The sequence below is a fragment of the Dactylosporangium sp. NPDC005572 genome (assembly GCF_040605515.1).
Taxonomy (GTDB): domain Bacteria; phylum Actinomycetota; class Actinomycetes; order Mycobacteriales; family Micromonosporaceae; genus Dactylosporangium.
In genome coordinates this window covers 57,209-148,924 of the sequence record NZ_JBEXCY010000009.1, presented here as the reverse complement: position 1 = coordinate 148,924, position 91,716 = coordinate 57,209, and the positions used below count along the sequence as shown (strand labels likewise).

Below are 91,716 nucleotides of genomic sequence, written 5' to 3'. Positions count from 1 at the left end.
GCCGCGCCGAGGGTCGGCTTGAGAATCACCGGGTAGCCGAAGGTGCGGGCCGCCTAGGGGTTCGTGCCGGCCGAGTGGTCAGCCCCGGCGGATCCGCGCGAACGCGACCGCCGCGGCCAGCCCGGCGAGCAGCAGGTACAGCGCCGTCTCCAGCCACTGGAAGGGCCAGTACCGGCCGGCGGGCTGGTAGGTGACCTCGAACCGGGCGCCGAGCCGGTCGAGGCAGGCCGCGTCCCCGGCCGGATCGCCGTGCAGGCAGGTCAGCACCTGGTCCCCGGCCAGCTTCGTCCCGGACGCGTCCACGAGCGGCGCCCGGCCGCTGAGCACCCACGCGCCGGGCAGCGCGTACCCCTCGATGACCGTGTCGCCGCCCCGCTTGAGGTTCAGCCGGGCCCCGCCGGTCGTCGCCGCGGTCCGGTCGTACACCACGGTCGTGGTCTTCGCCGGCATCAGGTGCTCGCGGACCGCCACCGGCACCACCACCTGGAGGACCACGAACGCGGCCAGGGTGAGCGCCATCGCCGGCAGCGTGCGCCGGGTCAGCAGGCCGAGCGCCGCGCCGAGCACGAACGCGAAGGCCGCGTACCCGACCGGCACCAGGCCGCGGGCCGGGAACAGCAGCGCGTCGAACCGTCCGCCGTTGACGTCGTCGAACGGGTCGACCGCCCAGCCGAGGACCAGGCTCAGCGCGCCGGTGAACACCATCGCGGCCACCGTGAGCAGGCCGAGCTTGACGGCCAGCCACCGGGTGCGGGTGACGCCCTGGTTCCACACCATGCGGTGGGTGCCGGTCTCCAGCTCCCGGGCGACGAGCGGCGCACCCCAGAACGCCCCGATGAGCCCCGGCACGAGCACCAGCAGGAACCCGGCGAGCAGCACCGGGGTGAACATCCGGTCGCGGAAGCTGTCCAGCGCCTCCTCCGGGTCGCACCCGGGCGCGACGCAGCCGGCCACGTCCGCGTCGTAGCCGTTGCGGATCACCAGCCCGAGCGCCACGAGGCCGGCACCGAACACCACCAGCACGGCCAGGCTCGCGAGGGCCGGCGCGCGGAACTGCCGCCAGGTCAGCCAGATCATCGGTGCGCTCCCAGGGCGTCGCGGGTCAGGTAGGCGAGGATCATGTCCTCCAGGTCGAGGTGGTCGGCGTGCTTGACCGCGCCGGGCAGCGGCCCGTCGGCCCGCACGACGAGCGTGCTCTGCCGCTCGGTGTGCTCGGCGTGCACCAGCTCGACCCCGACCGGCAGCCGGTCGAGGTCGCCGCGGGCGCCGACCACCCGGTAGTGCGCCTGCAGCAGGTCCTCGACCTCGCCGGCGACCTGCACCCGCGACGAGGCGAGCACGATCAGGTGGTCGCAGACCCGCTCCAGGTCGCTGAGCAGGTGCGACGACAGCACCACGCTCACCTCGAGCTCGGCGACGAACTCCATGAGGCTCTGCAGGAACGCCCGCCGCGCCAACGGGTCGAGCGCCGCCACCGGCTCGTCGAAGATGAGCAGCTCGGGCCGCTTCGCCGCGGCGACGGTCAGCGCCAGCTGGGCCCGCTGCCCGCCGGAGAGCCGGCCCGCCTTCTGCGCCGGGTCGAGCCCGACCTGCTCGATCCGCCGCCGGGCGAGCGCGTCGTCCCAGCGCTGGTTGAGCCGCGCCCCGAGCCGCAGGTGGTCGGCGACGCTCAGCCCCCCGTACACCGGCGTGTCCTGGGCGACGAAGCCGACCCGGGCCAGTTGCGCGGCGCCGCCCGCGGGCCGCTCCCCCAGCACCCGGATCGTGCCGGCGGTCGGCGTGAGCAGCCCGCTCGCCAGGTTCAGCAGGGTCGACTTGCCGGCGCCGTTGGGCCCGACGAGCCCGACGATCCGGCCGGCCGGGATGTCGAGGGTGACGTCACTGAGCGCCGGGCGCTGCCCGTACCGCTTCGTGAGCCCCTCCGTCTGCAAAACGGGTGTCATTCGTTCACCTCGTTGGCCTTTCGTGCCGTTCGGAAGGCGGTCTGGAACAGCGCCTCGATGCTCTCGGCGTCGAGCCCGGCCGCGCGGGCCCGGCGCAGCCAGTCCTCCAGCTCGCGGCGCAGCGGCTCGTGGGCGGCGATCGCGTCGTCGTCGCTCAGCGTCCGCACGACGAACGTGCCGACGCCGGGCTTGGGCTGGACCAACCCCTCGTGCTCGAGTTCGCGGTACGCCTTGAGCACGGTGTTGGGGTTGATCGCCAGCCGGGCGACCACGTCTTTGACGGTCGGCAGCCGGTCGCCGACCGACAGCAGCCCGAGCCGCAGGGCGCGCCGCACCTGCTGGACGAGCTGCAGGTAGGGCGAGACGCCGGAGTGCGCGTCCAAGTGGAAGTCGATCACCGTTGTCCTATTCATCTAGGAGCCTAGTACAATAGGACACTGGGACATGGTGAATGTCAACGGCCGTCGCCGCTGGGTGCGGGACGGCCGTGGTGCGGTGGGTCGTGCTGCGTGGTCAGGTGTAGCGGGCGGCCAGGTCGAGCGTGCGGCGGGCCGCGGCCACCATGGCGCGGTCGGCGAAGCGGCCGTCGGGCAGGACCGCGGTGCCCGAGTCGTGCTGCCCCGCCGCGGCGAGGGCGGCGAGCAGCGTCTCGGCTCGGGCGACGTCCTGCGCGGACGGCCGGAACGCGGCGACGATGACCGGGAGCTGCCGCGGGTGGATGGCGGCGCGGCCGAGGAATCCGAGCCGGCGGCCGGCGGCGCACGAGGCGGCCAGGCCGTCGAGGTCCGCGACGTTCGGGTACACCGACATCGCCGGTGCGGGCAACCCGGCCGCCCGGGCGGCGACCACGATCCGGCCGCGGGCCCACAGCAGGGCCTCGTCCCCGTCGGCGCCCAGGTCGGAGCGCAGGTCGGCCTCGCCGAGCCCGATCGAGGCGACCGCCGGGTGGGTGGCGACGGCGTGCGCCGTCTCCACGCCCAGCGCGGACTCGATGAGCGGGTGCAGCGGGACGCGGACCCGGGCGGCGAGCGCCCCGAGGCCGCGCCGCGACTCCACCTTCGGCACCTTCAGCCCCGCCGGCCGGGCCCCGTCCGCGAGCCCGGCGAGCATCGCGCGGTCCGCGCCGGCCTCCGGGCCGTCCAGGTCGTTGACCCGCACGAGGACCGGCACGAGATGCGGCCCGGTGAGGAACTCGGCGACGGCCTCCCGCGCGTAGGTCTTGCGGGGCGCGGCGACGGCGTCCTCGAGGTCGAGGATCACCGCGTCCGCGCCGGAGGCGACCGCCTTGGCGAACCGGTCCGGCCGGTCGCCCGGCACGTACAGCGACGTGAGCAGCATCAGATCACGCCGGCCTCGCGCAGCGCGGCGAGCTCGGCGGCATCGAGGCCGAGGGCCCGCAGCACGTCGTCGGTGTCCTGGCCGTGGCGGCGCCCGGCGTGGCGGATCGCGCCGGGGCTCGCCGACATCCGGAACGGCACGTTCTGCATCCGCACCGTGCCGAGGTCCTCGTCGGGCACGGCGACGGCGGTGCCCAGGGCCTCGTACTGCGGGTCGGCCAGGATGTCCCGCACGTCGTAGACGGGGGCGACGGCGGCCTGCGCCGCCTCGAACGCGGCGATCACCTCGTCCCGGTCGTGCCGGGCCACCCAGGCGCCGACGGCCGCGTCGAGCTCCTCGGCGTGCGCGGCGCGGCCGGTACCGGTGGAGAACCACGGCTCGTCGACGAGGTCGGGCCGGCCGACCAGCCGCAGCACCCGCTCGGCGATGCTCTGCGCGCTGGAGGACACCGCGACCCACCGGCCGTCGGCGCAGCGGTAGGTGTTGCGGGGCGCGTTGTTGTTCGACCGGTTGCCGAGCCTCGGCTGGACGTAGCCGAGCTGGTCGTACCAGGTGATCTGGGGCCCCAGCACGGCCATGATGGGCTCGATGATGGCCAGGTCGACGACCTGGCCGGCGCCGGTGAGGTCGCGGCTGCGCAGGGCCAGCATCACCGCGTAGGCCGCGGCGAGCGCGGTGACGGAGTCGGCCAGGCCGAACGGGGGCAGCGTCGGCGGTCCGCCGGGTTCGCCGGTGGCAGCGGCGAAGCCGCTCATCGCCTCGGCCAGGGTGCCGAAGCCGGGCCGGCGCGCGTACGGCCCGACCTGGCCGAAGCCGCTGATCCGCGCGACCACCAGGCGCGGGTTGACCGCGTGCAGCTCGGCCGGGCCGAGCCCCCATCGCTCCAGCGTGCCGGGGCGGAAGTTCTCCACCAGCACGTCGGCGCCGGCGACCAGGCGGCGCAGCAGGTCCGCGCCCCGCGGGTCGGCGAGGTCGCAGGTGATCGTCCGCTTGTTGCGGCCCAGGACCTTCCACCACAGCCCGACGCCGTCCCTGGCCGGGCCGTGCCCGCGCGACGGGTCGGGCCGCGCCGGGTGCTCGACCTTGATGACGTCGGCGCCGAAGTCGCCCAGGAACGCCGCCGCGAGCGGCCCGGCGAACAGCGTGGCCACGTCGAGGACCGTGACGCCCTCCAGCGGGGCGGTCACCGCCGGTCCGTCAGGTCGGCCGCGCAGCGGAAGCCCACCGAGGCGGAGCGGGTCAGGCCGGCGCCGAGCAGCAGCAGCTTCACCGACGCCTGCGGCGGCCGGGGACCGCCGTCGAGGTACCAGTCCGAGCCCGCACTGCGGTGGGCGGCACCGCCCTTGAGGATGGCGAACCGGGTCCGGCCGTCGCTGTGCTCGCTCTCGGTCAGGTTCCACACCAGCGGCTCGGCCCGGTGCAGCAGCCCGGCCTCGGCGGCGGCCTGCCACTCGTCCTCGGTCGGCAGCCGCAGCCCGGCCCAGGCGGCGTAGGCGCGCGCGTCGGCCAGGTCGACCCCGGTCACCGGGGCGTCCGGCGGGCCGTCGCCGGCGGTGAAGCGCTCCGGGCGCACCGGCCGGTAGCCGCTGTCGCGCCGGAACCGGGCGTACTGGGCGTGGGTGACCTCGTGCGTGTCGATGGCGAAGCGGCCGAGCCGCACCGCGCGTCGCACGACGGCGTCGTGGTGCAGCCGCGGGGGCAGCGGCTTCCACTCGTCGACGTACGGCGCCTCGCCGTACAGCCCGGTCTCCCGGACCCGGTGCACGACCGTCAGCTCGCGGCGGCCACCGTCGACCGCGGCCATGCCGGACGGGACGTCGGCGCGGGGCGCCCACGGCGCCGGGGTCCGCACCGCGGCCCGCGCCGGGAACGTCGGGTCGCCGGTGGGTGCCTCCCCCGGCGGTACCGCGGGTGCGTCGCCGGCCACGACGGTCACCGCCGCGACCGCACCCGCCGGCAGCGGCCCGCCGACGGCCACCCGCCCGCCCGGCAGCTCGGTCACGGCCAGCTCGGCGCCGGTGACGAGGTCGACGAAGCGGCGGCCCGGCCGGGCGTCGGTGTGCAGCCACGGGCCGTCGTGGCCGTCGCCCCGGTTCACCACCGTCCACAGCGGTGTGTCGTCGTGCGTCCAGCGCGACGCGTACACGTCCCCGGTGCCGGGGTGGTCGGCCAGCGGCACCCAGTCCTCGGCCCGCAGCCAGGCCGCGTGGCCGGCCTGCACCCGCCGCATCGCCCGCAGCACCGCGCGGTCGCGCTCGTTCCAGCCGACCCAGGCGCCGAAGACGCTCTCCCAGACCAGCACCCCGCAGCCGTTGAGCCACGCCGAGTGCAGCTCGTCGAGGTGGTCGCGGTGCCACCGCCGGGTGTGGTGCAGGATGTGGCGGCGCTCGAACCACTTCGCCCGCAGTACGCCCGGGACCTCGGAGTCGGCGAACCACTGCGCCCACGACATCGCATGGTCCTCGATGCGGGCCAGCGGGACCCGGCTCTCGCCCTCCAGCAGCAGGCCGGGCCGCACCGCGTCGAGGGCCTTGCGCAGCTCGCCGGCGCCCTCCTTGAGGGTGTCGAGGAAGACCCCGTCGGCGCCCAGCCGGGCGACCAGCGCCGCGACCCCGTCGGCGTCGCTGCCGGGCTCGCGGCGGGTGCCGGTGTCCCACGGGTTGTAGTCGAGGAAGACCCGCACGCCGCGGTCCTGGAAGGCGCGCACGACCGACGCCAGTTCGGGCACGTCGCGGTAGTAGTCGAACTGGTTGCGCCCGTCGAGGCCGATCACCGGGTAGGCGTGCCACAGCACGACCCCGTCGAAGCCGCCGAAGTCGCGCTGGGCCGCGTCCAGGAAGGCCTCGATCGTGAAGCGGCCCGTCTCGTGGTCGTAGAGCGTCTCGTCCCACAGCCAGGCCAGGCAGACGCTGAAGCAGTCGCCGGTGATCTCGTCGTAGTGGGCGCCGGTGTACCGCAGCCGCCGCCGCGCGTCGGCGCGCCACTGCCCGAGGCGCTCGCGCCACACCGGCCATTCGGCCGGATCGGCGGGGGCCGCGAAGATCTTCGCCTCGTCGAGGCCGGACAGGTCCGCGTCCGGGCCGAGGGGCACGGCCGTGGGCCGGTCGATCGGGCGCGGCACGTACGGGTTGAAGGTCATGCGTCCTCCGCTTCGCTCCGGCCGCATGCCTGCATGCTGAGCCCCTGACTCCCGGCCCCTCCGCTGCGCTCCGGACCGGTCATGCGGTACCTCGGTAGGTCGCGGCGAAGAGGCTGTCGATACGGGCCCGGTCGGGCAGCGCGACGGACGCGCCGGGGTGCTGCGCGCAGGCGGCGCCGGCGGCGCAGGCCCACCGCAGGGCGGCGGTCACCGCGTCCCCGGTGGCGGCGACCGGCCCGGTGAGGCCCTGTTCGGCCCAGGCGACGGCCATCGCGCCGGTGAACGCGTCGCCCGCGGCGGTGGTGTCGACGGCCTCGATGACCGGCGCCGCGACCCGCACCCGCAGGCCGTCGCGGTCGCCGTAGGCGGCGCCGCTCGCGCCGAGGGTCAGGACCACCCGCGGGACGATGCCGAGCAGCGCGCCGATGAGCGCGTCCGGGTCGCCAGCCGCGCAGCCGGCGACGACGGCGGCCTCGTGCTCGTTGACCACGAGCACGTCGAGCAGGGCGAGCAGGTCGGCCGGCAGCGACGCGGCCGGGGCGGCGTTGAGCACGACGGTGGTGCCGGCGTCGCGGGCCGCGGCGGCGGCCTCGGCGACCGCGGACAGCGGGATCTCCAGCTGCAGCAGCAGCACGTCCGCCGCGGCGACCGCGGCCCGGTCGGCGTCGTCCAGCGCGGTGAGCGTGGCGTTCGCGCCGGGCGCGACGACGATGCAGTTCTCCGCGGCCGCGTCGACGGTGATGAGCGCGACGCCGGACGGTCCGCCGGCGGCACGCAGCCCGCGCACGTCGACGCCGGCGGCGACCAGGCTGTCGCGCAGCTGCCGGCCGAAGCCGTCGGCGCCGACCGCGCCGACGAACGCGCAGCCGGCGCCGGCCCGGGCGGCGGCCACCGCCTGGTTGGCGCCCTTGCCGCCGGGCACGGTGCGGAAGTCGCCGCCGAGGACCGTCTCACCCGGGGACGGCAGCCGGGGCGTGGCGACCACCAGGTCCAGGTTGGCGCTGCCGACGACGACCACCCGCGCGCTCATGCGTCCTCCGCTTCGCCGGCCAGGGCGAACGTGCGGGCGGCCAGCTCGGCGAAGCCGATGCCGTCGAAGCCGGCGATGCTGCTGGCCAGCCGGCCGCGCATCGGGTCGACCCACCGCGGCGGCAGCGCGGCGGCGCCGGCCAGGGCCCCGGTGACGGCGCCGACGGTGGCGCCGTTGGAGTCGGTGTCCCAGCCGCCGCTGACCACGGCGCAGACCGAGCGCTCGAAGTCGCCGCCGCCGTGGGCCAGCGCGGCCGCGACCAGGGCCGCGTTGTTGCGCACGTGGACCCAGTGCAGGTGGCCGTGCCGCTCGTACAGCGTGTCGACGACGCCCTCCCAGTCGCCGCCGGCAGCGCCCAGGGCCCGGGCCTCGCGCACGGCGGCGGTGAACCGCCCGCCGGGCGGCAGCACCGACTCGCCGGCGTCCAGCACCTGCTCGATGCCGTCGGCGACCGGGGCGGCGGCGGCCATCGCGGCCACCCAGACGGCGCCGTGGACACCGGCGCGGACGTGGCTGACGGTCGCGTCGCGCCACGCGAGGCCGGCGGCGCGGTCCGGGCGGCCGGGGTTGACCCAGCCGTACACGTCGGTGCGGATCTGCGCGCCGATCCACTCCCGGAACGGGTTGTGCCGGCGGGCGGTGTCCGGCGGCGCCAGGCCCAGCAGCAGGTTGCGGTACGCGACCCGTTCGGCGGTGAAGACCCGCCCGGCCGGCAGCCAGGACAGCCACGCCTCGGCGACGGAGGCGCTGGTGAAGCCGTGGCCCGCCGTCTCCAGCAGGCGCAGCGCGAGCAGCGCGAAGTTGAGGTCGTCGTCCTCCGGCATGCCGTCGATGTTCTCGGCGAGGCTGGTGGCCGCGCTGCGCCGGTTCCACGGCCAGCGCGCGGCGACGTCGGGCGGCAGGCCCTCCGCGGTGAACCAGTCCCGCAGCGGCCACCGGCCGGTGGCGGTCAGGATCGCCCGGATGCCCTCCCGCGGGATCTTCTCCACCGGCTTGCCGAGCAGGCAGCCGGCGGCCCGGCCGAGCCAGGCGCCGTGCAGCCGGTCGAGGGTGGTGCGCACCGGCAGGTCCCACGCCGCCGGCCAGTGCGCCCGCAGCGCGTCGAGGTCGTCGGCCGCTGCGGACGGCCCGGACGGTCCGGGCAGCGCGTCGGCGGCGTCGAGCAGTTCGAGGGCGAGCGCGCGCAGCGCCGCCGGGGCCGGGCTCGCCGACGCGCCGTTCACCGACGGGGTCGCGTCGCCGCCGGCGGCCGCCCACCGCCGGGCGATCGCCGTGACGTCGCGACCCTCGTCCCGGCTGGCCGCCAGCTCGTGCGGCAGCAGGTCCTCCGGCTGGACCCAGGTCAGCCTCATGCGAGGCCGCCGAAGCGCTCGGCGCGGCGGGCGAACCGGTCCCGGTCGCGGGCGAAGACCTCGGCCGCCACCTCGGCGAGCACCGTGGCGGGCTGCACGAGGTCGGTCCGCGACGCCTCGGCGACCGCCGCCGACCACTGCGCGGGCACGGCGGCCGACCCGCCGAGCGCCCCGGCGATCGCGCCCGCCATCGTGGCGGTGGAGTCGGCGTCGCGGCCGTAGTTCACCGCGCCGAGCACCGCGGCGCGGAAGTCGCCGCCGGCGACGACGAGCATGCCGATCGCGACCGGCAGCTCCTCGATCGCGTGCACCCGGCTCGGGCGGCGCGCGCCGAGCCCCGGGTTGTGGTACTCCTCGCCGACCGTGTCGAACGGCGCGACCGCGGCCCGTAGTGCCGGGATCGCCGCGCGCCAGTCGGTGTGGCCGCGGGCCTCCTTGACCACGGCGTCGACGGCGGCGCGGGTGCCGTCGCGGGCGAGGTCCAGCGCGGCGGCGACGACGTCGTCGACCGCCGCGCCCGGCGCCGCCGCGGCGGCCACGCACGCGGCGAACACCGCGGCCGCCTCCCGCCCGTAGCTGTGCTGGTGCGCGCCGGTGAGGTCGGCCGCCTCGGCGTAGGCCCCGGCCGGGTCGCCGGCGTTGACGATGCCGACCGGAGCCATGTACATCGCCGCGCCGCAGTTGACGATGTTGCCGACGCCGGCCTCGCGCGGGTCGGCGTGGGCGTGGTGCAGGCGGGTGACCAGCCACCGCTCCGCGGCGGCGAGGCGGTGGAAGGCCACCCCCTCCCGTTCCAGGTCCGGGATGTACACCACCCGCTCGATCAGATCGGGGACGAGTCGGTCCACCACGTCGAACGCGTCGAGGTGGTCGCGTTTCCGGGCGTACACCCGCACCAGCGCGTGGGTCATCAACGTGTCGTCGGTGATGTGCCCGTCGCCCTTGTGGTAGGGGGCGAGGGGCCGCGCGGTGGCCCAGTCGGCGTGGTACGGGGGCACGATGCCCTCGACCCAGCCGCCGTAGCGGGCCCGGATCTGCTCCGGCAGCGCCGTTTCGGTAGCCCCGCCGAGTGCGTCGCCGACCGCGGCGCCGACCAGGCATCCGACCGACTTGTCGAGCAAGAGTGACATCGTTACCTCAGCACCTGCTTGCCACCGTCGACCAGTTGGGTACCGAGCTGGTCGAGCGTGATCTTGTTGGCGAAGTACTGCTGGAGCGCCGGCGTGGCGTACTTCGTCTTCCACTCCGGGTAGCCGTCGACCATCTGGAACGGCGCGACGGTCAGGTCGCCCGCACTGTCGGCGGCCACGTCCCAGCCCTGCTTGCCGCCGGTCGACTTGACCAGCTCCTGGTTGGCCTGCTTGCCGGTCGGCACCAGCCAGTCACCCTTGGCCAGGGCCGCCATGTTCACCGGGTTGAGGAAGAACTCGAGGAACTGCGCCGCCTCCTTCGGGTGCTTGGAGTCCGCGGAGACCGACAGCGTCTGCGGGTTCGCCGCCTGCTTCGTCGACAGCCCCTTGATCGGTGGCAGGGTCACCCACTGGAAACCGGCCGGTGCCTGCTCGACCATCTGCTGGCGCAGCGACACCGATCCGGGCAGCATCGCGTACTTGCCGCCGAAGAAGCCGGGCAGCGTGTCGGCGCCGCTCATGCCGAGCGCCTCGGGCGCGGCGGACTTCGTGGTGTAGAGCATGTCGTGGATCCGCTTCGGCACCTCCTTCTCCGCGTCGCCGACCTTCACCTCGGTCTTGCCGCCGTCGGTGTAGAAGAACTTGCCGTCGAAGTTCAGGGCCAGGTTCATCACCCGGTTCGTCGGCGACTTCAGCGCCCACGCCACACCGTACTGCCCGGGCTTGGTGAGCTTCTGCGCGTTGGCCTGGAACTCGTCCCAGGTCCACCCGCCGTCGGCGGGCGGCACCGTGACGCCGGCCGCGTCCAGCAGCGCCTTGTTGGCGATGACCACCTGCGACTCGAGCAGGAACGGCACGCCGGTGACCTTGCCGTCGAACGTGACGGTGTCCCAGATGCCCTTGTCGATCTGGCTCTTGAAGCCGTCGGACAGCAGGGACGAGACGTCGGCGAGGTACCCCCGCTTGCTGAACTCGCCGATCGAGGCCGCCTCGTAGTGCACGACGTCGGCCGCCTCACCGCCCTCGAAGGCGGTCAGCAGCTGGTCGTGCACGGAGTTCCAGTCGCCCTGGACGTACTCGACCTGGATGTCGGGGTGTTCGCGGTTCCACTGCGCGACGAGGTCCTTGTTCGCCTGCAGGGACTCCTTCTGCCAGGCCAGGCTCAGGAAACGCAGCTTGACCGGGCCGGAGGTGGACTCGGCGTCGTCGCCGCAGGCGGAGAGCAGGCCGAGGCCGACGAGCGCGACCGCCGCGGCCGCGGCCAGTCGTCGCCGTACACCGGTTCTGGGCATGGAAAACCTCCTGATCTGGGGTGGGGTGTGTCGCCCGGTCAGCCCTTGACGGCGCCGGCGAGCGAGCCGGATGAGAGCCGTCGTTGCATGACGGCGAAGAAGATGAGGCTCGGCAGGGTGGCCAGCAGCGAGCCGGCCGCCAGGGGTCCGAGCCGGGCGGTGCCCTCGATGCCGACGAACCGGGCCAGGGCCACCGGCAGCGTCGCGAGGTCGGGCGTCTTGATGAGCACGAGCGCGAAGAAGAACTCGTTCCAGGCCGAGATGAAGGCGAACACGGCGGTCGCCACCACGCCCGGGGCGAGCAGCGGCAGCACGACCCGCCGCAGGATCTGCAGCCGGGTGGCGCCGTCGACGGAGGCCGCCTCCTCCAGCTCGCGCGGGATGTTGCGCACGAACCCCTGCAGCATCCACAGCGCGAACGGCAGTGCCCAGACCACGTAGATCAGCACCAGGCCGGCGTGGGTGTTGGCCAGCCCGATCTCCCGCAGGACCAGGAAGATCGGGATGATGAGCAGCACGAACGGGAACAGCTGGGACAGCAGCACCCAGCCCAGGGCCACCGTGCCGAGCCTGGTGCGGAACCGGGCCAGCGCGTAGGAGGCGGGCAGCGCGACGAGGACCGTCAGCACCGCCGAGGCGAGCGAGACCTGGAGGCTGTTGAGCGCCGCCCGGCCCAGATCCTGCTCGGTGAACGCCTGCACGAAGTTCTGCACCGTCGGGTGCACCGGGACGAGGGTCGGGTGCAGCGCGACGAGCTCCCGGGGCGGCTTGAACGCGGTCGAGAGCAGCCACACGAGCGGGAACCCCAGGAAGATCACGTATGCGGCCAGGGCGGCGTAGCGCAGCGCCTGCCCGGTCCGGGTCGGCCGGCCGATCATGTGTTCGCCTCCCGTAGCCGCCGCCGCAGGTACAGGGCCAGCAGCGCCACGATGAGGATCACCATGACGTTGCCCAGCGCCGCGGCGTAGCCGTAGTTGCCGTACCGGAACGCCTCCTCGTAGGCGAAGAGCATCGGCAGCATCGTCTTGCCGCCGGGTCCGCCGGCGGTCAGCACGTAGACCAGCCCGAAGGAGTTGAAGTTCCAGATGAAGTCCAGTGAGGTGATGGCGATGACCACCGGCGTCAGCGCGGGCAGCGTCACGCTGCGGAAGCGCTGCCAGCTGCCGGCGCCGTCGACCGCGGCCGCCTCGTGCAGCTCCCGGGGCACCCCTTGCAGGCCGGCCAGCAGCACGACCGTCGTCTGCGGCAGCCCGGCCCAGACGCCGACGATGATCACCGCCGGCAGTGCGGTGCTGAAGTCGCCGAGCCAGGTGTGGCGCATCCCGTCCGCACCGATGCGGTACAGCACCTCGTTGAGCAGCCCGGCGTCCGGGTGGTACACCAGCTTCCACAGGATGCCGACCACGACCGGCGGCATCGCCCACGGCACCACCGAGAGCACCCGGGCCACACCCCGGAACCGCAGCCGCTCGTTGAGCAGCAACGCCAGGCCGAGCGCCAGCAGGAACTGCAGGATCGTCACGCTGAACGCCCACAGCAGCCCGACCTTGAACGAGTTCCAGAAGAGATCGTCGCCGAGCAGCTCACGGTAGTTGGCCAGGCCGGTGAAGCTCACCTCGACGTTGCGGCCGGCGCGGGCGTCGGTGAAGCCCAGGTAGATGCCGCGCAGCAATGGGAACACCGACAGCAGCGCGATCGGCAGCAGCGACGGGAGCAGCAGCAGGTACATGCCCGTCCGGTCGCTGCGTTGCCGGGCGCGCCGGTCGGTCGTGGCCGGGACCGCGGTCACGGTCGCGGTGCTCATGCGCCCGGCCCTGCGGCGACGGGCGCGCTCGACGCGCGCACGGACAGGGTCGGCGGCACCTGCTCCCGCCGCGGCGGCAGGGCGGGGTCGGCGATGCGCTGCAGCAGCAGGTCCGCCGCCAGCCGGCCGCGCTCGGCGGAGCCGAGGGAGACGCTGGACAGCTGCGGGAACATCATCTGGGCCAGCTCCGTGTCGTCCATGCCGACCAGCGCCACGTCGTCGGGCACCCGGCGGCCACCCGCGAGCAGCGCGTGCAGCGCGCCGACCGCGATCAGGTCGTTGGCGCACAGCAGCGCGTCGGGCCGGGTCCGCGACAGCAGCCGCTCGGCGGCGGCGCGGCCGGCCGCGTACTGGAAGTCGCCGACCTCGACCAGCCGCTCGTCGAGCTCGATGCCGTGGCGGGCGAGGGCGGCCCGGAAGCCCGCGTCGCGGGCCGCGCCGGGGACGGTGTCGAGCGGGCCGTTGACGAAGCCGATCCGCCGCCGGCCGGTGGCGATCAGATGGTCGACGGCCAGCCCGACACCGGTCCGCGAGTCGGTGCGCACGTTGTCGACCGGTGCGTCCTCGCCCAGCTGGCCGATGACCACGACCGGCACCGGGCTCTCGGTCATCGCGGTGAGATGGTCGCCGGTGATCCGGATCGGCGAGACGATCATGCCGTCGACGTAGCGGTTGGCGAGCCGGCGCAGCAGCGCGGTCTCGGTGGGGATGTGCCCCCCGGTCGCGTGCACGACGAGCTGCCGCCCCGACGACGCGACCACCGCCTCGATGGCCCGCATCATCTCGACGTAGACCGGGTTGCCGATGTCCTCCACTGCGAGCCCGACCAGGCCGGTCCGCTGCGACTGCAGCGAGCGGGCGATGGCGTTGGGGACGTAGCCGACCTCCTCGGCGGCCGCGCGGACCTTGCGGATCGTCTCGTCGCTGGCGCCGAGACCGTTCAGCACACGCGAGGCCGAGGCGATCGACACCCCGGCCCGGGCGGCGACCGTGTGGACGGTCGGCCGGCCGTCGGCCGCGTTGTGTAAACGTTTACGGACCATGCCCGCCACCTCCGCCTCAAGCTGTAAACGTTTCCGCGAGTCTGCGACGAGAGGTCGGGTCAGGTCAAGAGCCCGTTACGGAAACGTTTCCAGCCGATGCCGGACCCGCGTCCTGCCGGAGCCCGCCGGTTCGCCCTCCGACCACCGCCGGTGACCACGGGCCGACCGCTGGGGTCGCCGTCCTCAAGGTCGCCGCCGGCGCAGGGCGTGCCGGAGGCCGCGATGCGGGACCACGCCGACGACGGGCGCCACGCGGTGGCCGTGGCGATGACGGCCACCCGGGCGCCGTGGCGGCGGCGTCCGCTCCGCCGGCACCGCGCCCGCGGGCCTCGGCATCCCGTGACCGCCAGCCGTCAATGTCGGCATGATCTGCAACCATCCTGCATATCGATGGTGGTTGACTTACCGGGGCATCGCTCATAGCGTCTAGGAAAGGCCTTTCCTAAGGCTTACAGCAGCATCCGGTAACCGCGGGGCACCACCGCCAGGGAGCACCGCGGAGGGGGTGGCGCGCGCTCCGCGACAACCGTGGCCGACCGGGGTTGGACAGCCCCCGGCCGGACGCCGGGGCCCGCGCCCGGCTCGGCAGGGGAGGCGCGCCCGCCCCGGCCGGCCGAGGGGCCGCTCAGGTTCCGGCCGAGCGGCCCCTCGGCACCGCCCGCCACGACCACGAAGGCCGCGACCGGCCAAAGCAGCCCGAAGCCCCAACCGGCCGAAGCCCCAACCGGCCAGAGCGGCCCCAAGCCGCAACGGGCCAAAGTGGGCGCGAAGGCCGCAACCAGCCGGAGCCTCGACCGGCCGAAGCGGCCCGAAGCCGGAGCCGGCCGTAGCGGCCCCGAAGGCCGCGAACAAGCCCCGAGGCGGTCCCGGTGTGTGCAGACCCGGGACCGTCTCGGCACCACGCACCGACGTCGGCCACCTCAAGGTGAGCATCCACCACGACTTCTTCGACCACAGCCGGGGTTGTTGTGCGCGATCGGCCGGACCGGCTACGCGAGCCCGGACTGGTACGCGAACACGACGAGCTGGGCCCGGTCCCGCGCCCCCAGCTTGATCATCGCCCGGCTCACGTGGGTGCGGGCGGTGGCCGGGCTGACCACCAGCTGCCCGGCGATCTCCGCGTTGGTGAGCCCCTGCGCAACGAGCGCGACGACCTCCCGCTCGCGCTCGGTGAGCTGGTCGAGGTTGGGGTGCGGGGTCACCGCCCGCGGCGCCTGTCGGGCGAACTCGCGGATCAGCGTGCGGGTCACCGACGGCGCCAGCAGCGCCCCGCCGTCCACGACGGTCCGGATGGCCTCGAGCAGCGTCGCCGGCGGCGTGTTCTTCAGCAGGAACCCGCTCGCCCCGAGCCGCATCGCGTCGAACACGTACTCGTCCCGCTCGAACGTCGTCAGCACGATCACCCGCGTGTGCTCCAGCTCGGGCCGCGCGACGATCCGCCGGGTCGCTTCGAGGCCGTCGATGCCGGGCATGCGGATGTCCATGAGCACCACGTCGGGCCGCGTCCGCACCGCCTCCGCGACGGCGGCGAGCCCGTCGGCGGCCTCCCCCGCGACGGCGAAGCCGTCCTCGTGCTCCAGCAGCGTCCGCAGCCCGATGCGGATGAGATCCTGGTCGTCGGCGAGCAGCACCCCGATCACGAGCCCACCCTATCGAGCGTCGTAGGCCTGCCGCGCCTCGTCGACCTGGGCCAGGTTGGCGTCCGACCACCGGGCGAGGGTCGCGAACAGCGGCCCGAGGCTGCGGCCGAGCTCGCTGATCTCGTACTCCACCCGGGGCGGGACCTCGGGGTGGTACGTGCGCACGACGAGCCCGTCGCGCTCCAGCTGCCGCAGCCGCTGGGTGAGCACCTTGGGCGTGATGGTGCCGATGCGCCGCTCCAGCTCGACGAACCGCTGCCGGCCGAACTCGTTCAGCGCCCACAGGATCGGCGTCGTCCACCGGCTGAAGACCAGGTCGACGACCGGCCCGATCGGGCATGCCTGCTCCGGACCGGTCACTCGGCCTCCCTAGGGATAGTCACTTTCCTGTAGGTACCTACTATACCCAGGATGGTAGCTTCGCCGGCACCTGCTGGTTGATGGGAGCCATCCATGATCGTTGTCACCGGGGCGACCGGGAACGTCGGCCGTCCGCTCGTCCACGCCCTGCGCCGGGCCGGCGCCGAGGTGGTCGCCGTCTCGCGGAGCGCCGGCGTGCGCGCGGACCTCGCGGTACCGTCGACGCTCCGTCCGGCACTCGCCGGGGCCCGGTCGCTCTTTCTCCTCGTCCCGGGCGAGGGCGTCGACGCGCACACGGTGCTCAAGGAGGTCACGGCGGCCGGGGTCGGTCATGTCGTACTGCTGTCGTCGCAGGCCGCCGGCACCCGGCCCGACGCGCCGTCGCACGCGCCGCTGCGCGCGCTGGAGGACGCGCTGCGCGACGCCGGCGTCGCCTGGACCGTCCTGCGTCCGGGCGGCTTCCACACCAACGCCTTCGCGTGGGTGCCGTCGATCCGCGCGCAGCGCCGGGTCGCCGCGCCGTTCGCCGACGTGCGCCTGCCGTCGGTGGACCCGGCCGACATCGCCGCCGTGGCGGCAGCGACACTCCTCGATGCCGGGACGCACGCCGGCCGCACCTACACGCTGACCGGCCCGGCGGCGACGTCGCCCCGCGAACGAACGGCGTCGATCGCGGCCGCGCTCGGCGAACCACTGGAGTTCGTCGAACTGTCCCGCGCCGAGGCCCGGGCCCAGCTGCTCACCTTCATGCCGGCACCGGTCGCCGACGGTACGTTGGACATCCTCGGCACCCCGACGGACGCCGAACGCGCCGTGAGCCCCGACGTGGAGCTGGTCCTGGGCCGCCCGGCGGCGTCGTTCGCGGACTGGGCCCGCCACAACGCCGCCGCGTTCCGCGGCTAGCGGCTAGTGCGGTGTCCATCCCATCGTGATTGACGGCGGCGCGGCCGGGCGCTGAGGATTGGCGGCGTGATCACGAGCTTCGTGGATGTTCCCGGTGGCTACCTGTACTCCGAGACGCGCGGCGAGGGCCCGGACGTCGTGCTGCTCAACGCCGGCACGGCCGACCTGCGGATGTGGGAGTCCACGGTCGCCTGGCTGGCCGGGATCGCCCGGGTGACGACGTTCGACTATCGCGACACGGGCCTCTCCTCCCCCGGCACCGCCCAGTTCAGCGAGATCGAGGACATCGCCGCGGTGCTGGACCGGGCCGGCATCGCGTCCGCGGTGCTCGTCGGGTGTTCGGAGGGGGCCCGCCGGGCCCTCGGCTTCGCCCACCGGCACCCCTCCCGCATCCGGCGGGCGGTGGTGGTGAGCGGCGCGTTCGGCGACTTCCCGGACCCCACCCCCGAGGAGGCGGCGGCCCGCCGGGTGATGCTCGACAAGTTCGCCGAGATCGACAAGACGCTGGCGGAGTCCGGGGTCCGGGCCGCCGCCGAGGTGGAGCTCACGGCGTGGGCCCCGGCCCTCGACGAGTTCCAGCGCCGCAAGATGATCGGCCTGGAGGTGGCGAACACCCACCGGATCACGCTCGAGCGGTACCACGGCACCGAGCTCGACCCGCCGGTCAAGACCCGCTTCCGCGAGCTGACCGTGCCGGTCACGATCCTGGTCGGCGGGCGCGACTTCCACGGCAGCGTGCTGTGGGCGCACCGGCTGCTGCACGAGGCGCCCGACGCCACGCTGACCATGCTGCCGGACGCCGACCACTTCCCGATGCTGTCGACCCCGGCGCAGTTCGAGCGGTTCCTGCGCGAGACGCTTCACTCGGGGTGAAGCACGACGCCATGGTCCGCGGCGAGCGGGAGCAGCGCCGCCGCGCCGAGGCCGGGCACCGCCGCGGCCGTCGCGAGGTAGGTCTCGGCGCCGGCCGGCGCCAGGATACGCAGCACCCGGCACGGCTCGCCGGTCACCCGGACGGACAGGCGGGCGCCCCGGGGTACGAACGCCAGCACACCGGCGGTGGCGTGCAGGGGCTCGCCGTCGACCGTCAGCGCACACGCGCCGTCGAGCACGACGAGGGCCTGGTCGGTGCCGGGCATGGAGTGCGGCGCCGGCTCCTCCCCGGGCCGCCAGGCGCACACCACGACCCCCAGCGCGCCGGCGGTCCGGGTCGCGTCGGCGAGGACGGCGAACGGGTCGTGGGGGCCGGGTCCGGCAACATAGGCACGCGGTGTCATGCAGCCAGGCTCGCGGCCGGCCCTGGCGTGCCGCTGGTGCCCGCCTGGTGGGAGGTACCGTGACGGCCATGCTGCTGGTGCGCGTGCTCGGCCCGACCGCGGTCACCGCACCCGACGGCGGCGAGCTCGACCTCGGTGCCCGCCGGCACGCCGAGGTACTGGCGATCCTTGCCGCCCACCACGGCCGGCAGGTCCCCGCCGAGACGCTCGCCGACCTGGTCTGGCGGGGCGACCCGCCGCCGTCGTCGGCCACGACCCTGCAGGGGTACATCTCGCGGCTGCGCCGCACCCTCGAACCCGCCCGCGCGGCCGGTGCGGCGGCGACGTCCATCGTCACCGTCGGCGACGGGTACCGGCTCGCGCTCGGCACCGACGCGACCCGCTTCGAGGCGGACACCCGCCGCGCGCGGGACCTGCTCGACTCCGCCCCGGCCGAGGCGGCCCGGGTGCTGGCGGCGGCCCTGCTGACGTGGCGCGGCCCGGCCTACGCCGACGTCCGCGACATCGACGCCGTCGTCCCCGAGGTACAGCGGCTGGAGGAACTTCGCCTCGTGGCGCGGGAGGCGCACGCGCAGGCGCTGCTCGCCGCCGGCGAGGACGCGGAGGTCGTGCCCGACCTGCGGCGGCTGGTCGCCGAGCACCCGCTGCGTGAGCGCGGGCCGGCGCTGCTCGCCACCGCGCTGTACCGCAGCGGCCGGCAGGGCGACGCCCTCGCCGTGCTGCGCGAGCTGCGCGGCCGGCTCGCCGACGAGCTCGGCGTCGACCCCGGGCCCGAGGTCGTGGCGCTGGAGCAGCGGCTGCTCAACCAGGACCCGGCCCTGCTGACCCGCCCGGCCGCGGCCCCCGACCTCGCGAAGCGGGGCGGCTCCGGCTTCGCCGGGCGGCAGGCCGAGCTCGCCACGGTGCGCCGGAGCTGGGACGCGGCGCGGGCCGGCCGGGTGGCGACCGTCGTGGTCCGGGGCGAGGCCGGCATCGGCAAGACCCGACTGGTCGAGGAGGCGCTCAACGGGTTCGTGGCCCCGCGCTGGGGACGCTGCCCCGCCGCGCCGGGCGCCCCGGCGTACTGGCCGTGGGCGCAGGTGCTCGGCGGGCTGCCGGTGCTCGACGCGGGCATGGAGGCCGGCCGGTTCGCCTTCGGCCTCGACCTGGGCGGCCGGCTGCGCGAGATCGCCGGCGACGGGGGCGCGGCGGTCGTCCTGGACGACGCGCACTGGGCCGACCCCGACTCGCTCGTCGTGCTGGAGATCGCGCTCGAGACCCTCGCCGACGCGCCCCTGCTGCTCATCCTGACCAGCCGTGACGACCCGCCCCGCGCGCCGGAGGAGCTGACCCGGGTGCTGGCCGCCATGGCCCGCCGCCGCGACCACGCCGACGTCCGGCTGACCGGCCTGGCCCCCGCCGAGGCGGCCGGGCTGCTCACCGGCCTCGACGACGACGCGGTCGCGAGCCTCGCCGCCCGGACCGGCGGCAACCCGTACTTCCTGCGGTCGCTGGCCGCCCTCGGCTCCGGCGCATCCGCCGAGCTTCCCGGCGATGTACGGGACACCGTCCGCCAGCGGGTCGCCGCGCTCCCCGACGGGGCCGCCGACCTGCTGGCCGCGCTGTCGCTCGCCGGCCGGGACCTGTCGATCGCCGTGGCCGCGGCGGCCGCCGGGCGGTCGCTCGACGGCATCGAGCAGGCCCTTGCCGCCGCGCTGCGCGCGGGCCTCGTCGAGGAGTCCGCGCCGGGCCGGCTGCGGGTCGGCCACGACATCGTCCGCGAGGCCGTCACCGCCGACGTCGGGCCGGCCACCCGGATCGCCCTGCACGGCCGGCTGGCCGACGCGTTCGCCGGTACCGGCGTCGGGCAGTCGGCGGCGATCGCCGGGCACCGCCTCGCCGCGGCCGCCGGGTCGGCCGACGACCGCGCGTCCCGCGCGGCCCTGGACGCGGCCCGGGACGCGCTGGCCGGCGCCGCGCTCGACGACGCCCTGACGTGGGCGCGGCGCGGGGTGGCGGCGGCGACCGATCCCGAGGTACAGGCGGATCTGCACCGGATCGCCGGCACCGCGGCGCGGCGGGCCGGACGCCTCGAACTGAGCGAGACCGAGCTGCGCCTCGAAGCGGACATCGCCCGCCGGACCGGCGACTGGACCCGGTTCGCCGCGGCGGCGCTGGAGTCGGCGCCGGGCGGCATCGGCGGCTACTGGGCGCTGTTCGGCATGCCGCTGCTCGGGCACAGCGCCCTGCTGGAGGAGGCGCTCACGCACCTCGACGCGATGCCGGCGACCGTCCGGGCCCGCCTGCTCGCCGCCGAGGCGACCCAGCGGACCGGCGCCGACCGGACCGGCGCCGCCGAGCTGGCCGAGCGGGCCCTCGCCGAGGCGGGCGACGACCGCGACGCCCGGGCCCGGGCGCTGGTGGCCGCGATCCTGTCCGCGTGGACCCCCGCCACCGCCGCCCGCCGGCTCGCCCAGGTCGAGGAGCTGCTCGGCCTGTGCGGGCCCGACGCCGGGCTGGAGGCGACCGCCGCCCACCTGCACCGCTGCGTGCTGCTCGAGCTCGGCCGGGTCGCCGAGTCGGCCCGGGCCGCGCGCCGGTTCACCGAGATCGCGCGGCGCACCCGCGACCCCGACCTCGCGCTGCTGGACACCTGGTGGGAGGCCGGCCTGCACCTGCTGCGCGGCGAGTCGGCGCAGGCCCGCGCCCTCGCCGAGTCCGCCGCCGGCACCGCGGCCCTCGCCTCCCCCGCGGCGGCGGCACTCGACCTCATCTCCCGCTCGACCGTCGAGGGCATCGCGGCCTGGCACGCGGGCCGGCTGGTCGACGTGGTCGGCGAGGCAGCCGACCTCGCCTCGACCAGCGACCCCGCGTTCCTGCTGGTCGTGGCGCTCGGGCACGCCGAGGCCGGGAACCGCGACGTCGCGCTGCCGGTCGTCGACCGGCTGCTCGCCGCGCCGCCCGAGGGCCAGCGCCAGGCGCCGTGGGTCGTGATGCTCACCGCGGCCCTGGTCGCGCTCGGCGACGCCGCACGGGTCGCCGCGCTGGTGCCGGTGCTGCGCTCGTACGGCGAGCAGATCGTGGTGCTGTGGCCGGGCGTGGTCACGCTGGGGCCGGCGCGGCTGTACCTCGGCGGCGCGCTCGCGGTGCTCGGCGAGACCGCCGAGGCCCGTGCCGTGCTCACGGCGGCGCTGGCGCAGGCGGAGTCGCTCGGTGCGCGGCCGTTCGCCGATCGGGCGCGGGCGCTGCTCTCCTCCGTCTAGCGGTCCACCAGCGGCCTACCACCGCCGCCGTTGACCGTTGGCGGCATGACCACCACCGCTGCCCGTACCGAAACAGCTGTCTTTGTCGCCCTCCAGGCTGTGCTCGCCCTGGCCTGCACCGCCGTCGCCGTCGCCGAGGGCGTCGACGTGCGGCACATCGAGGACGCCACACCGCTCGGCCAGGCCGTCACCTACGGCACGGCCCTGACCCCGCTCATCGCCGCCCTCGTGGCCCGCCTCAGCCTTCCCTCGGGCCGCGGCCTTCGGCTCCTGGCCGGCCGCGGATGGCGCGGCTGGGGGTTCCGCCGCACGTCGCCGCGGACCCTGCTGCTGGCCTGGGCCTTCGGTCTGGTACCCGTCCTCGCCGCCTACCTGGGCGTCTGGACCACCGGCGCCGGCCGCTTCGACGGCTCCCTCTCCGACGGGCTCCTCGCGGCGACCGTGCTCACGCTGCCGTACGTCCTGCTGGCGCTCGCCGAGGACATCGGCTGGCGCGGCCTGCTCGTCGCCCGGCTCGCCGAGTTCGCCCGCCCCCGGACCGTCTACCTGGTCAGCGGCGTGGCGTGGAGCCTGTCGCACCTGTGGCTGATCCTGTTCCTCGGCGGCGCGCCCGAGGGCGTCCCGCCGCTGTACGCCGTGGCGACGTTCACGGTGGCGACGACCGCGCTCGGCACGATCCTCGCCGCGATGCAGCTGCGCTGGGGCATCTGGCCCGGTGTCGTCGCGCACGCGACCGTGAACGCGGTGATGTACCACTTCGCCGAGCCGTCGACCGCCTCCGCCAACAACTGGATCGCCACCGAGACGGGCCTCGCCTACGCGCTCGCGATGGTCCTGGCCGCCGCGGTCTACCTGCGCTGGTTCGCGGGTGCGGCGGTACACCAGCGGCACACCAGCGACCGGGTCGACGCTTCCATCGCTTCCTGACTATCCAAGGAGATTCACATGCTTCCTTCGACCCTCCGCCGCCTGAGCGGCCTGTCCGCCGTCGCCGCCGGCCCGCTGTGCATCATCGGCGGCCTGCTGCACCCGATCGCCGACGGCCACGCGCACAACGCCGAGGCCCTCACCCAGCCCCACGCCCTCGGCTCGGGCGCCCTGCTGCTGGGCACGGTCCTGCTGCTGCTCGGCCTGCCCGGGGTGTACGGCTGGATCGCCCCACGCACCGGGGCGCTGGGACTGGCGGGCTTCCTGCTGTACTTCCTGGGCAACCTGCTGAGCGCGATCCCGCACCTGGTCCTGATGACCTTCGCCGCCACCGACCTGGCCGAGCACCACCCCGGCATGCTCTCCGAGCAGGACGCGGTGATCGGCGTCCCGGCGTTCGAGACGGAGCAGCTCGTCTCGGGCCTGACCCTGGTCCTGGGCCTGCTCGTCCTGGGCATCGCCCTGGTCCGCGCCGAGGGCCTGCCCCGCTGGCTCGGCTGGACGGCCGTGGCGGCGGCGCTGGCCAACTTCGTCCCGCTGCCGGTGCTGCCGCTGGTGACGGGCCTGCAGATCGAGCTCCTGCGGGGCGTGGTCCTGGTCGGCCTGGGCCTGCTCGCGATCCGCTCCGCCCGGGCCGAGCGTCTGACGCCGTCCCTGGTGGCCTGAGCCCTACGTCGGCCTCATCCGGAACGTCCGGATGAGGCCGATGTCACTCCCCCAGCCGTCGAGCACGTCACCGTGCCCCCGCTCCCGCGCAAGCCCCTCGACGTCCGCGAACAGGCCGACCCCCGCGCCGGCCACCGCCCCCGGCCGCAGCGCCGCGGTCCACCCGCCCGGCAGCGGGAAGGTGTCCAGTTCCCATTGAAGATATTTGTTGTACGGCCGAAGCCGCCCATGCATGGCGAAGACACACTCCAGCAGCCAGGCCACGCTCTCCGCCGCGTCGAGCCGCCCGGCGTCGACGTCCCCGTCCCGGTAGCTCTTGACGGCCCGGTACACCTGGTTGACGTAGGCGTCGAGCGTCGCCCGGGCGTGCGCCGCCGCCTCCGCGCCGGTCAGGGTCGCCTGCCGCCCGACGAGCTCGGCGATCCCGCCGCCGAGCCGGTCGAGCAGCACCTTGGCCCCGCGGAAGCCGTACCGCCGCCAGTGCACGGAGGTGTCGGCGAGCCCGTCGACGGTGCACACGACTTCGTCGAGCCCGCCGGTCCGCGTGTCGTGCCGCCACGGTTCGCCCTGCCCACTGACGACGACGGTGACGTCAACGTCCGATCGGGGCCCGGCCGTCCCCCGCGCCTGCGACCCGGTGAGGACAACGCCCAGCACGCCGGCATCTGCGCGCGCCCGCTCCATGACCGCACCGATCACGTCCACACCGCTCACTCGGTCATGACCCCGAACACGGCGGCGACGGGAATCGCCCCGGCGCACCGCGAGTCGTTCGACCGGGCCCGGTTGTCCCCCATGACGAACAGGGCATCCTTCGCCACGGTCACCGGCCCGAACCGCCGCGACGCACAGGACTGCGGGTTGGGCGCGACATCGATGGGAGCGTTCTCGACGACGTAGGTCTCGTCGAGCGCGACCCCGTCGACGGTGACCTTCCCGGCCACGTCGCAACAGGCAACGGTCTCCCCACCGACGGCGATGACCCGCTTCAGCAGCGTCCCGCCCTCGCCACCCCACCCCGACTGGTCCCGGTGGAACACCACAACGTCCCCACGCCGACCGGAGTAGGCACCGTCGACCCGCCGCACGGTGATGACCTGCCCGCTCTTGACGGCGGGCTCCATGCTGACCCCGCCTTGCGTGAACTGCTCGGTCGGCGCTGCACCGTTCGTTCCCCCACAGCCGCCCACCAACACAACAACGACCATCAACGCGAACGTCCTCACCGGCGCGATCCTGCCAGAAACCCCCATACCGGTGGTGCCCGTAACGCCCCGGGCGCACCTGGCGAACTGTACGGATCGGCCACCGCCACACCCGACCCTCGTCTTCTCAACCTCAGCGCGCCGCCGAATGCTCCCACCAGCGGCCGGGCCGGACCCGCGTTGGCGACGCCGGTCGGGTGCAGGCGACACGGTTGCTGCGCTGCACTGCTGTGCGGCTCACGTCAGTCGAAGTCGAAGATGCTGTGACGGTCGTAAAAGTGCAGCACATACCGGCACCGACGGCAGATCATCAAGGTCATCCGATGGCTGGTGAACCCCCAACGGCTGTCCTGGCGTGCCGTCTCCTTCTGAAACTCGGTACCGCGACAGAGCGGGCAAGCAAGTTGAGGCTCGGTCATGAGGCGAATGTAAGGGACCGCCGCCATAGACGCGCCTCGCATGCGCCCCGGCCACGGCGCCGGTCGCATGGCGAGTCGGTGTGTGTCGGTCGTACGGCGAGCCGATTTCAAGATCGTCCCCCGGATTTCCCCGGCGGCGACGCGAAGCGTCCCGCCGAACCACACCTCCCCCTGCATGGCATCCCGTCGCAACCACCCACAGCCGGCATCCCGGAGCGTCGGGTCCAGGGCGGGCGGCCCTGGCCGCCGGAGGCCGATCCCCGGTGCAGGGCCGGAGGCCCTGCCCGCCGGAGGCAGAACCTCAGCCCGGAGAACCAGCACGACCCGGATCGCCGGACTGTGGATGGCGCAACGCCACTGTCTGCTAGTCGCCGCCGGTCCAGCTGTACCAGCTGCCGCCGAAGTGGTGGAACCGTGGCGACTCGAACAAGACGGTGCCGATTTCCGCAGTCGGCCCGCCGGGCAGATAGGCGAAGCCAGCGCTGTACCAGCCGTGAGTTTCGTAGAAGACCGCGCCACCGGGCACCCAATAGGCGCTTGTGATGCTGTAGAGGCCCAACCGGTGCGGCACGGTGAGACCTTCCCGCGCGCTGCCCGGTGGTGGAATCGGGTGTCCGGCGACGACGGCGGCGAACGCGCCCTGGCTGGCTGCCCACCGCATCTTGAACGGCGCGCCGGTGTAGAGCAGCACCACGGTGAGTATGCCGATGACCGGTCCGATCAGGAACCATCTCCGCCACCTGCTGGTGGTCCACGCGACGTAGATGATCCAGCCGAGCCAGTAGCAGCCGACGAGCACGGACATGCACCCGAAGAGCACGGACAGACGCAAGTCGCCGCCGCCCGGGTAGCTCGCGGTCCAGAACATGCCACCTGCCACCGCAACGACGAGCAGGTGGAATGCCCAGATCTGCCGCCAGTCAGGTCCAGCGTTCGGCGCAGCGTCGTCGCTTGTCGCGATGTCCGACATGGGTGACATCCTGCCGACCCGATCAGGCTCGGATCGAGGGCATGCACTGAATCTTCACACACGGGCTCGTCAGCCGCTGTGCCGGGACGTTGTGCCGGGATGCTGCCGGTGCCGGGCTCGTGTTGGATCCTGTTCTAGGATGAGCCACCCCGCCGTCCTGGTCCGAAGGTCGTAATGCGATGCAGCAGGTCCGAACCGCGTTTTGGCTGGCCGTCCTGGCCGCCATCGTCGCCGTGACCGACGCGGTGCTTACCGCCCTGGGCCGCGCCCGCTTCACCGCCGACGTCGACGAGTTGGGCTGGGCGATCAACGAGAACGCGCCGTACGACGGCACTCGCCAGCGCTTCGTGTTCTGCCTAGTCGTCGCGCTCGTGGTCGCCGTGGCCGCGCTTGCGGCGGCGGCCCTGGTCACCCGCCCGCGCCCGGCGTCCCGGCTGGGCATCCTGGTGGCCCTGCCGTTGTCCGTCCTGCTCGACCTGTTCACGGTCGTCTACGCCCCGGACGGCGTCGGCACGGGCGGCCGGGGCGCGAAGCCGGAGGACCTGGCCGAGACGGAGGCGGCCTTCGACCGGTTGTTCCCGCTCTGGTACACGGGCGGCCACACGACGGCGGTCGTCGCCCTGGGCGCGCTGACGGTCGCGATGGTCCTGAAGCTGCGCAAGCCGGCGGTGATGGAGTACTTCGAGTTCGAGGACGCCGAGAGCCTGCGCGCCGGCCTCTTCTCCGGCCGCACCGGCGCCTAGCCAGGCAGGACCATGGTGAACGCGGACTGACCTTGACACTACGTGTCAAGCACCGACCTCATCACCTCGTCGTCCGCCGCCACTGCGAGTAGAGCGTCAAGCGCAAGCTGGATCAGGTCTGCATCCGGCTCCTTGATCGCCGCGGCGGTGATCTTCTCATCGAAGTCCAGTCCGGGCGGGGGTCTTTCTCCATTGCCTGCACAATGGCCTTCGATTCTTTCAGAGTGGATCCGGTCAACCGGCTCACCATCAAGACCGCCTGGAGGCGTTTGCCTGACTTCGCGAGCCGCTCGGCCATCTCCAGGCTGTCTGTTTCGGCATCACGACCCCCCGTTGCCGGCCAACTCGGGACCCCAGCGACGCTGATGGACGCGCAGATGGGGCACGCGGACGGGTCGGTCCAGGCGCTGTACGCGCACATCACGGCGGGCATGGCACAGCGGCTGGTCGACGGGCTGACCGAGGTGTGGCGGGCCGCGCTGGACGAGCGGCGCCGGCTGAGTCCCGGCTCGCCGGTCGGGGTCCTTGATCGACTGCTGTGGGCGGAAGGCTGACCGTGGTCACCGCGACGCCGCAGAGATCGTCTCCCAGATCTCTCCCAGGGAGGGCCGGAAACGGAGAACGACCGGTCTCCTTGATCGGGAGAACCGGCCGTGACCTGGTCTTTCATATGGTGGGCGATACTGGGTTTGAACCAGTGACCTCTTCCGTGTCAAGGAAGCGCGCTCCCACTGCGCCAATCGCCCTAGCTGAGTGCCACACAATGTGTGGCGGTCTCGAGGTGGGAACGGGATTTGAACCCGTGTACACGGCTTTGCAGGCCGTTGCCTCGCCTCTCGGCCACCCCACCGTGGTGACTATCCCGAGCGGACGACGGGATTCGAACCCGCGACCCTCACCTTGGCAAGGTGATGCGCTACCAGCTGCGCTACGTCCGCACCGCCCGGCCCAACCACTTCCCGGCGACGGATGCAAACTTTAGCCGACCCCCAACCCCCATGCCAAACCGGTATCCCGATTCGGCGCGTCGCCGCAGGTCACGGGGCGCCCGACAGGCCCGCGCAGCGGCGTAGGCCGGCGTAGCGGTCACTCAGCCGGGTGGCCGCGGCGCCCGTCAGCAGCTTCGGCTGGCCCGTGTCGGAGACGACCGCCGGGAGGAACTCGGTCGACGTCACTGAGCGGCCACGGACCGTGAGGCGCAGGACGCCCGTCTCGGTGCTCTTCGACGGGCCGTACCACAGGAAGTTGCCCATCCCGTACGCCACGAACGTCTGCCCCAGCCAGCCCGAGCCCTGCAGCGTGTGCGCGTGCGCCCCGATGATCACGTCGGCGCCCGCGGTCGCCAGCTTGCCGGCGAACGTCTTCTGGGCCGAGTTCGCGCAGCTGTTGCCCTCGTCGCCCCAGTGGTTGAACACGATCACCAGGTCGGCCTGCCGGCGGGCGGCGGTCACCGCGGCGACGGCCCGGTTCACGTCGAACGCCATGGCGATGCCCGGTTTGTCCGGACCCGGCGCCCAGCTCGACGCCAGCTCGCCCACCTGGCTGAAGCCCAGCACGGCGATGCGCACGCCCCGCACGGTGGTCAGCCAGGGCGCGTACGCCGCGTCGGCATTCCGCCCCGCCCCGAACGCCGGGTAGGCGGCCGCACCGAGGGCGTCGAGGGTGTCCAGCAGCCCCACCCGCCCGTAGTCGAGGGTGTGGTTGTTCGCGATGCTCACCGCATCGACACCAGCGGCTTTCAAGGCATCGATCGCGACCGGTGTCGTGCGGAAGTGGTAGGTCTTCGGTTCCGCAGTACCGCGGGAAGTGATCGCCGTCTCCAGGTTCACGATCGTCAGGTCGGCATCGGTGAGCGTCGACGCGATCGGGCCGAACGCGGTGGACGGGTTCTTCAGCAGTACCGCGGTGCGGTCCATGAAGTGCACGTCGCCCGCGAAGACGAGCCGGAGATCGACCGGCGCCGAAGGCGACGGCGAACCGGACGGCGACGCCGAAGCAGCGGCCGAGGACGGCGGCCGCGCCGCGGACGGCGCCGCAGCGGGCGAACAACCCGACGAACAACCCGCCAGCACCACGGCGAACACGAGCACACCCAGTCGCACGAAGCCACGCTAACGGGTGATGCCCCCGCCGCGTGACCCCGCTCGGGAATGCGCTACAGTTGGCGACCAGTGCGGACGTAGCGCAGCTGGTAGCGCATCACCTTGCCAAGGTGAGGGTCGCGGGTTCGAATCCCGTCGTCCGCTCCACGATCGAAATCCTCTCAACGAGCCCGTGCCGCCGGCGCGGGCCGTTTCTGTTTCCGGGCCAGCACCCAGCACGTCGAGCGTCAATTCGGCGGTGGGATAGCCGCGGCGAGTGCGGGCCGGCGGCGACGTCGACCGACGACGATGTCAGCCCGCCCTCGGCAGCGCAGCTACAGCGTGTCCACGATGACGTCGAGCTGGTCCGGACGGCGGGCCTGCACGCGGTACCCCACCTGCTCCAGCGTCTGAGCAAGACGCTCCGGCGTCCGTGGCCGGGCCCCGGCGAGCAGCAGATCGCGCACGATGCGTCCCTTGGTGGCCTTGTTGAAGTGGCTGACCACCTTGCCGTCGTGCAGCACCCGGACGCTGACCCCGTTGCGGGGCGTCCACATCGGGACATATGCGGACGAACGGAGATCGAGGACCAGATCGTCACCGGCGAGCTCGCCGAGCGGACCGGCGAGGGCCGCCTTCCAGTGCGCGCTCAGCGACCCCGCGCCGGGCAGGCGGACGCCGATGCTGCAGCGGTACGGCGGGATCCTGTCGGCGAGGCCGACCACGCCCCACAGCCCGGAGAAGATCAGCAGCTGCTCCCGGGCGCGGCGCCGGGCGGGCGCGGGCAGCGACGCGAGGTCGAGGGCGTCGTAGAGCACGCCGGTGTACAGCTTCCCGGCGGGCACGGCCGGCGCGTCACGCAGCACCGCGTTGCGCTCCACCTCGGCGCCCTGCCCGGCGCTCAGCCCGAGCGTCGCGAGTGCCGCCTCGGGATCGGCACTGAGCTTCGTCAGGTCATCGAGGACCGTCTCTCGCGCCGCACGCAGCTCCGGCAGGGTCAGCCCGTCGAGGTCGAGCGCATTGCCCCGCCGCGGCGCGGCGGCCTTCCCCTCGGAGGGCGGCAACAGGATGAGCACGCCGGAGACGGTACTCCCGCTGACGTACGCCCAGGTACGCAGCACCGACGGTGACACGCCGCGGGGTGCCGCACGATGATGGGGCGATGGGTCTGGCGATGGGTCCCGGTGTCGCGGCCGCGCTGCTCGCGGTGGGTCTGGTCAGCTCGCCGTACCTGGAACGGGTCAACCCGGCCGACCGCCCGATCGACGGCTGGGCCCTGGCACTCATCGTCCTGGCCGCCGTGTCGACCGCCTTCCGCATCCGCTGGCCGCTGCCGACATTGACCGTGACCGCGCTGGCCACATCGACGTACCTGACAGTGGGCTACCCGTACGGCCCGATCATGCTGAGCGCCGCGGTGTCGGTCTTCTCGGTGGCCCGCCGCCGCCCGCTCCGCACGGCCTCGATCTGGTGCGGCGCCGCGCTGGCGCTGCTCCTGGTACATCTGCTGACGAACAGCGCCGCGCTGCCCGGGTACGCGGGCCTGGCCCCCGGCACGGCATGGGTGGCGATCCCGTTCACGCTGGGCGTGGCCCGCCGCCTGGTCACGGAGGCCGGCACGCGCGAGCGCGCGGAGCAGGAGCGCCGCCTGATAGACGCCGAACGATTGCGCCTGGCCCAGGAGGTCCACGACGTGGTGGGCCACGGCCTGGCCGCGATCCAGATGCAGGCCGACATAGCCCTGCACCTGCAACGCACGAAGCCGGACCAGGCCGCGGTGGCGCTGGAGGCGATCAGCCGGGCCAGCGCCGACGCGCTGGCCGAGCTGCGGACGACGCTGGCGGCGATCTCCCCGGAGGCACCGGACCGGGCCCCGACCCCGGGCCTGGCGGGCCTGGACGCGCTGATCGCCCGGGTGGAGGCCGCGGGCCTCACGGTCGACCTGTCGAAACGCGGCGAACTGTCAGCCGTGCCGTCAGCAGTCGACGTGGCCGCATATCGCGTCCTGCAGGAGTCCCTGACGAACGTGGTGAAACACTCCGCCCACCCGAAGGCATCGGTGGCAGTCGACCACGGCCCGACGTCGCTGACGCTGGTGGTGACCAACCAGAACCTGACGGCCGCACCGCCGGCGGAGGGCATCGGCATCACCGGCATGCGCCGGCGGGTGGAGCATCTGGGCGGCACGCTGACGGCGACCCAACACGACCACACCTTCGAGGTCCGCGCGGTCCTCCCCCTGACTCCGTGAGCTGCCACCACCAGGGACACGGCCAGGGGTTCTCACGGGTTTCAGCGGGTAGGTCAGCGAGCCACGCTGGGCCTACCGAACGAGAACGGAGTGGGAACGTGGATCTGAAGCTTGAGGTCGTGGTCATCCCCGTCGGCGACGTCGACCGGGCCAAGGCGTTCTACCAGGGGCTAGGGTTCCGGCTCGACGCCGACTTCACCGCCGACGACGGGCTGCGGGTCGTCCAGGTCACCCCGCCGGGGTCGGCCGCCTCGGTCATCTTCGGGACCAGGTTGACCACCGCCGCGCCCGGGTCGGCGCGAGGGCTGCACCTCGTCGTGTTCGACGTCGAGAAGGCGCGGGAGGAGCTCATCGCCCACGGCGCCGACGTGACCGAGGTCTTCCACGACGCGGGCGGCATCTTCCACCACGCCGGGACCGAGGCGCGGGTCAGCGGGCCGCACCCGACGGCGCAGAGTTACGGTTCGTTCGCCGCGTTCAACGACCCCGACGGCAACGAGTGGATTCTCCAACAGGTTCAGCAGAAGCTACCCGGACGGTAAGGAGCACCATGCGAGTCACGTTCGACGACGTCGCCACGCTCGCCGCAGCGCTCAAGGACGCGGAGCGGGCCCACGGCGCGCACGAGGCGCAGCTCGGGCACCGCGACGAGGACTGGCCGAGCTGGTATGCCGAGTACATCCTCAAGACGTACGGGCAGGACGAGTAGCGAGACAGCCGGGGCCGGGAGGCCCCGGCCAACGCCCAACTACACAGAGCGCTGAATCCGTTACTCCATGCGGAGTATTCAGGACACGGCATGTCGCTCAACGCGCCGAAGCGTTCGAACACCGGTACAGTCGCGCCCGATGAATCTTGTGCCTCTCGCGCCCCGCCTGCGCCGCGCCGCCCGCCAGCACTTCGGCTGGGAACGCCTCCGCCCCGGACAGCTGCCCCCGATGCGCGCCCTGCTCAAGAAGCGTGACGCTCTCGTCGTGTTACCCACCGGTGGCGGGAAGTCAGCCGTCTACCAGGTTCCGGCGATGCTGCTGCCGGGCCCCACGATCGTCATCTCACCACTCCTGGCCCTCCAGCAGGACCAGATCGCCGGACTCAACCGGCGTATCGCGGGCCAGGCGGTACGCATCAGCTCGGCCGAGACGCCGAACCAGCAGAAGCAGGCGCTCGCCAAGCTCCACGACGGAGCAGCCCGCTTCCTGTTCATCACGCCCGAGCAGCTCGGCAACCCCGAGCGCCTCGCCGAGGTCAGAGCGCTCAGGCCGAGCCTGGTCGCGGTCGACGAGGCGCACTGCGTCTCCGCCTGGGGCTACGACTTCCGCCCCGACTACCTCCAGCTCGGCCACCTCATCCGCGAGCTGGGCCGCCCGCCGGTGGTCGCACTGACCGCCACCGCCTCCCCGCCGGTGCGCGCCGACATCACCGCGACGCTCGGGCTGCGCGACCCGTTCACCCTGGTCGCCGGGCTCGACCGGCCCAACCTCAAGCTGGCCGGGGTGCACTGCACCAGCGACGAGCAGCGCTGGCAGCGGCTGCTGGCCCAGGTCCGGCTGGAGCCGAAGCCCGGCATCGTCTACGCGCCGACCCGCGCGATCGCGGAGCAGTACGCGACCCGGCTCACCGAGCACGGCGTCGAGGCGATCGCGTTCCACGCGGGACTCGCCGCGGGCGAGCGCACCCGGCGGTACGACGACTTCATGGCCGACAAGATCCCGGTCATGGTGGCGACGAGCGCCTTCGGCATGGGTGTGGACAAGCCCAACATCCGGTGGGTGCACCACGTCGCCCTGCCCGACTCGCCGGACAGCTACCTGCAGGAGATCGGCCGGGCCGGCCGCGACGGCGGCGAGTCGCGCACGATCCTGTTCTTCCGGCCGGAGGACGTGGCGCTGCAGCGGTTCTTCGCCACCGGCGCACCCGACGGCAAGGAGCTGACCCAGCTCGCGGCGGCGCTGCGGGAGGGGCCGGCGACCCGGACCGCCCTCGCGACCCGCAGCGGGCTGCCGGCCCGCCGGATCACCGCGCTGCTGACCCTGCTGGAGCAGGTGGGTGCGGTCGAGGTCGGCCCGGGCAACAAGCTGTCGGCGCCGCGGTACGCGCCCACGCCGGCCGAGGCGTCCCGCCTGGCCCTCGCCCAGTACGAGCGCCACCAGACGCTGCGCCGGTCGAGGATCGACATGATGCGGCAGTACGCCGAGAGCGCCGGATGCCGGGGCAACGCGCTGCTGGCGTACTTCGGCGAGCAGGCCCACGGCCCGTGCGGGCACTGCGACAACTGCGCGAACGGCACCGTCGTCGTCGACCCGGTGGTCCCGGCGAAGGTCCCCTGGTACCGCCGGCTGTGGAAGGCCACGGAGCAGCCCGTCGCGGTCCCGAAGCAACAGGCGGCAAGCAGCGAGGACCGGCCGTTCCCCGTCTCCAGCGAGGTCCGGCACACCGAGTGGGGCACCGGCACGGTCATGGCCTACGAGCGGGACCGGGTCGTCGTCCTCTTCGAGGAGGTCGGCTACAAGACGCTGTCGGTGCCGATCGTGCGCAAGTCGAAGCTGCTGGAGCCGGTCTAGCCGGTCCAGCCGGCCAGGAGCCGAAGGCCGCGGCCCAAGGGAAAGATTAGCCGGCCAAGAGCCGAAGGCCGCGGCCCAAGGGAAAGGGTATGGCGATGGAGGTGCTCGACCGCCGCGCGCTGAACCGGGCCACCCTGGCCCGGCAGCTGCTGCTCGACCGGTCCGCGATGGGCGTGCCGGAGGCGGTCGAGCATCTCGCCGGCCTGCAGGCCCAGACTCCGCACAGCTGGTACGTCGGGCTGTGGACCCGCCTGCGGGACTTCACCCCGGCCGGCGCGTCCGACCTGCTCGCCGACGGCCGGCTCGTGCGGGTGGCCGCGATGCGCTCGACGATCCACCTGATGACCGGCCGCGACGCCCTCGCCGTGCGGCCGCTCGTGGCCGTCGTCGGCGAGCGGATGTGGGCCACGAACTTCGGGCGGAGGTTGACCAATCTCGATGACCTGTCATCCATCGTCGCCGAGGGCTGCCGCATCCTCGCGGCCGAGCCGCTGACGTTCGCGGAGCTCGGCAAGCGGCTCGCCGAGCGGTGGCCCGGCCACGACGCCGCGGCGATGGCCCAGGCGGTCCGCGTGTTCGAGACGCTGATCCAGGTGCCGCCGCGGGGGCAGTGGGGCCGCAGCGGCCGCGCCCTGCACACGACGGCCGCGGCCTGGCTGCCCGGCCTGAGCGCCGAGCCGCTCACCGTCGCCGAGCTGCTCCTGCGGTACCTCGGGTCGTTCGGCCCGGCAACCGTGCGCGACATGCAGACGTGGTCCGGCCTGACCCGGCTCGGCGAGGTCGTCGACGGGCTGCGCCCGCGGCTCGTCACGTTCGCCGACGACCAGGGCCGCGAGCTGTTCGACCTGCCGGACGCCCCGCGGCCCGGCGCCGACGCCCCGGCACCGGCCCGGTTCCTCTACGACTTCGACAACCTGCTGCTCAGCCACGCCGACCGCACCCGCGTGGTCACGCCGGAGTACACCGGCCAGCCGTTCGACCCGAACGGCCCCATGCCGGCGGTCGTGCTGGTCGACGGCACGACGGCCGGGGTCTGGCGGGTCGGTGGCACCCGGCAGCGGGCCGAACTGGTGATCGCGCCGCTGCGCAGGCTCACGGAGCGGGAGCTCGACGACGTGACGGCGGAGGGCGGGCGGCTGCTCGCGTTCCTGCACCCGAAGGCCGCCCGCACCGTCCGCCTCGTCGAGGGCGGTTGGCCGGCGCTGCTGGCCGCGACGGCCTAGAGTCGGCTCATGAGCGAGATGCCGGCGGACGTCGCGGATTTCAACCGCAAGCTCATCGCGGAGTTCCGGGCCGGCGGGCGGCGCATCGAGGGCCGGCCGCTCCTGCTGCTCACCACCACCGGCCGCAGGACCGGCCGGCCGCACACGGCGCCGATGATGTTCGTCCGGCTCGACGACCGGCTGCTCGTGATCGCCTCCAACGCCGGGGCCGCCGAGCACCCGGACTGGTTCCGCAACCTGGCCGCCGATCCCGCCGTCACCGTCGAGGTCGACGGCGAGGAGTTCGCGGCGACCGCCCGCCCCGCCGCGGGTGCGGACCGCGACGACCTGTTCGCCCGCATCAGCGAGCGCTACCCGTTCTTCCGCGACCACCAGAGCGGCGCCGGGCGGGTCATCCCCGTCGTGGAGCTGGTCCGCAACTGACTGTCGGGTATCCGCCGACCGGCCGCGCCCGGGGGCGGCGAATGGCCCGAATTGTGGCTGATCAGCTGTCGTCTCGGGGATAGCTCGGGCCGCTGACCACGCGATACGCTCCGCCCACGCTTCACCGACAACGCGTTCGAACTGGGCCTGGACGGTGGCACGTTTCGGGGATTCCGCGAGCCCGCGGCGCCCCTAGTGTGATCGATGTACGGCCGGACGGACACCACATACACCACACACCCTGCACGTCCCGAAAGGACCCAGCATGAGCGACTACGAGACCGGCGACGCGGGCTACAGCGACCCGTCCTACGAGCACTACGAGGCCGGCGCCGAGAGCGGCGAGCTGGAGCAGCTGCACCAGGCTTCGGGCAGCGAGTCCGACTACAACAGCGACTTCAACGTCTACGAGCAGGACACCGAGTCGGCCGAGTCCACCGACTTCCAGCAGGGCCACGCCGTCCAGTTCGACAGCCCGGACGGCACGCACTACGAAGAGCAGAACTTCACGAACTACAGCAACGACCAGTACGACTCGAACCACATCTTCGCCGCCGAGGGCTCGGAGTCCTCGCACGAGGCCCAGTTCTCGGAGCTGGACGCGCTGCGCCAGGAGTTCGACAGCAAGTTCGCCGAGGGCACCGTCATCGAGGGCGGCAACCCGGCCGCGGAGCTCGGCCCCGCCAGCTGAACCCTCATGTGGTGAACGTCCGGAACGCCGAGCGACGGCGCCGGTCGGCGGATCAGCCCCGCCGGTCGGCGCCGTCGTGCGTACTGCTGTCGAGCAGCGCCTCGGCCACCGCGGTCCGGACGTTGAGCACCGACCGGCCGGCCCGGTGCGCCCGCACCAGCCCGGCCGCCCGCAGCGCCCCGAGGTGCTGCGACACGCCCCCGGCGGTGAGCCCGGTCCGCTCCGCCAGCGCCGACGTCGACGCGGGCACGGCCAGCTCGACGAGCAGCCGGGCGCGGGCCCGGCCGAGCACCGACGCGAGCGCGGCGGGCGCCGGCGGCGGCGCCTCCCACAGCGCGCCCACGCCCCGCGGCGGATAGGCCAGCTGCGCCGCCGGGCCGAACACGGTGAGCACCGACGGCCACACGAACACCGACGGCACCAGCACCAGATCGCCGCCCTCCGGCACGTCGGCCGCCGTGCACCAGCGGTGCAGCACCGACAGCGTGTCCCCCGCCCAGCTCACCTGCGCGTGCAGGTCGTTGAGCAGCCCGCCGACGCCGTCGGCGGCCAGCGCCCGGGCCCGCGCGAAGACCTCCGCCTCCAGCAGCCCGCGGATCCGCGGCCAGTCCGGTGCGAGCGCGACCGCGAAGTACTCGCGGATCTCCTCCACCAGGCCCGGCAGGTCCACCGGCGGCCCCTGGGCGGCGACCACCGCGGGCGGGGTCGCGGCGAGCAGCGCCAGCTCGTCGTCCAGGTCCGGGGCGAAGCCCGGCGGGACGGGCGTCAGATAGTCCGGGATGTACCGCGGGCCCGGCCCCACCAGCGACCACAGCCGTTCGAAACGCAGGCCGCGGTGCCGGCGCGCCCACGGCAGGTGGACCGCGTGCGCGCCCGGGTCGCGCAGCACCCGCACACTCGCCACGGTCTCCCACAGCGGCGACACCGCGAAGCGGATCCGGGCGACCGCGCCGGCCGACAGTCCGATCGAGACCACGGTTCAATTTAGCCCTGGCTGAAACGTTGGGCGGCGGTACGGCGGGCCGGAAGACTGAACGCATGACCGACCAGCAGACCCGCGCGGCCCGGTTCCGGGCCCTGCACACCGCCGCCGACCCGCTCGTGCTCGCCAACGCCTGGGACGCCGCCTCGGCCCGCGTCGTCGCCGCGACCGGCGCGAAGGCCGTCGCGACCACCTCCGCCGGGGTCGCCTGGACGCTCGGCGTGCCCGACGGCGACGCGCTGACGCGGGACGCGATGCTCGACCACCTCGCGCGGGTGGTCGCCGCGGTGCCGGGCGACGTGCCGGTCACCGCCGACATCGAGACCGGGTTCGGCGCCACGCCGGACGAGGTGGCCACCACGATCCGTGGCGTGCTCGCCGCCGGCGCGATCGGGGTGAACCTGGAGGACACCGTCCGCCACGCCGGCACCGGCCTGCGCGACATCCCCGGGCAGGCCGAGCGGATCGCCGCCGCGCGCGCCGCCGCCGATGCCGTGGGCGTCGACCTCTACATCAACGCGCGGATCGACACCTACCTTCGCGGCGGCGGTACTGTCGAATCCACCGCCGAACGGGCGGCGGCGTTCCTGGCGGCGGGCGCCACCGGCGTCTTCGTCCCCGGCGTGGCCGATCCGGACACGATCGCGGCGCTGGTCGCGGCGATCCCCGCCCCGCTGAACATCCTCGCCCAGCCGGACACCCCGTCCGTGGCCGAGCTCGGCGCGCTCGGTGTGGCGCGGCTCAGCCTCGGCTCGTGGGTCGCCGAGGCCGCCTACACGCTGGCCCGCCGGGCCGCCGAAGAGGCGCAGGGCAAGGGCACCTACACCACGCTCGCCGGGGCGATGGGCTACGGCGAGCTCAACGCCATGATGTCGAGCGGCTGAGCCCCTCCCACGCGTCGAGGTCCGCGCGCAGCCGCTGGTGCTGCGCGCGGATCGCGTCGACCGCGTCGTCGCCGAGCGCCAGTCGCAACGGGGGGCTCGGACGGCCAGGAGCCGAAGGCCCCGGCCCAGGGGAAGAGACCGCGGCGGCGATCTCGAGGATCGCCCGCGCCGCCGCGGCCGGGTCGCCGGGCTGGGTGCCGTCCATCGCGTCGACGGCGGCGCGGGTGGCCCCGGTCGACACCGCGTATTCCGGGATGACCCGCGAGCGGTGCATGCGCGCGCCGCCGAACTCGGTGCGGAACGCCCCCGGCTCGACGATGACGACCCGCACGCCGAACGGCGCGACCTCGGCGTGCAGCGCCTCCGACAGCCCTTCGAGGGCGAACTTGGCCGCGCAGTAGGCGCCGTAGCCGGGCGGGGCGAGCTGCCCGCCCATCGAGCTGATCTGCACGATCGTCCCGCCGCGCTGCGCCCGCAGGTGCGGCAGCACCGCCTGGGTGACGGTGAGCGCCCCGAAGAACATCACGTCCATGAGCGCGCGCAGGTCGGCCGGGTCGATCTCCTCGACGGCGCCGACCGAGCCGTAGCCGGCGTTGTTGACGACCACGTCGATCCGGCCGAACTCGGCGAGCGTCGCCTTGACGGCCGCGTCGACCGACGCCGGGTCGGTCACGTCGAGCCGGGCCGTGTGCGGGAAGTCGAGCGTCTCCGGGCGGCGGGCGGTCGCCATGACGCGGTCGCCGGCGGCAAGGGCGGCGCGGGCGATCTCCGCGCCGAAACCGGCGGAGCAGCCGGTGATGAGCCAGACCTTCATGCGTCCAGCCTGGTCGCCCCGCCCGCCGGGCGGCCAACACCGATCGGCCGGGGCGGTTACAGTCTGAACCTGTGAGCCAGCCCGAGCTGCGCCAGCTGCGCTACTTCGTCGCCGTCGCCACCCACCTGAGCTTCACCAGGGCGGCCCGGGAGCTGCACATCGCGCAGCAGTCGCTGTCCGAGCAGATCGGGCGCCTCGAACGGCTGCTCGGCGTGCGGCTGCTCGACCGGGACACCCGCGGCACCCGGCTCACCGAGCCCGGCCTGGTGTACCTCGCCGAGGCGCGAGCGGTGCTGGAGCGCGCCGACGAGGCCGTGGCCGCGGTGCGGCGGGCCGCCGGGCGGCTGCGCCTGGCGTTCCTGGCATCGACCGCCGGCTACATGCTCCCGCCGGTGGTGCGGGTCGCCCGGGAGCGGCTGCCCGGCGTCGAGCTGACCACCGCCGACCCGGCGATCGAGCCGCTCGTCGCCGGGCTGCGCGACGGCTCGTTCGACCTGGCGTTCACCCGGCCCCCGCTGGTGCCCGACCTCGCCACCCGCACGCTCGTCACCGAGCCGGTGTGCGCGGTGCTGCCGGCCGGCCACCCGCTCGCCGGCCGCGCGTCGGTCGAGCTCGCCGAACTGGCCGGGGAGGCGTGGGTGCTGACCCCGCGGGCGTCCTGGCCGCCGTGGCACGACAAGTACGACCGGGACTTCGCCGCCGCCGGGTTCACGCCCCGGGTGGTACAGCGGGCGACGACCGTGCCGAACCTGCTCGGGCTGGTCGCGGCCGGGGCCGGGGTCACCCGGCTCGCGGCGTCGGCGCGCACGCTGCGGCGCACCGGCGTGGTGTTCGTGCCGATCGAGGGCGACCTGGCGGAAACGGTGGCCGCCTGGCACCCCGGCCGCGCGCCGGCCGTCGCGCACCGGCTGACCGAACTGGTCGCCGCGCTGGCCGAGCGGACGGACCTGACGGACGGCGGCTGACAGCCGTGGCGGCCCCGGGCCACAATGCATCCGTGACCCTGCCCATCCCGTTCAGCGGCTCCCCCGCGTACAACGGCCCGGACGTCCAGATCGGCGACGTTCGCGTCGACGGCGTGGCGATCTACACCCCGATCGGCGTGTTCCCGATCCAGGGCAGCCGGTGGATGGTCGTGTCGCAGCCGATCCCGATGACCACGACCGCGGGCTGGGGCATCGCCCTCGCCGTCATCTTCTCCGTGCTCGGCGTCATCTTCGCCCCGTTCACCTGCGGCCTGAGCCTGTTCATGCTGCTCGGCCTGCTGTTCCTGACGGCCAGGACGCACACGATGTCGGGCCCGCTCATCGTGTCGATCCAGTCGGGGCCGTATCACTACATGGCGCAGGAGATCGTGTACTCCCCGCTGCACGCGGCCGAGGCCCTCCAGCGGGTGAACTTCGCGCAGGCCCTCGCCACCCGCTGGTGAGTCAGCCGGCGCCGTAGGCGTCGTAGCCGGCCAGCAGGTGCGCCCGGGTCCCGACCAGGTGCGGCTCGACGTCGCCGACCCGGGCCAGGCCCACCTCGGCCGGCGTCAGGCCGGACACCCGCAGCAGCAGCCCCGGCACCTCGTCGAGGGTGGCCAGCCAGCCGGTACCGAGGTCGCGGCCCAGCGAGTGCGACGGCCAGTGGTCGAACGGCTTGGGGCTGCCGTCGACGGCGATGCCGACCCGATGCGGCGCCGGGGCCGAGGCGGCCCGCAGCGCCCGCTCGAACGCGTGGTCGTCGTGCGGCGGCTCGTCCGCGGCCGCCATCCGCACGTCGATGAGCAGCGGCATCGGCGGCCCGGCGGTGGTGACCACCTCGATCCACGCGCCGCCCGCGACCGCGTCGCCGAACAGCAGCCCGGCGTGCACGAGCCGCTCGTTCTCCCAGCCCCACGCGCCGATCCGGCACGGCCCGGTCCAGCCGGCCGGCCCCCACAGCGGCAGCGTGGTGGCGTTCGCCCGGATGCGGTTGGCCTGCTGGTCGATGAGCGCGGTGAACTCGAGGCGGTTGAGTCGGCCCCCGTATCGCATGGGTTTGATCGTGCCGCATCAACCACCCGCGCGGACCGGTCCGCTCCCCTCGGCGGAACCCCCGTCGTACGCCGTCCGCGACGCGAGCACCGCCTCCTGGTGGCGTACCGACCAGTGCAGCAGCCCGGTCAGCGGACCGGTCAGCTCCACACCGACGGGCGTCAATGCGTACTCGACCCGCGGCGGCACCGTGGCGTACACCGTCCGGGTGACGAGACCGTCACGCTCCAACGCCCGCAGGGTGTGCGTCAGCATCCGCTGACTGATCCCCTCGGCCGCCTTGCGCAGCTCGGTGAACCGCAGCGGCCCGCGGCGCAGCAGCACGACCACGATCACGGTCCACCGGTCACCGATCCGGTCGAGCGTGTCGCGCAGCGGGCAGATGCGCTGCATCGTCTCCGTGACGGCGGCCCCCGGCGGCAGCAGCAGATCTCGGATCTCGTCGGAGTCCAATGGTTCCTCCCGTGTGCCTGAGGCAGTCGGAAGTGCCTACTTCCGTGCCGCGGGGATGCTCGCCGACGATGATCGCTGTGAGCAATCGATTTCCAGTCGTGGCGGTGACGGGCGCGGCGGGCGCCCTGGGTAGCGCGGTCGTCCGCCACCTGGCGGACCGGGCCACGGTGATCGCCGTGACCCGTCGCCCGTCAGTCGTGGCCGCCTCGCCCGACCCCTCCCGGCGCGGGACGCAGACACCGATCGAGGTGCGGCAGGCCGACTTCGACGACATCGGCCCGTCCGTGTTCGCCGGCGCCGCGGCGGCCCTGATCGTGAGCACCGACCACCGCGACAACAGCCACCGGGCCGCCCAGCACCGGGCGGCGATCGACGCGGCGGTGGCAGCGGGTGTACGGCACGTGGTGTACACGTCCCTGACCGGCTGCGACGGCCCGCCCGACCTGCTCAACGCGGCCCACCGCGAGACGGAGGCCCACCTGCGCGCGTGCGGTGCCGGCTGGACCGCGCTGCGCAACAACCTGTACACGGAGGGTCTCGCGGCGGCCGAGGCGGTCACCGCGGCGACGGGCCGGCACGTGACGAACACGGGCCCTGGCCGGGTGGCCTACGTGGACCGCGATCACTGTGCGGCGGTGGCGGCCGGTGTACTGCTGGGAGCCCCGCAGGGCGTCGTCGAGGTCCGCGGCCCGGTCGCGCTGGACGCCGCCGCGCTGGCGGCCCGCTTCGCGGCGCACCTCGGCCGCCCGGTCGAGCCGGTGCTGCTCGACGACGACGCGTACCGGGCCCACCTCCTCGCGGGCGGCGCCCCGCCGGGGCTGGCCGAGGCCCTCGTCCTGCTGGGCCAGGCCGTCCGCGCGGGCGTCTACGCCTGACACCGACCCGCCCGGGCGCCTCCGCCCGACACCAGCCGGCCGAGCGGCCCGCGCGGACGCCTCCGCCCGACACCGACTCGGCCAGGCGGTCCGCGCGGGCGGCTCGCGGCGCTCCTCAGCGCTCCTCGGGGTCGGCGCCGCGGGCGGCGCGGCCCCCGTCGACCGGCAGGACCGCGCCGGTGACGAACGCCGCCTGCTCCGACAGCAGGAACGCCACCGCGGCCGCCACCTCCTCCGCCGTGCCGGTGCGGCCGAGGGGGTGCAGCCGGCCCAGCTCGGCGGCGGCCGCGGGCCGGCTCCCGAGGTACTCGATGGATCTCTCAGTATCGATCGAACCCAATGCCACCGCATTGACCCGGATGCCCGCCTGGCCATAGTCGACCGCCAATGCCCGCGTGAGGCCCTCCAGGGCGGCCTTCGCCGTCGCGTACGGCAGCGCGCCCCGCACCGCGCGCTGCGCCTGGTGCGACGACACGTTCACGATCGCGCCGCCCGTCCCGGCGGCCAGGAAGCGGCGGACCGCGGCGGCCGAGCCGGCGACGGCAGGGGCGAGGTTCGCGGCGACGAGCCGCACGATGTCGGCCGTGGGCTGCTCGTGCAGCCAGGCGTCGCGGAACACGGCAGCGTTGTTCACCCACCCGGCCAGCGGCGCCACGCGCTCCGCCCGGTCGGCGGCGCGCTCGGCCACCGCGTCGTCACCGGCGTCGCCGAGCACCGCCGACACGCGGTCGCCGTCGGGCCAGTCCGCCGCCGTGTCGAGCACGACGACGTGCACCGCCGGGTCGGCCGCCAGCCGCTCGGCGATCGCACGGCCGATGCCGCGGCCACCGCCGGTGACGACGTACGAGCCGGCCGGCGTCAGACCACCTCTTCGATCTTGGCCGTGGCGACGTCGAAGATGAAGCCGCGCACGTCCTCACGGTGCGGCAGCCACGCGCACTCGCGGACGGTGCGGATCGACTGGCGTACGGTGTCGTGCAGGTCGGTGAAGCCCGGCACGTCCCAGCCCGGCTCGCGGCCGCTCTCGGCGGCGAGCTCGGCCCGGAACTCCTGGTCGTCGAGGCCCTCCATGCCGCACTCGGTGTGGTGGAGGATCACGATCTCGCGGGTGCCGAGCTTGCGCTGGCTGAGCGCGAGCGACCGCAGCACCTCCTCGGTCGGCAGCCCGCCCGCGTTGCGGATCAGGTGGGCGTCGCCGATCTCCAGCCCCAGCGCGCCGAACAGGTCGAGCCGCGAGTCCATGCACGCGACCACGGCGAGCCGCAACTTCGGCCGCAACGGCCGCGGCCCCGGGAACGACTCGGCGTACCGCGCGTTCTCGTGAATCAGATGGTCGATCACGGACATAGTCGAAGTGAAGCAGATCCGTCACCCGAACGGTTGATGTCCGCGTCACAGGAGGCCAAAGTCACCTGGCCAAGAAGACCCGCGTCACCAGCCGATGATCGGCTCGCGCAGCAGCCCGGGGCGTGCGCCTCGTCGGTCCGGCGTGGTCCCACCCGGTCGGGCGGGCCGTGGCCGGCGTTGTCGAGGGCGTCGTTCCCGATGGTTCGCCGAGCACGCCGGCACCGGTTGCGGGTGCCGCGCTGCGGCCGCCGGGCACCGGGACGGTGCGGGCGGGGGGTTCCGGTTGACTCGGTCAGGGCCTCTTGCAGCCCTTCGTTGATGGCGGCTACGCCGAGGGTGATGAGGGTGTGCTGGGCGGCGGGCCAGTCGATGCGGGCGGAGCCCGGCACACGGGGTTCGGTGAGGGTGGTGTGGGCGCCGACGAGCGCGGCGACGAGGTCGCGGTCGCCGGTGAGCCCGCAGTCCGGGCAGGAGTGACGGCGGTTGCGGAGCTGTTTCGGCACACGGTTGCCGCAGAGGCAATGCTGGGTCCAGGCGGTGTGCCGGGTCCCGGCCCGCACCAGCGCACCCGTACGGGCGAGGACGGCGACCCGACTGGTTTCGCGGTGGAGAGCGGCGAGCAGCATGCCTGGGGTGAAGGCGTAGATCCCGCGTCCCCAGCGCCGCGCCCACCCGCGCATGTCGGTGTCTTCGACGATGAGGTTGGCGCCGTGAACGGCAACGACGTCGGCAGCGATGATCCGGGCCCGGGCCCGCCGGGCTCGGGTACGGGCTTCGCCGTCGGCGGCGGCCTCGGCACGCAGCCGGCGATAGGTGGCGGAGAGCTGATCGTGACGGTAGGCCTGCACCGGTACTCCGGCCGCGGTGGCGATCCGCACCCCGGCCGGCACCGGGACAGACACCGGCCGCAGGCCCACGGCCCGCCGCCGGTCGGCCCTCCGCTGCTGACCGGGCGAGAGCCGGTACTGCCGGGCGTTGGCAGCTCGCCGGGAACGCTGGAGGGCCCGGTTGCGTCGTCGCTGCCGCAGCCGCTCCGCCGCGAGGCGGTCCATATCGACGCTGCTCGCGGCGATCCTGGTGATCCGCAACCCATCGCCGGCAACACCTGCGGCGGGGACGGAGACGACGGCGACGTTGGAGACGTTGACGTCCACCCCACCGCGCCTCGACAGGGCCGCTGCCAGTTCTTGCCGGGCGGCCGTTTCGGGTGATGTGTGGCCGGGGCCGAGGATCATCAGGTGCGCCTCGTACCGCCATCCACCCGGCGCACCCGGGTCGGGGTGGCGAACCAGGTCGATCTTGTGCCAGCGGTCCGGATCGGCGAGGTAATGCTCCAGGACCGGCCGGCGTCCGGGGCCTTGTGGCAGCCGCACAGGGAGGACCAGGTCACGGCGGCCGGTGCCGGTCAGGACGACCGCGAAGGGCCCGACGTGGTCCCACCACGACCGCACGGGGGCGACGGCCGGCATCCGCCTCGGCTGCCACAGCCGGCCGCCCCGGTCGAACCTGGCGAGGTGGCCGGGCAGGGTGCCGACGAGCCGGAACGTCTCCCACTTGCGGACCTTGGTGTGGGAGCGCGCTCGCCCCGGGATCGTGCGGAAGTCCCACCACCGGCCGACCTTCGGCGCACCGTAGCGCCGCCCACCCGCATCAGGGAACAGGTGTCGTTCCACCGCACGCCAGACCAGGTCGGCGCCGTGCATCGCCAGGGCCTTGGTCAGATGGCGGCGCAGGTGCCCGGCCCGATCCAGATGCCGGTACGCCGCCTGCTCCAACCCGGCCCGGGTCAGTCCCAACCGATCCCGCACCACGGCCGCCCCGGCCGCGGCTCGAGCTCGATGCGCCGCCGCGTATCCGGTCAATCTCGTGCGGGCCTCCCGCTGCACCGCCCGGCGCACATTGAACGCGGCCCTGAACACGCGCTCGACATGACATCGCACGGTCGGGTCGTGTACGTCCAACGGCAGCCGCATCACGGACACCGGGCCATCCCATCGCCATGGCGGCGCCTTGGCGGGACCCCGCACTCGGCGCCCGGCTCCAGTCACACCGTCATCATACAGCCATAGGGCCATCAGAACAGCCGGTGACACCTCCGGCCGACGCCCTAGTCTCTCCCCGTGACGGTCGACGAGTGGGACGTGGCGGTGGTGGGTGGTGGGCCGGCGGGGCTGTCGGCCGCGTACGAGGCCGCCCGGCGCGGGGCGCGGACGGTGGTGCTGGAGAAGGCCGTGCATCCGCGGTACAAGACCTGTGGCGGGGGATTGATCGGCTTCACCGTCGCCGCGATCGGTGACCGGATCGCCATCCCGGCGAGTGACCGGATCGACCGGTGTGAGTTCACGCACGACGGGCGGCGGGGGTTCACCCGCACGGCGCGCCGCGCGCCGCTGCTGCAGATGGTGCAGCGGCCGGAGTTCGACGACGCGCTGCGGGTCGCGGCCGAGACCGCGGGCGCCACGGTACTGCAGGCGACCGCGGCCCGCGCCGTCGAGCAGGACGACGCCGGGGTGCGCATCCGGCTCGCGGACGGCGGCACGGTCCGCGCCGGCGTGGTCGTGGGCGCCGACGGCTCGTCGGGCATCATGTCGCGGCACGTCGGCGTCGAGTACGACCAGGTGGACCTCGGGCTGGAGGTCGAGCTGCCGGTCGGGCCGGCCGAGCGGGAGCGCTGGCGGGGCCGGCTGCTCATCGACTGGGGGCCGCTGCCGGGCTCGTACGCGTGGGTCTTCCCGAAGGGTGACGTGCTGACCGTCGGGGTCATCTCGGCCCGCGGCGACGGTGAGCGCACCAAGGCGTACCTGCGCGCGTTCGTGGACCGCCTCGGGCTCGGCGGGATCGAGCCGATCCACGACTCCGGGCACCTGACGCGCTGCCGCACCGAGGCGTCGCCGCTGCGCAAGGGGCGCGTGATCGTCGCCGGCGACGCGGGGGGCCTGCTCGAGCCGTGGACCCGCGAGGGGATCAGCTTCGCGGTGCGGTCGGGCGCCCTGGCGGGCGCGGCGGCGGCGGACGGTGACCTCGACGGGTACGTGCGGGGCGTGGAGGCGCAGCTCGTCCCGGGGATGCGGGCCGGGCGGCGGCTGCTGGTGGCGTTCACCCGGCGGCCGGGGCTGTTCCACGCGATGCTGCGCACGCCGCCGGGCTGGCGCATGTTCGAGCGGTTCTGCCTCGGCGAGACCTCGTTCGAGCACACCGTCGAACGGCTGCCGGTCCGGGCGGCGCTGCGGCTGCTGGCGTCGGCGTGAGGTTCCGGACAGGCCCGAGAGGCCCGGCGGCTCCGGGCCGGCGAGGGGCTACCTGATCTCGATCCCGAGGGCGTCCGCCAGGGCGGGGGCCAGGTCGAACAGCTGCCGCTCGTCGATGATCGCGCCGCGCAGCGCGTCGGCCCCGTCGGCGACGTCGAGCTCGCGCGCGCCGCGGAAGTCGACCTTCTTGAGCTTGACGCCGCCGAACCGGGCCCGCTTGACGGCGCTGCCGGCGAACGTGACGTTGGTGAGGCTGGCCCCGGCGCAGTCGAGCTCGTTGAGCTCGCAGCCGTCGAACTCGACGTCGACGAGCGTGGCCCCGCGCAGGTTCAGGCTGTCGATCTTGCAGCGCTGGAAGACGACCCGCCGCAGCCGGCTCCCGTAGGCCTGCACCCCCGCGAGCACGCTGTCGAGCACGGTGACGTCGAGCCACTCGGCCTCGGCGGCCTTCACCCCGACCCACCGGTTGCGGCTCACCCACACGTCGCTGAACCGGCTGTGGTCGAGGCTGCCCTCGGTGAGCGTGACGCCCTCGAACGCCGACTCGACGAACCGGGCGTACGCCGCGTCCACGCCGTCGGCCTCCACCCCGTCGAGGTGGACCTCGGTGTAGCTCGCGTCGGGCTCCAGCGGCTCGGTGTGCGCCTGCAGGTACGCGGCGTACGCCAGCTCGTCGATCTTCTGCGCGGCTCCCACGCGGGCCACGCTACCGCGCCGTGGGCGGTCTCAGGCGTAGACCGCCGCCAGCCAGGCCGACCAGGTCTGCTCGGCCTCGTCCGGGTCGACGTCGGCGAAGACGTGGTGGCCGGTGAGGATGAACCCGTCGCGGCCGACGAAGCGCAGCAGCGCGTCGCCGGTGCGGATGCCGAGGAAGCTGGGCTCGACCACGATGTCGACGACGCCGTCGACCTGGCGGTCGCCGAGGGTGAGGCGGGCGGCGTCGCCCTCGCGGACGTCCTTCGACAGGCCGGTCGCCGCGGTGATGCCGGCCCACACCGCGTCCCCGTCGGCCTGCTGCGGGCCGAACGTCGTGACCGGGACGGCGGTGCGGCCCGGGAAGTGCTTGAGGTACTCGGCGAGCGAGCGCAGGTAGAGCGGGTTGCCCTTCTTCAGCGCGTCGAACTGGTCCTCCCAGTCGCCGGTGAGGATGCCGCTGTGCACCATGCGCAGCGCGGTGGCGGCGCCGTCGCGGCCCTCGATGAGGTACTCGAACGCCATGCACGAGCCGTCCTCGGCGACCGGGGTCTCGTAGCGGAACCGGCGGCCCGGCTCCCACGCGGTGATCGTCGAGGTGCCGGTGTAGCCGGGCATCTCCATCGAGGCCGCGCCGCCCTCGCCCGGCTCGACCTGGTTGCGGCCCATGAACCAGGAGTCGATGCCCGGCCCGGTGGCGATCGCGTCCCAGACCTGCTCCGGGGTCGCGTCGAGGGTGATGTCGTGCGTCAGCTCGAACTCATGGCCGGTCATGACTGGTCTCCTTCGTGATGCTGGGGTGGATGGCGATGATGACCCGGTGGTCACGGCCCCCGGGGGTGCGCTCGTCGTGGTACCGGCTGACCAGGGCGCCGACGGTGGCGGTGAGCTCCTGGACGAACGCCGCCCGGTCGGCGGCGGACGCGAACCGGATAGTGCCGTCGAGCGCGAACGTGGCCACGGGTTTGCCGGCCCGCTCGGCGCCGGTGATGAGCTGACCGACCTCCCGCACGAGCCGCGCGGCGAGGGCGAGCAGCCAGCGCGCCGACAGCCGGTCGGGCGACCGCGCGGGATCCGGTTGTACCGCGGACAGCACGGCCGGCGAGATGACGTACGACGACGCCGTGGCGCGCAGGACCCGCTCGGTGACGTTGCCCTTGCGCCGCTCCTCGACCAGCTCGACGAGGCCGTGCTGCTCCAGGGTCTTGAGGTGGTAGTTCACCTTCTGCCGGGGCAGCTCGACGATCGCGGCGAGGCTCGTCGCCGAGTGCGGCTCGGCCAGCAGCGCGAGCAGCCGCGCCCGGATCGGGTCCAGCGCCACCTCGGCCGCGGCGGGCTCCTCGATGACTCCCACTTCGAACATGCCTCGACCGTAGTCACCGACAAGTTCGATTGTCAAGACAAGAAAAGTTGTCGGTGCTGGCGGTACGGGTGGGGCTATAGGGTGAGCGCGTGACGAGAGCCGGGCGGGCGCCGCGCGTGTCGACCATCGAGCTGTTCTTCGACCTCGTGTTCGTGTTCACGGTCACCCAGCTCGCGAAGGCGATGGTGGGGCACGTCGACGCCGTGCACGCCGTGCGGGTGCTGCTCATGCTGGGCCTGATCTGGTGGATGTACGGCGGCTATGCCTGGCTCACCAACGCCGTCGCCCCGAGCAGCACGACCCGCCGCACCCTGCTGCTGACCGGGATGGCCGGCTTCCTGGTCATGGCGCTCGCGGTCCCGGAGGCGTTCGGCAGCGACGGCTGGGCCTTCGCGGTCGGCTACCTCGCGGTGACCGTCGTGCACGCCACGCTGTTCCTGCACGCCGACGACAACGCCTCGATCGGCCGCGCGATCGGCCGCCTGGTCCCGATCAACGGCTCGGCCGCGGCGCTGGTCCTGGCGGGTGGCCTGCTCCCGGGCGGCTGGCGCTACGGGCTGTGGGCGGCGGCCCTCACGATCATCATCGTGGCGCCATACCTGCAGCGCATGGACGGCTGGCAGATCGCGTCCGGCCACTTCGTCGAGCGGCACGGCCTGGTGGTGATCGTCGCCATCGGCGAGTCGGTGGTGGCGATCGGCCTGGCCTTCGCCGGCGTCGAGCTCAACGGCGGCACCCTGGCGGTGGCCGTCCTGGGCCTGGCGATCGCGTATTACCTGTACTGGAACTACTTCTCCGGCGACGAGGTGCGTGCCGAGCACGCCCTGGAGGCCATCGCCGACCCGGCCCGCCGGGCCCGCGTGGCGGTGAACGCCTGGGGCTACGCCCACTACTTCCTCATCGCCGGCATCGTCTTCACCGCCGTCGGCGTGAAGCTGTCGGTGGGCCACGCGACGGAGCCCCTGCACTGGCCCGACGCCGTCATGCTGAGCGCGGGCGCCGCGGGCTTCCTGCTGGGCCACGCCTGGTTCCTGACCCTCCTGGGCCTGCCGGGCGCGACGTACCGGGTCGTGGCGGCCCTGGGCGTCCTGGCCGCGATCCCGCTGGGCCACTGGATGGCGGTGACCCAGCTGGTGGCGGTGCTGGTGGTGATGGCGACGGCGGTGATCCTGCGCGACCTGCGCTTCGTCCGCCGCGAGCACAGCACGGCCATCCACGACTTCGGCCGCTGACCGCACCGGGGGTCAGAGCAGGCCCAGCGACATCGCGGTCGTCACGGCCGCGGTGCGGTCGCTGACGTCCAGCTTCGTGAAGGTGCGCAGCAGGTGGGTCTTCACGGTCGCCTCGCTGATGTGCAGCGCGCGACCGATGTCGGCGTTGGTCCGGCCGGTGGCGACCAGGCGGAGCACCTCGAGCTCGCGGGCGGACAGGGCCGGTGCGGGTGCCGGCGGGTTGCGGACCTGGCGGACCAGCCGGCCGGCCACCGCCGGGGCCAGGACGGTCTCGCCGCGGGCCGCCGCGCGGACCGCCGCCGTCAGCTCGGCGCGGGTGGCGTCCTTCAGCAGGTAGCCGCACGCCCCGGCCTCCACGGCGCGCAGGATGTCGGCGTCGGTGTCGTACGTCGTCAGCACCACCACCTTCGTCGACGGCAGCTCGGCCAGGATCCGGCCGGTCGCCCCGGCGCCGTCGAGGCCCGGCATCCGCAGGTCCATGAGCACGACGTCGGGGCGGTGCGCGCGGGCCGACACCACCGCCTCGTCGCCCGAGCCGGCCTCGCCGACCACCGCGAGCTCCGGGTCGGCCTGCAGCATCCCGCGCAGCCCGTCGCGCACCACCGGATGGTCGTCGACCAGCAGCACCGTGATCACGCCGGCACCTCCAGGCGGAGCGTCGTGCCGCGGCCGGGGGCGCTGTCGACGGCGAGGGAGCCGCCCACCTGCTCGGCCCGGGCGCGCATGCCCGGTAAGCCGAAGCCGGCGCCGCCCGCCGGGTCGAAGCCGCGGCCGTCGTCGGCCACCGTGAGGGTCAGGGCGCCCGGCGGGAGGTCCAGGCGCACGGTCACGGTGCGGGCGGCGGCGTGGCGGCGGACGTTGGTCAGCGCCTCCTGCAGGGCGCGCAGCACGACGACCTGCGCGGCGGTCGGCACGGTGTCGGAGCCGTCGGCCAGGTGCAGCTCGGTGCCGATGCCGGTCTCCTCGGCCAGGCGGTCGACCTGCCGGCGGACGGCGGCGGCCAGGCCGGAGGCGTGCAGGTCGGCCGGGGCGAGCGCGGCGACCAGGGTGCGCGCCTCGGCCAGGTTGTCGCGGGCGGTGCGCACCACCAGGTCGAGCCGCCGGGCGGCCGCCGCCGGGTCGGTCGACAGCTGCGACTCGGCGGCCTGGGCGAGCGCGACGATGCTGGTGAAGCCTTGGGCCAGGGTGTCGTGGATCTCGGCGGCGAGCCGGGCCCGCTCCCCCGCCACCCCGGCCTCGCGGGACAGCCGGGCCACCTCGGCGCGGCTCGCGGACAGCTCGGCGATCATCGCGGCGCGCTCCTCGTTCTGCTTCGTGAGGCGGTCGACGTAGGTGCCGATGAGCACGGCGAAGGCGAGCCCCAGCAGGGTCACCGGGAGCAGCCCGTGGACCTTGGCGGTCGTGCCGTCGCGCAGCAGGGCGATGCCGATCGGCAGCAGGTCGAGGGTGGCGACGACGGCGACCGCCGGGCGGATCGTCAGGGTCATGAAGACCATCGGGCCGTACCCGAACAGCGCGAACGAGCTGGTGTGGTCGAGCCAGACGGCGGTGAGGAACAGCACGCCGAGGACGGCGACGAACGTCCACCGCCGCGCCTCGCCGACCGGGCCGAACATCCCGGCGCGGCCGTAGGCCGCATACCAGCCGAGGGCGACGAGCAGCAGCACCGTCGCCGCCGGCGAGCCGGGGCCCGGGTCGGAGAGCAGGAACCCGACCACGGACCCGACGGCCACGACGTAGAACGCGTCCCAGTGCCGGCGCCTCACCGGCGGTCGTTCCACCGGAACGTCAGCAGGCTCAGCGCCAGCCCGGCCAGGCACCAGGCGCCGAGCACGAGCGCGGTCCTGCCGTGCTCCCACGATCCTGCCACCTCCTGCGCCGCGAGTGCGTCGGGCAGGAACACCGAGCGGAATCCCTGGCCCATCCATTTGACGGGGAAGACTGCCGAGACGTTGACCATCGCCGCCGGGAGCGACGTGATGTGGACGAAGATGCCGGACGTGAACTGCAGCACGAGGACGGGCAGGTTGAGCACGGCGGGCGCGCTGCGGGCCGACCGGGCCAGCGACGATGCCGCGATGCCCAGGAGGGTACAGGCGACCACCGACAGAACGAGGAGCCAGCCGAGCGTGAGCCAGCCCGACGCGGAGGGCAGCCGCAGGCCGAACAGCGCCACGCCCACGGCCACCAGCAGCACGGTCTCGCAGACCGCGGCGAAGAGCACGAGCAGGATCTTGCCGGTGAAGTACGACCAGGCGGTCGCGGGCGTCCCGCGGAGGCGCTTGAGCGTGCCGTCGGAGCGGTCGACCGCGATGCCGATGCCGACGCTGATGAACGCGGTGGAGAGGATGCCGTACGCGATCATCCCGGCCGCGAACACCTGACTGTGCGTCGTGTCCGAGCCCGGCGCCACCGGCTCGTCGAAGATGGCGCCGAGCAGCACGGTGAGGATCGCCGGGAAGGCGAACGTGAAGATCAGCGCGTCGCGCTGGCGGACCAGCTGCAGGATCTCGACGCGGCCCCGGGAGAGGCCGAGGGCCAGTCCGAGCGTGCTCATGCGCCGGCTCCGATCAGCGAGAGGTAGACGTCTTCGAGGCTGGGTCGGGTGACGCTGAGCTCGGCCGCGCCGGGCGGGAGCTGCGCGACGACGGCGCCCGGGTCGTCGGTGCGCACCTCGTGGAACCCGCCGGCGTCGCGCCAGCTGACCGTGGCCTGCGCCTGGGCGCGGCCGCCGAGCGTGGCCGGGGTGCCCTCGGCGACGATCCGCCCGGCGGCGATGACGGCGAGCCGGCTCGCGAGCGCCTCGGCCTCGTCGAGGTAGTGGGTGGTGAGCAGGATCGTGGTCCCGTCCGCGGCGAGCGAGCGGATGAGCGTCCAGAACTGCCGGCGCGCCTCCGGGTCGAAGCCCGTCGTCGGCTCGTCGAGGAACACCAGTTCGGGCCGGCCGATGATGCCGAGGGCGACGTCGACCCGCCGGCGCTGGCCGCCGGAGAGCGTGCGGAGCCGGGCGTCCGCCTTGTCGCCGAGGCCGACGGCGGCGATGACCTCGTCGGGGTCGCGGGGCGCCGGGTAGTAGCCGGCGAAGTGCCGGACGGTCTCGCGGACCGACAGCTCGGCGGCGTCGGTCGCGGTCTGCAGGACGATGCCGATGCGGGCCCGCCAGCGCCGGCCGGCCGTGGCGGGGTCCTCGCCGAGGACCCGCACCGCGCCGCCGTCGCGGTGCCGGTGGCCCTCCAGGATCTCGACGGTCGTCGTCTTCCCGGCGCCGTTGGGCCCCAGGAGGGCGAAGACCTCGCCGGCGTCGACCGTGAGGTCGATGCCGGCGACGGCCGGCCTCCCCCGGTACGACTTGATGAGATCGGCAATCTCGATGTGCCTCATGGCATCGATCCTCGTGCGCGAACGGACCACGCATGAGGATCGACCGAATGAACCGGTTGTCCACCGGACGACGGACAGCCGTCGAGCCGGAAGACCCGGGCGGGAGGGTCTTCCGGCTCGAACGGGTGTTACCGGGAGGGTGGACCTACGGGCCGCTGGTGACGTACACGATCTGGTTCGCCGTGTTCGCCGGGCCGGCGGTGTTGTTGATGACGTGGTTGATCGTGCCGACGCCGCCGAGCGAGACGCTGACCATGTTGTGGAACTGGATTCCGGCCTTCACCGGTACCTCGAACGACCGCTCCCCGACGACCGCGGGGTTGACGTTGAAGTAGCAGTAGCTGCCCAGGCCCCAGGCCTCGTGTGTGGTCACCGAGTCGGCCACCTTGTACGCGGCGTACCCGCGGGTCGCCCCGTTCATCCAGCCGGCCTGGTTCGGCGGGTCGTACGGCATCTCGTTCTGGAAGAAGTACGTGCGCCCGCCGTTGCCGTTCCAGATCACCTGGTACTTCTGGTAGTGCTCGACGAACAGGCCCTCCATCGTCACGTTGTTGCCGTTGACGACCATGCCGGTGTCGGCCGGGTTCACCGTCCAGCCGACGGTGCCGGCGTTGCCGTGGTCGGCGCGCCAGATCCACATGTGGTCGCCGATCACGTTGTTGCTGTTGACCTGGAGGCTGACCGTGGCCTTGCCGGCGATGTAGCCGCCGACGCGGAAGAACACGTCGTGCAGCGAGGTCGGGTTGGCCGCGTGGCCGGCCGCGGAGCCGGCCGGGCCGACCTCGACGAGGGTGGGCGAGTTGGTGGTACCGGCGTCGACCAGGATGCCGGCGAGCTTGACGCCGTCGACGTCCGCGACCCGGATCGCGGTGATGCCGTTGTCCGGGATGAGCGTGGCGAGGCCGAGCCCGAGCACGACCGTGTTGGGGTTGTTGACCTGCAGGGTCTGGTTCAGGTGGTACACGCCGGGCGTGATCAGCAGGTGCCGGCCGGCCGCCAGCGCCGCGTTGATCTGGGCCGCGGTGACCCCGGGCCGCACGACGTAGAACTGGTCGAGGGAGATCGACTGGCCCTGCGGGGTCTTGTTGTACCAGGTCGTGCCGGACGAGTTGGTCTGCAGCGCCGGGACGAAGACGCGGTAGGTGCCGGTGCCGTCGATGTACAGGAACGGCTTCTCACGGGACACCGGCGTGGTGCCGATGACGGTGTGCGACGGGTTCGGGAAGTGGTTCGGCGGCGCGCCGGTGACGCCCTGGAACACCATGTTCCACACCGATCCGGCCCAGCTGCCGAACTCGCTGTTCCTGCTGTACCACTGCTGCTGCGAGCCCGACACGACCTGGCCGTCGACCTTGGTGTCGGCCATCAGGCCGCCGCTGGCCCAGCCGTCGCCACCGTTCCACAGCTGGATCTGGTTGTTGGCGCCCTTGAGGTGCATGCGGCGGTACGGCACCGCCTGGGCCACGGCCCAGCGCTCGACCTGGATGCCGCTGCCTGTGCCGGGCAGGGTCACCGAGAGGTTCTCGGCGCCGCGCCAGAAGTTCTGCGTCGCGTTGCCGCCGAACCAGGTCGCCTCGACCCGCACGTGGCCGTTGAGGTTCACGTCGTCGGGCGACAGGCCCAGGCCCTGCACGGTCGTGTAGAAGCCGAGGTTGACGTCCTGCGTGTAGGTGCCCGGCTTGTACAGCACCGCGTAGCGGTTGGTGCCGAACTGGTTCGTCTCCTGCTGGGTGAAGATCTGGTTGACCTTCGTCTGCGCGGCCGCGGCCTGCGACGGGTCGTAGACGAAGACGTTCGGGCCGAAGTTGGGGTTCTTCGGGTCGGTCGGCTCGACCGGGTCGCTGCTCGTGGGCGGGCTGCTGCTCGGCGGCGTGTTGTCGCGCACGTACACCTCGAACTCCCACAGCGAGACACCCCACTGGGTCGCCCGGGCGGTGGTGTACACCCGCACATAGCGTCCCGTGCCGGTGACATCGACCGTCTGGGTACCGCCGGTGCCGGTCGTCGTCGAGAACACGTTGGTGAAGGCGGCGTTGTCGTTCGACGTCTGGATCTGGAACGCGCTCGCGTACGCGGCCTCCCACCGCAGGACCACCCGGCAGATCGCATACGACGAGCCGAGGTCCACCGTGATCCACTGCGGGTCGCCCGCGGCGCTGGACCAGCGGGTCCCGGTGTTGCCGTCGACGGCCGCCGACGCCGGCGTGCCGGCGTTCTCGGTGGAGGAGACGGTCACCGGGCGGCCGATCGCGCGGTTGACCGGCCCGCAGGTGCCCGACGGCGGGTTGGTCGGCCCGACCTCGCCGTAGACCTGGAACTCCCACAGCGAGTACCCGTACGCGGTGAGGTTGCGCTGCGTGCCGTACACCCGCACGTAGCGGCCGGAGCCGCTCACGTTGAGCGTCTGCACGCCGCCCGCGCCGGTCGTCGTCGTGTAGACGTCGGTCCAGGTGGTGCCGTTGCCGGAGACCTGGACCTGGAAGGCCTTGGCCGACGCCGCCTCCCAGTTGAGGACGACCTGGGTGAGGTTGGCCGTCTGCCCCAGGTCGACCTGGATCCACTGGGGGTCGCTGAAGGCGCTGGACCACCGGGTGCCGGTGTTGCCGTCGGTCGCGGCGGTGGCGGGGGTGCCGGCATTCTCGGTGGAGGAGGCAGTGGTGGGCCTACCTTGGGACAGCAGGGTCGGGGCGGCGCTGGCGTTGGGCAGCGCCACGACGGCCACGCCGACCGAGAGCATCAGGGTGGCGGCGCCGCCGAGGAGCCAGCGCCGGAGCGTGGGATAGCGCGACAAACGCGGAAATTTCATGATCCTGCCTGTCAGTCGGGGGACCTGGCGGGGATTCCCGAACCGGGTGGGGTTGGCGGTACCCGGTCGTGCTGCGCAGCAAGTACGAGAGAGCGCTCTCTCAAGTAGACGAGTGTTACGCCGCCGTGACCCACCCGTCAAGACATCAATCAATTACGACGTAATTTATCCCGGATGCCGGACTTCTGGGAGATCGCTCTCCCAAGGCCAGCACGACACAAGGCCGGCGACCATGCACCGGGACGGCGTCGGCCCGAGCGCCGGGTGACCATGATCAAGGGAGCGATATGGCTGTCCGGGCAGCCGGATGTTTCCCTTGATCATGGCGCCCGGTCAGCGCTCGGAGCGGGTGCCGCCCTCCTGGAGCAGGCGCGCCACCGGCAGCGTCGCCGCGCCCAGCGCCACCGCGTCCACCCCCAGCTGGCCCAGTTCGATCCGGGCCTGCTCGTACGGCTGCCGCAGCGCGTGCCGCGACGCCGACGCGCGGATCTGCGGGAGCAGCGAGCCCAGCGCCATCGCCGTCCAGCCGCCCAGCACGACCCGCTCCGGGTTGAACAGGTTGATCAGGTTGGCCACGCCCGCGCCCAGGTAGCCGGCCGTCTCGTCCAGGACGGCGCGGGCGGTGCCGCCGCCCGTCGCGGCCGCCGCCACCAGCGCGGTGATCTGCGACTCCTCGTCGTCGCCCGGGACCGGGTGCCCGCGCAGCGCCGCGCGGTAGCGGTCCAGGATGCCCTCCGCGCCGACGTACGCCTCCAGGCAGCCGCGCGAGCCGCACCGGCACGGCCGGCCGCCGTACACCAGCGTCGTGTGGCCCCACTCCCCCGCGCTGCTCGACGCGCCGCGGTAGGTCGCGCCGTTCGTCACCACGGCCGCTCCGACGCCCGAGCCGACCAGGGCGAACACCGCGTGCCGGCTGCCCCGGCCGGCGCCGAACCACATCTCGGCCTGGCCGAGGGTCTTCGCACCGTTGTCGATGTACAGCGGCAGGTCGGTCACCTCGCGCAGGAGCGCGCCGAGCGGGACGCCGTCCCAGCCGAGGGTCTGCGCGTACACCTGCAGCGGCTCGCCCTGCTGGACGATGCCCGAGACGCCGATCCCGACGCCGAGGACGTCGGGGTAGGGCGCGGTGACGGTCCGCAGACCGGCCTCGATGTGCCGCACCACCGTCGCGGGCGACGCGTCGGCCGGGTCGATCGGGTGGTCGACCGAGGCGAGCTGGCTCATCGCGAGGTCGAACAGCTCGACCCGCACCCGGGTCTCGCCGACGTCGACGCCGGCGACCACCCCGAAGCGGGGCGCGACCCGCAGCATCATGCTCGGGCGGCCGCCGTCGGACTCCAGGGCGCCGGCCTCCACCACGAGCCCGTCGTCGATGAGGTCGGCGACCACGTTGCTCACCGCGGGCTGGCTCAGGCCGGTGCTGCGCGAGAGGTCCTGCCGGGTCAGGGGGCCGTCGAGGAACAGCCGGGTGAGCAGTGCGGACCGGTTGCGCTGCCGGACGCTGCGGTTGGTCGCCCGCTCCACTTCCACGCCGTGTACCCCGTCTTCGATGCCTGCGCGCCACTGTAGAGCCCGCCCTTGACGCGCTCAGCGACGTCCCACTTTAATGGCGACATTAATTAAGTCTCGATAGAAAAGCGGCCACACCCCACCGCCGCACGGATACGCACCAGAAGCAGAAGGCAGACGAGCGTGCCCACCCGCCGACAGTTCGCCGCGCTCGCCGGAGCCGCCCTCCTCGCGGGCTGCGGCTACATGCGAACCGAGTCCGACGGACGGACGATCACCTACTGGGCCAGCAACCAGGGCAGCAGCCTGGAGTTCGACAAGCAGACGCTGCAGCCCGAGCTGGCGAAGTTCGAGCAGCGCACCGGCATCCGCGTCCGGCTCGAGGTGGTGCCCTGGTCCGACCTGCTCAACCGGCTGCTCGCCGCGGCCACCTCGGGCAAGGGCCCCGACGTGGTCAACATCGGCAACACCTGGTCGGCCTCGCTGCAGGCGACCAACGCGCTCGTCTCGTTCGACGACGCCGCGATGACGAAGGTCGGCGGGCGGGACCGGTTCGTGCCGGCCGCGCTCGCGGCCACCGGTGCGCCCGGCAAGCCGCCGACCGCGCTGCCGCTGTACTCGCTGTCGTACGCGCTCTACTACAACAAGCAGATGTTCGCCGACGCCGGCGTCGCGCGCCCGCCGGCGACCTGGGAGGACCTGGTCGTCGTCGGCAAGCGGCTGACCAGGGACAAGCAGTGGGGGCTGGCGATCGAGGGCGCCAACCCGTCGGAGAACGCGCATCACGCCTTCACCTTCAGCCAGCAGTACGGCGGGGAATGGTTCGACGACAGCGGGAAGCCCACGTTCGACACCTCCGCCAACGTCAAGGCGATCAAGCGGTACATCGACCTGATGGCGGTCGACAAGATCGTCAATCCCAGCAACGCCGAGTACGCCAAGAACGAGTCGCAGTCCGACTTCGCCAACCGCAAGGCCGCGATGCTGCTCTGGCAGGCCGCCGGGTCGGCGTTCCGCGCGCAGGGCATGAGCCCCGAGGAGTACGGCGTCGCGCCGGTGCCGTTCCTCGCCCAGCCGCCGGCCGGCAGCCGGAAGGTCAACAGCATGGTCGCCGGCATCAACATCGCGGTGTTCCGGCGCAGCCAGAACCTCGACGGCGCCATGCAGTTCGTGAAGTTCATGACCAGCGACGAGGAGCAGGTGATCCTGAACGGCACGTACGGGTCGCTGCCGTCGGTGAAGGCGGCCGCGGCCGACCCGGCGTTCCAGGCGCCCGAGCAGAAGGTGCTCTCCGAGGTGCTCAACGCGACGGCCGCGCCGCTGCCGCAGGTGCCGGCCGAGAGCCAGTTCGAGACCCTCGTCGGCAGCACGATGAAGGAGCTGTTCGCGGCCGCGGCGAACGACAAGCCGGTCACCGAGGACAGCGTCAGGTCCCGGCTGCGGGCCGCCGAGCAACGGATGCGGGGCTGACATGACGACCTACACGAGCAGTCGCAGTCGCCGCCCGCCGGCGCACGCCAGCTGGGACGTGCGGCCGCACGCCGCCCCGAGGAAGCGGCGCCGCCGCAGGTTGCGCAGGCAGCTGCCCTACATCCTGCTGGCTCCCGCGGTACTGCTGGAGATCGCCATCCACGTCGTGCCGATGCTGGTCGGCGTGTGGATGAGCCTGCTCGAGCTGACGCAGTTCCACATCCAGGACTGGTCGACGGCGCCGTTCGTCGGCCTCGCGAACTACACGGCGACGCTCAACCTCTCCACCGAGGCCGGCCGCGCGCTGTTCCACTCGTTCTGGCTGACCGTGCTGTACACCACCCTCTCGGTCGGGATCTCCTGGCTCTTCGGGATGTCGGCGGCGGTGTTCCTGCAGCGGCCGTTCCGCGGCCGGGCGCTGCTGCGCACGCTGTTCCTCACCCCGTACGCGCTGCCCGTCTACGCCGCGGTCATCACCTGGGGCTTCCTGTTCCAGCGCGACACCGGCCTGGTCAACCACGTCCTCGTCGACCAGCTCGGGCTGGCCGGCGGCGCCGGTGGCGACCGGCCGTTCTGGCTGATCGGGGAGAACAGCTTCCTCGCCCTGCTCACGGTGTCGGTCTGGCGGACCTGGCCGTTCGCGTTCCTGTGCATCATGGCCGGCCTGCAGAACGTGCCGACCGACATGTACGAGGCGGCGGCGATCGACGGCGCCGGATTCTGGTGGCGGCTGCGGTCGGTGACCCTGCCGTCGCTGCGCCCGATCAACCAGGTGCTGCTCCTGGTGCTGTTCCTGTGGACGTTCAACGACTTCAACACGCCGTACGTGCTGTTCGGCCGGTCGGCGCCGCCCGAGGCCGACCTGATATCGATCCACATCTACGACAGCTCGTTCAGTACGTGGGACTTCGGCACCGGCTCGGCGATGTCCGTGGCGCTGCTGCTGTTCCTGCTGCTGGTGACCGCCGTCTACCTGATCGTCACGAACCGCCGGAGGCATCATGCGTGAGGGCCGGGTGGAGCGGCTGTTCCGATGGGTCGTGCTGTCGTTCCTGGCGCTGTTCGTGCTGGTGCCGCTGTACGTCATGGTCAGCTCGGCGCTGAAGCCGCTCCAGGACGTGCAGGACGACTTCACCTGGATCCCGACGGCGCCGACGTTCCAGGCGTTCGTGGACATGTGGAGCACGGTGCCGCTCGGCAAGTACCTGCTCAACAGCATCGCCGTGGCCGGGATCGCCGCCGTCTTCTCGGTGGCGATCGCCGTGTTCGCCGCGTTCGCGGTCAGCCGCTACAGCTTCCGCGGCCGGGGGCTGTTCTCGGTCGCGGTGCTGTCGACGCAGATGTTCCCCGGCATCCTGTTCCTGCTGCCACTGTTCCTCATCTATGTCAACCTCAGCACGACCGTGGGGCTCGAGCTGTACCAGACGCGCCTCGGACTGATCATCACGTACCTCACGTTCTCGCTGCCGTTCTCGATCTGGATGCTCGTGGGGTACTTCGACTCGATCCCGCGCGGCCTCGACGAGGCGGCCCAGGTCGACGGCGCCGGGCCGATGCGTACCCTGTTCAAGGTCATCCTGCCGACCGCGGTCCCCGGCATCGTCGCCGTGACCGTCTACGCGTTCATGACGGCCTGGGGCGAGGTGTTGTTCGCGTCGATCATGACCGACGAGCACAGCCGCACCCTCGCGGTCGGTCTGCAGAACTACTCCACGCAGTTTCAGGTGTACTGGAACCAGGTGATGGCCGCGTCACTGGTGGTGAGCGTGCCGGTGGTCGCCGGCTTCCTCGCCCTCCAGCGGTACTTTGTGGCCGGCCTGACCGCCGGCGCCGTCAAGTAGAAGCAAGAGGAGAACCGTCCCGTGCTGGATCTGTCCGCCCTTCCGCCCAGCTTCATCTGGGGCGCCGCCACCGCGGCCTACCAGATCGAGGGCGCCGCCGCCGAGGACGGCCGGAAGCCGTCCATCTGGGACACGTTCTCCCGCATCCCGGGCGCCGTCGACAACGGCGACACGGGCGACGTCGCCTGCGACCACTACCACCGCTGGCCGGAGGACGTCGCGCTCATGCGGCGGCTGAACCTCGACGCGTACCGGTTCTCGGTGGCCTGGCCGCGCATCTTCCCCGACGGCGTGGGACAGGTGAACCAGGCCGGGCTCGACTTCTACGACCGCCTCGTCGACGCGGTGCTCGCCGAGGGGATCCGTCCGTTCGTCACGCTGTACCACTGGGACCTCCCGCAGGCGTTGCAGGACGCCGGCGGCTGGCCGAGCCGCGCCACCGCCGAGGCGTTCGCCGACTACGCCTCGGTGGTGGCCGGCCGGCTCGGTGACCGGGTCGCCGACTGGAACACCGTGAACGAGCCGCTGTGCGTGTCCTGGATCGGCCACCTGGAGGGCCGGATGGCCCCGGGTGAGCGCGACCTCACCCGCGCCGTGCACACCTCCCACCACGTCCTGCTCGGCCACGGCCTGGCCAACCAGGCGATCCGCGCCTCGGCGGCGCTGCCGGCGAACGTCGGCATCGTGCTGAACCTGAGCCCGATCGAGCCGGGCACCGACCGGCCCGAGGACGCGGCGGCCGCGGTGCGGGCCGACGGGCACGTCAACCGCTGGTGGCTCGACCCGGTGTTCGGCCGTGGCTACCCGGCCGACATGGTCGAGTGCTACGGCGTGGAGCCGCCGGTCCGCCCGGGTGACCTGGAGCTCATCGGCGCCCCGACCGAGTTCCTCGGCATCAACTACTACTTCCGCCAGCTCGTCGTCGACGAGCCGGCCGGTACCGCGCCGTTCGCCCGGCAGATCCCGGTGCCCGGCTCGGTCGAGACGGCGATGCCGTGGGAGGTCTACGCGAAGGGCCTGGAGGACATCCTGGTCTCGGTGGCCAAGACGTACGGGCCGCGCAGCATCCTCGTCACCGAGAACGGCTCGGCCTGGGCCGACACGGTCGAGCCGACCGGCGAGATCCAGGACAAGGAGCGCACCGACTACCTGGAGCAGCACCTGGAGGCGGTCCGCAACGCGGTGCTGCGGGGCGCGCCGGTCGACGGCTACTTCGCCTGGTCACTGCTGGACAACTTCGAGTGGGCGTACGGCTACGACAAGCGTTTCGGCCTGGTCCGGGTCGACTACGAGACCCAGGAGCGCACGATCAAGGCGAGCGGGCACCGGTACGCCGACCTCATTTCCACACACAAGCGCTCCCGCGATTCGGCAGCCTAGCCAATTTGGCCGGGGCCTATCGGCTCAAGACCCGGGTCTAGGCTCAACTCGGGCGCCGACGGGGTAGGTACCCGGTCAGCGCCTACGACTGGACACCGAGGAGAAGCGCATGACGCAGGAGACCGACAGCTGGGACCCGGATCCCGACGACGAGGGTCAGCTGTCCGCCCAGGACACCCTGTCCGACCGGGGCCTCGACGACGCGCTCGACGAGGGGTACTCGCCGCCGGAGAAGCCGCGTGGGCTCAACGCGTTCGGCGTCACCCAGGCGGAGGCCGAGCAGGGTGAGTCGCTCGACCAGCGGCTGTCGCAGGAGGAGCCCGACCCGGTGTCCCGGCTCGACCTGGACGACTTCGGCAACACGACGGAGTCCGGCGAGTTCTTCGACACCGACGAGGTCGGTGACCGGCGGGCCGGTCGCCTCGTGGCGCCCGACGAGGGCTACGGCGAGGACGACGAGAAGGACGAGATCGGCTCGGACGTTGGCATCGACGGCGGCGCGGCGTCGGCCGAGGAGGCCGCCATGCACATCGTCGACGACCGCACCCTCTGAGCCCGGCGCCGCGCGGCGGCCCGCTGGTAGAGCAGCGCGGCCGCCGCGACGACGGCGCTCCACAGCACGTACCAGCCGATGAGGGCGAGCAGCCCGAGCGCCGAGAGCAGGGCGACGACGGCGACCCGGCGGGCCCACGACCCGGCCGGCAGGAGCTTCACGGCCGCGGCCGTGCCCAGCACGTACACCACGACGAACGAGCCCGTCGTGAGCAGCATCAGCGGGCGGGGACCGAGCCCGGTCCCGGCCGCCAGGGCGAGCACGGCCCCGGCGAGCAGCGCGATCGCCGACAGGCTGCGCCGCGGCACCTCGCCGGCGCCGGCGCCCTGGGCGAACCAGCCGGGCAGCGCACCGTCGCGGGCGAGGGCGGCGCCGAGCTTGGCCACGCCCGCGAAGTACGCGTTCATCGCCCCGGCCGTCAGCAGCAGCGCCACGACCGCGGTCACCACCCGGCTGCCGTCCCCGAAGCGCAGCGCCAGCAGGTCGGCGAGCGGCGCCTCCGAGGGTGACGTGAGCACGAGCTGGCTGGTGGCGGCGACCGCGAGATACAGCGCGCCGACCACCCCGACGGCGATCCAGGCGGCGCGCGGCACGTCCCGGGCCGGGTCGCGGTAGTCGGCGGCCAGCGAGGTGACCGCCTCCCAGCCGACGAAGCCCCAGACCAGCACCGCGATCGCCGGCCCGGTCGCGGCCCAGCCGTGGGGGGCGAACGGGGTGAGGTTGGCCCAGCGGGCGGCGGGCAGGGCGGCCACGACGGCCGCAAGCAGCAGCGCGACGAGCACCGCGGCCAGGACGAGCTGCACCCGGCCGGAGACCCGCACGCCCCCGAAGTTCGCCGCCGCGACCAGCACGACGAGCGCACCGGCGGTGAGCAGCGTCGTGCGGTACCCCCCGCCGACCACGGCCGACACGTACGCGCCGCCGAACGCGGCCGCGGGCAGCGCGCCGACCGGCACGGCGAAGACGAACGTCCAGCCGACGACGGCGGCCAGGCGCGGGCCGAACGCCTTCGCCACGTACGTCGCCACCCCGCCGGCGTCCGGATAGCGGGCACCGAGCGCGGCGAAGGTCAGGGCGAGCGGCGTGGACAGCACGACGAGCGCGAGCCAGGCGACCAGCGACGCCGGCCCGGCCACCTGCGCGCCGAGCGCCGGGAGCGCGATCACCCCGGTCCCCAGCACGGCCCCGATGTTCAGCGCGGCACCCTGTTTGACGGTCAGCACACCGATCACGCTAGGTTGGGACTTGGCCGTCCAGAAGCGCCAATCATGGCCACATCGATTGGGCCAAGCCAGCCATGGACCTGCACATCAGCCTCGAAGGCCGCGGCGACCGCACCGACCGCATCTACCGGCAGCTGCGCGACGCGATCCTCGACGGGCGGCTGCGCGCCGGGGAGCGGGTGCCGCCGAGCCGCGAGCTGGCCCGCCGCCTGTCGGTGGCCCGCAACACGGTGGCCGCCGCCTACGACCGCCTCGTCGGCGACGGGTTCCTGGAGGGCCGGGCCGGGGCCGGCACGTTCGTCGCGTTCCGCCCCGCCCGCCCGTCGCCCCGCCGGGCCCCCGGCGGCGCGCTGCGGCCGGCGCCGCGCTGGACGCACCTGCTCGACGAGCCGGTGGACGAGCCGGTCGACGAGCTCGGGCCGACCGCACCGGCCCGCTTCGACCTGCGCGCCGGGCACCCCGACCCGGCCCTGTTCCCGCTCGCGACCTGGCGCCGGCTGCTGGGCCGCGCGGTCGCCGCCCAGGCCGAATACGGCGACCCGGCGGGCGTCCCCGAGCTGCGCGCGGCCCTCGCCCGGCACGCCGGGCTGTCCCGCTCGGTGCGGGCCGCGCCCGGCGACGTGCTCGTCACACACGGCGCCCAGCAGGCCCTCGACCTGATCGCCCGGGTCCTCGTCGAGCCGGGCACGGTGGTCGCGGTCGAGGAGCCCGGCTACCCGCCGGCCCGCCAGCTCTTCGCCAGCCACGGCGCCCGGGTCGTGGGTGTGCCGGTCGACGCCGAGGGGATCGTGGTCGACGCGCTGCCCCGCACCGCGCGACTCGTCTACGTCACGCCGTCCCACCAGTACCCGCTGGGCACCGCGATGTCGCTGCATCGCCGCTCGGCGCTGCTGGCCTGGGCCGAGGAGACCGGGGCGGCGGTCGTCGAGGACGACTACGACAGCGAGTTCCGCTTCTCCGAGCGGCCCCTCGAACCGCTGCAGAGCCTGGACCGGGCCGGCCGGGTGATCTACGTCGGCTCGTTCTCGAAGACCCTGCTGCCGGCACTGCGGCTGGGCTTCCTCGTCGCGCCGGCCACCCTGCGCCCCGCGCTGTGGGCCGCGAAACGGATCACTGACTGGCACGGCGACCCGGCGGCCCAGCTGGCCCTGGCGGCGTTCGTCGAGGAGGGCCGGCTGGCCCGGCACCTGCGGGCGGTGACCCGCGTGTACGCGGCCCGTCACGAGCTGCTGACCGCCGCCGCCCGGGGTCCCCTGGCCGAGTGGTTCTCGCTCGTGCCGTCGTCGGCCGGGCTGCACCTGACCTTCCGGGCGGCGCCCGGCCTGCCGCTGGACGCGGTGCTGGCCCGGCTGCGGGCGGCCGAGGTGGCGGTCGAGCCGCTGCCCGCCTTCTACGCCGAGCCACCGGCGCGGCCCGACCCCGGCCTGGTCGTCGGCTACGGCTCCATCCCGACCGGCCTCCTGCCGGAGGCAATCCTCCGCATCGCCGCCGCCTGCCGGGACGCCTGACACGGATCCAGGTCTCACAGCGGTTTCACATCCGCGGCCTTATTGTTGGGTGGGTGATCCGTACAGTGGCACTGATTGGTATCGACGGCGCCGGCAAGAGCACCCAGGCCCGGTGGCTCGCCGACTGGCTGACCGCGACCGGGACCCCGGCGCGCTACCACCGCAACGCCGCCGGCCGGGTCTTCTTCGGCAAGGTGGCGCGGCGGCTGGGGCGGCGCGACGCCGAGGACCTCCTCGGCGTGCGGGGCTTCCTCGTGGTCGAGACGCTGCTGCGCTGGCTGGTCATCGCCCGCGCGCTGCTGGTGTCCCGGCTGACCGGCACCGTGGCGGTGATGGACCGCTACACCTACTGCCAGTACACGAGCATCACCGTCCGCGGCGGGCGGCAGCGCTGGGCGCGGGTCCTGTTCGCCGTCTTCCCGAAGCCGGACCTGGTCTGCTACCTGGCGGTGCCGCCGGTGGTGGCCCAGGAGCGGGTCGAGGCGCGCGGCAAGGACCACGAGGAGCTGTCGTACCTCGAGGCCTGCGACACCGCGTACCGCGCGCTGCCCGAGGCCGCCGGCTACACCGTCGTCGACGCGTCGGGCGAGCCGGTCGCCGTGCAGTCCGCGCTGCGCCGGGCCGTGCTGCGCCAGCCGGTGCCGCACGCGCGGCGCGCGCCGCGGCACCTGCTCCCGATCGGGTGAACCGGCACCACCGTCGTGCCCGCTAGAGATCCACGATCCCGTTGAGGTCGCCCAGCGAGCGGCGCACGTGCGCGCCGTGGGCGGTGACCAGCCGGGCCTCGAGGCGCTGGGCCTCGGCGACCGCGTGGGCCAGGCCGACGGTGCTGTTCAGCCGCGACGCGAGCCGGCCCAGCCCGACGGCGTCGGCGCCGTCGAGCGGCGCCACCCGCACGCCGGTGGTGGTGACCAGCGCGTCGAGCCGGCCCAGTTCCTCGCGGTAGTCGAGCTCACCGCGCGTCTCGGCGACCGCCACCGCCGGGACGACGACCGTGCCGCCTCCGGCGACCACGGTCGCGACCATCTCCTCGACCCCCGCCTTGCCCTGCGTGTACGCCAGGATGGCCGACGTGTCGAGCACCAGGTCGCCCACGATCGATTCCATGGCGCCGAAGGTACCGGTTTCGATCGATCTTCGTCGTCCCTACTTGCTGTGGGAGCGAAAAGCGACCGGATCGAACCGCCCGTGCAGCTGCGGGGCCAGCCAGTGCGGCGCCTCGCGGCGGAACAGCTCGGGGGCCAGGGCGCCGGCGCCGTCGGGCACCGCGCCGGCCAGCTCGCCGGGCAGGTCGGACAGGTTGGTGCGGTGGACCAGCTCCGGCTCGGCCGGCCAGGCGCCGATGACGACCAGCGCCGGGACGCCGCGGTGGTCGAGCGCCTCTAGGGTGAGGGCGGTGTGGTTCAGGGTGCCCAGCCCGGCGCGGGCGACGACGACGGCCGTCGCGTCGAGGGCGGCGGCGAGGTCGAGCACGGTCCAGCCGCCCTCTCCCATCGGTACCAGCAGACCCCCGGCACCCTCGACGAGCGTCAGGTCGTGGTGGTCGGCCACGCCGCGGATCGCCAGCTGGGCCATCACCGCCGTGAGCGCGTCCTCCCCGGCGACGCGGGCGGCGGCGAGCGGGGCGAGCGGGTCGGGGTAGTCGGCGAGGGTCCGCACGCTCGCCGGCTCGGCCAGCCGGGCCACGGTGCGCGCGTCGGGCTCGTCGCCGTCGGCGGTGCCGGTCTGGGCCGGCTTCACGACACCGACGCTCAGCCCGGCGGCGGCCGCGGCGGCCGCGATCGCCGCGGTGACGATGGTCTTGCCGACGCCCGTGTCGGTGCCGGTGACGACGACGGGGCCGGTGAGCGGGACGGGGATGACGGTCGAACCCTCGAAGAGGTCCGTCACGGGCGCTCCTTGATGATGATGTCGAGCGCGTGGTCGAAGTCCTCGGCCGGCACGCCGACGCCGACGGTGAGCCGCAGCCGGGCCCGACCGTCCGGTGTGGACGGTGGGCGGAAGCAGCCTACCGCGACCCCGCGCTCGCGGCAGGCGGCCGCCCACGCGAACGCCTCGTCGGGGCCGGGCGCGGTGACCGAGACGACCCCGCCGTCGGGCGCCGACACCTCCAGGCCCTCGCCCCGCAGCCGCGCCACCGCCCGGGCGGTGCGGGCGTGCAGCTCGGCCCGCAGCGCGTCGCCGCCGGTGAGCAGCCGCAGTGCGGCGAGGGCGCCGGCGGCGACGGCCGGCGGCAGCGCCGTGTCGTAGATGAACGTGCGGCCGGTGTCGACGAGCAGCCGGTGCAGCTGCTGCGGGCCGGCGACGACCCCGCCGGCCGCGCCGAGCGACTTCGACAGCGTCGCGGTGACCACCACGTCGGGCTCGCCGGCCAGCCCGGCGGCGGCGACCCCGCCGGCGCCGCGCGGGCCGAGCACGCCGAGCGCGTGGGCGTCGTCGACGAGCAGCAGCGCGCCGTGCGCCCGGGCGGCGGCGTGCAGCTCGGCGAGCGGCGCGAGGTCCCCGTCGACCGAGAAGACACTCTCGGTGACGACGACCGCGGGCCGGCCCGGGTGGGCGGCCAGGATGTCGCGGACCGCGGCCGGGTCCGCGTGCGGTGCGACGACGGTGGCCGCGCCGGACCGCCCGGCCCGGCCGGCACAGGCGAGCCGGCAGCCGTCGACGATCGACGCGTGGTTGTGGGCGTCGGAGACGACGAGCGTGCCGTCCCGCACGAGGGCCCGCACGGCGCCCAGGTTGGCCAGGTAGCCGGAGGAGTACACCAGCGCCGACTCGGCGCCCAGCAGCTCCGCGAGGCCCTTCTCCAGGGCTTCGTGGACGGCGGTCGTGCCGCGCACGAGGCGCGAGCCGGTCGCGCCGAGCCCGAACTCGGCGAGCGCCCCGGCCGCCGCCGCGAGCACCTCCGGGTGGCGGGACAGCCCGAGGTAGTCGTTGCCGGCGAGGTCGATCGCCGGGCCCCGGGGACGCAGCTCGCGCCGCAGGCCCGCCGCACGCCGTGCCGCGGCGTCATCGTCGAGCGCGTCCAGCCACTCCACCCCGGGACCTCCCGTCGTCGTTGTAGAACCTCTACGATGCCGATTGTGCAACGTCCACAATCCGGCCGCCCCTGCGGGGGTCCTGAACGCTTTGTAAGGTACGAGCATGCTTGATGCTGCCAAGACCGTCCTGGACACCGGCGTGGGCCTCGACCGCGAGGGCGTGCTCGCCGTCCTGCGCTGCTCCGACGAGGAGCTCCCGGAGTACCTCGCGATCGCCCACGACGTGCGGATGCGCTGGTGCGGGCCCGAGGTGGAGGTCGAGGGCATCGTGTCGCTCAAGACCGGCGGCTGCCCCGAGGACTGCCACTTCTGCTCCCAGTCCGGCCTGTTCACCTCCCCCGTGCGGGCGGTCTGGCTCGACATCCCGTCGCTCGTCGAGGCGGCGCGGCAGACCGCCGCGACCGGGGCCACCGAGTTCTGCATCGTCGCCGCCGTCCGCGGCCCCGACCAGCGGCTCATGGCCCAGCTCGCCGATGGCGTCGCCGCGATCCGGGCGGCCGTCGACATCAACATCGCCGCGTCGCTCGGCATGCTCAGCCAGGAGCAGGTCGACGAGCTGGCGGCGCTGGGCATCCACCGCTACAACCACAACCTGGAGACCGCCCGCTCGTACTTCCCGCAGGTCGTCAGCACCCACACGTGGGAGGAGCGCTGGGACACGCTGCGGATGGTCCGCACCGCCGGCATGGAGGTGTGCTGCGGCGGCATCCTCGGCCTCGGCGAGACCGTCGAGCAGCGCGCCGAGTTCGCGGTCCAGCTCCAGGAGCTCGACCCGCACGAGGTCCCGCTGAACTTCCTCAACCCGCGGCCCGGCACCCCGCTCGCCGACCAGCCGGTCCTCGACCCGAAGGACGCGCTGCGGGCGATCGCCGCGTTCCGGCTGGCGCTGCCGCGGACGCTGCTGCGGTACGCCGGCGGAAGGGAGATCACCCTCGGCGACCTCGGGACCCGCGACGGGCTGCTCGGCGGCGTCAACGCCGTCATCGTCGGCAACTACCTCACGACGCTGGGCCGGGCCCCGTCGGAGGACCTGGCGCTGCTGGACGAGCTGCGCATGCCGGTCAAGGCCCTGTCGGCAACGCTGTGACGTACTGCGACCGCTGTGGGGAGCCGCTGGACGGCGGCTCCCACGCCGCGTGTGCGGCCGCCCGGGCCCTCGAGCCGCCGCGCTTCTGCCCGCAGTGCCGGCGCCGGATGAAGGTGCAGGTGCTCCCGGCCGGCTGGTCCGCGACGTGCGTCGAGCACGGTTCGGTCAGCCGGTAGGTCCGGGCCACTCCGTCGCGACGGCGGCCGCCTTGTCCAGGGTCTTCGGGTTGACCCGGCTGAGCGCGGCCAGCCGGCCCCGGGGCTGCAGCACCGAGCCGGCCTTGTGCGTCTGCAGCAGGACGTTCTTCACTCTGGTCCGGCGGCGGCGGTCGTACTCCTGGAGCCCGGCCGCCAGGGTCCCGTTCACCAGCACCGCCTGGAGCGTCGCAACGTCCTCCAGGGCGAGGCACGCGCCCTGGGCCAGGTGGTGCGGCATCGCGTGGGCGGCGTCGCCCACGAGCACGTAGCCGCCCGGCCCGGCCGGCACCCCGAACGCCGCCGGCAGCGGCGCCAGCTCCCCCACCGGCTCCTGCATCAGCTCGTCGGCCTCGGTCGCGGCCAGCAGCTGCGCCACCGGGGCGTGCCAGCCGGCGAACCAGCGGCGCAGCAGGGTCAGCTGCCCGGCCGGCGGCTCCGGGCGCAGCGCCCCCGGCACGGTCGCCGTCCAGGCGATGCCGCCGCGGCTGGTGTGGCCCTGCTCGCCCAGCGACGTGTACGTGAAGCGGTGCCCCGCCCCCACCGTCTCGCCGTGCGGGGGAAGTCCCTCGGGCAGCTGCGGCGCGCGGTACCACGGAATCACCGCACGCCAGGCGGCGAACCCGGCGCTCGCGAACGTGGTGCCCGCGGCCAGCCGGCGGCGCACCACGCTGTCCGCGCCGTCCGCCGCCACGACCAGGTCGGCCTCGAACGTCACCCGGCCGTCACCGACCGCCGGGCGGGCCCGGTCGACCCGGGCGCTCTGCACCGCGATGCCACCGCGCACGTCGACCTGGTCGCCCAGGCCGGCGATGAACGCGTCGTGCAGGTCCTCGCCGTGCACCACGACCGGCGGCGACTCGAGCTCCGCCGCGCCCGGCTGGACCAGCCACTGGCCGTCAGGCCGGCGGATGCCGGTCGGCGGGACCGGGGTCGAGATGCCGTCGAGGCCGCCGGCCAGCCCGAGGGCGCGCAGGGCACGCACCCCGTTGGGCCACAGCACGACCGCGGCGCGGCCGGCGCGGAGCCGGTCCTCGCGCTCCAGCAGGGTGACGGACCAGCCGGTCCGGGCCAGCGCACCGGCCGCGGCGAGCCCGGCGACACCGGCACCCACCACGACCGCGGTCCGCATCAGGGCTTACCCGCTTGTTCCTCGGCCTTCTCGGTGCTCTCGGCGCGTTCGTCCGCGTCCTTCGCATGGTCCTTCGCATCGTCCGCGCCGGTTGCGTCGGGCTCGGCGGCCGGCGCTGGTTCCTCGTCGCCCGTCTCGGCCTTCTCGGATGTTTCCGATTCCTCGGGCACGTCGGCTGTGCCGGGCTCGACGAGCGTGATGTGGCCCTGCTCGTCGTACGTCACCCGCTCCGGCGCCCCGTGGACCCGCAGGAAGTAGACCAGCGCGCCGGCGAACACGACGATCGACGTCCAGTTGTTCAGCCGCATGCCCAGGAAGTGGTGCGCGTCGTCGATGCGCAGCAGCTCGACCCAGAACCGCCCGACGGTGTACAGCATCACGTACAGCGCGAACGCCCGCCCTCTGCCCAGGGACCAGCGACGGTCGGCGTACCAGACCACGGCCGCGACGCCGAGGCACCACAGCGACTCGTAGAGGAACGTCGGGTGGAACACGCCCAGGACGATCGGCTCGCCGGCGACCTCCTGCGCCCGCCCGGCACTCGCGTCCCAGTTGTAGACCTCGAGGCCCCACGGCAGCGTCGTCGCCTTGCCGTACAGCTCGTTGTTGAACCAGTTGCCCCAGCGGCCGATCGCCTGCGCCACCGGCAGGCCCACGGCGAGGGCGTCGGCGGTCATCGCGAACGGCAGGTTGAGCCGCCGGCAGGCGATGTAGGCGCCGAGCGCGCCACCGGCGATGCCGCCCCAGATGCCGAGGCCGCCCTCCCAGATCTTGAACGCCTTGAGGATCGAACCCCCGTCGCCGAAGTACGCCTCGGGGGAGGTGATCACGTGGTACAGACGGGCACCGATGATGCCGGCCGGCACCGCCCAGATCGCGACGTCGAGGATCACCCAGGGGGGTGCACCCCGGGCCCGCAGACGGCGGTCGGCGATGAAGCAGGCGGCCACGATGCCGAGCACGATGCACAGTGCGTAGGCACGCAGCGGGATCGGACCGATGTCCCAGACGCCACGGGTCGGGCTGGGGATCTCGGCCAGCGGGAAAAGGGCAGCATCCACGGGTGCACACGCTACCGCCGATCCGCCGAAACGCGATGCCCCGCCCCTGACCCTCCTGTGAAGTGGGAAGATCACCAGCAGCGAAGCTCTCGCAACCGTCCGCGGTGGCGCATACAGTCTGGGAATGAGCTACTCAGAGCTGAGTAACGGCAGCAAGGTCACGCAGGCGGTCGCCGCGATCATCGAGGACGCGGCCGGCCGCGTGTTGTTGTGCCAGCAGGCCGGCGGTCACCAGCTGTGGGGCCTGCCCGGCGGCAAGATCCGGGCGGCGGAGAGCCCGGTGCACGCGATCATCCGCGACATCCGCGAGGAGACCGGCCTGGAGACCGAGATCGTCGAGATCGTCGGGATGTACCAGCTCACCGGCGACGGCTGCGGCGAGTCCATGCCCGACCTGTTCGTCCACGTCTTCCGCGGCCGGCTCGACGGCGGCGGCCCCGCGCTCAACGCCCCCGGCCGGATCAGCCGCCTGGCCTGGCACGACCCGGACGCCCTCCCCCAGCCGCTGACCGCCACCACCCGCACCGCCATCGCCGACGCGGCGGCCGGGCGCACCGGCGTGCTCCGCGAGATCGAACGCGACAAGGAGCCCGAGGTCGCCGACGCCGCGTAATTTCCCGTTGGCGAGCGGGCCCGCGCATCCGCGATGATCTCCGCATGCCTTCCGGGTACTTCGCGCTCGGTGACTCCATGTCGATCGACGCCTACGCCGGTGGCCCCGGCCTCGGCGCGGCCTCCCTGCTCGCCGACGACCTGGGCATCGACCTGACCATGCTGGCCGCAGACGGCGCGACCAGCGACGACGTGGTACGCCGCCAGCTCGGCCAGGTGCACGGCCGCCCCGCGCTGATCACGCTGACGATGGGCGGCAACGACCTTCTCACGACCCTCGTGTCGTCCCCGGCCCCGGCCGCACTGTCCGCCGCGGTGACCCGGATCGCTGAAAATTACGAGACCGCGCTCATGTCGCTGGCTGCCACGGGCGCCCGCGTCATCGCCACGACGGTGTACGACCCGTCGGACGGCACCGGCGACCTGTCCCTGGTGGGCCTGCCGGAGATGGCCGGCGGCGCGGCGGTCCTGGACACGCTCAACGCCATGATCCGCGAGTCGGCCGGCCGGCACGGGGCGGCGCTGGCGGACGTCCATGCGGCGTTCCTGGGGCACGGGACGAGCGCGGGCGACATTTCGAGCCCCGACTCCCACCCGGCGAACCGCGACCTGTGGTTCTGCGGCCACATCGAGCCGAACGCCTGGGGCGCGCGGGCGATCCGCGACGCCTGGCGCCGCGCGCTGCAGCCGTCGTAGCGGCTTCCATGATCGCTGGCGGGCCGCTCGCCCGATTGCTCCATGATCACCGGCCGCCCCATGATCAAGGGAAACATCCGGCTGTCATGGCGGCCGTCCGGCTCCCTTGATCATGGAGCGGCCGGGGCCTGATCGCGGTCTGAGCGAGTCGAACCCGGTGCGCCGACCGCGAACAGCGCCAGCAGTACCAGATCGGAAACGCCGCTCGTCCACTCAACGGGGTGTGGCGGTCGCTCAGCGGCGGCGGACGCCCTCGGCGAGGTCGGCGCTGAGGGCGGCGACGGCGGCGACGCCCGCGGCGGGCGTGGGCGCGTCGAGCAGGCACCGCACGAGGGCGCTGCCGACGATGACGCCGTCGGCGAAGGCGCCGACCTCGGCGGCCTGGTCGCCGGTGGAGACGCCGAGCCCGACGGCGACGGGCCGGTCCGACGCCTGCCGGATGCGGGCGACGAGCGCGGGAGCGGCGCTGCTGGTGGTGCTGCGCGCGCCGGTGACGCCCATGACGCTGGTGGCGTACACGAAGCCGCGGCAGGCCTCGGCGGTCATCGCGATCCGCGCGTCGGTGGACGACGGCGAGACGAGGAAGACACGGTCGAGGTCGTGGGCAGCGGAGGCGGCGAGCCAGGGCCCGGCCTCGTCGGGGATGAGATCGGGGGTGATCAGGCCGGCGCCACCGGCGGCGGCGAGGTCGCGGGCGAAGCGGTCGACGCCGTACCGCTCGACGGGGTTCCAGTAGGTCATGGTGAGAATGGGCGCGCCGGTGGCGGCGGCCGCCTCGACGGTGCGCAGGCTGTCGGCGACCCGGAAGCCGCCGCGCAACGCGGCCTCGGTGGCCCGCTGGATGACGGGGCCGTCCATGACGGGGTCGGAGTAGGGCAGGCCGACCTCGACCACGTCGACGCCGTTGTCGATCATCGCCTTGATCGCGTCGACGGCGACGTCGACGGTCGGGAACCCGGCCGGCAGGTAGCCGATCAGGACGCTGCGGCCCTCCGCGCGGGCCTTCTCGAACGCCACCGAAACGCTCATACGCTGAACCATTCGCGCGCAGTGTCCATGTCCTTGTCGCCGCGGCCGGAGAGGCAGACGACGACGAGCGGTTCGCGGCCGAGCTCGGCGGCGAGCTCGGGGATGACCCGCAGGGCGCCGGCGACGGCGTGGGCACTCTCGATGGCCGGGATGATGCCCTCGGCCCGGCAGAGCAGCTTGAAGGCGTCCATCGCCTCGGCGTCGGTGACCGGCTCGTACGTGGCGCGGCCGGTGTCGTGCAGGTACGCGTGCTCGGGGCCGACGGCCGGGTAGTCGAGGCCGGCGGAGATCGAGTGCGACTCGATGGTCTGGCCGTCCTCGTCCTGCAGCAGGTACGTGCGGGCGCCGTGCAGGACGCCGGTGGCGCCGCCGGTGATGCTGGCGGCGTGGCGACCGGTCTCGACGCCGTCGCCGCCGGCCTCGAAGCCGTAGAGGCGCACGCCGTCGTCGGGGACGAAGGCGTGGAAGGCGCCGATGGCGTTGGAGCCGCCGCCGACGCACGCGGCGACGGCGTCGGGGAGGCGCCCGGCCTGGCCGAGGATCTGCTGGCGGGCCTCGACGCTGATGCCGCTCACGAAGTCGCGGACCATGGCCGGGAAGGGGTGTGGTCCGGCCGCGGTACCGAGGAGGTAGTGCGTGTTGTCGACGTTGGTCACCCAGTCGCGCAGCGCCTCGTTGATGGCGTCCTTGAGCGTCCTGGAGCCGGTGGTGACGGGGATGACGGTGGCCCCGAGCATGCGCATGCGGGCCACGTTGAGGGCCTGGCGGCGGGTGTCCTCCTCGCCCATGTACACGACGCATTCGAGGTCGAGGAGGGCGCAGGCGGTGGCGCTGGCGACGCCGTGCTGGCCGGCACCGGTCTCGGCGATGACCCGGGTCTTGCCCATGCGCTTGGTGAGCAGGGCCTGGCCGAGCACGTTGCGGACCTTGTGGGCGCCGGTGTGGTTGAGGTCCTCGCGCTTGAGGTAGATGCGCGCACCGGCGTGGGCGGAGAGGCGGTCGGCGCGGTACAGCGGGCTCGGCGTGTTGGCGTAGTCACGCAGGAGCCGGCCGAACTCGGCCTGGAACGCCTCGTCGGCCTGGGCGTGCCGGTAGGCGGCGTCGAGGCCGTCGAGCGCGGCGATGAGCGCCTCGGGCACGAACCGGCCACCGAACCGGCCGAAGTGGCCGGCCTGGTCGGGCAGGAGGCCGGCGGCGGACAGGAACTGCCCACTCACCGGGCGGCCCTCGGGGTGGCGGGGTGGCTGCCGGCCGTGACGAGCTCGGCGACGGCGTCGCGTGGGCTCTTCTGGGTGACGAGACCCTCTCCCACCAGTACCGCGTCCGCTCCCGCCGACGCGTAGCGGATCAGGTCGTGGGGGCCGCGCACACCGGACTCGGCGATCTTGACGACCTCGGCGGGCAGGCCGGGGGCGATGCGCTCGAACACGGTGCGGTCGACCTCGAGGGTGCGCAGGTTGCGGGCGTTGACGCCGATGACGCGGGCGCCGGCCTCGAGGGCGCGGTCGGTCTCCTCCTCGTCGTGGACCTCGACGAGGGCGGTCATGCCGAGGCTCTCGATCCGGTCGAGCAGGCCCGACAGGGTGTTCTGGTCGAGGGCGGCGACGATGAGCAGGACGAGGTCGGCCCCGAACGCGCGGGCCTCGTGCACCTGATAGGAGGACACGACGAAGTCCTTGCGTAACAGGGGCACGTCGACGGCGGCGCGCACGGCGGCGAAGTCGTCGAGGCTGCCGCCGAACCAGCGGCCCTCGGTGAGGACGCTGACGCAGCGGGCGCCGCCGGCCGCATACTCCTTGGCGAGCTCGGCCGGGTCGGGGATCTCGGCCAGCTGGCCCTTCGACGGCGAGCTGCGCTTGACCTCGGCGATCACCCCGACACCGGGGGCGCGCAGTTTGGCGTAGGCGTCCCGCGGCGGTGGTGCCTGCGCGGCGCGCTGCTTGATCTCTTCCAGGGGCACCTGTGCCTCGCGGACAGCCAGGTCCTCACGCACTCCGGCGAGGATCTCGTCGAGCACCCGGCCGCTTTCCGCGTTGATCAAGGAGCTCCCCTCTCCGGTGGTCATGCGACCGATGCTAGGAGGCCCCCGGTCAGTCAACGGCCGCGGGGGTATGGCCGACGTCACCTGATGGGCTAGGGCATAATGCCTCGCCGCCGGTTTTGTCGTACCCCTGTTCTAGCGTGACGACCATGAGCGTCCCCGCCTGCAACGCATTGACGGCCCGGTGGGCCCGGCGGTTCCCGGTGCCGGTCCTCTCCGCGGCGAGCGTCTATCCCCTGCTGGCGCTGCTGGCGACCGTGGCAGGTGGCGCGGCCCGCCGCGAGTTGCTGGCGGTGGCCCCGACCCCGCTGGCGCTGCCGGTGCGCGGCGCCCTGGGGATCTGGACGCGGGACAGGGTGCCGCTGACGTGGGACTGGGCGGCGCGGGCGGATCCGCGGCTGACCGGCGACGCGGCGGTGGACCGGGCGCTGCTGGACGGGTGGGCGTCGGCGCACACCGACGGGCTGATCCCGGCGATGCCGGTGGCGGTGGGCCCGGAGACGGGCCTGGTCCTGGCGTCGGCGCTGTCGGTGGTGACCGAGTGGCGGCTGCCGTTCACCGACGGTGTGATGCGGCCGCTGCGCGGGCTGTGGGCGGGGCGCCGGCTCGCGTCCCTGCACCGCCGGTCGGCCGACGTGGCCGGCCTGCGGGTGGTGGAGTCGGCGGCGGGCCCGCTGACGCTGGTGGCGGTCGCCGGTTCGGGCGATCTCGACGTGCTGCTGTGTCTCGGCCGGGCCGACCGGCCGCCGGGCGAGGTGCTGGCGGCCGCCGTCGAGTCGGCCGGCGCGCCCGCCGGTGGGCCGGTGCAGGGGCCGTCGGAGGGTCCCGGGGTGGTGGCGGCGGAGGTGGCGGCCGACGACGACGTGCCGGAGCTGGTGGTGAAAGTTCCGCGGTTCACCGCCACGGCGTCGCACGACCTGCTCGCCGAGCCGGAGCTGTTCGGGCTGGCGGCGGCCGCCGCGACGGGCCCGTTCCCCGGCATCAGCCCGGCCGACCTGCGGGTGGGCGCGGCGGTGGAGCACAGCGTCGCGTCGTTCAGCGCCGGCGGGTTCCGGGCGGCGGCGGTGGCCGGGGTGGCGCTGGTGCCGGTGGCGTTCACACCGCCGAGCGCCCGGAAGCTGCGGCTGACGGTGACCTTCGACCGGCCGTTCGGCTATCTCGCGGTGCACCGCCCGACCGGCCTGGTGCTGGTCGCGGGCTGGGTCACCGAGCCGGAGCCGGCGGCGCGGCGTCAGTCATGAGCCTCTTCCTGCGCCTCCTGTGCTTCCTTGGCCGGGCGGCGCCAGCGCTCCGGGATCTCGCCGCGCGCCTGCATCTCCTTCCACTTCGCGAAGGGGTCGAAGTCGTGGGCGAGGGGCTCCTGGGCGGGGCGGTCGGCCTCGGGCACGTGGCGGAGGTTCAGCCGGATGCGATACCAGACGGAGTTGATCCCCCGCATCGAGTCGACGAGCACGTCGGCGTCCTCCAGCAGCGGCCACACGCCGGGGTGGCGGGCCTTCCACGCCTCCAGGTCGGCCATCGCCTCCTCCCTGGTGGCGGTGCGGGTGATCTCGATGAGCGGCATGACGGGCTGGCGGCGGCCGGTGCCCTTCTTCGCGGGGGCCTTCTTCTTGAAGGTGGCGGCGAGCTCCAGCAGCGGTTCGAGGGACCCGCGGGCGTTCTCGACGCCGGCCCAGGCGTCGGGCCGGCCGGGGACGGTCTCCATGGTGTAGGCGGCGGGGTCGCAGTCGGGGACCTCGTCCCAGGTCAGCGGGGCGGAGACGCGGGCGTCGCCGGAGGGCCGCACCGAGTAGCCGGAGGCCGTGGTGTGGTCCTTGGCGTTCTGGTTGTAGTCGAGGAAGACGCCGTGGCGCTCCTCCTTCCACCAGGCGCCGGTGGCCAGGTCGGGCACGCGCCGGGCGACCTCCCGGGCGAAGCCCTCGGCGGCGCGGCGCACCTCGGCGAAGGTCCACCGCGGCTCGATGCGGGCGTAGACGTGGAAGCCGCGGGAGCCCGACGTCTTGGGCCAGGCGGCCAGGCCGTACTCCTCCAGCACCTCCCGGGCGACCAGGGCCACGTCGACGACCTGCCCCCACGGCACACCGGGCACCGGGTCGAGGTCGATGCGCAGCTCGTCGGGGTGGTCGACGTCCTCGGCGAGCACCGAGTGGGTGTGCAGTTCGAGGCAGCCGAGGTTGACGACCCAGGCGAGCTGGGCGGCGTCGCGCAGCACGATCTCCTCGGCGGTGCGGCCCGACGGGTAGCGCAGGGTGGCCGTCTCGATCCACTCGGGCCGCTTCTCGGGTGCGCGTTTCTGGAAGAACGCCTCGCCGTCGATGCCGTTGACGTAGCGCTTGAGCGCCATTGGCCGCCCGCCCGCGCCGCGCAGGGCACCGTCGGCGACGGCCAGGTAGTAGCGGACGAGGTCGAGCTTGGTGCGCCCGGACTTCGGGAAGTAGACCTTGTCCGGGTTGGTGACCGTCACCTCGCGGCCGGCGATCTCCAGGACTTCCTTGCTGCTCGCCATGGGCAGACCCTACGCGCCGCCGTCGCGGGTCGTGGGGTCTTCACCCCGGTCCAGAGCGTCCCAGAGCTCGGCCTGGGAGGCCGGGCGGCGGGGCTCGCCGTCGGGGGTCCTGGGCCGCTCCGGCCGCTCGTAGCGGGCGCCCATGGCCGGCCAGGACCGGCCGAAGCGGACGGTGACGACCCCGGCGGCGGCGACGACCAGCCCGCCGAGCGCCGACAGCACCGGCCAGGCCACGGTGACGCCGTCGCCCAGGGTCAGCAGCGCGGCGACGACGGTGCCGGCACCGGCCACGGTGAGCAGCCCGCCGACGACGAGCCGGGCGGCGCCGCGGGTGGCCAGCAGGGCGCCGGCCCCGGCCAGGGCGACCGCGCCCAGGGCCGGCAGCCAGGGCGCCAGGTCGGTGCCGGTGCGCCGGACCGTCTCCGGCGGCAGCGGGGCGACACGCTCGGTGACGATCTCCTGCCAGCCGCGGGTCGCGGCGAGCAGCACGAGGGCCGCGCCGGCCGCGCAGGCGAGGGCGGTGACGGTCAGGCCGCGGCGGCCGTCGAGCCTCACCGCGCGGGCCTCAGCGTCTCGGCGGTCGCGATCGCGGCGAGCACGGCCGCGGCCTTGTTGCGGGTCTCGGTCTCCTCGGCGGCCGGGTCGGAGTCGGCGACGATCCCGGCGCCCGCCTGCACGTATGCGACACGGTCGCGGATCAGGGCGGTGCGGATGGCGATGGCGGTGTCCATGTCGCCGCCGAAGCCGAAGTACCCGACGACCCCGCCGTACAGACCCCTCCGGGTCGGCTCCAGCTCCTCGATGATCTCCATCGCGCGCACCTTCGGCGCCCCCGACAGGGTGCCGGCCGGGAAGGTCGCCGCGAGCGTGTCGAAGGCGCTGCGGTCGTCGTGCAGCTCGCCGACGACGGTCGACACGATGTGCATGACGTGGCTGTAGCGCTCGACGGTCATGAACTCGGGCACCTCGACGGTGCCGGGTTTGCAGACCCGGCCGAGGTCGTTGCGGGCCAGGTCGACGAGCATGACGTGCTCCGACCGTTCCTTCGGGTCGGCGAGCAGGTCGGCGGCCAGGGCGGCGTCCTCCTCGGGGGTGGCACCGCGCCAGCGGGTGCCGGCGATCGGGTGCAGCAGGGCCCGGCGGCCGTCGACCTTGACGTGGACCTCCGGCGACGAGCCGACGACGTCGAAGCCGTCGAAGCGCAGCAGGTACATGTACGGGCTCGGGTTGGTGGTGCGCAGCACGCGGTACACGTCGAGGGGGTCGGCGTCGGTGGGCCGCTCGAAGCGCTGGGCGACGACGATCTGGAAGCACTCGCCGGCCCGGATGGCCTCCTTGGCGACCTCGACCGCCTTCGGGTACTCCCCCGCCGGGGTCCGGCTGACCACCTCGCCGAGCGGCACACGGTCCACAGTGGACACGAGCGGCGGGGTGGGCCGGGACAGCGCCGTGGTCATCGCGTCGAGCCGGCCGATGGCCTGGTGGTATGCCGCGGTGACGGCGTCGTCGTCGGCCCCGGCGGCCGGCAGCACCGCGTTGGCGATGAGCAGGGCGGCGCCCTCGAAGTGGTCGAGGGCGACGAGGTCGGTCGCGAGCATCATGCCGAGCTCGGGGTGGCGCAGGTCGTCGACGGCCAGCTCGGGCAGCTGCTCGAAGCGCCGCACGGCGTCGTAGGACAGGAAGCCGACCAGGCCGCCCGACAGCGGGGGCAGGTCGAGGTCGCGCAGGTCGCTGTCGTCGGCGGTGAGCGCGGCGACGGTCGCCGCGAGCACGTCGGTCGGGGTGCCGTCGGCGGGCAGCCCGGCCGGCGGGGCGCCCAGCCAGTGGGCGCGGCCGTCCCGCTCGACGAGGGTCGCGAGGCTGCGCACCCCCACGAAGCTGTATCGCGACCAGACCGCCCCGGCCGCGCCGGCGCCCTGCTCGGCGGACTCGAGCAGGAACGTGCCGGGGCCGCCGGCGAGTTTGCGGTACACGCCGACGGGGGTCTCGCCGTCGGCGAGCAGCCGGCGGGTGACGGGGACGACCCGGCGGGTGCGGGCCAGCTCGCGGAAGGTCGCCTCGTCGGGGGCGACGGCACCGGTGGTCATGCGGTCACCTCCAGCGGGGTGTAGAAGCAGGTGTGGTTGCCGGTGTGGCAGGCCGCGCCGACCTGCTCGACGGTCACCAGGAGGGCGTCGCCGTCACAGTCGACCGCGACTGCCTTGACGTGCTGCGCGTGACCCGACGTCTCGCCCTTCACCCAGTACTCGCCGCGGCTGCGCGACCAGTACGTGGCCCGGCCCGTCGTCAGGGTCCGGTGCAGCGCCTCGTCGTCCATCCACCCGAGCATCAGCACCTTCCCGGTGCCGTGCTCCTGGACGATCGCGGCCACCAGTCCGGCCTCGTTCCGGCGTAAACGGTTGGCGACTTCTGGATCAAGGTTCGACGACACGGTGGCAATTCTCCCGCACCGCACAGACTCGGCGGTTTGGGGTCTATGGCTGGTGGTGTTGAGGGAGTACCTTCGTGGTGCGCCGCACGGAAGATCTGCGGTGTCCACCCTTCCCCGCCTGCCGTCGGCTGACCCTACGCCCGCAACGCCCCGGGGTCCCGCTTGCCGTCGGTGTCGCGGCGTCGGACCGGGCGCCGTTCGGCCTCCCGGCGTCCGCGACCCCAGCGCTGAGCGAACCAGCAGTCTGAGCGGGTGGCAGCCCCGCTCAGACCGAGCGGACGGAGGACCCACCCCGATGCATCCCAACTTCACCCCGCCCAACAACCAGTCCGGCGCCTCCCCGGAGGCGACCGCCCCGGAGAGCACCCCGGCCGAGGCCCTGGTGCCGGAGCAGCGCCAGCCGGTCGACTCCCCGCCGCCGGCGGCGACGGCCGAGCCCGCCGCCGAGACCGCCGCGGAGCCGGAGACCGCAGCCGAGCCCGCGGAGCCCGTCGAGGCCATCGAGGCCGTCGAGGCCGCTCCGGCGGCCGAGGAGCACCTGGCCGACACCGACGCGATCTCGGTGGCGGTCCCGGACGACATCTCCGCCATCGTCGGCGAGGCCCCGGCCGCCGCTGACTCCGAGGCCGGCGCTGCGGTCGAGGACGCCCCCGAGGCCGAACCGGCCGCCGAAACCACGACGGACGAGACCGCGGAGGCCGAGGCCGCCACGGACGAGGCCGCCGAGGCCGCCGACGCCCCCGAGGCTGAGGCCGTCGAGGCCGAGGAGGCTGAGGCTGTCGCGGAGGCTGTCGAGGCTGAGGCTGCGGAGGCCGAGGAGACCGCCGCGGACGACGCACCGGAAGCTGAGGCCGTCGAGGTCGAGGAGGCCGTGGCTGACGAGGCCGCCGCCGACGAGCCCGAGGCCGAGGAAGCCGCCGCCGAGACGGAGCCGGTCGCCGAGGACGCAGCCGCTGGGGACGACGACGCCGAACCCGCCGCGGTCGAGGAGACCGCCGCCGAGGACACGGAGGCCGAGCCGGTCGCCACCGAGACCGAGGCTGAGGCTGAGGCTGAGGCTGAGGTCGCTGCTGAGGCCGAGGCCGAGCCGGCCGCTGAGGCCGAGGCCGAGGAAGCGGTGGCCGAGGAGGTCGCTGCCGAGGCCGAGGACGCTGGGGACGCTGCTGAGGACGCGGACGCGGACGCCGAGGCCGTGGTGGAGGAGACGGCCGCGGAGGCCGACGAGGCCGAGCCCGCCGCGGAGGAAGCCGGCGACGAGCCCGAGGCCGCCGCGGCCGAGGAGACCGACGCCGAGGCTGCCGACGCCGCCGAGGGCGAGCCCGCCGACGAGGCCGAGGACGCTGCCGAGGAGGCTGCGGACGAGGAGCCGGCCGCCGAGGCCGCCGAGGAGCCCGAGGCCGAGGCCGAGGTGGAGGCCGCTGCGGAGCCCGAGGCCGAGGCGGTCGCGGTCGAGGACGCCGCGGAGGAGGACTCGGCCGACGAGCCCGCCGCGGAGGCCGAGGAAGCGGAGTCTGAGGAGGCTGTGGCTGAGGAGGCCGTCGCTGAGGAGGCGGCTGCCGCCGAGGGCGACGAGGAGCCGGCCGCGGAGGCTGAGGCCGAGGAGTCCGACGCGGAGGAGGCTGCTGAGGAGCCCGCCGCTGCGGCCGAGGACGCCGAGGGCGCGGCCGAGGTCGAGGAAGTCGCCGCCGAGGACGAGGGCGACGAGGAGCCGGCCGCCGAGAACGAGGGCGACGAGGAGCCGGCCGCCGAGGCTGAGGAAGCGGCCACCGAGGACGCGGCCGACGAGCCCGCCGCCGAGGTGGAGGACGTTTCCGCTGAGGACGAGGCTGCCGAGCCCGAGGCCGAGGAACTGGCCGAGGAGATCACCCTCGTTGCCGACGTCGAGGAGTTGACCGGCGAGGCCGACAGCGCCGAGGAGGCCTCGGACGAGGACTCCGGCGAGGCCGAGGAGCCGGCGGCCGAGGCGGACGACGACGCGGACGCGGACGAAGCGGACGAGCCCGCCGCCGAGGCCGACGAGGACGAAGACGAGGACGCTGCCGAGGAGCCGGCGGCTGAGGCCGACGACGCCGAGGACGAGGACGAGACCGACGAGCCCGCCGCTGAGGCCGACGAGGACGAAGACGAGGCGGAAGAGCCTGCCGCTGAAGCCGACGATGACGAGGACGAGGACGCCGCCGAGGAGCCCGCTGCGGAAGCCGAGGACGCGGACGACGACGAGGCCGAGGCCGAGGAGCCTGCCGCCGAAGCCGAGGACGCGGACGAAGAAGAAGCGGACGACGACGAGCCTGCCGCTGAGGCCGAGGACGACGAGGACGACGAGGACGACGAAGAAGAGGACGACGACGAGCCGGTCGCCGAGGCCGAGGACGACGAAGAAGACGAGGACGACGACGAGGAGACCGAGCTGGCGGCCGCTGCGGCTGCGGCGCCGTTGCGGCCGGGGGACGTGGTCGAGCAGCGGATCGTGCTGTGGAAGGAGAAGCGGGCCGACAAGTTCCGGACGCGGCTCGTCAAGGCTGAGTCGAAGTTCGTCGACGACCCGGTGAAGGCCGTCGCCAAGGCGTCCGCGATCGTCAGTGACGCCATCGAGACGCTGGCGGAGAAGTTGCAGGAGCAGCAGCACGCGCTCGACCCGCGGAAGACGTCGAAGCACCCGGACACCGAGTCGCTTCGGGTGGCGCTGCGGCAGTACAAGGACTTCCTGGAGCGGGTCCTCGCCCTGTGACCCGAGCCGCATGAACCACTAGCCGCAAGAACCACTCCTGAACAGCAAGAACGCAACCAGCAGGGGGCGGACCGGACCGGTCCGCCCCCTGTCGCTTTTTGCGCATTGACGTCGCTTCAAGATTTCATCTACCGTTGAGTTCATCAGTCGTTGAGTTCCACCCCGCACCGCAAGCGCAGCCCGCACAGCTCGCAGACCCACCAGAGACCCCGGAAGTAGGCGACCATCCATGAGCAATGCGATCGAGGTCGAGCACCTCGTGATCGCACGCGGCAAGCGGCGGGTGCTGCACGACTTCACCTGCAGCGTCCCCAGCGGCAGCGTCACCGGGCTGCTCGGCCCGAGTGGCAGCGGCAAGACCACGTTCATGCGCGCCGTGGTCGGCGTGCAGAAGATCGTCAGCGGCACGGTGACCGTCCTGGGCCACCCGGCCGGGACGACGCCCCTCCGCGACAAGGTCGGCTACCTCACGCAGGCACCCAGCGTCTACGCCGACCTCACCGTGCGCGAGAACGCGCGGTACTTCGCCTCGCTGTACGGACTGGGATCCAAAGCGGCGGACGAGGCCGTCAGCGACGTCGGGCTCACCGAGGCCAAGGACCAGCTCGTCGGGCAGCTCTCCGGCGGCCAGCGCGCCCGGGCCTCGCTGGCCTGCGCGATCGTCAGCAAGCCCCAGCTGCTCGTCCTCGACGAGCCCACCGTCGGGCAGGACCCGGTGCTGCGCAACGAGCTCTGGCAGCGGTTCCACGACCTGGCGAAGCGGGGTTCGACGCTGCTCGTCTCCAGCCACGTGATGGACGAGGCCGGCCGCTGCGACCGGCTGCTGCTCATCCGCGAGGGCCTGCTGATCGCCGACGAGACGCCGGCCGCGGTACGTGCGAGGGCCGGCACCGACGACCTGGAAGAGGCGTTCCTGCGCCTGGTGCAGGAGACCGAGCAGGAAAGGGTGGCCTGACGATGTCGCTGCGGCTCACGTTCTCGACCGCCGCCCGGATCCTGCGCCAGCTGCGCCACGACCGGCGGACCATCGCGATGATCCTGGTCGTACCGACGGTGCTGCTGACGCTGCTGCGGTACCTCTACGACAACAACCCGATGATGTTCGACCGCGTCGGCCTCATCATGCTCGGCGTGTTCCCGCTCGTGATCATGTTCCTGCTGACGAGCGTGGCCATGCTCCGCGAGCGGACCAGCGGCACCCTGGAGCGGCTGCTCACGACGCCGATCGGCAAGGTCGACATCCTGCTCGGGTACGGCATCGCGTTCGCCGTCGCCGCCGCCGTCCAGGCGACCGTCGTGTCCACGCTGGCGTTCTGGCTGCTCGGCCTGGACACGCTCGGCCCGCCCTGGCTCGTCGGCGTGCTCGCGGTCGGCAACGCGGTGCTCGGCATGGCCCTGGGCCTGCTGGTGAGCGCGTTCGCCAACAGCGAGTTCCAGGCGGTGCAGTTCATGCCGGCCGTGGTCCTGCCGCAGGTCCTGCTGTGCGGGCTGCTGCAGCCCCGCGATCAGATGGCCGGCTGGATGCAGGCGATCAGCGACGTCCTGCCGATGTCGTACGCCGTGCAGGCTCTCACCGAGCTCGGCCAGAACACCGAACCGACCGGGATCATGTGGCGCGACCTCGGCATCATCGTCGGCTGTGTGGTCGTGGCACTCTTGCTCGGGGCGGCCACGCTCCGCCGCCGTACCGCATAAGGCTGGAAAGAGGCTCATGCCCCGCACCGGACGCCGCCCCGGCAACCAGGACACGCGCGAGGCCATCCTGGCCGCCGCCCGCACGGCGTTCGCCGAGCGCGGCTTCGACGGAGCGTCCATCCGACAGATCGCCACCAGCGCCGGGGTCGACCCGGCGCTGGTGCACCACTATTTCGGGGCGAAGGACAAGCTGTTCCTCGCCACGATGCAGGCGCCGATCGACCCGGGCGCGCTCCTGCCGAAGATCTTCGAGCCGGGCCTCGACGGCGTCGGCGAGCGCCTCGTCCGCGGCTTCCTCGGCGTGTGGGACTCCCCGGCCGGCTCGGCCGCCGCCGCCCTCGTCCGCAGCGCGACGCAGCACGAGTGGTCGGCCCGCATGCTGCGCGAGTTCCTGGTCAGCCAGATCCTGCGCCGCGCGACGACCCAGCTGCGGCTCGACCCGGCCGAGGCCCCACGCCGGGCGGCGCTCGTCGCCTCGCAGATGATCGGCCTGGCGATGACGCGATACATCCTGAAACTGGAACCGATCGCCACCATGCCCGCCGACGACCTGGTCCTGACGATCGGCCCGACGATTCAGCGGTACCTCGAAGGCCCGCTCCCCTAGGCCGCGAACCTAGTCGTCCACGTCGGCGCAGTGGGTCCGGGCCTGCGGGGTGAGCAGCAGCGCGAGCAGGCCGACCGCGCACAGGGCCGGCACCACCGCGAACGGCAGCGGGGCGGGCAGCAGCCAGGTCAGCAGCGGCGCCATCGTCCCGACGAACGCCCAGAACACCAGGCTCGCCAGCCACGCCCAGTGCTCGCCCCGCCTGATGCGCACCCCGAGGAACACGAGCACGACCGCGAGCGGGAACAGGAAGAGCACGGCATTGAAGAACAGGACGAAGTCGAGGTAGCCGGTGCCGCCCTGCCGCGCCGGGTCGACCTGCATCCCGGACAGCAGCACCCCGACCGCGGCGAGCGTCAGCGTGAGCATGACCCCGCCGATAGCGTTGAACCCCGTCACCGCGACCCGCACCTGCAACGGCACGAACCGGCGCCCCCCGGCACCCATGCCTCCGAGGGTAGGCCATCGACATGGCTGAACCACCCCGGAAAGGTGACAACTCAACTACCGAACGCCGCGAACATCACCCGGCCCGGTGACCGCCCCCATGATCAAGGGAAACATGTGGCTGTCATAGCAGCCAGATCCTTCCCTCGATCACGGAAACCGGGGCGCCGACGAGGTCAGCGGGTTTGTTCGAGCCAGCTCGCGTAGAGGCGGGCGTAGATCGAGCCCTCCTCGGCGACCAGGCTCGTGTGCGGGCCGCGCTGGACGACGTGGCCACGGTCCACCACGATGACCTCGTCCGCGGACTGGGCCGTCGACAGGCGGTGGGCGATCGCGATCGTGGTCCGGCCGCGGGTCACCGCGTCCAGGGTGCGTTGCAGGCGGACCTCCGTGGCCGGGTCCACCGCGCTCGTCGCCTCGTCGAGGACCAGCAGGTCGGGGTCGGCGACGTAGGCGCGGGCCAGGGCCACCAGCTGGCGCTCGCCCACGGACAGGGCCTCGCCGCGCTCGCCGACCTCGGTGTGCAGGCCGGCGGACAGCGACTCGACCCAGTCGATCAGGCCGAGCTCGGTGAACGCCAGCTCGAGGTCGACGTCGCTCAGGTCGGGGCGGGCGAAGCGGACGTTGTCGGCGACCGTGGCGTCGAAGAGGAAGCCGTCCTGCGGGACCATGACGACGCGGCGGCGCAGGGAGTCGAAGCGGACCTCCGGGAGCGGGACGCCGGAGAGCAGCACGCGGCCGGTCGTCGGGTCCATCAGGCGGGTCAGGAGCTTCGCGAACGTCGTCTTGCCGCTGCCGGTCTCGCCGACGACGGCGACCCGGGTGCGGGGACGGACGGTGAGGTCGACGTCGGTGAGGACCTCGGGGCCGCCCGGATAGGCGAAGTGGACGTGCTCGAAGGTGACGTCGACCGGGCCCTCCGGCAGGTCGCGGCCGGCGTCGGCCGGGTCGGCCACGTCGGGCTCGGTCTCGATGACGTCGAGGACGCGGCGCCAGCCGGCGATCGCGTTCTGCGCCTCGTTGAGCACCTCGGTCGCCACCTGGACCGGCTGGACGAACAGCGTGGCCAGGAACAGGAACGCGGTGAGCTGGCCCGCGGTGAGCTGACCGTCGGCGCCGAGGATGGTGCCGGCGACGATCACGCCGGCGAGGGCCAGGCCGGCGGCGAGCTCGCCGAAGCTCATGCTGGTCACGTTGTTGGTCTGGGCCCGGAACTGCATGCGCCGGTTGCGGTCGATGGCCGTGTCGAGGCGGTCGGCGGTGCGGCGCTGGACGCCGTAGGCCCGCACGACCGGCGCGCCGACGACGCTCTCGGCGATGACGCCCAGCATGGCGCCGACGCTCTCGCGCACCTGGAGGTAGAGGACGCTGAGCCGGCGCTGGAAGATCCGCACGACGAGGATGAGCGGCGCGAAGGCGGCGATCACGACCAGCGTGAGCTGCCAGGAGTAGAACAGCATGACGACCGTGGTGACGGTGAGCTGGCCGAGGCTGAGGATGAACAGCAGACCGCCGAACTGCAGGAACTGGCTGATCTGGTCGACGTCGCCGGTGACCCGCGAGACGAGCGCGCCGCGCCGCTCCGACTGCTGGTGCAGCATCGACAGGTTGTGGATGTGCCGGAACGTGCGCACGCGGATGCCGGCCAGTGCGGTCTCGCTGACGGTGAACAGCCGCACGTTCATGAGATAGGCGCAGACCATCGTCAGCAGCAGCACGCCGACGGTGACCGTCACGATGAGGGAGATCACGCCGAGGTCGGGGCCGCCGTCGGCGAGCAGGCCCCGGTCGATGCCCTGCTGGATGGCGACCGGCACGGCGACCCGCCCGGCGGTGGCCAGCACGGCGAGGCCGAGGGTGCCGGCCAGGCCGGTGAACAGCTCGGGCGACAGGGCGAGCCCGCGCCGCAGCACCCCCAGGCGGGTCGCCGGTGCGTCGTCGGTGGACACTGCGGCCGTCACGCGGTCACGCTCCCCTCGTCGAACGCGTGCTCGCGCTCCCGCTCGGCTTCGGCCTTCTCGTATGCGGTCACCAGGTCGGCGTAGCCGGGCGTGGTGGCCAGCAGCTCCTGGTGGGTGCCCCGGGCGACGACCTGGCCCCGCTCGACGTAGACGACCTCGTCGGCGAGGGCGATCGTGGCCCGCCGGTAGGCGACGACGAGGATCGACGCCTGCTGGGCGTCGTCGCGGCGCAGCGCGGCGAGGATCGCCGCCTCGACGCGCGGGTCGACGGCGCTGGTCGCGTCGTCGAGGATGAGCAGCCGCGGCGCGCCGGCGAGGGCCCGGGCGATCGTGAGCCGCTGCCGCTGGCCGCCGGACAGCGACGTGCCGCGCTCGCCGACGGTCGTGCCGAGCCCGTCGGCGAGCTTCTCGACGAACCCGTCGGCCTGGGCGAGGTGCAGCGCCGCCCACGCGGCGTCGTCGCCGACGCCGGGCCGGTCGAGCGTGATGTTGCCGCGGACCGTGTCGTCGAAGACGAACGGCACCTGCGCGACGAGGGCCGCGGTGCGCACCAGCGAGTCCTGGGTCAGCTCGCGCACGTCGACGCCGTCGAGCGACACCGACCCGGTGTCGGCGTCGACGAGGCGGGCGGCGAGCGCGGCGATGGTCGACTTGCCGGACCCGGTCGGCCCGACGAGGGCGACCGTGCGCCCGGCCGGGACGTCGAACGTGACCCCGCTGAGGACCTCGGCGGCCCGGTCGCCGTCGCCGTCCCGGTAGGCGAAGTGGACGTCGTCGAAGCGCAGCGCCGCCGGCTTCTGCTCGTCGGTGAGCTCGGTCGTGCCGTGGACGGTGTCGCCCTCGGCGTCGAGGACGTGCCGGATCCGCTCCCAGCCGACGACGCTGCGGGGCAGCTCGGCGAGGACCCAGCCGATCGCCCGGACCGGGAACGCGAGCACGGTGAACAGGAACGTGACGCTGACGACCTCGGAGACGCCGACCGCGCCGGACCGGAACCGCCAGGCGCCGACGACGAGCACGACGAGCGTGCCGACGCTCGGCAGCGCGTCGAGGACCGGGTCGAACATGGCCCGCACCCGGCCGACCCGGATGGTGGCGTCGCGCAGCTCGCCGGCCTGGACGGCGAACCGCTCGGTCTCCGCCGCCTCGCGGCCCATGGTCTTGACGACCAGGGCGCCGTCGAAGCTCTCGTGCGCGACGGCGCTGACGTCGGCCCGCAACTGCTGGGCGGTGGCGACGCGCGGCGCCATCCGGCGCGAGTAGGCGACGTTGACGCCGAGCAGCGCCGGGAAGATGGCGACGCCGACGAGGGCCATGGCCCAGTCGGTGACGAAGAGCGACACGACGGCGGCGACGAGCATGACGACGGTGCCGACCGCGAACGGGAACGGCGCGATCGGATACCACGCGGACTCGACGTCGGCGTTCGCGTTGGACAGCAGGGTGCCGGTGGCGTGCCGCTGGTGCCAGGCGAGCGGGAGGCGCAGGTAGCGCCGGGTCACCGCGCGCCGGTAGCGCGCCTGGAGGTTGAACTGCATCGCGCCCGCCCCGAGCCGCCGGGCGACGAGGCCGACGATCTTGCCGAGGCTGACCGCGAGGACGGCGGAGGCGCCGAGGGCGAGGGACCCGGCGGCGACGTGGCGGGCGTCGATGGCGGGGACCGCGACCCGCCCGACGACGGCGCCGGAGACGAACGCGGTCGCGATCGTCAGCAGGCTGAACAGCACGCTGCCCACGACCGAGACGGCGAACATGTGAGGCTCGTCACGGATGGCGTGCCCCAGGACCCGCAGTCCCTTCAGGAGCACCTTGCCACTGGTCACGTCCACCCCCGGGTAAGTCGCCAAAGCCGCAGCGCAACCTTACAGAGACCCACCGACAAAAACGGGGCTAGCGTTACGCACATGACTGCCTTCGCCCGCGCCGAGCGCGCGGCGCTCGCCGACTCGCTGCTCGCCGCCGGCCCCGACGCGCCCACGCTCTGCGCCGGCTGGGCCACCCGTGACCTCGCCGCGCACCTGGTGCTGCGCGAGCGCCGCCCCGACGCCGCCGCCGGCATCCTGCTCCGGCCCCTCGCCGGCCACACCCAGCGGGTCCAGCGCAGACTCGCGGACGGCGACTACACCGCGCTGGTCGGGAAGGTCCGCACGACTCCCGCCTGGCTGCGTCTCACCGGAGCGGACGAGGCGATGAACCTCGTCGAGTACTTCATCCACCACGAGGACATCCGCCGCGCCCAGCCCGGCTGGACCCCACGCGATCTACCAGTTTCCTACGAAGCCGCACTCGCCGGCCGCGCCCGGGGATCGGCCCGGCTCAGCGCCCGCCGCTTCCCGGCGACGATCATCGTCGATATTCCCGGTCATGAGGGGACCCGGGCCGGCCGCGGCGGTACCGAGGTCACCGTCACCGGCACCCCCGGCGAACTGCTCCTCTTCTTCACCGGCCGCCAGGAGCACGCCCGGGTCGAGATCGACGGCCCCGCGGAGACCCGCGAACGGCTCCAGAGGGCGCGCCTGGGATTGTGACGGCTGGGTCTCAAAAGTGGTTCTAGAAGCGGAGAACACGTTTCGGTTTCGGGTCTAGCCGGTAACGGGATCGACGGTTTACCGTCTGGTAACCGACAGTACGTGACGACAGTCACGCGCTCGTCCAAGCCTGGCTCGGAGGCCGACCGACATGACCCAGACCCAGCAGCGGCTCGAACTGCCGTACCGCTCGATCCCGGACATGTTCCTGCACCGCGTGGCCGACACCCCCGACAAACCCGCGTTCGGCAGCCCCGCCCCCGGCGACGCCGGCGACCCCGTCTGGCTCACCTGGCGGCAGGTCGACGAGCGTGCCCGGGCCATCGGCGCCGGCCTGACCACGCTCGGCGTCCAGCCCGAGGACCGGGTCGGCGTGCTCGCCGGCACCCGGCTCGACTGGATCCTCGCCGACCTCGGCATCATGCTCGCCGGTGCGGCCACCACGACGGTGTACCCCACGACCGAGCCCGAGGACGCCGTCTACATCGTCAAGGACTCCGGCTCCAAGGTCCTCTTCGCCGAGAACGCGGAGCAGGCCGCGAAGGTCGACGGCGCCGCGCTGCCCGACCTGGTCGCGATCGTGCTCATCGACGGCGCGCCGACCGGCGACGAGGGCACCCCGACGCTCAGCCTGGCCGACCTCGAAGCCAAGGGCCGGGCCGCGATCGAGGCGGACCCGCAGCTCATCGA

At 73.6% G+C, this 91,716-nt stretch carries 91 protein-coding genes and 4 tRNA genes (1 of these 95 running past the window's edge); 39 read left to right on the top strand and 56 right to left on the bottom strand.

Translation table 11 applies throughout. The features are described from left to right. Nucleotides 1–78 precede the first annotated feature (78 nt). The 15 genes from ABZS66_RS07585 to ABZS66_RS07515 form a co-directional block, all read right to left on the bottom strand. The gene (locus ABZS66_RS07585; protein WP_354756106.1) at nucleotides 79–1,077 is read right to left on the bottom strand and encodes an ABC transporter permease subunit; all 999 of its coding nucleotides are present in this window, start codon (nucleotides 1,075–1,077) and stop codon (nucleotides 79–81) included. After that, nucleotides 1,074–1,943: an ABC transporter ATP-binding protein gene (locus ABZS66_RS07580; protein WP_354756104.1), complete on the bottom strand. Its 870-nt coding sequence runs from the start codon at nucleotides 1,941–1,943 to the stop codon at nucleotides 1,074–1,076. The genes ABZS66_RS07585 and ABZS66_RS07580 overlap by 4 nt, the downstream gene beginning before the upstream one ends. Then, nucleotides 1,940–2,341 carry a GntR family transcriptional regulator gene (locus tag ABZS66_RS07575; protein WP_354756122.1) on the bottom strand — a complete coding sequence of 134 codons (402 nt, stop codon included), beginning with the start codon at nucleotides 2,339–2,341 and terminating at the stop codon, nucleotides 1,940–1,942. The genes ABZS66_RS07580 and ABZS66_RS07575 overlap by 4 nt, the downstream gene beginning before the upstream one ends. Before the next feature lie 115 nt (nucleotides 2,342–2,456). Beyond that, a complete protein-coding gene (locus ABZS66_RS07570) occupies nucleotides 2,457–3,281 on the bottom strand; it encodes a CoA ester lyase (protein ID WP_354756102.1) in 825 nt (274 codons plus the stop codon). Next, nucleotides 3,281–4,468 carry a CoA transferase gene (locus ABZS66_RS07565; protein ID WP_354756101.1) on the bottom strand — a complete coding sequence of 396 codons (1,188 nt, stop codon included), beginning with the start codon at nucleotides 4,466–4,468 and terminating at the stop codon, nucleotides 3,281–3,283. The genes ABZS66_RS07570 and ABZS66_RS07565 overlap by 1 nt, the downstream gene beginning before the upstream one ends. Continuing rightward, nucleotides 4,465–6,420: an SUMF1/EgtB/PvdO family nonheme iron enzyme gene (locus tag ABZS66_RS07560; RefSeq protein ID WP_354756099.1), complete on the bottom strand. Its 1,956-nt coding sequence runs from the start codon at nucleotides 6,418–6,420 to the stop codon at nucleotides 4,465–4,467. Before ABZS66_RS07560 ends, ABZS66_RS07565 begins: the two co-directional genes overlap by 4 nt. A gap of 79 nt (nucleotides 6,421–6,499) precedes the next feature. Continuing rightward, nucleotides 6,500–7,450, bottom strand: a complete 951-nt coding sequence (locus ABZS66_RS07555; RefSeq protein WP_354756097.1) for a PfkB family carbohydrate kinase — start codon at nucleotides 7,448–7,450, stop codon at nucleotides 6,500–6,502. Next, nucleotides 7,447–8,802, bottom strand: a complete 1,356-nt coding sequence (locus ABZS66_RS07550; RefSeq protein ID WP_354756095.1) for an ADP-ribosylglycohydrolase family protein — start codon at nucleotides 8,800–8,802, stop codon at nucleotides 7,447–7,449. The genes ABZS66_RS07555 and ABZS66_RS07550 overlap by 4 nt, the downstream gene beginning before the upstream one ends. Beyond that, nucleotides 8,799–9,932 (bottom strand): ADP-ribosylglycohydrolase family protein, encoded by a 1,134-nt coding sequence (locus ABZS66_RS07545; RefSeq protein ID WP_354756094.1) that lies wholly within the window; start codon nucleotides 9,930–9,932, stop codon nucleotides 8,799–8,801. The genes ABZS66_RS07550 and ABZS66_RS07545 overlap by 4 nt, the downstream gene beginning before the upstream one ends. A 2-nt stretch (nucleotides 9,933–9,934) precedes the next feature. Beyond that, complete coding sequence (locus ABZS66_RS07540; RefSeq protein WP_354756092.1) at nucleotides 9,935–11,224, bottom strand: sugar ABC transporter substrate-binding protein; 1,290 nt, start codon at nucleotides 11,222–11,224, stop codon at nucleotides 9,935–9,937. A 38-nt stretch (nucleotides 11,225–11,262) separates the two neighbouring features. Next, entirely contained in the window at nucleotides 11,263–12,102 is an 840-nt protein-coding gene (locus tag ABZS66_RS07535) for a carbohydrate ABC transporter permease (RefSeq protein WP_354756090.1), read from the bottom strand. Then, a complete protein-coding gene (locus tag ABZS66_RS07530; protein WP_354756089.1) occupies nucleotides 12,099–13,028 on the bottom strand; it encodes a sugar ABC transporter permease in 930 nt (309 codons plus the stop codon). The genes ABZS66_RS07535 and ABZS66_RS07530 overlap by 4 nt, the downstream gene beginning before the upstream one ends. Then, complete coding sequence (locus ABZS66_RS07525) at nucleotides 13,025–14,071, bottom strand: LacI family DNA-binding transcriptional regulator (protein ID WP_354756087.1); 1,047 nt, start codon at nucleotides 14,069–14,071, stop codon at nucleotides 13,025–13,027. Before ABZS66_RS07525 ends, ABZS66_RS07530 begins: the two co-directional genes overlap by 4 nt. Nucleotides 14,072–15,060: 989 nt before the next feature. Further along, nucleotides 15,061–15,711, bottom strand: a complete 651-nt coding sequence (locus tag ABZS66_RS07520) for a response regulator transcription factor (protein WP_354756085.1) — start codon at nucleotides 15,709–15,711, stop codon at nucleotides 15,061–15,063. A gap of 9 nt (nucleotides 15,712–15,720) precedes the next feature. Continuing rightward, nucleotides 15,721–16,071, bottom strand: a complete 351-nt coding sequence (locus ABZS66_RS07515) for a helix-turn-helix domain-containing protein (RefSeq protein WP_354756083.1) — start codon at nucleotides 16,069–16,071, stop codon at nucleotides 15,721–15,723. 93 nt (nucleotides 16,072–16,164) lie between these two features. Here ABZS66_RS07515 and ABZS66_RS07510 point away from each other — a divergent pair, with 93 nt between their 5' ends. Together ABZS66_RS07510 and ABZS66_RS07505 are read left to right on the top strand one after the other, a co-directional pair. Continuing rightward, nucleotides 16,165–16,974 (top strand): NAD(P)H-binding protein, encoded by an 810-nt coding sequence (locus ABZS66_RS07510; RefSeq protein ID WP_354756081.1) that lies wholly within the window; start codon nucleotides 16,165–16,167, stop codon nucleotides 16,972–16,974. 66 nt (nucleotides 16,975–17,040) lie between these two features. Beyond that, nucleotides 17,041–17,847, top strand: coding sequence for an alpha/beta hydrolase (locus ABZS66_RS07505; RefSeq protein ID WP_354756080.1), 807 nt, complete (start codon nucleotides 17,041–17,043; stop codon nucleotides 17,845–17,847). Here ABZS66_RS07505 and ABZS66_RS07500 read toward each other — a convergent pair. After that, nucleotides 17,835–18,251, bottom strand: a complete 417-nt coding sequence (locus ABZS66_RS07500) for a cupin domain-containing protein (protein ID WP_354756079.1) — start codon at nucleotides 18,249–18,251, stop codon at nucleotides 17,835–17,837. The two genes, ABZS66_RS07505 and ABZS66_RS07500, sit on opposite strands and share 13 nt — an antisense overlap. A gap of 68 nt (nucleotides 18,252–18,319) precedes the next feature. Between ABZS66_RS07500 and ABZS66_RS07495 the strand changes: the two genes are divergently transcribed. Genes ABZS66_RS07495 through ABZS66_RS07485 form a run of 3 tightly spaced genes read left to right on the top strand, consistent with a single transcriptional unit; the run spans nucleotide 18,320 to nucleotide 23,086 of the window. After that, nucleotides 18,320–21,493, top strand: coding sequence for a BTAD domain-containing putative transcriptional regulator (locus ABZS66_RS07495; protein WP_354756077.1), 3,174 nt, complete (start codon nucleotides 18,320–18,322; stop codon nucleotides 21,491–21,493). A gap of 45 nt (nucleotides 21,494–21,538) precedes the next feature. Then, nucleotides 21,539–22,420, top strand: a complete 882-nt coding sequence (locus tag ABZS66_RS07490) for a CPBP family intramembrane glutamic endopeptidase (protein ID WP_354756075.1) — start codon at nucleotides 21,539–21,541, stop codon at nucleotides 22,418–22,420. A gap of 18 nt (nucleotides 22,421–22,438) precedes the next feature. Beyond that, nucleotides 22,439–23,086, top strand: a complete 648-nt coding sequence (locus tag ABZS66_RS07485) for a hypothetical protein (RefSeq protein ID WP_354756074.1) — start codon at nucleotides 22,439–22,441, stop codon at nucleotides 23,084–23,086. 3 nt (nucleotides 23,087–23,089) lie between these two features. On the opposite strand, the gene ABZS66_RS07480 is transcribed toward ABZS66_RS07485, so the two are convergent. The 3 genes from ABZS66_RS07480 to ABZS66_RS07470 all read right to left on the bottom strand — a co-directional run bounded on the left by ABZS66_RS07480 (nucleotide 23,090) and on the right by ABZS66_RS07470 (nucleotide 25,680). After that, nucleotides 23,090–23,785 carry a nucleotidyltransferase domain-containing protein gene (locus ABZS66_RS07480; protein WP_354756072.1) on the bottom strand — a complete coding sequence of 232 codons (696 nt, stop codon included), beginning with the start codon at nucleotides 23,783–23,785 and terminating at the stop codon, nucleotides 23,090–23,092. A gap of 11 nt (nucleotides 23,786–23,796) precedes the next feature. Then, nucleotides 23,797–24,294 (bottom strand): signal peptidase I, encoded by a 498-nt coding sequence (lepB, locus tag ABZS66_RS07475; protein ID WP_354756120.1) that lies wholly within the window; start codon nucleotides 24,292–24,294, stop codon nucleotides 23,797–23,799. A gap of 780 nt (nucleotides 24,295–25,074) precedes the next feature. Then, nucleotides 25,075–25,680, bottom strand: a complete 606-nt coding sequence (locus tag ABZS66_RS07470; protein WP_354756070.1) for a hypothetical protein — start codon at nucleotides 25,678–25,680, stop codon at nucleotides 25,075–25,077. 179 nt (nucleotides 25,681–25,859) lie between these two features. Between ABZS66_RS07470 and ABZS66_RS07465 the strand changes: the two genes are divergently transcribed. Both ABZS66_RS07465 and ABZS66_RS07460 read left to right on the top strand, forming a co-directional pair. Continuing rightward, nucleotides 25,860–26,423 (top strand): hypothetical protein, encoded by a 564-nt coding sequence (locus ABZS66_RS07465; protein ID WP_354756068.1) that lies wholly within the window; start codon nucleotides 25,860–25,862, stop codon nucleotides 26,421–26,423. Between the two features lie 377 nt (nucleotides 26,424–26,800). Next, on the top strand, nucleotides 26,801–26,977 hold the full coding sequence (locus ABZS66_RS07460; protein WP_354756067.1) for a hypothetical protein: 177 nt from the start codon (nucleotides 26,801–26,803) through the stop codon (nucleotides 26,975–26,977). A 117-nt stretch (nucleotides 26,978–27,094) separates the two neighbouring features. On the opposite strand, the gene ABZS66_RS07455 is transcribed toward ABZS66_RS07460, so the two are convergent. The 4 genes from ABZS66_RS07455 to ABZS66_RS07440 form a co-directional block, all read right to left on the bottom strand. Further along, nucleotides 27,095–27,169: transfer RNA gene (locus ABZS66_RS07455), tRNA-Val, on the bottom strand. Between the two features lie 33 nt (nucleotides 27,170–27,202). Beyond that, nucleotides 27,203–27,273 (bottom strand) — tRNA-Cys (locus ABZS66_RS07450). A gap of 15 nt (nucleotides 27,274–27,288) precedes the next feature. Continuing rightward, a tRNA-Gly gene (locus ABZS66_RS07445) sits at nucleotides 27,289–27,361 on the bottom strand. Between the two features lie 99 nt (nucleotides 27,362–27,460). Beyond that, nucleotides 27,461–28,525 (bottom strand): CapA family protein, encoded by a 1,065-nt coding sequence (locus ABZS66_RS07440; RefSeq protein WP_354756065.1) that lies wholly within the window; start codon nucleotides 28,523–28,525, stop codon nucleotides 27,461–27,463. A 71-nt stretch (nucleotides 28,526–28,596) separates the two neighbouring features. Between ABZS66_RS07440 and ABZS66_RS07435 the strand changes: the two genes are divergently transcribed. Next, nucleotides 28,597–28,672, top strand: a tRNA-Gly gene (locus ABZS66_RS07435). 167 nt (nucleotides 28,673–28,839) lie between these two features. Here ABZS66_RS07435 and yaaA read toward each other — a convergent pair. Then, the gene (gene yaaA / locus ABZS66_RS07430; protein ID WP_354756063.1) at nucleotides 28,840–29,580 is read right to left on the bottom strand and encodes a peroxide stress protein YaaA; all 741 of its coding nucleotides are present in this window, start codon (nucleotides 29,578–29,580) and stop codon (nucleotides 28,840–28,842) included. Nucleotides 29,581–29,666: 86 nt separating this feature from the next. On the opposite strand from yaaA, the gene ABZS66_RS07425 reads away from it, so the two are divergent. The 7 genes from ABZS66_RS07425 to ABZS66_RS07395 all read left to right on the top strand — a co-directional run bounded on the left by ABZS66_RS07425 (nucleotide 29,667) and on the right by ABZS66_RS07395 (nucleotide 35,653). Further along, nucleotides 29,667–30,755 carry a histidine kinase gene (locus tag ABZS66_RS07425; protein WP_354756061.1) on the top strand — a complete coding sequence of 363 codons (1,089 nt, stop codon included), beginning with the start codon at nucleotides 29,667–29,669 and terminating at the stop codon, nucleotides 30,753–30,755. A gap of 98 nt (nucleotides 30,756–30,853) precedes the next feature. After that, on the top strand, nucleotides 30,854–31,297 hold the full coding sequence (locus tag ABZS66_RS07420; protein ID WP_354756059.1) for a VOC family protein: 444 nt from the start codon (nucleotides 30,854–30,856) through the stop codon (nucleotides 31,295–31,297). Nucleotides 31,298–31,305: 8 nt separating this feature from the next. Continuing rightward, complete coding sequence (locus tag ABZS66_RS07415) at nucleotides 31,306–31,464, top strand: hypothetical protein (protein WP_354756057.1); 159 nt, start codon at nucleotides 31,306–31,308, stop codon at nucleotides 31,462–31,464. Nucleotides 31,465–31,531: 67 nt separating this feature from the next. After that, the gene (locus ABZS66_RS07410; RefSeq protein ID WP_354756056.1) at nucleotides 31,532–33,316 is read left to right on the top strand and encodes a RecQ family ATP-dependent DNA helicase; all 1,785 of its coding nucleotides are present in this window, start codon (nucleotides 31,532–31,534) and stop codon (nucleotides 33,314–33,316) included. 89 nt (nucleotides 33,317–33,405) lie between these two features. Continuing rightward, complete coding sequence (locus ABZS66_RS07405) at nucleotides 33,406–34,539, top strand: winged helix DNA-binding domain-containing protein (RefSeq protein WP_354756054.1); 1,134 nt, start codon at nucleotides 33,406–33,408, stop codon at nucleotides 34,537–34,539. A 9-nt stretch (nucleotides 34,540–34,548) separates the two neighbouring features. Next, on the top strand, nucleotides 34,549–34,962 hold the full coding sequence (locus tag ABZS66_RS07400) for a nitroreductase/quinone reductase family protein (protein ID WP_354756053.1): 414 nt from the start codon (nucleotides 34,549–34,551) through the stop codon (nucleotides 34,960–34,962). 265 nt (nucleotides 34,963–35,227) lie between these two features. Then, nucleotides 35,228–35,653, top strand: a complete 426-nt coding sequence (locus ABZS66_RS07395) for a hypothetical protein (RefSeq protein WP_354756052.1) — start codon at nucleotides 35,228–35,230, stop codon at nucleotides 35,651–35,653. A 52-nt stretch (nucleotides 35,654–35,705) separates the two neighbouring features. Here ABZS66_RS07395 and ABZS66_RS07390 read toward each other — a convergent pair whose 3' ends face one another. Further along, a complete protein-coding gene (locus ABZS66_RS07390; RefSeq protein ID WP_354756050.1) occupies nucleotides 35,706–36,629 on the bottom strand; it encodes a winged helix-turn-helix domain-containing protein in 924 nt (307 codons plus the stop codon). A 62-nt stretch (nucleotides 36,630–36,691) separates the two neighbouring features. On the opposite strand from ABZS66_RS07390, the gene ABZS66_RS07385 reads away from it, so the two are divergent. After that, entirely contained in the window at nucleotides 36,692–37,519 is an 828-nt protein-coding gene (locus ABZS66_RS07385; protein WP_354756048.1) for an isocitrate lyase/phosphoenolpyruvate mutase family protein, read from the top strand. Here the strand turns inward: ABZS66_RS07385 and ABZS66_RS07380 are convergent. Beyond that, nucleotides 37,494–38,333 (bottom strand): SDR family NAD(P)-dependent oxidoreductase, encoded by an 840-nt coding sequence (locus tag ABZS66_RS07380; RefSeq protein WP_354756046.1) that lies wholly within the window; start codon nucleotides 38,331–38,333, stop codon nucleotides 37,494–37,496. The two genes, ABZS66_RS07385 and ABZS66_RS07380, sit on opposite strands and share 26 nt — an antisense overlap. A 71-nt stretch (nucleotides 38,334–38,404) precedes the next feature. On the opposite strand from ABZS66_RS07380, the gene ABZS66_RS07375 reads away from it, so the two are divergent. After that, nucleotides 38,405–39,298, top strand: a complete 894-nt coding sequence (locus ABZS66_RS07375) for a LysR family transcriptional regulator (RefSeq protein ID WP_354756045.1) — start codon at nucleotides 38,405–38,407, stop codon at nucleotides 39,296–39,298. A 32-nt stretch (nucleotides 39,299–39,330) separates the two neighbouring features. Further along, nucleotides 39,331–39,762, top strand: coding sequence for a hypothetical protein (locus ABZS66_RS07370; RefSeq protein WP_354756043.1), 432 nt, complete (start codon nucleotides 39,331–39,333; stop codon nucleotides 39,760–39,762). A gap of 1 nt (nucleotide 39,763) precedes the next feature. Here ABZS66_RS07370 and ABZS66_RS07365 read toward each other — a convergent pair whose 3' ends face one another. Then, a complete protein-coding gene (locus tag ABZS66_RS07365) occupies nucleotides 39,764–40,351 on the bottom strand; it encodes a hypothetical protein (RefSeq protein ID WP_354756042.1) in 588 nt (195 codons plus the stop codon). Nucleotides 40,352–40,369: 18 nt separating this feature from the next. Next, complete coding sequence (locus tag ABZS66_RS07360; protein WP_354756040.1) at nucleotides 40,370–40,804, bottom strand: helix-turn-helix domain-containing protein; 435 nt, start codon at nucleotides 40,802–40,804, stop codon at nucleotides 40,370–40,372. Nucleotides 40,805–40,881: 77 nt separating this feature from the next. Here ABZS66_RS07360 and ABZS66_RS07355 point away from each other — a divergent pair, with 77 nt between their 5' ends. Next, nucleotides 40,882–41,679, top strand: coding sequence for an NAD(P)H-binding protein (locus ABZS66_RS07355; RefSeq protein ID WP_354756039.1), 798 nt, complete (start codon nucleotides 40,882–40,884; stop codon nucleotides 41,677–41,679). A gap of 115 nt (nucleotides 41,680–41,794) precedes the next feature. Here ABZS66_RS07355 and ABZS66_RS07350 read toward each other — a convergent pair whose 3' ends face one another. The 3 genes from ABZS66_RS07350 to ABZS66_RS07340 are packed head-to-tail and all read right to left on the bottom strand — an operon-like array spanning nucleotide 41,795 to nucleotide 44,999. Beyond that, entirely contained in the window at nucleotides 41,795–42,541 is a 747-nt protein-coding gene (locus ABZS66_RS07350; RefSeq protein WP_354756118.1) for an SDR family oxidoreductase, read from the bottom strand. Beyond that, nucleotides 42,538–43,026, bottom strand: a complete 489-nt coding sequence (locus ABZS66_RS07345; protein WP_354756037.1) for a carbonic anhydrase — start codon at nucleotides 43,024–43,026, stop codon at nucleotides 42,538–42,540. The genes ABZS66_RS07350 and ABZS66_RS07345 overlap by 4 nt, the downstream gene beginning before the upstream one ends. Beyond that, nucleotides 43,017–44,999 (bottom strand): hypothetical protein, encoded by a 1,983-nt coding sequence (locus ABZS66_RS07340; protein WP_354756035.1) that lies wholly within the window; start codon nucleotides 44,997–44,999, stop codon nucleotides 43,017–43,019. The genes ABZS66_RS07345 and ABZS66_RS07340 overlap by 10 nt, the downstream gene beginning before the upstream one ends. Nucleotides 45,000–45,146: 147 nt before the next feature. Between ABZS66_RS07340 and ABZS66_RS07335 the strand changes: the two genes are divergently transcribed. Continuing rightward, a complete protein-coding gene (locus ABZS66_RS07335) occupies nucleotides 45,147–46,274 on the top strand; it encodes a geranylgeranyl reductase family protein (RefSeq protein WP_354756033.1) in 1,128 nt (375 codons plus the stop codon). A 48-nt stretch (nucleotides 46,275–46,322) separates the two neighbouring features. Here the strand turns inward: ABZS66_RS07335 and ABZS66_RS07330 are convergent, their stop codons facing one another. Genes ABZS66_RS07330 through ABZS66_RS07320 form a run of 3 tightly spaced genes read right to left on the bottom strand, consistent with a single transcriptional unit; the run spans nucleotide 46,323 to nucleotide 48,330 of the window. Further along, nucleotides 46,323–46,970: a pentapeptide repeat-containing protein gene (locus tag ABZS66_RS07330; protein WP_354756032.1), complete on the bottom strand. Its 648-nt coding sequence runs from the start codon at nucleotides 46,968–46,970 to the stop codon at nucleotides 46,323–46,325. A gap of 30 nt (nucleotides 46,971–47,000) precedes the next feature. After that, nucleotides 47,001–47,741, bottom strand: a complete 741-nt coding sequence (locus tag ABZS66_RS07325; RefSeq protein ID WP_354756031.1) for an SRPBCC domain-containing protein — start codon at nucleotides 47,739–47,741, stop codon at nucleotides 47,001–47,003. Continuing rightward, nucleotides 47,728–48,330, bottom strand: coding sequence for a helix-turn-helix domain-containing protein (locus ABZS66_RS07320; RefSeq protein WP_354756030.1), 603 nt, complete (start codon nucleotides 48,328–48,330; stop codon nucleotides 47,728–47,730). Before ABZS66_RS07320 ends, ABZS66_RS07325 begins: the two co-directional genes overlap by 14 nt. Nucleotides 48,331–48,419: 89 nt before the next feature. Between ABZS66_RS07320 and ABZS66_RS07315 the strand changes: the two genes are divergently transcribed. Beyond that, the gene (locus ABZS66_RS07315) at nucleotides 48,420–49,562 is read left to right on the top strand and encodes a low temperature requirement protein A (RefSeq protein WP_354756029.1); all 1,143 of its coding nucleotides are present in this window, start codon (nucleotides 48,420–48,422) and stop codon (nucleotides 49,560–49,562) included. Between the two features lie 12 nt (nucleotides 49,563–49,574). On the opposite strand, the gene ABZS66_RS07310 is transcribed toward ABZS66_RS07315, so the two are convergent. From ABZS66_RS07310 to ABZS66_RS07285, 6 genes are all read right to left on the bottom strand, one after another. Beyond that, entirely contained in the window at nucleotides 49,575–50,198 is a 624-nt protein-coding gene (locus ABZS66_RS07310; protein ID WP_354756027.1) for a response regulator transcription factor, read from the bottom strand. Next, a complete protein-coding gene (locus ABZS66_RS07305) occupies nucleotides 50,195–51,328 on the bottom strand; it encodes a sensor histidine kinase (RefSeq protein ID WP_354756025.1) in 1,134 nt (377 codons plus the stop codon). Before ABZS66_RS07305 ends, ABZS66_RS07310 begins: the two co-directional genes overlap by 4 nt. Continuing rightward, nucleotides 51,325–52,119, bottom strand: coding sequence for an ABC transporter permease (locus ABZS66_RS07300; protein ID WP_354756024.1), 795 nt, complete (start codon nucleotides 52,117–52,119; stop codon nucleotides 51,325–51,327). The genes ABZS66_RS07305 and ABZS66_RS07300 overlap by 4 nt, the downstream gene beginning before the upstream one ends. Further along, the gene (locus ABZS66_RS07295; protein WP_354756022.1) at nucleotides 52,116–52,943 is read right to left on the bottom strand and encodes an ABC transporter ATP-binding protein; all 828 of its coding nucleotides are present in this window, start codon (nucleotides 52,941–52,943) and stop codon (nucleotides 52,116–52,118) included. Before ABZS66_RS07295 ends, ABZS66_RS07300 begins: the two co-directional genes overlap by 4 nt. A 145-nt stretch (nucleotides 52,944–53,088) precedes the next feature. Next, nucleotides 53,089–55,749, bottom strand: a complete 2,661-nt coding sequence (locus ABZS66_RS07290) for a discoidin domain-containing protein (RefSeq protein WP_354756021.1) — start codon at nucleotides 55,747–55,749, stop codon at nucleotides 53,089–53,091. Between the two features lie 333 nt (nucleotides 55,750–56,082). Continuing rightward, nucleotides 56,083–57,279, bottom strand: coding sequence for an ROK family transcriptional regulator (locus ABZS66_RS07285; protein WP_354756020.1), 1,197 nt, complete (start codon nucleotides 57,277–57,279; stop codon nucleotides 56,083–56,085). 162 nt (nucleotides 57,280–57,441) lie between these two features. Here ABZS66_RS07285 and ABZS66_RS07280 point away from each other — a divergent pair, with 162 nt between their 5' ends. The 5 genes from ABZS66_RS07280 to ABZS66_RS07260 all read left to right on the top strand — a co-directional run bounded on the left by ABZS66_RS07280 (nucleotide 57,442) and on the right by ABZS66_RS07260 (nucleotide 62,502). Then, on the top strand, nucleotides 57,442–58,728 hold the full coding sequence (locus tag ABZS66_RS07280; protein WP_354756018.1) for a sugar ABC transporter substrate-binding protein: 1,287 nt from the start codon (nucleotides 57,442–57,444) through the stop codon (nucleotides 58,726–58,728). Between the two features lies 1 nt (nucleotide 58,729). Then, nucleotides 58,730–59,737: a sugar ABC transporter permease gene (locus tag ABZS66_RS07275; protein ID WP_354756016.1), complete on the top strand. Its 1,008-nt coding sequence runs from the start codon at nucleotides 58,730–58,732 to the stop codon at nucleotides 59,735–59,737. Continuing rightward, a complete protein-coding gene (locus ABZS66_RS07270; RefSeq protein WP_354756015.1) occupies nucleotides 59,730–60,569 on the top strand; it encodes a carbohydrate ABC transporter permease in 840 nt (279 codons plus the stop codon). Before ABZS66_RS07275 ends, ABZS66_RS07270 begins: the two co-directional genes overlap by 8 nt. 21 nt (nucleotides 60,570–60,590) lie before the next feature. Further along, on the top strand, nucleotides 60,591–61,949 hold the full coding sequence (locus ABZS66_RS07265; protein ID WP_354756013.1) for a GH1 family beta-glucosidase: 1,359 nt from the start codon (nucleotides 60,591–60,593) through the stop codon (nucleotides 61,947–61,949). A 109-nt stretch (nucleotides 61,950–62,058) separates the two neighbouring features. Beyond that, nucleotides 62,059–62,502 (top strand): DUF5709 domain-containing protein, encoded by a 444-nt coding sequence (locus ABZS66_RS07260; protein WP_354756011.1) that lies wholly within the window; start codon nucleotides 62,059–62,061, stop codon nucleotides 62,500–62,502. Here ABZS66_RS07260 and ABZS66_RS07255 read toward each other — a convergent pair. Continuing rightward, on the bottom strand, nucleotides 62,391–63,725 hold the full coding sequence (locus ABZS66_RS07255) for an amino acid permease (RefSeq protein ID WP_354756009.1): 1,335 nt from the start codon (nucleotides 63,723–63,725) through the stop codon (nucleotides 62,391–62,393). The genes ABZS66_RS07260 and ABZS66_RS07255 overlap by 112 nt on opposite strands. 74 nt (nucleotides 63,726–63,799) lie before the next feature. On the opposite strand from ABZS66_RS07255, the gene ABZS66_RS07250 reads away from it, so the two are divergent. Further along, nucleotides 63,800–65,233 carry a PLP-dependent aminotransferase family protein gene (locus tag ABZS66_RS07250; protein ID WP_354756007.1) on the top strand — a complete coding sequence of 478 codons (1,434 nt, stop codon included), beginning with the start codon at nucleotides 63,800–63,802 and terminating at the stop codon, nucleotides 65,231–65,233. A gap of 53 nt (nucleotides 65,234–65,286) precedes the next feature. Next, complete coding sequence (locus ABZS66_RS07245; RefSeq protein WP_354756005.1) at nucleotides 65,287–65,919, top strand: thymidylate kinase; 633 nt, start codon at nucleotides 65,287–65,289, stop codon at nucleotides 65,917–65,919. Nucleotides 65,920–65,941: 22 nt separating this feature from the next. Here ABZS66_RS07245 and ABZS66_RS07240 read toward each other — a convergent pair whose 3' ends face one another. From ABZS66_RS07240 to ABZS66_RS07230, 3 genes are read right to left on the bottom strand one after another with little or no spacing between them, the layout of a single operon-like run. Further along, complete coding sequence (locus tag ABZS66_RS07240; RefSeq protein ID WP_354756003.1) at nucleotides 65,942–66,340, bottom strand: PIN domain-containing protein; 399 nt, start codon at nucleotides 66,338–66,340, stop codon at nucleotides 65,942–65,944. 39 nt (nucleotides 66,341–66,379) lie between these two features. Then, complete coding sequence (gene bioD / locus ABZS66_RS07235) at nucleotides 66,380–67,123, bottom strand: dethiobiotin synthase (protein WP_354756001.1); 744 nt, start codon at nucleotides 67,121–67,123, stop codon at nucleotides 66,380–66,382. Next, nucleotides 67,120–68,268: an 8-amino-7-oxononanoate synthase gene (locus ABZS66_RS07230; RefSeq protein ID WP_354755999.1), complete on the bottom strand. Its 1,149-nt coding sequence runs from the start codon at nucleotides 68,266–68,268 to the stop codon at nucleotides 67,120–67,122. Before ABZS66_RS07230 ends, bioD begins: the two co-directional genes overlap by 4 nt. Nucleotides 68,269–68,374: 106 nt before the next feature. Between ABZS66_RS07230 and bioB the strand changes: the two genes are divergently transcribed. Together bioB and ABZS66_RS07220 are read left to right on the top strand one after the other, a co-directional pair. Continuing rightward, entirely contained in the window at nucleotides 68,375–69,358 is a 984-nt protein-coding gene (gene bioB / locus ABZS66_RS07225; RefSeq protein ID WP_354755998.1) for a biotin synthase BioB, read from the top strand. Continuing rightward, nucleotides 69,355–69,534 carry a hypothetical protein gene (locus tag ABZS66_RS07220; protein WP_354755996.1) on the top strand — a complete coding sequence of 60 codons (180 nt, stop codon included), beginning with the start codon at nucleotides 69,355–69,357 and terminating at the stop codon, nucleotides 69,532–69,534. The genes bioB and ABZS66_RS07220 overlap by 4 nt, the downstream gene beginning before the upstream one ends. Here ABZS66_RS07220 and ABZS66_RS07215 read toward each other — a convergent pair. Together ABZS66_RS07215 and lgt are read right to left on the bottom strand one after the other, a co-directional pair. Then, nucleotides 69,524–70,684 carry an NAD(P)/FAD-dependent oxidoreductase gene (locus ABZS66_RS07215; protein WP_354755994.1) on the bottom strand — a complete coding sequence of 387 codons (1,161 nt, stop codon included), beginning with the start codon at nucleotides 70,682–70,684 and terminating at the stop codon, nucleotides 69,524–69,526. The two genes, ABZS66_RS07220 and ABZS66_RS07215, sit on opposite strands and share 11 nt — an antisense overlap. Continuing rightward, the gene (gene lgt / locus ABZS66_RS07210; protein ID WP_354755992.1) at nucleotides 70,684–71,745 is read right to left on the bottom strand and encodes a prolipoprotein diacylglyceryl transferase; all 1,062 of its coding nucleotides are present in this window, start codon (nucleotides 71,743–71,745) and stop codon (nucleotides 70,684–70,686) included. Before lgt ends, ABZS66_RS07215 begins: the two co-directional genes overlap by 1 nt. Before the next feature lie 124 nt (nucleotides 71,746–71,869). Between lgt and ABZS66_RS07205 the strand changes: the two genes are divergently transcribed. Together ABZS66_RS07205 and ABZS66_RS07200 are read left to right on the top strand one after the other, a co-directional pair. Next, nucleotides 71,870–72,358, top strand: a complete 489-nt coding sequence (locus ABZS66_RS07205) for an NUDIX hydrolase (RefSeq protein ID WP_354755990.1) — start codon at nucleotides 71,870–71,872, stop codon at nucleotides 72,356–72,358. A 44-nt stretch (nucleotides 72,359–72,402) separates the two neighbouring features. Next, nucleotides 72,403–73,053, top strand: a complete 651-nt coding sequence (locus ABZS66_RS07200) for an SGNH/GDSL hydrolase family protein (protein ID WP_354755988.1) — start codon at nucleotides 72,403–72,405, stop codon at nucleotides 73,051–73,053. Nucleotides 73,054–73,287: 234 nt separating this feature from the next. Here ABZS66_RS07200 and trpA read toward each other — a convergent pair whose 3' ends face one another. The 3 genes from trpA to trpC are packed head-to-tail and all read right to left on the bottom strand — an operon-like array spanning nucleotide 73,288 to nucleotide 76,099. Then, a complete protein-coding gene (gene trpA, locus ABZS66_RS07195) occupies nucleotides 73,288–74,082 on the bottom strand; it encodes a tryptophan synthase subunit alpha (RefSeq protein WP_354755986.1) in 795 nt (264 codons plus the stop codon). Next, nucleotides 74,079–75,284 (bottom strand): tryptophan synthase subunit beta, encoded by a 1,206-nt coding sequence (trpB, locus tag ABZS66_RS07190; RefSeq protein WP_354756117.1) that lies wholly within the window; start codon nucleotides 75,282–75,284, stop codon nucleotides 74,079–74,081. Before trpB ends, trpA begins: the two co-directional genes overlap by 4 nt. A gap of 11 nt (nucleotides 75,285–75,295) precedes the next feature. Next, nucleotides 75,296–76,099: an indole-3-glycerol phosphate synthase TrpC gene (gene trpC, locus ABZS66_RS07185; RefSeq protein ID WP_354756115.1), complete on the bottom strand. Its 804-nt coding sequence runs from the start codon at nucleotides 76,097–76,099 to the stop codon at nucleotides 75,296–75,298. Nucleotides 76,100–76,272: 173 nt separating this feature from the next. Here trpC and ABZS66_RS07180 point away from each other — a divergent pair, with 173 nt between their 5' ends. Beyond that, the gene (locus tag ABZS66_RS07180; RefSeq protein WP_354755984.1) at nucleotides 76,273–77,364 is read left to right on the top strand and encodes a serpin family protein; all 1,092 of its coding nucleotides are present in this window, start codon (nucleotides 76,273–76,275) and stop codon (nucleotides 77,362–77,364) included. Here the strand turns inward: ABZS66_RS07180 and ligD are convergent. From ligD to hisI, 4 genes are read right to left on the bottom strand one after another with little or no spacing between them, the layout of a single operon-like run. Next, entirely contained in the window at nucleotides 77,355–78,629 is a 1,275-nt protein-coding gene (gene ligD / locus ABZS66_RS07175) for a non-homologous end-joining DNA ligase (RefSeq protein WP_354755983.1), read from the bottom strand. The two genes, ABZS66_RS07180 and ligD, sit on opposite strands and share 10 nt — an antisense overlap. 9 nt (nucleotides 78,630–78,638) lie before the next feature. Then, a complete protein-coding gene (locus ABZS66_RS07170; protein ID WP_354755981.1) occupies nucleotides 78,639–79,184 on the bottom strand; it encodes a Trp biosynthesis-associated membrane protein in 546 nt (181 codons plus the stop codon). Next, complete coding sequence (locus ABZS66_RS07165) at nucleotides 79,181–80,716, bottom strand: anthranilate synthase component I (protein WP_354755979.1); 1,536 nt, start codon at nucleotides 80,714–80,716, stop codon at nucleotides 79,181–79,183. The genes ABZS66_RS07170 and ABZS66_RS07165 overlap by 4 nt, the downstream gene beginning before the upstream one ends. After that, nucleotides 80,713–81,069: a phosphoribosyl-AMP cyclohydrolase gene (gene hisI, locus ABZS66_RS07160; protein WP_354756114.1), complete on the bottom strand. Its 357-nt coding sequence runs from the start codon at nucleotides 81,067–81,069 to the stop codon at nucleotides 80,713–80,715. Before hisI ends, ABZS66_RS07165 begins: the two co-directional genes overlap by 4 nt. 553 nt (nucleotides 81,070–81,622) lie before the next feature. On the opposite strand from hisI, the gene ABZS66_RS07155 reads away from it, so the two are divergent. The 4 genes from ABZS66_RS07155 (at nucleotide 81,623) to ABZS66_RS07140 (ending at nucleotide 86,090) form a co-directional block, all read left to right on the top strand. Continuing rightward, nucleotides 81,623–83,788: a hypothetical protein gene (locus ABZS66_RS07155; RefSeq protein WP_354755977.1), complete on the top strand. Its 2,166-nt coding sequence runs from the start codon at nucleotides 81,623–81,625 to the stop codon at nucleotides 83,786–83,788. 229 nt (nucleotides 83,789–84,017) lie between these two features. Further along, the gene (locus ABZS66_RS07150; protein WP_354755976.1) at nucleotides 84,018–84,743 is read left to right on the top strand and encodes an ABC transporter ATP-binding protein; all 726 of its coding nucleotides are present in this window, start codon (nucleotides 84,018–84,020) and stop codon (nucleotides 84,741–84,743) included. Between the two features lie 2 nt (nucleotides 84,744–84,745). Next, nucleotides 84,746–85,483: an ABC transporter permease gene (locus tag ABZS66_RS07145; RefSeq protein WP_354755974.1), complete on the top strand. Its 738-nt coding sequence runs from the start codon at nucleotides 84,746–84,748 to the stop codon at nucleotides 85,481–85,483. 16 nt (nucleotides 85,484–85,499) lie between these two features. Beyond that, complete coding sequence (locus ABZS66_RS07140) at nucleotides 85,500–86,090, top strand: TetR family transcriptional regulator (protein WP_354755972.1); 591 nt, start codon at nucleotides 85,500–85,502, stop codon at nucleotides 86,088–86,090. Nucleotides 86,091–86,099: 9 nt separating this feature from the next. On the opposite strand, the gene ABZS66_RS07135 is transcribed toward ABZS66_RS07140, so the two are convergent. The 3 genes from ABZS66_RS07135 to ABZS66_RS07125 all read right to left on the bottom strand — a co-directional run bounded on the left by ABZS66_RS07135 (nucleotide 86,100) and on the right by ABZS66_RS07125 (nucleotide 90,306). Continuing rightward, nucleotides 86,100–86,537, bottom strand: coding sequence for a hypothetical protein (locus ABZS66_RS07135; RefSeq protein WP_354755971.1), 438 nt, complete (start codon nucleotides 86,535–86,537; stop codon nucleotides 86,100–86,102). 176 nt (nucleotides 86,538–86,713) lie between these two features. Then, entirely contained in the window at nucleotides 86,714–88,498 is a 1,785-nt protein-coding gene (locus ABZS66_RS07130) for an ABC transporter ATP-binding protein (RefSeq protein WP_354755970.1), read from the bottom strand. Beyond that, a complete protein-coding gene (locus ABZS66_RS07125; protein ID WP_354756112.1) occupies nucleotides 88,495–90,306 on the bottom strand; it encodes an ABC transporter ATP-binding protein in 1,812 nt (603 codons plus the stop codon). Before ABZS66_RS07125 ends, ABZS66_RS07130 begins: the two co-directional genes overlap by 4 nt. A 96-nt stretch (nucleotides 90,307–90,402) precedes the next feature. Between ABZS66_RS07125 and ABZS66_RS07120 the strand changes: the two genes are divergently transcribed. Both ABZS66_RS07120 and ABZS66_RS07115 read left to right on the top strand, forming a co-directional pair. Next, nucleotides 90,403–91,026 (top strand): TIGR03085 family metal-binding protein, encoded by a 624-nt coding sequence (locus tag ABZS66_RS07120; RefSeq protein ID WP_354755969.1) that lies wholly within the window; start codon nucleotides 90,403–90,405, stop codon nucleotides 91,024–91,026. 151 nt (nucleotides 91,027–91,177) lie between these two features. Beyond that, nucleotides 91,178–91,716 carry the beginning of a long-chain fatty acid--CoA ligase gene (locus ABZS66_RS07115; protein ID WP_354755967.1) on the top strand. It continues 1,306 nt past the right edge of the window, so only the first 539 of its 1,845 coding nucleotides appear in the window; the start codon lies at nucleotides 91,178–91,180; its stop codon lies off the right edge, out of view.

What these genes read in the sequence shown, in the direction of transcription:
- ABZS66_RS07585 (WP_354756106.1), bottom strand. Translation starts at nt 1,077, where the DNA reads ATGATCTGGCTGACCTGGCGGCAGTTCCGCGCGCCGGCCCTCGCGAGC.
- ABZS66_RS07580 (WP_354756104.1), bottom strand. Translation starts at nt 1,943, where the DNA reads ATGACACCCGTTTTGCAGACGGAGGGGCTCACGAAGCGGTACGGGCAG.
- ABZS66_RS07570 (WP_354756102.1), bottom strand. Translation starts at nt 3,281, where the DNA reads ATGCTGCTCACGTCGCTGTACGTGCCGGGCGACCGGCCGGACCGGTTC.
- ABZS66_RS07560 (WP_354756099.1), bottom strand. Translation starts at nt 6,420, where the DNA reads ATGACCTTCAACCCGTACGTGCCGCGCCCGATCGACCGGCCCACGGCC.
- ABZS66_RS07555 (WP_354756097.1), bottom strand. Translation starts at nt 7,450, where the DNA reads ATGAGCGCGCGGGTGGTCGTCGTCGGCAGCGCCAACCTGGACCTGGTG.
- ABZS66_RS07550 (WP_354756095.1), bottom strand. Translation starts at nt 8,802, where the DNA reads ATGAGGCTGACCTGGGTCCAGCCGGAGGACCTGCTGCCGCACGAGCTG.
- ABZS66_RS07545 (WP_354756094.1), bottom strand. Translation starts at nt 9,932, where the DNA reads ATGTCACTCTTGCTCGACAAGTCGGTCGGATGCCTGGTCGGCGCCGCG.
- ABZS66_RS07540 (WP_354756092.1), bottom strand. Translation starts at nt 11,224, where the DNA reads ATGCCCAGAACCGGTGTACGGCGACGACTGGCCGCGGCCGCGGCGGTC.
- ABZS66_RS07535 (WP_354756090.1), bottom strand. Translation starts at nt 12,102, where the DNA reads ATGATCGGCCGGCCGACCCGGACCGGGCAGGCGCTGCGCTACGCCGCC.
- ABZS66_RS07530 (WP_354756089.1), bottom strand. Translation starts at nt 13,028, where the DNA reads ATGAGCACCGCGACCGTGACCGCGGTCCCGGCCACGACCGACCGGCGC.
- ABZS66_RS07525 (WP_354756087.1), bottom strand. Translation starts at nt 14,071, where the DNA reads ATGGTCCGTAAACGTTTACACAACGCGGCCGACGGCCGGCCGACCGTC.
- ABZS66_RS07510 (WP_354756081.1), top strand. Translation starts at nt 16,165, where the DNA reads ATGATCGTTGTCACCGGGGCGACCGGGAACGTCGGCCGTCCGCTCGTC.
- ABZS66_RS07500 (WP_354756079.1), bottom strand. Translation starts at nt 18,251, where the DNA reads ATGACACCGCGTGCCTATGTTGCCGGACCCGGCCCCCACGACCCGTTC.
- ABZS66_RS07495 (WP_354756077.1), top strand. Translation starts at nt 18,320, where the DNA reads ATGCTGCTGGTGCGCGTGCTCGGCCCGACCGCGGTCACCGCACCCGAC.
- ABZS66_RS07490 (WP_354756075.1), top strand. Translation starts at nt 21,539, where the DNA reads ATGACCACCACCGCTGCCCGTACCGAAACAGCTGTCTTTGTCGCCCTC.
- ABZS66_RS07485 (WP_354756074.1), top strand. Translation starts at nt 22,439, where the DNA reads ATGCTTCCTTCGACCCTCCGCCGCCTGAGCGGCCTGTCCGCCGTCGCC.
- lepB (WP_354756120.1), bottom strand. Translation starts at nt 24,294, where the DNA reads ATGGTCGTTGTTGTGTTGGTGGGCGGCTGTGGGGGAACGAACGGTGCA.
- ABZS66_RS07470 (WP_354756070.1), bottom strand. Translation starts at nt 25,680, where the DNA reads ATGTCGGACATCGCGACAAGCGACGACGCTGCGCCGAACGCTGGACCT.
- ABZS66_RS07465 (WP_354756068.1), top strand. Translation starts at nt 25,860, where the DNA reads ATGCAGCAGGTCCGAACCGCGTTTTGGCTGGCCGTCCTGGCCGCCATC.
- ABZS66_RS07460 (WP_354756067.1), top strand. Translation starts at nt 26,801, where the DNA reads ATGGGGCACGCGGACGGGTCGGTCCAGGCGCTGTACGCGCACATCACG.
- ABZS66_RS07425 (WP_354756061.1), top strand. Translation starts at nt 29,667, where the DNA reads ATGGGTCTGGCGATGGGTCCCGGTGTCGCGGCCGCGCTGCTCGCGGTG.
- ABZS66_RS07415 (WP_354756057.1), top strand. Translation starts at nt 31,306, where the DNA reads ATGCGAGTCACGTTCGACGACGTCGCCACGCTCGCCGCAGCGCTCAAG.
- ABZS66_RS07410 (WP_354756056.1), top strand. Translation starts at nt 31,532, where the DNA reads ATGCGGAGTATTCAGGACACGGCATGTCGCTCAACGCGCCGAAGCGTT.
- ABZS66_RS07405 (WP_354756054.1), top strand. Translation starts at nt 33,406, where the DNA reads ATGGCGATGGAGGTGCTCGACCGCCGCGCGCTGAACCGGGCCACCCTG.
- ABZS66_RS07400 (WP_354756053.1), top strand. Translation starts at nt 34,549, where the DNA reads ATGAGCGAGATGCCGGCGGACGTCGCGGATTTCAACCGCAAGCTCATC.
- ABZS66_RS07395 (WP_354756052.1), top strand. Translation starts at nt 35,228, where the DNA reads ATGAGCGACTACGAGACCGGCGACGCGGGCTACAGCGACCCGTCCTAC.
- ABZS66_RS07385 (WP_354756048.1), top strand. Translation starts at nt 36,692, where the DNA reads ATGACCGACCAGCAGACCCGCGCGGCCCGGTTCCGGGCCCTGCACACC.
- ABZS66_RS07380 (WP_354756046.1), bottom strand. Translation starts at nt 38,333, where the DNA reads ATGAAGGTCTGGCTCATCACCGGCTGCTCCGCCGGTTTCGGCGCGGAG.
- ABZS66_RS07365 (WP_354756042.1), bottom strand. Translation starts at nt 40,351, where the DNA reads ATGCGATACGGGGGCCGACTCAACCGCCTCGAGTTCACCGCGCTCATC.
- ABZS66_RS07345 (WP_354756037.1), bottom strand. Translation starts at nt 43,026, where the DNA reads ATGTCCGTGATCGACCATCTGATTCACGAGAACGCGCGGTACGCCGAG.
- ABZS66_RS07340 (WP_354756035.1), bottom strand. Translation starts at nt 44,999, where the DNA reads ATGCGGCTGCCGTTGGACGTACACGACCCGACCGTGCGATGTCATGTC.
- ABZS66_RS07325 (WP_354756031.1), bottom strand. Translation starts at nt 47,741, where the DNA reads ATGACCGGCCATGAGTTCGAGCTGACGCACGACATCACCCTCGACGCG.
- ABZS66_RS07320 (WP_354756030.1), bottom strand. Translation starts at nt 48,330, where the DNA reads ATGTTCGAAGTGGGAGTCATCGAGGAGCCCGCCGCGGCCGAGGTGGCG.
- ABZS66_RS07300 (WP_354756024.1), bottom strand. Translation starts at nt 52,119, where the DNA reads ATGAGCACGCTCGGACTGGCCCTCGGCCTCTCCCGGGGCCGCGTCGAG.
- ABZS66_RS07295 (WP_354756022.1), bottom strand. Translation starts at nt 52,943, where the DNA reads ATGAGGCACATCGAGATTGCCGATCTCATCAAGTCGTACCGGGGGAGG.
- ABZS66_RS07290 (WP_354756021.1), bottom strand. Translation starts at nt 55,749, where the DNA reads ATGAAATTTCCGCGTTTGTCGCGCTATCCCACGCTCCGGCGCTGGCTC.
- ABZS66_RS07275 (WP_354756016.1), top strand. Translation starts at nt 58,730, where the DNA reads ATGACGACCTACACGAGCAGTCGCAGTCGCCGCCCGCCGGCGCACGCC.
- ABZS66_RS07270 (WP_354756015.1), top strand. Translation starts at nt 59,730, where the DNA reads ATGCGTGAGGGCCGGGTGGAGCGGCTGTTCCGATGGGTCGTGCTGTCG.
- ABZS66_RS07260 (WP_354756011.1), top strand. Translation starts at nt 62,059, where the DNA reads ATGACGCAGGAGACCGACAGCTGGGACCCGGATCCCGACGACGAGGGT.
- ABZS66_RS07250 (WP_354756007.1), top strand. Translation starts at nt 63,800, where the DNA reads ATGGACCTGCACATCAGCCTCGAAGGCCGCGGCGACCGCACCGACCGC.
- ABZS66_RS07240 (WP_354756003.1), bottom strand. Translation starts at nt 66,340, where the DNA reads ATGGAATCGATCGTGGGCGACCTGGTGCTCGACACGTCGGCCATCCTG.
- bioB (WP_354755998.1), top strand. Translation starts at nt 68,375, where the DNA reads ATGCTTGATGCTGCCAAGACCGTCCTGGACACCGGCGTGGGCCTCGAC.
- ABZS66_RS07215 (WP_354755994.1), bottom strand. Translation starts at nt 70,684, where the DNA reads ATGCGGACCGCGGTCGTGGTGGGTGCCGGTGTCGCCGGGCTCGCCGCG.
- ABZS66_RS07205 (WP_354755990.1), top strand. Translation starts at nt 71,870, where the DNA reads ATGAGCTACTCAGAGCTGAGTAACGGCAGCAAGGTCACGCAGGCGGTC.
- ABZS66_RS07200 (WP_354755988.1), top strand. Translation starts at nt 72,403, where the DNA reads ATGCCTTCCGGGTACTTCGCGCTCGGTGACTCCATGTCGATCGACGCC.
- trpA (WP_354755986.1), bottom strand. Translation starts at nt 74,082, where the DNA reads ATGAGCGTTTCGGTGGCGTTCGAGAAGGCCCGCGCGGAGGGCCGCAGC.
- ABZS66_RS07180 (WP_354755984.1), top strand. Translation starts at nt 76,273, where the DNA reads ATGAGCGTCCCCGCCTGCAACGCATTGACGGCCCGGTGGGCCCGGCGG.
- ligD (WP_354755983.1), bottom strand. Translation starts at nt 78,629, where the DNA reads ATGGCGAGCAGCAAGGAAGTCCTGGAGATCGCCGGCCGCGAGGTGACG.
- ABZS66_RS07165 (WP_354755979.1), bottom strand. Translation starts at nt 80,716, where the DNA reads ATGACCACCGGTGCCGTCGCCCCCGACGAGGCGACCTTCCGCGAGCTG.
- ABZS66_RS07150 (WP_354755976.1), top strand. Translation starts at nt 84,018, where the DNA reads ATGAGCAATGCGATCGAGGTCGAGCACCTCGTGATCGCACGCGGCAAG.
- ABZS66_RS07145 (WP_354755974.1), top strand. Translation starts at nt 84,746, where the DNA reads ATGTCGCTGCGGCTCACGTTCTCGACCGCCGCCCGGATCCTGCGCCAG.
- ABZS66_RS07140 (WP_354755972.1), top strand. Translation starts at nt 85,500, where the DNA reads ATGCCCCGCACCGGACGCCGCCCCGGCAACCAGGACACGCGCGAGGCC.
- ABZS66_RS07135 (WP_354755971.1), bottom strand. Translation starts at nt 86,537, where the DNA reads ATGGGTGCCGGGGGGCGCCGGTTCGTGCCGTTGCAGGTGCGGGTCGCG.
- ABZS66_RS07120 (WP_354755969.1), top strand. Translation starts at nt 90,403, where the DNA reads ATGACTGCCTTCGCCCGCGCCGAGCGCGCGGCGCTCGCCGACTCGCTG.